Source organism: Metabacillus sp. FJAT-52054, from assembly GCF_037201815.1.
GTDB lineage: Bacteria > Bacillota > Bacilli > Bacillales > Bacillaceae > Metabacillus_B > Metabacillus_B sediminis.
In genome coordinates this window covers 1316423-1431765 of record NZ_CP147407.1, presented here as the reverse complement: position 1 = coordinate 1431765, position 115343 = coordinate 1316423, and the positions used below count along the sequence as shown (strand labels likewise).

General features: G+C 43.0%; 118 protein-coding genes, 2 tRNA genes, 3 pseudogenes and 4 riboswitches (1 of these 127 cut by a window edge). Of the genes and pseudogenes, 41 read left to right on the top strand and 82 right to left on the bottom strand.

The window, feature by feature from the left end; all coding sequences use genetic code 11:
* Positions 1-110 precede the first annotated feature (110 nt).
* Together WCV65_RS07585 and WCV65_RS07580 are read left to right on the top strand one after the other, a co-directional pair.
* Positions 111-800, top strand: coding sequence for a DUF1836 domain-containing protein (locus tag WCV65_RS07585; RefSeq protein WP_338781302.1), 690 nt, complete (start codon positions 111-113; stop codon positions 798-800).
* A 199-nt stretch (positions 801-999) separates the two neighbouring features.
* Positions 1000-1194 carry an alpha/beta-type small acid-soluble spore protein gene (locus WCV65_RS07580; protein ID WP_035409005.1) on the top strand — a complete coding sequence of 65 codons (195 nt, stop codon included), beginning with the start codon at positions 1000-1002 and terminating at the stop codon, positions 1192-1194.
* 70 nt (positions 1195-1264) lie between these two features.
* On the opposite strand, the gene WCV65_RS07575 is transcribed toward WCV65_RS07580, so the two are convergent.
* The 3 genes from WCV65_RS07575 to WCV65_RS07565 form a co-directional block, all read right to left on the bottom strand.
* Complete coding sequence (locus WCV65_RS07575; RefSeq protein WP_338781300.1) at positions 1265-2683, bottom strand: anti-sigma factor domain-containing protein; 1419 nt, start codon at positions 2681-2683, stop codon at positions 1265-1267.
* Entirely contained in the window at positions 2680-3435 is a 756-nt protein-coding gene (gene sigI, locus WCV65_RS07570) for an RNA polymerase sigma factor SigI (protein WP_338781298.1), read from the bottom strand. The genes WCV65_RS07575 and sigI overlap by 4 nt, the downstream gene beginning before the upstream one ends.
* 747 nt (positions 3436-4182) lie before the next feature.
* On the bottom strand, positions 4183-4980 hold the full coding sequence (locus WCV65_RS07565; protein ID WP_338781297.1) for a TerC family protein: 798 nt from the start codon (positions 4978-4980) through the stop codon (positions 4183-4185).
* A 340-nt stretch (positions 4981-5320) separates the two neighbouring features.
* Between WCV65_RS07565 and WCV65_RS07560 the strand changes: the two genes are divergently transcribed.
* A complete protein-coding gene (locus tag WCV65_RS07560; protein WP_338781296.1) occupies positions 5321-6100 on the top strand; it encodes an undecaprenyl-diphosphate phosphatase in 780 nt (259 codons plus the stop codon).
* A 187-nt stretch (positions 6101-6287) separates the two neighbouring features.
* On the opposite strand, the gene WCV65_RS07555 is transcribed toward WCV65_RS07560, so the two are convergent.
* Both WCV65_RS07555 and WCV65_RS07550 read right to left on the bottom strand, forming a co-directional pair.
* On the bottom strand, positions 6288-7814 hold the full coding sequence (locus WCV65_RS07555) for an aldehyde dehydrogenase family protein (RefSeq protein WP_338781294.1): 1527 nt from the start codon (positions 7812-7814) through the stop codon (positions 6288-6290).
* Complete coding sequence (locus WCV65_RS07550; protein WP_338781292.1) at positions 7807-8871, bottom strand: SDR family oxidoreductase; 1065 nt, start codon at positions 8869-8871, stop codon at positions 7807-7809. Before WCV65_RS07550 ends, WCV65_RS07555 begins: the two co-directional genes overlap by 8 nt.
* A gap of 149 nt (positions 8872-9020) precedes the next feature.
* Between WCV65_RS07550 and WCV65_RS07545 the strand changes: the two genes are divergently transcribed.
* Positions 9021-9881 (top strand): Ku protein, encoded by an 861-nt coding sequence (locus WCV65_RS07545; protein ID WP_338781290.1) that lies wholly within the window; start codon positions 9021-9023, stop codon positions 9879-9881.
* On the opposite strand, the gene WCV65_RS07540 is transcribed toward WCV65_RS07545, so the two are convergent.
* Complete coding sequence (locus tag WCV65_RS07540) at positions 9878-10399, bottom strand: HAD family hydrolase (protein WP_338781288.1); 522 nt, start codon at positions 10397-10399, stop codon at positions 9878-9880. The genes WCV65_RS07545 and WCV65_RS07540 overlap by 4 nt on opposite strands.
* 63 nt (positions 10400-10462) lie before the next feature.
* Between WCV65_RS07540 and WCV65_RS07535 the strand changes: the two genes are divergently transcribed.
* A complete protein-coding gene (locus WCV65_RS07535) occupies positions 10463-12286 on the top strand; it encodes a DNA ligase D (RefSeq protein WP_338782206.1) in 1824 nt (607 codons plus the stop codon).
* On the opposite strand, the gene WCV65_RS07530 is transcribed toward WCV65_RS07535, so the two are convergent.
* The gene (locus WCV65_RS07530; protein WP_338782204.1) at positions 12283-13956 is read right to left on the bottom strand and encodes an EAL domain-containing protein; all 1674 of its coding nucleotides are present in this window, start codon (positions 13954-13956) and stop codon (positions 12283-12285) included. The genes WCV65_RS07535 and WCV65_RS07530 overlap by 4 nt on opposite strands.
* A 174-nt stretch (positions 13957-14130) precedes the next feature.
* On the opposite strand from WCV65_RS07530, the gene WCV65_RS07525 reads away from it, so the two are divergent.
* A complete protein-coding gene (locus tag WCV65_RS07525) occupies positions 14131-14949 on the top strand; it encodes a hypothetical protein (RefSeq protein WP_338781286.1) in 819 nt (272 codons plus the stop codon).
* A 319-nt stretch (positions 14950-15268) separates the two neighbouring features.
* Here the strand turns inward: WCV65_RS07525 and WCV65_RS07520 are convergent, their stop codons facing one another.
* Together WCV65_RS07520 and WCV65_RS07515 are read right to left on the bottom strand one after the other, a co-directional pair.
* Positions 15269-15730, bottom strand: coding sequence for a MarR family transcriptional regulator (locus WCV65_RS07520; protein ID WP_338781284.1), 462 nt, complete (start codon positions 15728-15730; stop codon positions 15269-15271).
* A 227-nt stretch (positions 15731-15957) separates the two neighbouring features.
* Positions 15958-16140, bottom strand: coding sequence for a Fur-regulated basic protein FbpA (locus WCV65_RS07515; protein WP_338781282.1), 183 nt, complete (start codon positions 16138-16140; stop codon positions 15958-15960).
* 178 nt (positions 16141-16318) lie between these two features.
* Here WCV65_RS07515 and WCV65_RS07510 point away from each other — a divergent pair, with 178 nt between their 5' ends.
* The gene (locus tag WCV65_RS07510; protein ID WP_338781280.1) at positions 16319-16591 is read left to right on the top strand and encodes a hypothetical protein; all 273 of its coding nucleotides are present in this window, start codon (positions 16319-16321) and stop codon (positions 16589-16591) included.
* On the opposite strand, the gene WCV65_RS07505 is transcribed toward WCV65_RS07510, so the two are convergent.
* Entirely contained in the window at positions 16535-16702 is a 168-nt protein-coding gene (locus WCV65_RS07505; protein WP_338781278.1) for a hypothetical protein, read from the bottom strand. The genes WCV65_RS07510 and WCV65_RS07505 overlap by 57 nt on opposite strands.
* A gap of 196 nt (positions 16703-16898) precedes the next feature.
* Between WCV65_RS07505 and WCV65_RS07500 the strand changes: the two genes are divergently transcribed.
* On the top strand, positions 16899-17231 hold the full coding sequence (locus WCV65_RS07500) for a MerR family transcriptional regulator (protein ID WP_035409032.1): 333 nt from the start codon (positions 16899-16901) through the stop codon (positions 17229-17231).
* Positions 17232-17585: 354 nt separating this feature from the next.
* Here the strand turns inward: WCV65_RS07500 and WCV65_RS07495 are convergent, their stop codons facing one another.
* A complete protein-coding gene (locus WCV65_RS07495) occupies positions 17586-19286 on the bottom strand; it encodes a methyl-accepting chemotaxis protein (protein WP_338781276.1) in 1701 nt (566 codons plus the stop codon).
* A 202-nt stretch (positions 19287-19488) separates the two neighbouring features.
* Here WCV65_RS07495 and WCV65_RS07490 point away from each other — a divergent pair, with 202 nt between their 5' ends.
* Positions 19489-19689: an aspartyl-phosphate phosphatase Spo0E family protein gene (locus WCV65_RS07490; protein WP_035409036.1), complete on the top strand. Its 201-nt coding sequence runs from the start codon at positions 19489-19491 to the stop codon at positions 19687-19689.
* A gap of 30 nt (positions 19690-19719) precedes the next feature.
* Here the strand turns inward: WCV65_RS07490 and mgtE are convergent, their stop codons facing one another.
* A complete protein-coding gene (gene mgtE, locus WCV65_RS07485; protein ID WP_338781272.1) occupies positions 19720-21078 on the bottom strand; it encodes a magnesium transporter in 1359 nt (452 codons plus the stop codon).
* A gap of 218 nt (positions 21079-21296) precedes the next feature.
* Positions 21297-21461, bottom strand: a riboswitch (M-box (ykoK) riboswitch).
* Positions 21462-21609: 148 nt separating this feature from the next.
* Between mgtE and WCV65_RS07480 the strand changes: the two genes are divergently transcribed.
* Positions 21610-22245: an MOSC domain-containing protein gene (locus WCV65_RS07480; RefSeq protein WP_338781270.1), complete on the top strand. Its 636-nt coding sequence runs from the start codon at positions 21610-21612 to the stop codon at positions 22243-22245.
* A gap of 32 nt (positions 22246-22277) precedes the next feature.
* Here the strand turns inward: WCV65_RS07480 and WCV65_RS07475 are convergent, their stop codons facing one another.
* Both WCV65_RS07475 and WCV65_RS07470 read right to left on the bottom strand, forming a co-directional pair.
* Positions 22278-22436 carry a transcriptional regulator SplA domain-containing protein gene (locus WCV65_RS07475; protein WP_338781268.1) on the bottom strand — a complete coding sequence of 53 codons (159 nt, stop codon included), beginning with the start codon at positions 22434-22436 and terminating at the stop codon, positions 22278-22280.
* 83 nt (positions 22437-22519) lie between these two features.
* Positions 22520-23248, bottom strand: a complete 729-nt coding sequence (locus WCV65_RS07470) for a Bax inhibitor-1/YccA family protein (protein ID WP_035409045.1) — start codon at positions 23246-23248, stop codon at positions 22520-22522.
* 229 nt (positions 23249-23477) lie between these two features.
* On the opposite strand from WCV65_RS07470, the gene WCV65_RS07465 reads away from it, so the two are divergent.
* A complete protein-coding gene (locus tag WCV65_RS07465; protein ID WP_338781266.1) occupies positions 23478-23807 on the top strand; it encodes a hypothetical protein in 330 nt (109 codons plus the stop codon).
* A gap of 34 nt (positions 23808-23841) precedes the next feature.
* Here the strand turns inward: WCV65_RS07465 and WCV65_RS07460 are convergent, their stop codons facing one another.
* On the bottom strand, positions 23842-24765 hold the full coding sequence (locus tag WCV65_RS07460; RefSeq protein WP_338781263.1) for a hypothetical protein: 924 nt from the start codon (positions 24763-24765) through the stop codon (positions 23842-23844).
* Between the two features lie 258 nt (positions 24766-25023).
* Here WCV65_RS07460 and aldA point away from each other — a divergent pair, with 258 nt between their 5' ends.
* Complete coding sequence (gene aldA, locus WCV65_RS07455) at positions 25024-26475, top strand: aldehyde dehydrogenase (RefSeq protein ID WP_338781261.1); 1452 nt, start codon at positions 25024-25026, stop codon at positions 26473-26475.
* 243 nt (positions 26476-26718) lie between these two features.
* Here aldA and WCV65_RS07450 read toward each other — a convergent pair whose 3' ends face one another.
* Positions 26719-27471, bottom strand: coding sequence for a tryptophan-rich sensory protein (locus tag WCV65_RS07450; protein ID WP_338781259.1), 753 nt, complete (start codon positions 27469-27471; stop codon positions 26719-26721).
* 158 nt (positions 27472-27629) lie between these two features.
* Here WCV65_RS07450 and WCV65_RS07445 point away from each other — a divergent pair.
* Positions 27630-28760, top strand: a pseudogene (locus WCV65_RS07445) (FAD-binding oxidoreductase); the annotation flags it as partial.
* A complete protein-coding gene (locus tag WCV65_RS07440; RefSeq protein WP_338782203.1) occupies positions 28734-29162 on the top strand; it encodes a (2Fe-2S)-binding protein in 429 nt (142 codons plus the stop codon). The pseudogene WCV65_RS07445 and the gene WCV65_RS07440, both read left to right, overlap by 27 nt.
* Here WCV65_RS07440 and WCV65_RS07435 read toward each other — a convergent pair.
* From WCV65_RS07435 to WCV65_RS07420, 4 genes are all read right to left on the bottom strand, one after another.
* The gene (locus WCV65_RS07435; protein ID WP_338781257.1) at positions 29159-29827 is read right to left on the bottom strand and encodes a TIGR02206 family membrane protein; all 669 of its coding nucleotides are present in this window, start codon (positions 29825-29827) and stop codon (positions 29159-29161) included. The two genes, WCV65_RS07440 and WCV65_RS07435, sit on opposite strands and share 4 nt — an antisense overlap.
* 190 nt (positions 29828-30017) lie before the next feature.
* Positions 30018-30827, bottom strand: coding sequence for a thermonuclease family protein (locus WCV65_RS07430; RefSeq protein ID WP_338781255.1), 810 nt, complete (start codon positions 30825-30827; stop codon positions 30018-30020).
* A gap of 155 nt (positions 30828-30982) precedes the next feature.
* Positions 30983-31261, bottom strand: coding sequence for a hypothetical protein (locus WCV65_RS07425; protein ID WP_338781253.1), 279 nt, complete (start codon positions 31259-31261; stop codon positions 30983-30985).
* Between the two features lie 86 nt (positions 31262-31347).
* Positions 31348-31671: a YnfA family protein gene (locus WCV65_RS07420; protein ID WP_035409057.1), complete on the bottom strand. Its 324-nt coding sequence runs from the start codon at positions 31669-31671 to the stop codon at positions 31348-31350.
* Positions 31672-31870: 199 nt separating this feature from the next.
* Between WCV65_RS07420 and WCV65_RS07415 the strand changes: the two genes are divergently transcribed.
* The gene (locus WCV65_RS07415; protein ID WP_338781250.1) at positions 31871-32545 is read left to right on the top strand and encodes a serine/threonine protein kinase; all 675 of its coding nucleotides are present in this window, start codon (positions 31871-31873) and stop codon (positions 32543-32545) included.
* 18 nt (positions 32546-32563) lie between these two features.
* Here WCV65_RS07415 and thiE read toward each other — a convergent pair whose 3' ends face one another.
* From thiE to rsgA, 5 genes are all read right to left on the bottom strand, one after another.
* A complete protein-coding gene (gene thiE / locus WCV65_RS07410) occupies positions 32564-33211 on the bottom strand; it encodes a thiamine phosphate synthase (protein WP_338781248.1) in 648 nt (215 codons plus the stop codon).
* Positions 33208-34014, bottom strand: coding sequence for a bifunctional hydroxymethylpyrimidine kinase/phosphomethylpyrimidine kinase (gene thiD, locus WCV65_RS07405; protein ID WP_338781246.1), 807 nt, complete (start codon positions 34012-34014; stop codon positions 33208-33210). Before thiD ends, thiE begins: the two co-directional genes overlap by 4 nt.
* Position 34015: 1 nt before the next feature.
* Positions 34016-34828, bottom strand: a complete 813-nt coding sequence (thiM, locus tag WCV65_RS07400; RefSeq protein ID WP_338781244.1) for a hydroxyethylthiazole kinase — start codon at positions 34826-34828, stop codon at positions 34016-34018.
* A gap of 98 nt (positions 34829-34926) precedes the next feature.
* Positions 34927-35037, bottom strand: a riboswitch (TPP riboswitch).
* 40 nt (positions 35038-35077) lie between these two features.
* On the bottom strand, positions 35078-35362 hold the full coding sequence (locus WCV65_RS07395; protein ID WP_035409068.1) for a DUF4282 domain-containing protein: 285 nt from the start codon (positions 35360-35362) through the stop codon (positions 35078-35080).
* Between the two features lie 1271 nt (positions 35363-36633).
* Entirely contained in the window at positions 36634-37671 is a 1038-nt protein-coding gene (gene rsgA, locus WCV65_RS07390) for a ribosome small subunit-dependent GTPase A (protein WP_338782201.1), read from the bottom strand.
* Between the two features lie 268 nt (positions 37672-37939).
* Between rsgA and WCV65_RS07385 the strand changes: the two genes are divergently transcribed.
* Complete coding sequence (locus WCV65_RS07385; protein WP_338781243.1) at positions 37940-38296, top strand: DUF2500 domain-containing protein; 357 nt, start codon at positions 37940-37942, stop codon at positions 38294-38296.
* A gap of 266 nt (positions 38297-38562) precedes the next feature.
* Here the strand turns inward: WCV65_RS07385 and WCV65_RS07380 are convergent, their stop codons facing one another.
* From WCV65_RS07380 to WCV65_RS07370, 3 genes are all read right to left on the bottom strand, one after another.
* A complete protein-coding gene (locus WCV65_RS07380; RefSeq protein ID WP_338781242.1) occupies positions 38563-39927 on the bottom strand; it encodes a methyl-accepting chemotaxis protein in 1365 nt (454 codons plus the stop codon).
* Positions 39928-40160: 233 nt separating this feature from the next.
* Positions 40161-41129, bottom strand: coding sequence for a S8 family peptidase (locus tag WCV65_RS07375; RefSeq protein ID WP_035409078.1), 969 nt, complete (start codon positions 41127-41129; stop codon positions 40161-40163).
* A 103-nt stretch (positions 41130-41232) separates the two neighbouring features.
* Positions 41233-42861, bottom strand: a complete 1629-nt coding sequence (locus tag WCV65_RS07370) for a M14 family metallopeptidase (protein WP_338781241.1) — start codon at positions 42859-42861, stop codon at positions 41233-41235.
* A gap of 210 nt (positions 42862-43071) precedes the next feature.
* Between WCV65_RS07370 and WCV65_RS07365 the strand changes: the two genes are divergently transcribed.
* Entirely contained in the window at positions 43072-44085 is a 1014-nt protein-coding gene (locus WCV65_RS07365) for an IS1595 family transposase (RefSeq protein WP_338780503.1), read from the top strand.
* Between the two features lie 72 nt (positions 44086-44157).
* Here the strand turns inward: WCV65_RS07365 and WCV65_RS07360 are convergent, their stop codons facing one another.
* The 8 genes from WCV65_RS07360 to WCV65_RS07325 all read right to left on the bottom strand — a co-directional run bounded on the left by WCV65_RS07360 (position 44158) and on the right by WCV65_RS07325 (position 52943).
* Positions 44158-44337, bottom strand: coding sequence for a DUF4083 domain-containing protein (locus WCV65_RS07360; RefSeq protein ID WP_338780504.1), 180 nt, complete (start codon positions 44335-44337; stop codon positions 44158-44160).
* A 169-nt stretch (positions 44338-44506) separates the two neighbouring features.
* Positions 44507-45118 (bottom strand): YesL family protein, encoded by a 612-nt coding sequence (locus WCV65_RS07355; protein WP_338781240.1) that lies wholly within the window; start codon positions 45116-45118, stop codon positions 44507-44509.
* A 55-nt stretch (positions 45119-45173) separates the two neighbouring features.
* Complete coding sequence (locus WCV65_RS07350) at positions 45174-46748, bottom strand: extracellular solute-binding protein (protein ID WP_338781239.1); 1575 nt, start codon at positions 46746-46748, stop codon at positions 45174-45176.
* Between the two features lie 58 nt (positions 46749-46806).
* Complete coding sequence (locus WCV65_RS07345; RefSeq protein WP_035409086.1) at positions 46807-47679, bottom strand: carbohydrate ABC transporter permease; 873 nt, start codon at positions 47677-47679, stop codon at positions 46807-46809.
* Between the two features lie 10 nt (positions 47680-47689).
* Positions 47690-48661 (bottom strand): ABC transporter permease subunit, encoded by a 972-nt coding sequence (locus WCV65_RS07340; RefSeq protein WP_231889957.1) that lies wholly within the window; start codon positions 48659-48661, stop codon positions 47690-47692.
* Positions 48662-48747: 86 nt separating this feature from the next.
* Entirely contained in the window at positions 48748-48960 is a 213-nt protein-coding gene (locus tag WCV65_RS07335; protein WP_035409087.1) for a hypothetical protein, read from the bottom strand.
* Positions 48944-51175, bottom strand: coding sequence for a helix-turn-helix domain-containing protein (locus WCV65_RS07330; RefSeq protein ID WP_338781235.1), 2232 nt, complete (start codon positions 51173-51175; stop codon positions 48944-48946). Before WCV65_RS07330 ends, WCV65_RS07335 begins: the two co-directional genes overlap by 17 nt.
* A gap of 655 nt (positions 51176-51830) precedes the next feature.
* A complete protein-coding gene (locus WCV65_RS07325; protein WP_338777767.1) occupies positions 51831-52943 on the bottom strand; it encodes an IS110 family transposase in 1113 nt (370 codons plus the stop codon).
* 347 nt (positions 52944-53290) lie between these two features.
* Here WCV65_RS07325 and WCV65_RS07320 point away from each other — a divergent pair, with 347 nt between their 5' ends.
* Positions 53291-53812 (top strand): hypothetical protein, encoded by a 522-nt coding sequence (locus WCV65_RS07320; RefSeq protein WP_035409093.1) that lies wholly within the window; start codon positions 53291-53293, stop codon positions 53810-53812.
* Positions 53813-53887: 75 nt separating this feature from the next.
* On the top strand, positions 53888-54340 hold the full coding sequence (locus tag WCV65_RS07315; RefSeq protein WP_035409345.1) for a GNAT family N-acetyltransferase: 453 nt from the start codon (positions 53888-53890) through the stop codon (positions 54338-54340).
* Between the two features lie 44 nt (positions 54341-54384).
* Here WCV65_RS07315 and WCV65_RS07310 read toward each other — a convergent pair whose 3' ends face one another.
* Positions 54385-56514, bottom strand: a complete 2130-nt coding sequence (locus WCV65_RS07310) for a YhgE/Pip domain-containing protein (protein WP_338781230.1) — start codon at positions 56512-56514, stop codon at positions 54385-54387.
* Positions 56515-57013: 499 nt separating this feature from the next.
* Here WCV65_RS07310 and WCV65_RS07305 point away from each other — a divergent pair, with 499 nt between their 5' ends.
* Complete coding sequence (locus WCV65_RS07305; RefSeq protein WP_338782200.1) at positions 57014-57790, top strand: MBL fold metallo-hydrolase; 777 nt, start codon at positions 57014-57016, stop codon at positions 57788-57790.
* Between the two features lie 270 nt (positions 57791-58060).
* Here WCV65_RS07305 and WCV65_RS07300 read toward each other — a convergent pair whose 3' ends face one another.
* The 8 genes from WCV65_RS07300 to WCV65_RS07265 all read right to left on the bottom strand — a co-directional run bounded on the left by WCV65_RS07300 (position 58061) and on the right by WCV65_RS07265 (position 63638).
* The gene (locus tag WCV65_RS07300; RefSeq protein WP_338781228.1) at positions 58061-58774 is read right to left on the bottom strand and encodes an amino acid ABC transporter permease; all 714 of its coding nucleotides are present in this window, start codon (positions 58772-58774) and stop codon (positions 58061-58063) included.
* A gap of 14 nt (positions 58775-58788) precedes the next feature.
* On the bottom strand, positions 58789-59442 hold the full coding sequence (locus WCV65_RS07295; RefSeq protein WP_338781226.1) for an amino acid ABC transporter permease: 654 nt from the start codon (positions 59440-59442) through the stop codon (positions 58789-58791).
* A gap of 60 nt (positions 59443-59502) precedes the next feature.
* A complete protein-coding gene (locus tag WCV65_RS07290; protein ID WP_338781224.1) occupies positions 59503-60306 on the bottom strand; it encodes a transporter substrate-binding domain-containing protein in 804 nt (267 codons plus the stop codon).
* Between the two features lie 19 nt (positions 60307-60325).
* A complete protein-coding gene (locus tag WCV65_RS07285) occupies positions 60326-61126 on the bottom strand; it encodes an amino acid ABC transporter ATP-binding protein (RefSeq protein ID WP_338782199.1) in 801 nt (266 codons plus the stop codon).
* Between the two features lie 129 nt (positions 61127-61255).
* Positions 61256-61600: a hypothetical protein gene (locus WCV65_RS07280; protein WP_035409104.1), complete on the bottom strand. Its 345-nt coding sequence runs from the start codon at positions 61598-61600 to the stop codon at positions 61256-61258.
* Positions 61601-61698: 98 nt separating this feature from the next.
* Positions 61699-62343 (bottom strand): hypothetical protein, encoded by a 645-nt coding sequence (locus tag WCV65_RS07275; protein ID WP_338781222.1) that lies wholly within the window; start codon positions 62341-62343, stop codon positions 61699-61701.
* Positions 62344-62553: 210 nt separating this feature from the next.
* Positions 62554-62997 (bottom strand): GNAT family N-acetyltransferase, encoded by a 444-nt coding sequence (locus tag WCV65_RS07270; RefSeq protein WP_338781221.1) that lies wholly within the window; start codon positions 62995-62997, stop codon positions 62554-62556.
* Between the two features lie 14 nt (positions 62998-63011).
* Positions 63012-63638 carry a metal-dependent hydrolase gene (locus tag WCV65_RS07265; RefSeq protein WP_338781219.1) on the bottom strand — a complete coding sequence of 209 codons (627 nt, stop codon included), beginning with the start codon at positions 63636-63638 and terminating at the stop codon, positions 63012-63014.
* Positions 63639-63756: 118 nt separating this feature from the next.
* Here WCV65_RS07265 and WCV65_RS07260 point away from each other — a divergent pair.
* Positions 63757-63830 (top strand) — tRNA-Arg (locus tag WCV65_RS07260).
* 95 nt (positions 63831-63925) lie between these two features.
* Here WCV65_RS07260 and WCV65_RS07255 read toward each other — a convergent pair.
* The gene (locus WCV65_RS07255) at positions 63926-64477 is read right to left on the bottom strand and encodes a GbsR/MarR family transcriptional regulator (RefSeq protein ID WP_338781217.1); all 552 of its coding nucleotides are present in this window, start codon (positions 64475-64477) and stop codon (positions 63926-63928) included.
* A gap of 365 nt (positions 64478-64842) precedes the next feature.
* Here WCV65_RS07255 and WCV65_RS07250 point away from each other — a divergent pair, with 365 nt between their 5' ends.
* From WCV65_RS07250 to WCV65_RS07235, 4 genes are read left to right on the top strand one after another with little or no spacing between them, the layout of a single operon-like run.
* A complete protein-coding gene (locus tag WCV65_RS07250; RefSeq protein WP_338781215.1) occupies positions 64843-65985 on the top strand; it encodes a betaine/proline/choline family ABC transporter ATP-binding protein in 1143 nt (380 codons plus the stop codon).
* 18 nt (positions 65986-66003) lie between these two features.
* Positions 66004-66657: an ABC transporter permease gene (locus WCV65_RS07245; protein ID WP_035409113.1), complete on the top strand. Its 654-nt coding sequence runs from the start codon at positions 66004-66006 to the stop codon at positions 66655-66657.
* Positions 66658-66676: 19 nt separating this feature from the next.
* Positions 66677-67591 (top strand): osmoprotectant ABC transporter substrate-binding protein, encoded by a 915-nt coding sequence (locus WCV65_RS07240; RefSeq protein ID WP_338782197.1) that lies wholly within the window; start codon positions 66677-66679, stop codon positions 67589-67591.
* 17 nt (positions 67592-67608) lie between these two features.
* Entirely contained in the window at positions 67609-68310 is a 702-nt protein-coding gene (locus WCV65_RS07235; protein WP_338781212.1) for an ABC transporter permease, read from the top strand.
* 82 nt (positions 68311-68392) lie between these two features.
* Here WCV65_RS07235 and WCV65_RS07230 read toward each other — a convergent pair whose 3' ends face one another.
* From WCV65_RS07230 to WCV65_RS07215, 4 genes and pseudogenes are all read right to left on the bottom strand, one after another.
* On the bottom strand, positions 68393-68881 hold the full coding sequence (locus WCV65_RS07230) for a DinB family protein (RefSeq protein ID WP_338781210.1): 489 nt from the start codon (positions 68879-68881) through the stop codon (positions 68393-68395).
* Between the two features lie 133 nt (positions 68882-69014).
* Complete coding sequence (locus tag WCV65_RS07225) at positions 69015-69626, bottom strand: SAM-dependent methyltransferase (RefSeq protein WP_338782195.1); 612 nt, start codon at positions 69624-69626, stop codon at positions 69015-69017.
* Positions 69627-69777: 151 nt separating this feature from the next.
* Positions 69778-71310 carry an alpha/beta hydrolase gene (locus WCV65_RS07220; RefSeq protein ID WP_338781208.1) on the bottom strand — a complete coding sequence of 511 codons (1533 nt, stop codon included), beginning with the start codon at positions 71308-71310 and terminating at the stop codon, positions 69778-69780.
* A 504-nt stretch (positions 71311-71814) separates the two neighbouring features.
* A pseudogene (locus tag WCV65_RS07215) lies at positions 71815-72128 on the bottom strand (gamma-glutamyltransferase); the annotation flags it as partial.
* Between the two features lie 172 nt (positions 72129-72300).
* Between WCV65_RS07215 and WCV65_RS07210 the strand changes: the two are divergent.
* Complete coding sequence (locus WCV65_RS07210) at positions 72301-72792, top strand: CBO0543 family protein (RefSeq protein WP_338781206.1); 492 nt, start codon at positions 72301-72303, stop codon at positions 72790-72792.
* Between the two features lie 85 nt (positions 72793-72877).
* Here WCV65_RS07210 and WCV65_RS07205 read toward each other — a convergent pair whose 3' ends face one another.
* The 6 genes from WCV65_RS07205 to WCV65_RS07180 form a co-directional block, all read right to left on the bottom strand.
* Positions 72878-73702 carry a carbohydrate ABC transporter permease gene (locus WCV65_RS07205; protein WP_035409129.1) on the bottom strand — a complete coding sequence of 275 codons (825 nt, stop codon included), beginning with the start codon at positions 73700-73702 and terminating at the stop codon, positions 72878-72880.
* Positions 73703-73717: 15 nt separating this feature from the next.
* Complete coding sequence (locus WCV65_RS07200) at positions 73718-74620, bottom strand: sugar ABC transporter permease (protein WP_035409131.1); 903 nt, start codon at positions 74618-74620, stop codon at positions 73718-73720.
* Positions 74621-74697: 77 nt separating this feature from the next.
* Entirely contained in the window at positions 74698-75948 is a 1251-nt protein-coding gene (locus WCV65_RS07195) for an ABC transporter substrate-binding protein (protein ID WP_338781203.1), read from the bottom strand.
* 15 nt (positions 75949-75963) lie between these two features.
* Positions 75964-78087, bottom strand: a complete 2124-nt coding sequence (locus WCV65_RS07190) for an amylo-alpha-1,6-glucosidase (RefSeq protein WP_338781201.1) — start codon at positions 78085-78087, stop codon at positions 75964-75966.
* A gap of 90 nt (positions 78088-78177) precedes the next feature.
* Positions 78178-79188 (bottom strand): LacI family DNA-binding transcriptional regulator, encoded by a 1011-nt coding sequence (locus WCV65_RS07185; RefSeq protein WP_035409138.1) that lies wholly within the window; start codon positions 79186-79188, stop codon positions 78178-78180.
* A gap of 211 nt (positions 79189-79399) precedes the next feature.
* Positions 79400-80353, bottom strand: coding sequence for a GGDEF domain-containing protein (locus WCV65_RS07180; RefSeq protein ID WP_051860725.1), 954 nt, complete (start codon positions 80351-80353; stop codon positions 79400-79402).
* 350 nt (positions 80354-80703) lie between these two features.
* Between WCV65_RS07180 and WCV65_RS07175 the strand changes: the two genes are divergently transcribed.
* On the top strand, positions 80704-81249 hold the full coding sequence (locus tag WCV65_RS07175; RefSeq protein ID WP_338781196.1) for an NAD(P)H-dependent oxidoreductase: 546 nt from the start codon (positions 80704-80706) through the stop codon (positions 81247-81249).
* A 92-nt stretch (positions 81250-81341) separates the two neighbouring features.
* Here the strand turns inward: WCV65_RS07175 and WCV65_RS07170 are convergent, their stop codons facing one another.
* From WCV65_RS07170 to WCV65_RS07150, 5 genes are all read right to left on the bottom strand, one after another.
* Positions 81342-81791, bottom strand: a complete 450-nt coding sequence (locus WCV65_RS07170) for a hypothetical protein (protein WP_035409142.1) — start codon at positions 81789-81791, stop codon at positions 81342-81344.
* A gap of 123 nt (positions 81792-81914) precedes the next feature.
* Complete coding sequence (locus WCV65_RS07165; RefSeq protein ID WP_338781192.1) at positions 81915-82367, bottom strand: DMT family transporter; 453 nt, start codon at positions 82365-82367, stop codon at positions 81915-81917.
* A gap of 10 nt (positions 82368-82377) precedes the next feature.
* Entirely contained in the window at positions 82378-82806 is a 429-nt protein-coding gene (locus WCV65_RS07160) for a DMT family transporter (RefSeq protein WP_035409146.1), read from the bottom strand.
* 134 nt (positions 82807-82940) lie between these two features.
* On the bottom strand, positions 82941-83255 hold the full coding sequence (locus tag WCV65_RS07155; protein WP_035409148.1) for a metalloregulator ArsR/SmtB family transcription factor: 315 nt from the start codon (positions 83253-83255) through the stop codon (positions 82941-82943).
* A gap of 52 nt (positions 83256-83307) precedes the next feature.
* Positions 83308-83703: a hypothetical protein gene (locus tag WCV65_RS07150; protein ID WP_338781188.1), complete on the bottom strand. Its 396-nt coding sequence runs from the start codon at positions 83701-83703 to the stop codon at positions 83308-83310.
* Between the two features lie 195 nt (positions 83704-83898).
* Between WCV65_RS07150 and WCV65_RS07145 the strand changes: the two genes are divergently transcribed.
* The 3 genes from WCV65_RS07145 to WCV65_RS07135 all read left to right on the top strand — a co-directional run bounded on the left by WCV65_RS07145 (position 83899) and on the right by WCV65_RS07135 (position 86552).
* Positions 83899-84267 carry a helix-turn-helix transcriptional regulator gene (locus WCV65_RS07145; RefSeq protein ID WP_035409153.1) on the top strand — a complete coding sequence of 123 codons (369 nt, stop codon included), beginning with the start codon at positions 83899-83901 and terminating at the stop codon, positions 84265-84267.
* A 320-nt stretch (positions 84268-84587) separates the two neighbouring features.
* Entirely contained in the window at positions 84588-86054 is a 1467-nt protein-coding gene (locus WCV65_RS07140) for an FAD-binding oxidoreductase (protein WP_231889958.1), read from the top strand.
* Between the two features lie 9 nt (positions 86055-86063).
* Entirely contained in the window at positions 86064-86552 is a 489-nt protein-coding gene (locus WCV65_RS07135; RefSeq protein WP_338781183.1) for a hypothetical protein, read from the top strand.
* A 193-nt stretch (positions 86553-86745) separates the two neighbouring features.
* Here WCV65_RS07135 and WCV65_RS07130 read toward each other — a convergent pair whose 3' ends face one another.
* On the bottom strand, positions 86746-87945 hold the full coding sequence (locus WCV65_RS07130; RefSeq protein WP_035409157.1) for a tetracycline resistance MFS efflux pump: 1200 nt from the start codon (positions 87943-87945) through the stop codon (positions 86746-86748).
* 313 nt (positions 87946-88258) lie between these two features.
* Positions 88259-88697: pseudogene (locus tag WCV65_RS07125) on the bottom strand (DinB family protein).
* Positions 88698-88792: 95 nt separating this feature from the next.
* Between WCV65_RS07125 and WCV65_RS07120 the strand changes: the two are divergent.
* Entirely contained in the window at positions 88793-89224 is a 432-nt protein-coding gene (locus WCV65_RS07120) for a universal stress protein (RefSeq protein ID WP_338781180.1), read from the top strand.
* Between the two features lie 14 nt (positions 89225-89238).
* Here WCV65_RS07120 and WCV65_RS07115 read toward each other — a convergent pair whose 3' ends face one another.
* Both WCV65_RS07115 and WCV65_RS07110 read right to left on the bottom strand, forming a co-directional pair.
* Positions 89239-90120 carry an NAD-dependent epimerase/dehydratase family protein gene (locus tag WCV65_RS07115; RefSeq protein ID WP_338781178.1) on the bottom strand — a complete coding sequence of 294 codons (882 nt, stop codon included), beginning with the start codon at positions 90118-90120 and terminating at the stop codon, positions 89239-89241.
* Positions 90121-90148: 28 nt separating this feature from the next.
* Positions 90149-91075 carry an acetamidase/formamidase family protein gene (locus WCV65_RS07110; RefSeq protein WP_338781176.1) on the bottom strand — a complete coding sequence of 309 codons (927 nt, stop codon included), beginning with the start codon at positions 91073-91075 and terminating at the stop codon, positions 90149-90151.
* A 197-nt stretch (positions 91076-91272) separates the two neighbouring features.
* On the opposite strand from WCV65_RS07110, the gene WCV65_RS07105 reads away from it, so the two are divergent.
* A complete protein-coding gene (locus WCV65_RS07105) occupies positions 91273-91572 on the top strand; it encodes a DUF3243 domain-containing protein (protein WP_035409165.1) in 300 nt (99 codons plus the stop codon).
* A 20-nt stretch (positions 91573-91592) separates the two neighbouring features.
* Here WCV65_RS07105 and WCV65_RS07100 read toward each other — a convergent pair whose 3' ends face one another.
* From WCV65_RS07100 to hpaI, 7 genes are read right to left on the bottom strand one after another with little or no spacing between them, the layout of a single operon-like run.
* A complete protein-coding gene (locus WCV65_RS07100; RefSeq protein WP_035409167.1) occupies positions 91593-91988 on the bottom strand; it encodes a 5-carboxymethyl-2-hydroxymuconate Delta-isomerase in 396 nt (131 codons plus the stop codon).
* A complete protein-coding gene (locus WCV65_RS07095) occupies positions 91951-92766 on the bottom strand; it encodes a fumarylacetoacetate hydrolase family protein (protein WP_338781172.1) in 816 nt (271 codons plus the stop codon). The genes WCV65_RS07100 and WCV65_RS07095 overlap by 38 nt, the downstream gene beginning before the upstream one ends.
* A complete protein-coding gene (locus WCV65_RS07090; protein WP_338781170.1) occupies positions 92763-93542 on the bottom strand; it encodes a fumarylacetoacetate hydrolase family protein in 780 nt (259 codons plus the stop codon). Before WCV65_RS07090 ends, WCV65_RS07095 begins: the two co-directional genes overlap by 4 nt.
* Before the next feature lie 16 nt (positions 93543-93558).
* Positions 93559-94545: a 3,4-dihydroxyphenylacetate 2,3-dioxygenase gene (gene hpaD, locus WCV65_RS07085; RefSeq protein ID WP_338781168.1), complete on the bottom strand. Its 987-nt coding sequence runs from the start codon at positions 94543-94545 to the stop codon at positions 93559-93561.
* A gap of 15 nt (positions 94546-94560) precedes the next feature.
* On the bottom strand, positions 94561-96036 hold the full coding sequence (gene hpaB, locus WCV65_RS07080) for a 4-hydroxyphenylacetate 3-monooxygenase, oxygenase component (RefSeq protein ID WP_338781166.1): 1476 nt from the start codon (positions 96034-96036) through the stop codon (positions 94561-94563).
* 2 nt (positions 96037-96038) lie between these two features.
* Positions 96039-97550, bottom strand: coding sequence for a 5-carboxymethyl-2-hydroxymuconate semialdehyde dehydrogenase (gene hpaE / locus WCV65_RS07075; protein WP_338781164.1), 1512 nt, complete (start codon positions 97548-97550; stop codon positions 96039-96041).
* An 18-nt stretch (positions 97551-97568) separates the two neighbouring features.
* Positions 97569-98495 (bottom strand): 2,4-dihydroxyhept-2-ene-1,7-dioic acid aldolase, encoded by a 927-nt coding sequence (hpaI, locus tag WCV65_RS07070; protein WP_338781162.1) that lies wholly within the window; start codon positions 98493-98495, stop codon positions 97569-97571.
* 160 nt (positions 98496-98655) lie between these two features.
* On the opposite strand from hpaI, the gene WCV65_RS07065 reads away from it, so the two are divergent.
* A complete protein-coding gene (locus tag WCV65_RS07065; RefSeq protein WP_338781160.1) occupies positions 98656-99537 on the top strand; it encodes a LysR family transcriptional regulator in 882 nt (293 codons plus the stop codon).
* A gap of 326 nt (positions 99538-99863) precedes the next feature.
* Here the strand turns inward: WCV65_RS07065 and WCV65_RS07060 are convergent, their stop codons facing one another.
* Together WCV65_RS07060 and WCV65_RS07055 are read right to left on the bottom strand one after the other, a co-directional pair.
* Positions 99864-100793 (bottom strand): GNAT family N-acetyltransferase, encoded by a 930-nt coding sequence (locus WCV65_RS07060; RefSeq protein ID WP_338781158.1) that lies wholly within the window; start codon positions 100791-100793, stop codon positions 99864-99866.
* 26 nt (positions 100794-100819) lie between these two features.
* Positions 100820-101368, bottom strand: a complete 549-nt coding sequence (locus WCV65_RS07055; protein ID WP_338781156.1) for a GNAT family N-acetyltransferase — start codon at positions 101366-101368, stop codon at positions 100820-100822.
* Between the two features lie 493 nt (positions 101369-101861).
* Positions 101862-101968: riboswitch (SAM riboswitch) on the top strand.
* Between the two features lie 82 nt (positions 101969-102050).
* On the opposite strand from WCV65_RS07055, the gene WCV65_RS07050 reads away from it, so the two are divergent.
* The 3 genes from WCV65_RS07050 to WCV65_RS07040 all read left to right on the top strand — a co-directional run bounded on the left by WCV65_RS07050 (position 102051) and on the right by WCV65_RS07040 (position 106414).
* On the top strand, positions 102051-104405 hold the full coding sequence (locus WCV65_RS07050) for a M14 family zinc carboxypeptidase (RefSeq protein ID WP_338781154.1): 2355 nt from the start codon (positions 102051-102053) through the stop codon (positions 104403-104405).
* Positions 104406-104492: 87 nt separating this feature from the next.
* Positions 104493-104858 carry a DUF202 domain-containing protein gene (locus tag WCV65_RS07045; protein WP_338781152.1) on the top strand — a complete coding sequence of 122 codons (366 nt, stop codon included), beginning with the start codon at positions 104493-104495 and terminating at the stop codon, positions 104856-104858.
* Positions 104859-104914: 56 nt separating this feature from the next.
* Positions 104915-106414 (top strand): FAD-dependent monooxygenase, encoded by a 1500-nt coding sequence (locus tag WCV65_RS07040; RefSeq protein WP_338781150.1) that lies wholly within the window; start codon positions 104915-104917, stop codon positions 106412-106414.
* Between the two features lie 213 nt (positions 106415-106627).
* Here WCV65_RS07040 and WCV65_RS07035 read toward each other — a convergent pair whose 3' ends face one another.
* Positions 106628-107179 (bottom strand): hypothetical protein, encoded by a 552-nt coding sequence (locus tag WCV65_RS07035; protein WP_338781148.1) that lies wholly within the window; start codon positions 107177-107179, stop codon positions 106628-106630.
* Positions 107180-107264: 85 nt separating this feature from the next.
* Positions 107265-107336 (bottom strand) — tRNA-Val (locus WCV65_RS07030).
* 145 nt (positions 107337-107481) lie between these two features.
* On the opposite strand from WCV65_RS07030, the gene WCV65_RS07025 reads away from it, so the two are divergent.
* Entirely contained in the window at positions 107482-108117 is a 636-nt protein-coding gene (locus WCV65_RS07025; protein WP_338781146.1) for a DsbA family oxidoreductase, read from the top strand.
* Positions 108118-108142: 25 nt separating this feature from the next.
* A complete protein-coding gene (locus WCV65_RS07020) occupies positions 108143-108682 on the top strand; it encodes a hypothetical protein (protein WP_338781144.1) in 540 nt (179 codons plus the stop codon).
* A gap of 35 nt (positions 108683-108717) precedes the next feature.
* On the opposite strand, the gene WCV65_RS07015 is transcribed toward WCV65_RS07020, so the two are convergent.
* Positions 108718-108861, bottom strand: a complete 144-nt coding sequence (locus WCV65_RS07015) for a hypothetical protein (RefSeq protein ID WP_338781143.1) — start codon at positions 108859-108861, stop codon at positions 108718-108720.
* 66 nt (positions 108862-108927) lie between these two features.
* On the opposite strand from WCV65_RS07015, the gene WCV65_RS07010 reads away from it, so the two are divergent.
* Together WCV65_RS07010 and WCV65_RS07005 are read left to right on the top strand one after the other, a co-directional pair.
* Positions 108928-110151, top strand: a complete 1224-nt coding sequence (locus WCV65_RS07010) for an MFS transporter (protein WP_338781141.1) — start codon at positions 108928-108930, stop codon at positions 110149-110151.
* 4 nt (positions 110152-110155) lie between these two features.
* A complete protein-coding gene (locus WCV65_RS07005) occupies positions 110156-110296 on the top strand; it encodes a hypothetical protein (RefSeq protein WP_197491619.1) in 141 nt (46 codons plus the stop codon).
* Between the two features lie 40 nt (positions 110297-110336).
* Here the strand turns inward: WCV65_RS07005 and WCV65_RS07000 are convergent, their stop codons facing one another.
* The 5 genes from WCV65_RS07000 to WCV65_RS06980 form a co-directional block, all read right to left on the bottom strand.
* Entirely contained in the window at positions 110337-110756 is a 420-nt protein-coding gene (locus WCV65_RS07000) for a DUF4183 domain-containing protein (RefSeq protein ID WP_035409193.1), read from the bottom strand.
* A gap of 15 nt (positions 110757-110771) precedes the next feature.
* Positions 110772-111092: a DUF4183 domain-containing protein gene (locus WCV65_RS06995; RefSeq protein WP_338781138.1), complete on the bottom strand. Its 321-nt coding sequence runs from the start codon at positions 111090-111092 to the stop codon at positions 110772-110774.
* Between the two features lie 207 nt (positions 111093-111299).
* Positions 111300-111773, bottom strand: a complete 474-nt coding sequence (locus WCV65_RS06990; RefSeq protein WP_338781136.1) for a DinB family protein — start codon at positions 111771-111773, stop codon at positions 111300-111302.
* A gap of 401 nt (positions 111774-112174) precedes the next feature.
* Complete coding sequence (gene metC, locus WCV65_RS06985; RefSeq protein WP_035409196.1) at positions 112175-113380, bottom strand: cystathionine beta-lyase; 1206 nt, start codon at positions 113378-113380, stop codon at positions 112175-112177.
* Entirely contained in the window at positions 113367-114491 is a 1125-nt protein-coding gene (locus WCV65_RS06980) for a methionine biosynthesis PLP-dependent protein (RefSeq protein WP_338781134.1), read from the bottom strand. The genes metC and WCV65_RS06980 overlap by 14 nt, the downstream gene beginning before the upstream one ends.
* Before the next feature lie 84 nt (positions 114492-114575).
* Positions 114576-114685, bottom strand: a riboswitch (SAM riboswitch).
* Positions 114686-115239: 554 nt separating this feature from the next.
* Here WCV65_RS06980 and WCV65_RS06975 point away from each other — a divergent pair.
* Positions 115240-115343 carry the 5' end (the start) of an esterase family protein gene (locus WCV65_RS06975; protein ID WP_338781132.1) on the top strand. Its footprint extends 619 nt past the window's final position, so the window shows 104 of its 723 coding nt (coding positions 1-104); the start codon lies at positions 115240-115242; the stop codon falls past the right edge of the window.

Genomic DNA, 115343 nt, shown 5'->3' with positions numbered 1-115343 from the left:
AAGTTCATATGAACTTATTATACAATAATTATAATTCCATCTTCATTGTATGACAAGTATTAGGGTTTCAGAAGAGGAAACAAAGAACAGGATGATAAAAGAGGTGCACGATGAAAGAACCTAAACTTACCCGGCTGGAGATGTCAGGGCTGCTTCACGCACTTGATCTTCAGAATGGATTAGAGCTTGAGAATTTTCTCAGCAAATGGAATCAGCATGCCAGTGCGATTTTGCCGGATTTCGTAAAACGATTTAAACGCAGCAGCGGAGCCGTCACAGGACTCTCCACAAATGACATTGTTGCTCTCGGTAACCTTTGTGAGCTGACAACCTTTAAGTCCACATCCATTCAAAACTGGATTAAGCGCGACATCAAAGGCTTGATTGGGCACCCCGAGCTTGGAAAAAAATATTCGATTGACCAAGCTGTCATTCTGCTGATTGTAAGAGATCTAAAAGCCACCTATGATTTTGAAACAATCCGCAAAATGCTAAACAGGCTTTTCAACACCATTTCAGACAGGACAGACGACCTGATCAGCCCTGTTGATTATTATGAGGCATATGCGGTCGTACTCGATAAACTGCTCAATGAAGCTTTTCATTTTCCTCCAGCAAGTGATATCGAAGAAAAAATAGAGCTGGAAGCAGAGATTATCCGGACTGCATTTCCCTCCATACCGGATCAAAACTGGACGCTGATCAAACCAGTCCTCGTTCTGACTGTATTCTCAGTCCTCTACTCTCATCTGTTAAGCAGAGCTCAAGCATACCAGGAAAATCATCTGGATACGCTGTAACGAATGGAGCGACTTTTTCACTAAAAAAGACAACAGAATGCTACCCGCTTTTCTAGCTTTCACCAGAGTACCTTCAGATATTACCTGCATGGTGAACTTAGTCCCTTGGTTTTCCATGAATAGTTTGAAACGGATGAATAAAAATAGAGGTACAGCCTTGAGGCTGTGATTGATTGTAAAAGAGGAAGGAGGAGACGAAATGGCAAGAACAAATAAACTGCTCGTACCTGGAGCAGAACAAGCTCTTAACCAATTTAAAATGGAAGTAGCACAAGAATTCGGAGTATCACTCGGAAAAGACACGACTTCCCGTTCAAATGGCTCTGTAGGCGGCGAGATGACAAAACGGCTTATTGCCCAGGCACAGCAAAGCCAGCATGGAAAAACTGAATAATAATGGATGGATCGCCGTGTTAATCTGCACGGCGATCATTATATGTAGAACACTGTACTTTAGAATGAGATTATTTCAGCTGATCTTGCTTTATGGTTTCTTTATTAGGCTCAATAAGTGTGCTGCGATCAGATGCAGGATTCAGTTCCTGCAGCCCTTGTTCCAGGTTTTTTTCAGGCTCTTGCTCAAGCTTGTTTTCATTTTTTTTAACGTCCGGTGCAGAATAATTTTCATCCGTTTTATTTGAAGGGCTCTTAACTCGCCCATTCAGTTTTTTAGCGTTGCTTTTTTCTTTATTATAGGGCTCTTCTGCAGCTTTTTGTATTTGCTTGTTTGCTTTACGCTGATCCTTATTTTTTTCATTTTTTTCACGAAATTTGTCTTTTAGCTGCTTATCTTTTTTTTTATCATTCTCATCTTCGTCATCATAATCCTCTGAATGAGAATCGTCGTTCTCTTCCTTTTCCCAATCATCCTTGCCAGAATCCTCATCTTCATGGATAAAGCTTCTTTGCTCAGTATTATTCTCATTGTGTTCCTGCTTAGGAGCAGGAATAGGAGCAGACTCATCGCGTTTAGGCGGGACAGCTGGGGGCTGCTTCCCCTTCTTTTCCATTTCTTTTAAAGCTTTCGGGTCAGGCTCTTGTTTACCGGTGGCAGGTTTTTGGTCACGGCATGATGGTGCCTTGCACGTTTTATCATCTGATTCAGGTTTGCTTTCTTTCACTTTCGGAGCTGGAGTAATGGACTTGTCTTGTTTTCCGCCAGGTACAGGCTTGTTCTCTTTATCGTCAGAAGATTTGCCTGTCTTCTCAGAGGGTTTGTGATTTCGAATGTACGTGCCTGTAGATACCCCTTCAGATTTCGCTTTTTTACGTGTTTCCATATCTGATTGAACGGTTTCGATTATAAGCGGATCTGCTTTGTATGTGCTTTTCATCATTTGAACACGATTGAGCAGATTTGCTTCGAATTTTTTATCATTCTTGCGGTCGACAACTGTGGTAATGAAGATTTCTTTGCCGCTTTTCGTATATCCCATTGTTCTGCTTTGATTAATGATGCTATTGACCACTGACTGGAAACCTTGTTTGTTCCAGTTAGGGAAAGATGAAAGAAGTTTCTCGCCGTCTTCATTCAGAGGCTCTAATTTAACCACTTCCATGTTTCCGTTGATCGCTAGCTCAAAGCTGGGATTGATATCGATCGTCATGTAGGCATAAACTTTGTCTGAATTAAAAACTGGATACAAGCTGAAGAAAATTAAAATAATAGCGATAGCTGTAACAAATCCAATCCTTAATTGCTGCAACCCGAATAAGCCACGGCGTTTTGGAGAAGCAGCTCTGGACGCTTCGGCAACGTTAAACGTTATTTCTTCTCCTAGCTGATAGTGGCTTTTCACATCCCGGGTTTTGACAAAGTGCCCGTCTGCTGTAAGGACAATTGCAAAATCATCCTTCAGATCGATGATGACCCCTCGTTTCATGCTTCAAGCACTCCTTTAATGTAATCCTTAAGATAAAGATAGTCCCCAGTCATAATTACGGCCATAGCGATAATGTACTTTCTATTCCGTTCCACGGTTTTCCGGCTAACGGAAACAAGTTTTTCCAGCTGCTTGACCGGGAGCTGTTTTTTCTGAAAAAGAATTTTTACTAATTCATCATGCTCAACAAGTATTTGCGCAACTTGAATTGCATTCTGCCTTGCATCAATATGCTTTGGAGAATGATCAATCAGGTCCGCAATGGTCAAGCTGAATTCTTTAAGGACTCCCTGAAAATGGAGGATCTCTTCTTTCCTGTGTTCCTGTTCTACTAACTTTTGATATTCATCAATGGATAAATCCGCTTCAATTTTACTTTGGGATGCTTCTCCCTCTTCATGTTCCTGCAAATCCATATTGACGGTTTGTGCATTTCGGGCTTCTTTACGGATATAATCAATCACTTTTCTCTTAATGATCAGCTCCGCAAAGGCAAGGAGTGAGTTTCCCCGCTCTGTTGAATACTTTTCAATGGCTTCATTGAAGGCGATTAATCCTATACTGAATTCATCATCTGTTTCGTCTATGTACCTTTTGCAAACAGATGAAACGGTCTTTGCAATAAAGGGTTTATATTGATCAATCAATTTATTTTGCAAATCCAAATCTCCATTTTGGATTTTGAACACGCTGTCTTCTAGTGTATTTTTTTTCCTGCCAAATTTGAATAAAAGGCTGAGCAACGGTTTCACCTCAGTTTCTCCCGATCATACTGCGTTAATCATAGCTAAATTATGAATAGAGCGCAAAGGAAGAAATTTGGAATTATCTATATAACCAGCACCAATGCTTGATACAGCCCTTTTTCACAGTCGAAAAAACATGGATTCAAAAGACATCTTTACATCATTTCAGCCATTTTTTTATCAAAAGCCTACTATATAAGGGGTTTTGTATGGATTTGTTACTGTAATGTAACTTTAATGAAATATTATTTCCTGAAAAGAGATTCACCTTGACTGTTCTGAATAGACACCAAAAAGGTTTAATTACCCACGACCAATGACACACATACCTATATCCTCTAAATGACGTTTTCACCTCCTACTAATACGTTTCGCCCTTTATAGACTGTTTAAGGGGGAGACCTGAAAAAAACTTTTCTTTTGAGTCTAAATACCCGATGAAGTCTGTTTTAAAAAACTTTCAAAACTCTTTCGTACGTTGAGTTTTCGTATACCGTAATAGATTTGTAACAAAAACCAGTCCTCAAGAAATGGAGCTGTTATCGGGAACGTGCTATTGGACAGGCAATCTTTCTGCCCTGTTGTGTCTCACCCTTCCCGCTGCTTAAAGAACCAGTAAGACGCCTCCTTTCAGACAGACTGTCCATTGCCAAAGCACCAATGAGGCAAAATAAAACCCCAAGATCACTCATACCGCGAGCGTTCTTGGGGCCGTTTTTCTCAATTTGTTTTTTAAAAAAACAAAACCTATCTTTATTCATTTTCTGCTCTTTTTAATGGTTCTGAATCTTCTTCATCTTGAACTTCAACGTCTTTGGATAGGAACCATCCTCCGACGGCAATTCCCGCTAATACTGTCCAGAAAATACCCTTCCAAAGCGGAGATTCAATAAAATGTTTAGAAATGACATTTATTTCAGGATGAGCCAATGTATATAATGCAAGCTTAACCCCTACCCAGCCGACAATTAAGAAGGCTGCAGATTCCAGGTTGGCCTTCTTTTTAAGCAATTTAACAAACGCATTCGCGGCAAATCTCATAATCACAACACCGATTAATCCACCGGCTAGAATAATTAAGAACTGTCCCCCGTCTAACCCGCCAATCTCAGGAAGGTTCGTAGGAGATAGCGTGACAGCCAAAGCAACTGCTGCCAAAATTGAATCTACAGCAAATGCCAGGTCTGCCAATTCAACTTTTAAGACAGTTCCCCAAAAACCAGATTGCTTTTTTGGGTTGCTTATTTCATCATCATCTTTCTTTAATACATGTTTTTTCACTAAATGATTAATCGAAATGTACAGTAAGTATAGAGCTCCAATAGCTTGTACCTGCCAAACGTTGACAAGGAATGAAATAGCAAACAACGCTCCAAATCTTAAAACAACAGCTCCGGCTAATCCATAAAACAATGCTTTTTTACGTTGTTCTTCTGGTAAATGCTTGACCATTACAGCCATTACCAGAGCATTGTCTGCTGCCAGGATCCCTTCAAGAACGATTAGAATGAGCAGGACCCAGCCATACTCGAGAAACAATGATGCATCCATATTTTTTCTTCCTCCTAATGGGTTTTCCCCTCTCGGCGACCCATTAGCGGACATAAAAATAGACCTTTGCCGCTAATGGGCAAAGGTCTTGCTGAACATGGTTGATAAATCATGTCAACAAAGCCGATGGATACATATCCATGAATTGACGACTTTGTTTACAGGTGCATGCACCTGACCGGCTACTCCCCTTTGACTGAGAGAGAATACTATTTTGTTAAGTTCATATTATCCTATCCTGGTAAACTTGTCAATCCATAACATTGTCCGTTCTAAACAAAGAAGACTCGTACATACACTTTTTAATGACTCAAAAGGGGATAGGAAGGGTGCATAGGCGATGAATTGGCTCGAAGCTGCCATACTTGGTTTGATCCAGGGATTGACTGAATTTTTGCCTGTCAGCAGTACTGGGCACTTATATCTCGGCCGTAAACTATTTGGACTTCAGGATGCCGGTCTATTTTTGGATACCATGCTCCATATTGGAACATTCATTGCTCTGGTTGTCTTTTATAAAGATATTTTGTGGAAAATGGCAAAACGGCCATTCAGCAGGATTGTATTTCTTTTAGCCGCAGGTACCATCCCTGCTGTTGCTGCAGGTCTTTTATTCAAAGATTTTTTTGATGGAATCTCCAAAACCGGAATGACAATTGGCTGGGAGTTTATTTTCACAGCCGTGTTTCTTCTATATGCTGATCAGATAAAAAAAGGGGATCGCAAACTGGACGATCTCACTCTTTCAGATGCTATATGGATCGGTTCATTTCAGGCACTGGCTATTTTCCCTGCAGTTTCCCGCTCTGGCCTGACCATTGCCGGCGCTCTTATGAGGGGAATTGATAAAAAGACGGCTGCCTATTTTTCCTTTCTGCTTTCTATTCCAGCTGTTTTTGGCGCTTTGCTATTCCAGCTTAAAGATTTGGCAGAATATACAGGGCCTTCCATCGGTTTCCCTTCCATGCTGATTGCTACTACAACTTCAGCTATTTTTGGGTATTTGGCTGTCGCTTTCATGATTAGTTTTGTCAAAAAACATTCCTTGAAGTGGTTTGCGCTATATGTTTTTGGATTGGGAGCGGGGATTTTGCTTCTTCAGGGGTTAAAAATCTTTTAGAGCTGCTTAAAATGATTCAGTGCAATGTATTAAGTTTCCAGCTGTATACTTGGGAAATGCAGTCTCCCCCCTTCTGTTCCAAAAAAACAATCCTGAGGGGGAAAATGAAACCCAAGTTCACGTAGCGAGCTTGAGTTTCATTTCTTACATTTTTATTCTGCAGGGCTTGCCTTACTGCCCATTCTTGTTATTTAGATTGTTTCATAATTTCCCGATATGCTTTCGCTGCGGCTTTCCAGTTTTTATCGGAACCGAACACAGTTTGGAAGAGAACTTTATATGGTTTGTATTTCCCGCGATACGGATACCATTGAATTTCGGAGCTGCGTTTCCCCGTGTCCGTCATAACGGACTTCTCGTGGCAGAAGATTCTCAGGCCGCCTTCTCCATGGTACCGGCCAATTCCGCTTTGCTTCGCCCCTCCGAATGGGAGATTTGGATTCATAACGGTCAGCATAACATCATTTACAACTGCATTTCCCGTAACAAGCTTCGATACTACTCGTTCAGCCCTCTCAATATCTGACGACCAGACGCTCGCATTCAAGCCATAAATTGTCCCATTTGCAAGCTCAACGGCTTCTTCTTCCGTATCAAAAGGCATAATCGGCATGACCGGGCCGAATGTTTCCTCCTGCATGATCTCCATATCCTGATTGACGTCAATCAGAACCATAGGTTTTATAAACATGCTGTCCTCTTCCCATTCCGCCGGGATGCAGCCCGCTGCAAGTTTAGCTCCATTGTTCACTGCATCAGCGACCTGCTTCTTGACAACGTCAACCTGATGCGGGAAAGTCATGGATCCAATATCATCATTTAAAGAGGATCCCTGCTTCAAATTCATGGTCAGCTCCTGTACTTTCCTCACAAATGTCTGATAAACTGCACGCTGCACGTAAACCCTCTCCGTACTCATGCATACCTGGCCGCTATTTGTAAATGCTCCCCACACTGCCGCTTTTGCTGCCCTGTCGAGGTTCGCATCATCAAATACAATCAGCGGATCTTTCCCCCCCAGTTCCAGTGTAGTTGGAATAAGATCCTTTGCAGCCTGCTCCTGAATTATTTTCCCGGTTTTAACAGAGCCGGTAAAAAAGATATAATCCGGTTTTTCCTTCACAAGCGCTTCTCCCAGTTCCTTGCCGCCCTGCGCGACCTGAACAATACCTTCCGGGAATCCCGCTTCTTTAAATAACAGCTCAATCAGTTTACCAGTTAGCGGGGTTATTTCGGAAGGCTTTAAAATGACCGAGTTTCCCCCTGCGAGCGCACTCAATACCGGGACCATCGCCAGCTGAAGCGGGTAATTCCATGGTGAAATGATCAGAACCGTTCCTCTAGCCATATATTCAATATAGCTTTTCTTGCCCCAAAAAAGGACGGGGGTTGTCTGGTTTTGCCTCCCCAATACGGTTTCGGCTGTTTTCTCCAGGTGCTGGATTGAGTCAATAACCGGCATAATATCAGTAGCCAGCGCCTCCGCTTTCGGTTTCCCCGTATCCGCATGAATGATTGTCGTGATTTGGTCCAGTTTTGAAGCCATAAGCAGGCGAAGCGTTTTATAGTAAGCAAGCCTCTCTTTTAAGGATTTCTCCTGCCACTCTTTTTGTGCGTGCTCTGCCTGTTGGAAAATCCGTCCAGCTTGACTCAGCTGAACCTCCTCGATTTCTTTAATCTCAGAACCTGTTGCAGGGTTAATGGCTTTAAGCATGAATTTTCTCCTCCTTGGCAAATTGGGTTTCTTTATAGTAATGAACGAGTTTATGTCCGTATTCCCTTATATTTGGACAATCAATCCCTGACCCTTCCAAATGGTGCAGTAAATTGGAGCAGTCATAGCGCACATCATACTGAAAGTAATCGAGGGCTTCTTTGCGAGTGCCGAGCCAATTGCAAACAGCCTTCGAAGACAGGCCTAATTTTGCAGCACCGGGAGGAATGCTCCCCTTGGCTTTCCTGTTCAGCAGCTCTTTTAAAAAGAGATCATACAGTTCGCCAATTGTTCCGGGGTTCGGATCTGTCACATGGAACGTATGGCCCGCAGCCTCTTTCCTTAAAGATAAATAGAGGACAGCGCTCACCAGAAAGTCGACAGGCACCGTATTAAACAATACATTCCCCTTCCCTATTCTTGGTGTAGCAGGAAGGAACTTAAGCTTACTGAACATATTGAGCATATAATAGGGGCCATCAAACTTACTCGTTTCACCTGTTTTCGAATTCCCGGTGACAATACCCGGTCTGATAATAACAACCGGCATTTTATTCATCCGTGTCCTGACGAGTTTTTCGGCCATATACTTCGTTGATTCATAATGGTTTTTGAAGCTATGCTCCTCTAAATCCTCTTCAAAAACTTCTCCTGTCCTCTTGCCGGACACATAAGCGGTACTGAAGTATGTAAAGCATTTCAAGTTGAGTGTAAGCGCCCATTCTATAACATTCTCTGTCCCTGTTACATTTACCTTTTTTGCAAATTCCTCATCTACACCCAGGTCATATATAGCTGCCAGATGAAATACATGAGTTACTTCCTGCTCAAGACCCTTTAAAATGCCTGGGTTTATATTCAATCCCTCTTTTGTTATATCTCCGGTTACAACCTCTGCCTTACCTCCTGCAAGGAGATTTAGTTCTTTGTCTGCACGCTCCGCAAATTCCGGCAGCACCAGCACATAATAATAATCGAAAAGATTTTGCTGAACGGCTTCTTTAATTAATTCCCTGGATATGAAGCCCGGGAAACCTGTAATGAAACATTTTTTCATGTTGTTCCCTCCTCTTCCTGATTTTGCATATTTTTTCATTCATCATACCATGTGAACGTATACAAACTAGAACTATAAAATGAAACCTCAATCAGGAGGATTCACTTAGATGATGCATTCAGGAATAAATGATCGAGGAGGAAAAATGTATGCATACGATGTGGAAGGGTTCCATTCGGTTTGGCTTAGTTAACATTCCAGTGAAGCTCTATGCAGCAACGGAGGATAAGGACATAAAATTAAGAAGTCTTCATAAAGAATGCCATACACCAATCAAATATGAAAAAAAATGCCCGAATTGCGACCGTGAACTTGAAGCAGATGACATCGTCAAAGGATATGAATATGTGAAAGGAAAATTTGTCATTTTATCAGAAGAAGACTTAAAGGATATGAAGGAGGAGCATGCAGATAAGGCCGTTGATATTATTGATTTTGTAAAACTGGAAGATATTGATCCCATCTACTTCAACAGGAGTTATTTCTTAGGTCCTGGAGATAACGGTTCAAAGGCTTATGCTTTATTAAGGGAGGCCCTAAAGCAATCAGGAAAAATAGGGATTGCCGAAATGACCATTCGGTCCAAGCAGCAAATGGCGGTTGTCAGGGTTTATAAAAATTGCCTCGTTATGGAAACAATCCATTATCCGGATGAAGTCCGTTCTGCAGAAGAAGTCCCATCTGTTCCAGCACAAACTGATATACAGAAAAAAGAGCTCGATACGGCTATGATGCTGATTGATCAGCTCACAGCAGAGTTTGATCCGCAGCAGTACAAAGATGATTACAGAGAGGCTATGCTCCGCTTGATCCAAAGCAAAATCAATCAAAATGAAGGGACTGCCGTTCCTGAAGATGCCCCAAGAGAAAATGTGGTCGATCTGATGAGCCAGCTTCAGGCAAGCATTGAAAAATCTAAACCGAAAAAAGCAAAGGAACCTGCAGCAGAATCCAATAAAGAACCCGCCTCAGCAGGGAAAAAGAAGCGGACAGCAAGGAAAAAGGCTTAATTTTTCAAAACAATCCATTGCGCTGCCTCCCAAAGCGTCGGAAATTGGGCTTCCCCCAAGCCGGGCTGATTGCCGATAAATAAAACATGAGTACCTGCGCTTTTCCCGGCAGACATATCCGGCTCCCGATCGCCGATCATGTAGGAGCGGGAAAGGTCGATTTTAAAGCGCTCAGCAAGCGAAAGAATCATTCCCGGCTCCGGTTTTCGGCAAAGACAGCCGCTGTTTGGAACGTGTGTGCAGCTCGCCGTTTCCTGGATGACTCCTCCTTTTTCAGCAATCTGGCGGATCATCTCATTGTGCACTTGATTCAGCTGGTACTCTGTCATAAACCCAAGTCCAACGCCGCCCTGATTGGTTACAACGAATACGAGGTAGCCGTGATCATTCAACAGTTTTACGGCCTCACCTGCACAGTCCAAAAGATAAAACTGATCTGGACGGTTTACAAATTTAACTCTGTCGGTCAGCACTTCATTTATGACCCCGTCCCGATCAAGAAATACAGCTTTTTTCATTGATTTGGCTCCTTTCTTATTCCCGCTTCTCACATATTATCCGAGGTGATTTAATTGAAACCGATGCTCCCTGTCCTCGCCTCTGAGCTTCCGGCAGGACCCGAATGGGCTTACGAAGTGAAGTATGATGGCTTTCGCGCCATTTTATACATAGAAAGGGACTTCATCACTCTCATCAGCCGGAATGGAAAGGATTTAAGTATTCTTTTTCCGGAAATTTTAGAGTTTGTCCATAAGCTCATGCCTTCTATCCAGCCGTTCCTCCCGGTTACTCTAGATGGTGAACTCGCTTCACTCCGTTCATCTCTTTCCGCTGATTTTATGGATATTCAAGTAAGAGGACGTTTGAAATCAGCGAATCGAATTCAGCAAGCTTCTGCTAATGATCCGTGCAAGCTGCTTGTATTCGATTTGCTTCACTACAAGGGAAGATCGCTTATGAACGAACCTTATTCTCTAAGGAAAGGACAGCTCGAGGTATTTTTCAAAGAGCTGAAGCTTCCCATTCATACATCTGCGGACTCTGCTGAACTTCTCCAAATGGTCCCCTCCTATAAGAAGGCAAGTCATCTATGGGGACTCATTGAACTTCACGGAGCAGAAGGAATCGTGGCAAAGCACAAAAATGGGAAATGGACAGCTGGGGCAAGAACGGAAACATGGAAAAAGGTAAAGAACTATAGAAGGTCCACCCTTTTTATTACAGGATACGATGAAAAAAACGGATATTTTAATACAGGGCTGTTCAAAAATGGCCAGGTATTCTCGCTTGGCTCATTTTCGCATGGAATAACCGGACAGGAACGAGAGGCTCTTATTCAAACAATTAAAAAGAACGCTTCTTCCTCTAGCGGCCAGGTTTATCAGGTTGCACCTGCTATTTGCGTTTATGTTAATTTCCTTTCTTTTTACAAAGAACAGCTTAGGGAACCATCCTTTGCTTCATTCAACTTCAAAGCAGATCCTGCGCAATGCACTTGGGAACAATTTCAGCTGGATGCAGCACCCATTCATCATGAGGTTCAGCTCACCCACACGGATAAGCCTATTTGGAATGAACCAGCAATTAATAAGCTTCAATATATCCTTTACTTATTAAATATTGCTCCATATATGCTGCCTCTTTTAAGAAATCGGACACTGACGCTAATCCGTTATCCTCATGGTTCTGCCGGAGAACGATTTTACCAGAAGAACAAGCCCGATTACGCCCCCGATTTTATTCAATCGGCCCGTGCTGATGGCATTGATTATATGCGCTGTGAGTTTCTATCGGACTTAATTTGGCTTGGCAATCAGCTTGCTCTGGAATTCCATTTGCCCTTCCAGAGAATTTCAGATTCCCATCCTATGGAAATTGTTTTTGATCTTGATCCGCCTTCAAGGGACGAATTTGAGCTCGCAATTTTTGCCGCAAAGCAGCTTGAAAAGCTATTCAGGGAATTTAATCTTGATTCCTTCCCTAAACTCTCAGGCGGAAAAGGCATTCAAATCCACATCCCGCTTTCCGGTAAAGATTTGAGCTTTAGCGATACAAGATTGTTTACAGCATTTTTCGCTGACTTTTTAACAAAACAGTTCCCTGAAAAATTCACAACTGAGCGCTTGAAAAAGAACCGCGGAGACAAGCTTTACGTAGATTTTCTTCAGCACGCAGAAGGTAAGACCATCATTGCCCCATATTCTCCCAGAGGTGCTGAAGGAGCCTGTATCGCCGCTCCCCTTTTATGGGAGGAAGTAACTGAAGGTCTTACACCTATGAATTATACGATTGCAACCATTTTTGACCATCTAAAAAAAAGAGGCTGCCCGCTCAAGCACTATTTTCATAGCCCTCAAGACGAAACAGTCTCTAAAATCATTTCATTTATTAGGGGAAACGGTTAGGAAATATATTGTTTGCTCAGCATTTCAGTAATTTGGTCGTGGGGGAGGGGCCTGCTGAATAAGAACCCCTGCATATGATGACAGCCATGGGCTTCTAAAAATGCAGCCTGCACTTCTGATTCGACCCCTTCTGCAATCATTTGAAGCCCCAAATTTTCAGCCAAACCGATAATCGCTTTAATTACGATTTCATCCTGCTTGCTGCTCAGCATGTTATGGACAAAGCTCCGGTCGATTTTAATTTTATCCAGTGGAAGCTGAGTTAAATAACTCAGAGAACTATAACCTGTTCCAAAATCATCAATACTCAAATGAATTTTGATATTTTTCAGCTCACGTATAGTTCTGATAAAGGTCTCACTATTATGCATTGACAGGCTTTCTGTAAACTCGAGCTCGAAATGTTCCGGAATAATACTGTTATCCCGGAGAACATTAGTTACCATCGGCACCAAATCAGGCTGATAAAATTGTTTGACGGATAAATTCATACTCAGCCGCAAGTCCGGAGACTTGGTTTTCTGCCAATGCCGCAGCTGGCGGCAGGCCTCCTGCATGCTCCATTTCCCAATATCAATAATCAGACCCGTCTCTTCCGCAATCGGGATGAACTCAGCAGGCGAAATAATACCCAGTGCCGGATGATTCCATCTAAGGAGAACCTCCATTCCTGTAATTTGATTCGTCCTTGTATCAAACTGAGGCTGATAATAGAGAAGAAATTCATTCCGTCTTAAGGCGTGCATGAGTTCTTTTTGTAAAAAATAACGTCTTTCTATTTCCTGGCTTTTCTCTTCATTGTATCTGCCAAGTGCTGATTCCTTGCTGATCTTTAAGGCAAGGTCACTTTTTTTCAAAAGCATATCCGGGTGTGTTCCATGATCTGGATAAATCGCCACGCCAAAACTGACCTGAACATGATATTCCTGGTCATCTATGATATACCGTTTCTTAAAAGCCTTTGCCATCTCACCGGCGATTGTATAGAAAAAGTCAGTATCTTGGAGGCGATGTGCAATTACAACAAATTCATCGTTGAAAAACCTGCCAACAAAAAATTGCTTCGGCACGAGCTTCCGCAATTCCCCGCCAATTTCACGAATAATGGCATCGCCTGTTCTTTTGCCAAACATTTCATTGATATATTTAAAACGATCAATATTAACTTTTATTATAGCAGTCCGCTCGATTTCCTGAGATGTGATATATTCAAGCTTTTCCATTACCATGCGGTCGTTTGGAAGCATCGTCAATTCATCATAATAGGAAGAATGGGCAATCTTTTCTTCCGCCCGTTTCATCTCGGTCACATCACGAAAATTGAGGAAGAACCCTTGAATGGTCCCTTCAAGGAGGATAGGGACGGATGTTACTTTACAGATTCTTTCTCCTTGTAGAATAATTTCTCTTGTATGAGGAAAATAGGCTTCATTCGTGTGAGAAATTTCCTTCTGCCATTCGCTTTTCGTCAGAATGGAGGAGTAGTGACTGCCCGAAAATCCATCTTGCGGCCGATTGAACAATTCCGACGCAGAATCATTGGCATACAAAATCATGCCGCTGCAGTCGATTCGCAAAATCGCATCCGGATGATATTTATACAGATATTCAAAGGAGTTATCCCTTTCCTGGACTGGTTTGTTGACTTCTGCTTTGAACTCAGGAGACATTGGATTCACAAGGCTCTCCCTCCTTTCTTAAAACAGATTATATTCTTTCTATCGTCAAAATCCTGCATATATGAAGGGTAAATAGTCTCATTCTTCCTTTTAAAGAGTATTTTGTTTAAAATGGCGTCTATTGCTCACACTATCTGTAATGTCTATATTCGGGAGACTTGCTATATGCCTAATATTTTCGGGTATCTACTCATTTTGGTCTTTTCAGTTGGATTATTTGCTGTTTGCCTGATTAAAGACAAGAGAGGTTCTCTCATTTTATGGCTCTTTAATTCTGGTCTTTGCTATTTATTCGAACTCATCGTCTACGTTTTATTTAACTGTTACATTTACAAACCTAATGTTTTCAGGGATTCATTTATCGACAGTACATTTGGATCAATCTTCAGCCAGGGGCTTTCCGTACCAATAGCAGCCACTTTTGGTTCCATATACAATATTAAGGCCCGATATACGGCAGGATTTGCTCTTTTTTTTTCATTAATTGAGATTCTGTTTCTCACCCTTGATATTTATGAGCATCATTGGTGGAGGACGTACTACACGTTCTTTCTAATTCCAGTCTTATTTTATATATCCAAAGCATGGTACAGTCTGTTAAAAAAGGAGCTTCGGCTCGTCATCATCCTCACCCAATATGTCTGTATGATCACTATTTCCATCACTATAACTTGGCTTCTTTACGCTCTGCAGCCAACTGTTATTTTTATGACTGGACTATTCGCAGAAAACAGCAGAGATCATACCTTTGCAAATGGAATTTACAGCATTTTCATATCAATATTATATACAGCAATTCCTTATTCCCGCCGTTTATCTTGGAAAATTCTGTACTTCCTCAGTATATTACTGGCAGACTGCTTACTCTTAAGGCTGCACATTTTAACAATCCATAACTCCACAGATGCCGTATCCCTGGCAGCAACCCATTTGTTTTTCATAGGCTGCAGCCTCTTGTTGAAAAGACTGCTTTTCCGAACTTAACAATTGCCCTGTCCAGCAAGCAGATATTAAACCCGCTATCAATGCTTTGAAATCTGATAGGTCTTTGCTAGCTTCCTCCCAGTATGCTCTTGCTTCAAAGGTGCTGGCGGTAAACCTCATCTCCCCCAATGCCTGAGGGGTCAAATCTGTCAGGCTGGTCCATTTGAAGTCTCACGCCTTGTGCACTATTCAGCCTAGTCCATAATTTTTCTAAATATTTGTTTGGAAATACAAAACCCCCGGGACATAGCGACCCAGGGGTTTACAGTTCACTTTTTCATATGGAAGGTATTTATAAACCACTCTCTATATGGGCTGGTTACCTGAAAAGCAGGTGCTGGCTATGCAGTCCCGCTTTTTTCAGCAGCTGATTCAGCTGATCCTGTTCCTCACTTGATAATCCAGAAAAAGCCCGCGTAATTCTCAAAGCATGAATCGGGTAGATTTCATCGAGGTATGCCTCCCCTTTTTCAGTCAGTTTGGCATAAATGGAACGTTTATCCCGCGGGTCCTGCTGTCTGACAATGTACTCATTTTTCTCAAGTTTATCGATTACATACGTAACATTCCCGCTTACAAGAAGCAGCCTCGATCCAATCTGCTGAAGCTTCTGCGGGCCTTTCGTATACAGCAATTCAAGAACCGCAAATTCTGTTGGATTAAACCCATGCTCCTTGCTATCTCTAATCGAATGCTCCGAAATACTTTTAAACGCTTTAGCAAAAACCCTGAAAAGGGCCAATGCACGGTCAGTCTCTTCCTGAGTGTAAGAAAATCTCATAGAATCATCGCCCTCTTAAATATTCTCAAAATTCTCAAATTTTATCTTTATTTTACTATGAAGAGGGCAATATTTAAAGAACGATTTTTCAAAAGAATTCTTTAAGACTTTATACTCGTTTAGAATAGGGCATTTGCAGGGGATTGAAGGAATATTCACTGGCTAAATGCAATAGAAGGAGAAATCCTTGCATAAGAAAAGGAACCTGCCTGTTCAGGGCAAATTCCTTATGGTGTAGCGGGCTTCCGTTTGATTGCCGGAATACTATGATAAAAGTATACGTACTCATTTTTCAGCTCTGAAATCGTCATTTTCTGAAGTACATCGCTGTTGTAGACGCCTATCGCAAGCAGCTTTTGGGAGTAATAATTTCTTTGTTCCTCAAGAGCGAATTTTAATAGGTTGCTCATCACACTTTCCCCTCTCCATCGTTTTCTTTAATCTTACTCCTACAATACCCAATGATTGTAAGCAGACGGTTAATCCATTGTAAAAATTGCATCACCTGATATTAAGATTGTTTAAAAGTATGGGATTTATGAAAGCCGTCAACAATGGTCCTATCCTATTCAAAAGGAAGGATCGACTATGCAGACACAGCTAATTGCTTTCGATGAGCTGAAAAATTACTATTTTATTATCGAAAATGAACCTGATGATACACAGCTTATGATGCTATCTGCTGAAGAATCCGCAGGGCTTTCATTATATGTTCATCATGAGACGAAATTTCAGGAAGTAACCATCTTATTTAACCCGTCCCTTCTGAAAGGATGGATGGCGGAGTTCCAAGAAATTGTCCGGTTAAGGTGTTTGTCTTCTAATCTTTTTGATTTGACCATTCTGGACGAAGCGCAATAATTCATACGTGTCCTTTCCTGCTGTTTTCAATAATTCCTCAAGCAGCTGATCCCTTTTCAAATCAAGTTCAATCAGTTTATGGGCAAGCTTAAGCGCTTTGCCAGGTTCCATTATTCTGCCTCCTTTAAATTGCTGGTACACTTATATTAACGTGCGTTTGAGTACCTTTCCTCCTTTTTGATATGAAATCTGACACGTAATCCTCTTCAGTTGCAGTGTATGTTATAAAATCTCACATATTATGAGAAATTCTTTCCATTGTCGAGTATAGTATAGGAAAGAGTTGTTTCCTCAAGGAGTGAGTCCATTGCAAGAAGAGCGGTCTTACAAGGATAAAAAAGTCATCTCAATCGGGACAGTAAGCGAGCTTACAGGCCTATCTGTAAGACAGATACGGTATTATGAAGAACGCCAGCTGATTTCTCCTGAGCGAAGCTCAAAAGGAACCAGAAAATACTCCTTTTCCGACGTAGAAAGGCTTATGAACATAGCCGACCTGCGTGAAGAAGGCGTCCAAACGACAGAAATATTAAAGGATATACGGAAAAAAGAAGAAAAATCCAAAAACCCCGCCCAGCTCCGCAAAAAAATGCTCCAAGGCCAACTAAACGCCCATTTTCAATACAAACACAATGGGTAACCCGAAAAGCGGAAGCGGCTTGCTCAGGCCGGAGAGCTGGTGGAGCTGGAACTGACAAAGTCGCTCTTTGACTTTGACAGGGCCAGTGAAGCAGCCGAAGGACTAGCCGCTGGAGCTGGACACCTAGAAAAGCGGAAGCGGCTTTTTTAAGGATGTTCTGCTAAAGGCGCGGCGTCCTGCCGCAACGCAGAACTGACCCGCGTCGTGCGGGCCTCTGAAAGCTGGTGGAGCTTCTGACCGAGGGGCGCTTCTAGTAAGGGTGTTCTGAACGCAGCAAAAATGCAATAATCCCAGGCTTTGCAAAGGTAAAGAAGAAAGTTAAAGAGCTGTTCCTGGATGGAACAGCTCTTTGTCTCAGCTCTTAAATTGATTTACTGACAGAGCCAGTTTTTCTGATAGTCCTGTTAAATGAATGGAATTTTCTCTGACCATTTCCATTGTTCCATTTGCCTGCTCTGCTGCAGCGGCAGTTTGTTCTACTCCTGCTGCGGCTTCTTGAGATACACTTGCGATATTAGAGATGGCTTCATCCATGTTTTTTCCTCTTTCAAGTAAGTCATCAAGACGGTCCGAGATGAGAGTGATTCCGGACGATACTTCCTCAACCTTGGATCGGATGGCTTCAAAGGTAAGTCCAGTCTTTTCGATTGCAGCCTTGCCGATAAGGGCTTGTTCGTAACCAGCTTTTAAGTCTCCTGCCACAGCCCCTGTCTCAGCCCTGACACTGCTTACGATCACATCGATATCCCCCACTGAAAGTGATACTTGTTCAGCGAGCTTTCTTACCTCGTCTGCAACAACTGCAAATCCTCTGCCATGTTCACCTGCACGAGCAGCTTCAATAGCCGCATTCAACGCAAGTAAATTCGTCTGATCTGCAACAGACTGGATGACTTCCATAAGTTTAGAGATTTTTTTTGATTGCTCATCAAGCCCCGCTACTTTCGTTACAGAACCCTTCATAATATCGTGTATGCGGTTCATCTCATCGATGGATTTTCCCATTAACTTGCTGCCTTCATTTGTTTCACCCATTACTTCTTCTGCAGAATGGGAAGCAAGTTCGCCAGCAGTAGCCGCTTCATTAATTTTTTCCAGGAAGTGACCCATATTTTCCGCCATATCAGCTGCCGTACTTGCCTGACTCTCCGCTCCAAGCGTTAACTCCTGCATAGTTGATGCAATTTGCTCGTTTCCTTCCTTCACCTGGATCGACGAAAATTGAAGCTTTTCACTTTGATCCGCAATTTCTCCTGCCGCTGATTTTATTCCTCCAACAAGAGTCAGCAGGGTCATATTCATAGAGTTCGCGGAATCTATTAGAACTCCGAGCTCATTTTTGCTATTAGAAGAGAGGTTTTCCTTTTTCAATATTCCCGAAGCGATCTCATTCATCTTTTTCGTAAGCTGGGAGATAGGGATTGCAATCATACGAGACGTTCTAAAGGCAATAAAATACCCGGCTGCTGCTATAAACAAAGAAAAAACAAGGATGAGTGCTGCCGTTATTTCCCCGCCACGGATTATTTGTATCCCGGAATCCATAATTTCCTTTTCCCGTTCCTCTGCGATTGCCTGATAGTCTTTCATAAGCTGGTTGGATACCGTCTGAGGTTCTTTTGATAAATTCTGTACGGCCTGAATTTTAAATCCGCCTTCATAAGGAGTGATAACTTCTTCATCAATCAGTTTCTGCCAACTTTCTGTTTTCTTAATTAGCTTTCTGATCTCTGGAGTATCGTTTATAGCAAGAAGATCCTTTTGAAGGGAAGCCCCGTCTTTTTTAAGTTTTTCATATTCATCTTTGTAGGAAGGACTGTCATACAGAAAATAGGCGCGGATGGTTGAGGCCTGCTGCGCGAGATTGTATGAAAGCTTTTCATCAAGAATGAGAGCGGCTGTTTCTTTATTTACAATCCTCTCCGTGTCCATTTTCGTTTTATAAATGCTGGCAAAATTCAATACTGCCAGCAATACACTTAAACCAATAAGAATTCCAAAGCCTGTCACCAAGATATAGCGAACACTTTTTATCTTCTTCTGTGTCTTTTTCATAATTGCCCCCCTGCAACAATATGCCTCCTCCTATATTACTATTAGAAAGTTCAAAAAGAAATAATTTTTGTGTATTTTCTGCAAATTTTAGATATGTTTGTCAAAATTTGTACTATTTTGTCTAATTATTTTCCCGTACATCTATTACTCTTTCGATATAATGAATAGAAGAACTCTAAACTATTTAAGTGGGGTGAGTGCCTTGAATATATATGAAACGGTTGTGGAAAAATATCGTCAGAGAATGGTAGAAGTAGCCGGTAAGCATGGATATACTGCAGAAGAAACGGTGAAGGTAAGCCAGCACTTGGACAAGCTGCTCAATATGAGCACACATCCGGTAAGACAGGGCATGAGCCGGGCTCATGATGACATAAAATATTCTACTAATAAAAAGAGCTGATTCAGCACTCAACTGAATCAGCTCTTTCTTTTACTGCAGGTGCTGTATAAAGGAGGTTGCAATCCCAAAATAAATAAGCAGGGATAAAATGTCATTCAAAGTTGTAATAAGCGGCCCGGAGGCTATGGCAGGATCAATTTTCATTTTATGAAGCAAAATCGGAATCATCGTACCAGCCATTGTTCCTATTATAAGTGTAAAAAACAAAGATGAGCCTACAACCAGGCCGAGAAGGGGATTCCCTTGCCATACTACGGCAATGCCGGTAATAAGGATCCCGCAGACAACCCCTATCATTAACCCCACCTTTAATTCTCTGAATATAAGACTGACAATCATTTTGGAATCCAGGTCATTCTGAGCAAGGCCGCGGACAACTACAGCCAGTGACTGGGTTCCAGTGTTCCCGGTCATGCCGGCAATCATTGGCATAAAAAATGCCAGCGCTACTACTTCGTTAAGCGTTCCTTCAAAGAAACTAATGATGCTTCCTGATACAAGTCCGATAAATAAAAGCAAAATCAGCCACGGAAGTCTTCGGTAAGCAGCTATATGCGCCTTTGTTTCAAAATCGATGGATTTACCGGACGCAGCAAATTTCTCATAGTCTTCATTTGCTTCCTGAATCACAATATCAATTACGTCATCGACTGTAACAATTCCGACTAACACGTTATTCTCCTCAACCACTGGCAAGGCAAGGAAGTCGTAGCGCTCAATTAACCGTGCCACATCTTCCTGATCAGCGTCTGCTTTAATGGAAATAACCCTTGTGTACATAATGTCTTCAATGAGCTCTTCACGTTCGCCCAGAATCAAATCCCTGTAGGAGATAACTCCGACCAGCTGCTTCTCTTCATTTATGACATACAAATAGTTAATCGTTTCCGCAATTTCTGCAAACGCCTTGAGTTTGACCACAGCGTCCCAAACAGTAAAGTGCTGCGGTATCCATACAAAACGGTTCGTCATAATCCGCCCTGCAGTCTCTGCAGGATAATTCATTAAAGTCTGGACGGCTTCCGACTCTTTCTGCTCCATACTAGACAGAAGCTGATCCTTCAGGTCCGAATCAAGTTCCTCCAAAAGCTGTGCCAAGTCATCGTTATCCATTTTGTTCATCACCTGGACGCCCTTCAGTTTTCCCACCTTGTTAAATAAAGCAAGCTGGTAAGGCCGTTCAAGCTCCTGCATAAGTATGGTAATATCGTCCACGCTCATAAAAGACAGAAAGCGCGCATAATGTTTTTCAGGCATTTCTTTAAATATACTCGCCATATCATATGGCTGCAGTTCTTCTATTAATTCACGAAAATCTTTCCGTTTCCCGTCCCTAAGCAGGAGAATAATCCGAAGAAGAATTTCGTTGTACGTCATATTTTTCACCATGGATGGTCCTCCTCGTTAATCCGCGGTGGCCATCCATGCTTCTGAAAGCGCCGGCTGGTTCCCCTCCGCGGAGTGTATACTATGACTTTCTGAATCTTTCACCTGTGTCCCTCCCGATCGGGGAATCTCCATGCCAGCACCTCCCTATTTTTCTTTCATCATGCTAATATAGGTAATAAAAAAACACACCAAGAATGAAGGCGTGTGAAAACAAGCATTCCATTCTCCCATCGTAGAGCTTTAGCACTGTGCAGCATAGGACGATGTCCAGCTGCGTTAAAAATCACCTTAAGTCGATGATTCCTGTTGACCCATTGGCGTCTTTGGACATTTTTGGGCAGCAGCGTATCTCCACACAGGAGCCTCACCTAACGAAGAACCTATTCAGTTCACACATTGAGATTACAGAAATTCCTGAAACCTGTCAATCAAATTCGAAAACAACCGAATCCTTGCCAGTATATGCTCTGTAATCGGTTAGCGGCAGACTTGGTATCGCCTATTTTTTCATTAAAGAAAGGGAGCAAGATGATGAAAATTGAATATTTGAGCAAAGGTAAGCCAAAACAGCTGATTGACCATAAGGGTAAGCTTTTTGAATCAGGAATAAATAAACAGATGACGAATGAGCTTGAGGTTTCAACAGGAATGATAACAGGAGATGATGTAGCGAATCATGATTTTCATGGAGGACGTGACCGTGTTCTTTGTGTATATCCATTCGAGCATTATCAAAACTGGAAAACAGAATTTGGAAAAACTCTGATACAGCCGGCTTTCGGAGAAAATTTAACCGTTGCAGGATTGAGGGAAAACGAAATCTGTATAGGGGATCAACTACAGATTGGATCCGTTCTTGCTGAGGTTTCTCAAGGCCGTTATCCTTGCGTGACGATTAATCGGCATACAGGAATTGATCAGCTATTGGCGAGGATCATTGAAACGGGATATACAGGGTATTTCTTACGAATTCTTAAACCTGGAACGATTCGAAAGCAGGATTCAATCTCGATTGTAAATCGGACAGCCTCTGTGACGGTTGCGGATATCCACCACACTTTCTTCCACAACCGTAAAGATACGGATGCAATCCGGAAAATTTTACAAATCCAAACTCTGGCTGAAGACTGGAAAAAGAAATTCGAAAAATTATTAGAGCGGACTTAAGAGTAAAACAGCAGCCCAAATGAGCTGCTGTTTTACTCTTCTTCATTTGATACCTGTTCCAAATCCTCCGAAGACAGCAGATGATAGGATTCCTTTAAAAACAAGGCAACACCATCTTTGTTTTTGGGATGCTGTACAAATTGGGCGTGATCAATGTTCAAATATTGTTTCTCATCCTCTTTATGTTCCATATACTCTTCCCCCCTTTCCATTTCCCTTAGTATTCCATTCCTCTTCAAAAAAACACCTCTTATATAAGAGAGGTTTCCAATCGTTAATTTCTGGAGCTGATTTTAGAAAGCAGACGGAGGATTTCAAGATAAAGCCAGACTAGCGTAACAAGGAGAGCAAAGCCTGCGTACCATTCCATATGCTTAGGCAATCCCCTCGCTGCCCCATGCTCGATGAAGTCAAAATCAAGAACAAGGTTAAGGGCGGCAATCACTATAATGACGAGCGAAATCACAATCCCGATGGTGCTGGATTCGTGAAGAAATGGAACACTGACTCCAAAAAGGCCCAGCACAAATGAAATTAAATAGACCATAAATACGCCCATTGTCGCTGCCGCTACTCCAAGACGGAAATTGTTGGTTACTTTTATCAATCCGCTTCGGTAGACGAGTAGCAAGCCAAGAAAAATCCCCATGGTAATCAATACAGCCTGCATAACAATCCCTTCATACAAGCTTGAATAATACGCTGAAATACCACCGACAAACATTCCCTCCAGCACGGCATAGATCGGCGCCGTTATCGGCGATGCTTTTGGTGAAAAGCTTGTGATAAGCGCAAAAATCAGTCCGCCTATTGCACCGATCAGCATCATTGGCGTTACGTTATCCCCCTGCGCTGCGAAATACCATGTTGTTCCGGCAGAAACTACAAGAATAAACAGGAGCAAAAATGACTTATGGACAGCGCCCATTAGAGTCATTCGGCGCCCGCCAGCATATCCCATTCCTTTTTCAAATGATTTTAATGTCGGATTCGCTGTTCTCATATTGGATCACTCCTTTATTAGTCTTAATACATACGTTTTTAAATGATTAAAGTTTCAGTCCACATATAATATGTATCACTTAATCATCATATTAGTCCTAGCTTAATGCCTTACATACTGCTTACCCTTTAAAAAAATGAACCAATCCAAATTTTTCAGGTGATTATTCTTCTTTTTTCATTCGTTCACCATATAATTTTAGATAAACAAGCTTAAGGAGTGTGAAAATATGAAAGAAAAAAACTCTCTTGGCATGATCATCGATGGCCTGTTCTCTGCAGCTGAAGCAGTTGTTCTAGCCATTCAAAGAAAAAAGCTGACGGCATTTTATAAAGATTATCTGATAAAACTTTTAAATCAGCTACAAATGCTCCAGTCTCTGCTCCATTCATTTTGCCGGCTAAAACTTGAAGATTTGCATCTGTTAAAGACAAAAATGGAGCTGAGAAGAATCCATTTAGATCTTCAGCTCCTCCTTTCAAAGGAATTTGTCTTTCCGAATGATTTGAAACAAGTATGGCTGTCTCAGACTCTTTTTGAGTTAAAAAACAAGTTTTAAAGCAGCCTCCGGATTGGCGGGCTGCTTTTTTCCATTACATATTCACAAAAAGGTGAGTGGTGTAATCATTGTAGCGTCCTACACCTGCATAATCGATTGTATTATAAAGCAGGACTTCTTTCTGACTGCTGTTTTTTCTCCATAAATCACGTTGCGCTTTAGGAGAATTCGCATATTTGTAAATCAGAATTCCTGATTCTGAGTGCTGCTGGAATCCTAATTTCACAATCATTTCCTGCGCACTGCCATACTTAGTTGAATAGATGCTGAATGACCCGGTAGAATGCATATCCTTTGATTTCATTTCCGAAATATAGCTTAATCTTTCGCTTAGGGTCATGAGAGATTTACCATTTACATATCGATCCTGGTTGAGTAATAAAAAGGAATCAAACTCGTCACTGGACAGCGTATGGTTGAGCTGGAGATCAGGCACAGCAAAGCGGTTTGTTCTCTGAAGCTTCTCTGTTTCAGCAAGGTAGCCCGTCATTTTTGCAGGGAGTGCTTTGTACTTGCCTGCCTTTTTGATTTCGACAGCACGCTTTTTCAAGCGATCGAGCTTCTTCAAATTGCTATCTACATAAGTAACCCGGTTGGCAAGGGCATCTTTGCCGATAACCTTCATTAATCGGTATTGGGAAACCTCATAAATCACTCTCTCCCTTGCCACTTTGGCTGGAGCTACATACTTTTTGGAGAGCGCTCTTCTTTTGGAAGAACCTGAAACTTTTCCTATTGCTTTTTCGGCAGTTTGAATCTGCCTGGAAAAGCTGTCATAGGCTTGGTTTACATCATATGTGTCTGCAGAATCAATTAATCTGTTAAAACCGCGCAGCTGATAGGCAAGCTTTTCCCCCTGCTGTACCGCCGTGCTGCTAGTAGAAGCCTGAACCTCATGCGCTGGCAGAACTCCAAATGCCAGCATAAAACCCAATCCAAAACCTGCTATCTTCTTCATCTTCCCATTCCTCCATACCCAATATGTAAGTTAAAGTCATAGTACCTATACCCTTCTATCAACCTATTAAAAACCATTTATTTCAATTTTTTATAAAAATAAGGAATTAGTCTGTATCCTTTTGTTCTATTCGGCTTATTTCAAATATAATCCATCCTTCCTCCCTCTTGTTTTTTCCATAAACTTCAAATGTTTTATTAGCGTGGCATTGTGGAACGTATTAACTATTCGCTAAAAAGATAGAGGAGGCAGTTATTCATGCAAGAGCACAAGTTATATATAAATGGAGAGTACACAGATTCAACTTCAGGGGAATGGATTGATATTGTAAATCCATCAAATGGAGATGTCATCTCGAGGATTCCTGACGGAACGAAGGAAGATGCTGAAAAAGCAATTGAAGCGGCTTATGAAGCTCAAAAGGAATGGGAGCAGGTTCCATCCTATAAGCGCGGTAAGATCGTCCGTCAAATTGGAGATGAGCTTGAAAAAAACCGGGAGAAAATGATTGCATTATTATCCGAGGAACAAGGAAAACCTTACGAGCAGTCTTCAGCCGAAGTAGACCTGGCCGTTGACTACTTCCGCTACATGTCTGAATGGGCCAGAAGAATTGAAGGAGAGGTTATTCAGAGTGACCGGCCAAATGAAAATATTTTCCTTCACAAACGTCCAATAGGCGTGGTTGGGGGGATTGTGCCTTGGAATTTCCCAGTTTTTATTTTTGCCCGAAAAGTTGCGACTGCCTTAATTGCAGGCTGTTCGATTGTTCTAAAACCTAGTCAGCAAACACCTAATACAGCTGCAGAACTTACAAAAATCATTGCCAATCTGGACCTCCCTAAAGGTGTATATAACATGATTACGGGAACAGGATCCACGATAGGAAATGCATTGGCCAGCAGTCCGAAAGTTGGCATGATTACAATGACAGGCAGCACAGGCGCCGGAACGAAAGTAATGGAGGCTGCTGCCCAAAATATTACGAAGGTTAACCTTGAACTCGGCGGGAAAGCACCCGCCATTGTTACAAAGCATGCCGATCTTGATCTTGCAGTTGAAAACATTACAACCTCCCGCATTACCAATGCCGGCCAGGCTTGTACAAATGCTGAAAGAGTGTATGTACACGAATCCGTAGCTGAGGAGTTCACTCAAAAATTAGCAGCAGCATTCAACAACGTAAAGGTCGGCGACGCAGTAAAAGACCGAGATGCCCAGATGGGACCCCTCGTCAGTGAAGATCGCTTGAAAACAGTCGAAGAAGCTCTGGAAAAAGCCATTCAAGCCGGTGCCAAAGTGGCTGCAGGCGGAAATCGTCCCGAAGGCTTAAAAGGCGGATTCTTCTTACGTCCGACTGTTCTGACAAATGTGACGCATGATATGGACATTATGAAGGAAGAAACGTTTGGCCCTGTATTACCGGTTGCCACATTCTCAGATTTGGATGATGCAATCCGGATGGCGAACGATTCCATATACGGTCTTTCTTCCTCTGTTTATACGAATGATTACAATGAAGCTATGTATGTATCCAATCAGCTTCGTTTTGGCGAGACATTCGTCAACCGCGAAAACTTCGAAGCCATTCAGGGCTACCATGCTGGTATGCGCCAGTCGGGACTCGGCGGTGCTGACGGTAAACATGGTTTAGAAGACTATCTTGTTACGCAGGTTGTATATATGCAATATAAAACAGATTTGAAATAAGAATAGGACAAAGCCCCCGGAACGCATTCCGGGGGTTTTCTTTTTTTATGTGTATTTTGAACAATCATGGTTAGGCTGATTTTAGCGGAAATCAGCCCAAACTAAACTAAATTAAACCGAGGAAGTAACTTTGAAGGTGCTACTGTCCCGTAATTTTTTATAAGAGTTTCTATAACTAAAACCTGATAAGCTATTTTGGGCCGCAAAAACCCTCAGGCTCTTTGCTCTGATTAGGCGGAACCATTATTTTTTTCTTAGTAAAAGCATGCTCCCTTTTAATACTGTCAATATGGCCAGGAAAATCCAAACTACCATCGCAGTTTTTGCGACTGCCGGCGCAGCTGTCATCTGATTAACAGCAATAGCAATGACCGCCCAAATCAGCACCAGTCCATACGCCAGATCATTTTTCACAAGAATCATATAGGCTCCAAGCAAAGCCGTAACAATAAGCAAAAGAATCGTCCACGCCAATTCTCCCAAACCCAGAAATGAACTGATTTCATTGGATTTAAAAACGATGAATACATTTACGATTGCCGCAACTGATATCCAGCCCATGTAAACAGAAATCGGCAGTTTAAGCAGCAAAGAAGTCTGACCGGATTTTTCAATGAGCGAATAAATTTTAATCAGGGTGTATAATATCCCGAATATGACAAGAACGGTCAGGTTGAACAGTTCATAATGAAAAAGAACGATCCATAATGCATTAAGCAGTGCATTCACCGCAAAAAGATATCCTATTGATGCATAAACAGCTTTCTCTTCAGCAGATACAAAAAATGCCCGAACTACCCAAACAGCTAAAAGGAGATAAATGAGTCCCCAAATGGAAAACGCATAATTTGCCGGTTCAAACAGGACAGGCACTCCTGCTGAAACCTCCCCCGTAGTCTGGCCGTTTATGGGAAGAGCATTGGCTAAGAAATTCACTCCCACCATAACGATATAAGCCAGCACATTAATAACTGCAACAGCTCTAAAGGTTCTCATTCTCATCCTCCCTTTCCTTTACTTCATACATATCCTTCTCTCAGTAAGAACATGTCTCCTATCTTTTCCCCTTCTCAAAAACATTCATTCTTCATTGAGCAGATTCAAATACGTAACGAAGGGTAAAGAACAGTAAAACACTTACCTGGAGGTATGGCATGACAAATTCACGTTTGAATACGAAGCTTCCCCTCTATCCTTCTTCCTTATGGAGACCTGTTGAAAATGAACCCTCTTTTCCGCCTCTTGAAGAATCTCTTACCGTTGATACCGTCATTGTCGGAGCTGGCATTACAGGAATAACGGCTGCCTACTTGCTGCAAAATGCGGGAATTCATACTGCTCTAATCGATGCCAGGAAAGCTCTTGGCGGAACAACGGGACATACGACAGCTAAAATCACCTGCCAGCATGGTGAAATTTATGACTCTCTTATTCAAGGAATTGGCGAAGAAAAAGCAAGAGAATACTTTCAAGCGAATGAAAAAGCCTTATCGTTTATTAAAAACATAGTACAGGAATTAGAAATCTCCTGTCAGCTGCAAACGCAGGATGCTTATTTGTATGCCGCTTCCTTAAGCGGAGACAAAAAAGTCAGGGCTGAATATGAAGCCTATAAGAAACTTGGCATTCCCGCTGAATTCATTGAAAACACACCACTTCCATTCCCTGTTAAATCCGCCATTCGGGTCAAAAATCAGGCACAATTCCACCCAGTAGAATATCTTTCTGGTCTGCTGAAGGAATTTGTCAGCTCTGGAGGATATGTTTTCGAGCATACCCGTGCAGTGGAACTCGAGAAGTCAGAAAATCCTGTTATCACAACTGCAGAAGGGTATAAATTAACCAGCCGGCACGTTCTCATTTCCTCTCACTAGCCGTTTCCGGATATTACAGGGCTGCAATTTACAAAACTGGAACCGGAACGTTCATATATCCTGGCGGCAAAAACCTCCCACCCGTTCCCTAAAGGAATGTATATCAGCGCCGATGGTCCAGTCCGATCACTCCGGTCGGCAGAAGAAGACGGGGAGCAGCTTGTGCTGATAGGCGGCGAGGATCATAAAACGGGACAAATTCTGAACACAGAGCAATGCTACGAAGCGCTGGCGGAATTCGGAGAGGAGCAACTAGATATGACTGAGATCCGCTACCGCTGGTCGGCACAGGATTTAAAAACATTAGATGGCGTTCCTTATGCAGGTCCTATCACGAAAGAGCATCCCAATATTTTGATAACAACTGGATATGGTCTATGGGGAATGACGAACGGCACGGCTGCTGCCCAGATAGTTGCTGATTCAATTATGGGGAAAAAGAACCCTTATGCAGAGCTATATTCTCCTCAAAGGTCGGGAAATAAAACCGCTGCTGTCCAATTTATTAAACAGAATACGGATACAGCAAAGGAATTTGTAAAAGGAAAGCTGAAAAGATCGCAAGAAAAAGTAGAGGACTTGGGATTTGATGAAGGGGCGAAAATAAAAGTCAATGGACATAAAGCAGGTGCTTATAAGGATCCAGCCGGAAACATTTCGCTGGTGAAACCTGTATGCACACATATGGGATGCGATCTGGAGTGGAACAATGGTGACCGGTCATGGGACTGCCCTTGTCATGGATCCAGATTCAGTACAGATGGAGAAATTCTCGAAGGCCCTGATGTGAAACCGCTCACCAAGCATGATTAAAGGGTTCTGCCACTTCGAAAAGGCAGATATAAAAGAAAAAAACTGACCAGCATCACTCCTTCCATAGAAAGCAAATACCACGGCCATGGGCCAAGTACTTCCAGAAGGGATCCCCCTGCTGGTTTTTTCATAATGTATAAGTAGTTTGAGTTTAGAAGATGATTGATCCAAAAAACTGCGGCTGCATACAGATTGACCAGCATAGCTGTGATCCAGAGAGATCGCAGTGATGGCCTGAAGCCCTTTGCAGCAAAAAGAAGGCATGCCATGATCACTCCTGCATGAGATACAAAAAACGTGAAGAAAACAGGATGTGGAAATGTATAGGGACCAAGATCCGGGCTAACGATTGCTTGAAATGAACTTGCAATTCCTGCATACCAGAGAAATTGAAAAAGGGCTTTATTTTTTGTAAAAGTCATGATTATTGCCAGGATAACAGCAAGATCACTTAAATGAAGCGGGAGATCCGAAGCCAGAGACCATCTTCCAGCTGATAGCTTCCATAGCTGTTCAAGCACTTCAGACGACAATAGGACAAATCCAAAAGAATACCGGGCTGCGTTAAAATGATAACGGAGAATAAATACAAGTGCCATGGCAGTAAAAGTTACGAATAGCGCCAAAATGTGTGCTTCAGAAAAAATATGAAAAGCCTTGTCCAAAATGTCATCACCTCTGAATCATCATCCGCTAATCTATGGGGATTTATTCAATCGTGCATCCAGTTTACTAAGAATAGCAAAGCCTTTAACCCGCTGCCGGATTATTCCGGTATACTTCCCGGCAGAAATTCAGCTGTTTACCTGCTAATGTGCAAAAAAGAGGAGACCGGCCACAGCCTTCTCCTCTTCGTTATTTGTCACATGCCAATCCGTCTCCATCCCGGTCCAGTCTATGCGGATCTCCGGGGCCTGCTGCTTCAAAAAAGGCCTGGGCTTCCTCATGGCCGGAAAAATCACCACAATCCTTATCCGGCCCTTTTGGGTCGAATTGCTGATTTGCTTGAGAATTTTCTCCTTTAGATGGCTCCTCTGGCACCTGATCATTCACTTCATCTTCAAATCCGCGATCAGTGGCATAATTTTCAAGTGACCATATTTTCCGTTCTTCTTTTTTTGCCTTTGCCTCTGCTTCCTTAAATTGATCCAGATATTTTGTATTAGGCGGGTATACAGCTACCCTTGCAAGCCCTTCTTTTAAGAGGCGTTTGTTGTACATTTGTCCGTCCATCCATATGTATGCGAGCAAACGGCCAAAACGGTCTCTTTCCTCTACTCCTAATTCAAGTTCAATTTCCTTCCCTTCCAATTGCTCCTTTGTATAGGCTGAGGCCTCTTTGGCAAATGGCTGAGGGTTTCCTTCGTATTTCCCTCTGCTTTCGGGCGTATCAATTAATATAAGACGGACTTTTTCCGTTGCCCCATTTTTAAGTTCTGCTTTCAGTGTATCTCCATCTGTAACAGAAAGTACGGTTGCTGGAACCGTATTTCCCTTTTCTTCCTCTAATACAGCGCTTTTTTCATCTCCTTGTTTTTCCTGTTTCGTTTCTTTATTGGATGAAGAATGGGTTTGAACGGGTTGATCGGATGGCTGCGTCATCGCCGAACATCCTGCCAAGCTTAAATGAGTAAGTAAAATAATCGCTATCATCTGTTTTTTCAACTCTATGAAGACTCCTTTACTTTGCAGTTATATAAGATTATAGGTGCCAAATGAACAATATGTACATTGTTAAGTCAGTTTTCCACCAAAAAAAAACGCAGAAGACCATTCTGCGCCATCATTTTGGTTAACTTTTAGCATGTTCTGAAAAACTCTTACTGGCAGGAAGTACAGTCATTAAAGCATTGAGTATAGTTGAGAGGGAAGAGTGTCCGGCATACATTCGCGCAATAACGGGAGCAGCTTCCAGAGCTTACCTGGCTGCATCCGCAGTTCCTGCGGCGGTCTGACATTCCTTCTGTCTGTCCGTTTCCGCACGACTTGCGGCCGTGATCGGACGTTCCTTTTCTGCTGCGATGACAGGATGAACCCGCCAATTCATCCAAATAGAGTCTTGGCTTACTGCCAGAATTGCATCTATTTCGAGAACTCATAATATCCCCTCCTTTCCCTAATAGAGTATTCAGACTCTATCAGTTGGAGGCGACGAATATCCCTGCTGCTTCTATTATTCTATGATTCAGCGGGGTGCCCATAGGATAATTCCTGCACCGATCAGACAGATAACGGCTCCTAATGTGTCATAGAAATCAGGTGCTTTTCCATCTACTCCCCAACCCCATAGTAAAGCGAGAACGATAAATAATCCTCCGTACGCTGCATACACTCTGCCGAAATCAGGAAAATCCTGCAGGGCCGGCAATATGCCATACACAACCAGCACTGCCCCGCCAATGATTCCGTACCATATTGGAAGACCGTTCTTTATCCATAGCCAAATTAAATAGCCTCCACCAATTTCCGCTAAACCCGCTAATACAAATAAAATGATAGATTTGATCATAGTCCACATACTTTCTGTGCTTTATTCATAGCAAATATTAAATCAAGTGAACGAATCTTACAAGCTTAGCCTTCTCCTAAAACTTCCTATTTTCAAGTGGATGACTAGACCTGCAGAAAAGAGTATGATAGGTTTAACCATACTTTATATTAATGAAAGCTAAGTCGGGATTTGTTTGTTCCCTGAGGTGATAAATAGGATGAATATTGATGCTGAATTAACTGCGAAAGTTTCCGTAAAAAGTGTAGACCCTCTTGAACCGGTTCATGTAAAAAATATACCGCAAGGCTGGAAATTGCTTGGCCGCGGAAACTATGCGGCCGTTTTCGTAAACGAAGGACTCCCAGGAAAAATTGTTAAGCTTTATGCAGAAAACCGCGAAGGCGCCGATAAAGAAAGACAAGTATACCAAATACTTGGCGATCACCCAGCATACTCGGTCATGTTCAGCTATAGTGACCGTTATCTCATATTAAAAAAACTGGAGGGCATCACTCTTTACGATGCTCTTAGAAAAGGTGTTTACATCCCTGAAAAAGTCATAAAAGATGTAGACGACGCCATTGCATATGCCAGGGAAAAGGGATTAAACCCCACGGATATACACGGAAAAAATGTCATGATGAAGGATGGCCGCGGCTATATTGTGGACGTCTCTGATTTTTTAGAAGTGTTTGATTGTCCAAGGTGGAAGGATTTCAAAAAGGCCTACTACCGGATATACCTTCCCCTTTCAAGATTCAGAAAATGGAAGATTCCGCGCTGGATGCTCGAACGGATTCGCAAAGGCTATCAGAAATACCTGAAGATTAACGGATATTACAAAAGAAAGAAAAAGAGCAAAGAAACAAAACGCCTCGCTAAGAAAAGCTAGGCGTTTTGTTTTCTTTCTCTACCGGGTTATCTCTTTCTTCAGAGCTCTGGCAGCTGCGGCGGGATTTTCCGATCTGCTGATGCTTGAAATGGCCGATACTCCATCTGCTCCCGCCTTTACAACGTTCTTCGCATTCTCAGCCGTTATTCCGCCAATCCCTACCATTGGAATATCAATGCCTGCTTGCTTGATCTCCTCGATTACAGCGGTGCCTTTCGCTTCCTTCGCATCCTCTTTGGATGAAGTCGGAAAGACAGGACCCACCCCAATGTAATCTGCCCCATCGGCTAAAGCACGCTTTGCCTCTTCTGCGCTATGCACGGATACCCCGAGAATCATACCATTTAAGCGTGTAATGATCTCACTGGCTTTGGCGTCATCCTGTCCTACATGAATTCCGTCCGCCCCTATTTTTAATGCCAGCTCCACATCATCATTTACAATGAAGGGAATATTTGAGTTTCTGCATATTTGCATCAGCCGGACCGCAAGCTGTTCAATTTCATCGGCTGGATGAAGGGAACCCTTGCCTTTTTCGCGAAATTGGAAGAGCGTAATTCCTCCTTCAATTGACCCGGTTACTACCTCTTCAATATCATTCGGACAGTCCTGTGTTCCTGCTATAAAATAAAGGGCCAAGTGCTGTTTTATCCGGTTCCTGTTCATATCTGTCTCATCCTCTTTTGGAAAGCCCAATGATTAGTAGGACCATGGCCTTCTCCAATTACAAGCGTTTCTTCAATGGCTGCCTGAATAAATTGCTTCGCTGTTTCCGCAGCTTTAGCAATCGTGCTGCCCTTAGCAAGTTCAGCTGTCAAGGCGGCTGAAAATGTACAGCCTGTCCCGTGAGTATGCCTTGTTTCAATTCGCTTGCTTATCAGTGCTGTAAACTCTTTCCCATCGTATAAAAGATCGGCTGACTCCTCCGTATTCTCTTCATGCCCGCCTTTAATCAGGCACGAGGAAGCTCCCATATTATGAATAATCCTGCAAGCTTCTCGTTTATTTTCCTCATTATTAATTGTTATTCCGGTAATTGCTTCCGCCTCTGGAATATTAGGAGTAATAACGGCAGCGAGCGGAATGAGGTAATCAATCATGGCCTTAACCGCCTCACTTTGAAGAAGCGTGCTTCCGCCTTTGGCAATCATAACCGGGTCAATCACAACATTTTTCCATCCAAAATTTTTTATTGAATCCGCTGCCGCCAAGATGATTTCTGCATTAAAGAGCATGCCTGTTTTAACGGCATCCGGAGGGAGGTCCTCCCCTATTGCAGAAGCCTGCGCGGATACAGCATTGGCAGTTAAAGGAAACACTCCATGCACACCAAGGGTATTCTGGGCTGTTACAGCTGTAACAGCACTCATCCCGAACACGCCAAGCTCCTGAAATGTTTTGAGGTCAGCCTGAATACCCGCTCCGCCGCCGCTGTCTGAACCGGCAATAGTTAATGCCTTTTTGATCATTCTATAACCCCACCTTTTCAATTCTTGCACGAAGAGTGACTTGTTCTTCAGTCACCAGAAATAGCTGGTTCAAGAATTCGACTTGAAAGCTCCCGGGTCCTTGATCCGCAGTTTTTTCAGCAGCCAGTTCTGCCGCGGTTCCATAAACAGCAAGCGCAGCCGCTGCAGCTGATACCGGATTTTTCTCAACTGCCAGAAAGGCTCCAACTACTGATGTGACCAGACATCCAGTACCTGTAACTTTCGTCAGGATAGAGTGGCCATTCGACACCTTCAATACCTGTTTTCCATCGGAGATATAGTCTGTCTCTCCCGTCACAGCCACCACCGTGTTCAGTTTCTTTGCAGCATGAATTGCCAGCTCTTCTAAGTCTCCTTCAGCTTCTCCGGAATCGACTCCTTTGATTGCCCATTTCTGACCGGCTGCATTAGCGATTTCCGCCGCATTCCCACGAACAACAGCAACCTTTACCTCTTCAAGAATCTGCTTAGCAGAACGTGTACGGAGCTCCGTTGCACCCGCTGCAACAGGATCCAGTACAACAGGAACACCGTGCTTATTAGCGGATTTGCCTGCAAGAATCATAGATTCCACAGTCCGCTCTGTCAGTGTGCCAATGTTTAAAACGAGCACTCCTGCCATAGCAGCCATTTCTGCTGCTTCTTGCTTGGCATCTGCCATAACCGGTGAAGCACCAAGGGCCAATAGCCCATTGGCTGTAAAATTAGCAACTACAATATTCGTTATATTATGTACCAGGGGATTTACCTCTCTTACTTTACTCAGCAATGCTCCTGCTTTTTGTGCATTCATTCCAATTCATCCTCTCCGGAAAGAGCTGCAGATAACCGGTGGGCGCCCATGCAAAAAGGCATCCCGCATAGAAGCGAAATGCCTTTAATCATAAAATATGATCAGTCATTACATTCTCCCTGCGCTGGCATTATCCAACAGGTTCACCCGGTCTACGGCAGATTAGCCGTACTCTCAGCCTGCTTCCACAAGCTCCCGATCCGTATTTTTTAAAGTAAGTTTATCCCTTACCACACGAAAAATCAAGCGTCACCCAATCTTCTCTTCTTCCTCGTTCCTGTCTGAAGCTATTTTTCCAAGAGATTCGTTCATTTTGAACATCACAATCAGCAATTCGCAATAAATCCGAATGGCAAACGGGCCCAGAAGCATTGTAAACAAACCCATCAGGATCTGCAGGCCGGGGGTCATTGATTCACCCGAATTGAACATCATCACCAAACCGGTCAGTACACTGATTCCGCTCCCAATATAAAAAATAATGGTTATTATGGCTGGTGTAATCATTTTATTAAAACTAAGAAACTCTTTCACCCGCTGTCACCCCTCATTTGAAATTCTCTTCAAACAATAGGTATGCAAGCTGTATCTTATACATTCCTTCACATAGGCACAAAGATTTAACTTTTAGAAATACTGGCCTATTTAAATTTTTCCATTCTAATCCATATATTTCTATATCCTTCAGAATCTTTCACTCTAAGGGGATTAACCCAAGACCTTTCTCTTAAATAAGGCATCAGAAAAAAACATACTGGTTCGATAGAGGCCCCTTAATCCCTATTGAATCATAAAGTCCACAACCTTCTTCCCCTTTTACAATTAGTTCATAAAAGCGCAACCATTTTCGAATAGAATATGGGTATATATATAAAAAGGGGAACAATGGAAAAAAGGGGTAAAGGAGAACTTTATGAGGCTAACCTCAAGGCTTTGCATGATTTGTTCAATCCTATCGGTCTTGCTATACTTTCTAGCAAAAATACTTTATTTCTCAAAGTTCGCCCACTATATGAATATTTCATCGATCCTTCTCGTATTCGTAATCGTAATCGCCTTCTTCTTTGATGATCATATAGGGTACTAACGAAAAGCGGAGGCGGCTTGCCCAGCCCCGACAAGCATAAGACAATCAGCCTGGGGAAGGTGAACTTTCCTTCCTCAGGATGAGTGGCTTATGACCTCGAGGGGCTAGCCGCCGTAGCTAGACAATGTGAAAAGCGGAGGGCGCTCCTAGTAAGGAAGTTCTGCTAAGAGCGCGGCGTCCTGCCGCAACGCAGAACTGACCCGCTTCGTGCGGGCCTCCGTGAGAGACGGTGGAGCTCTCGACCGAGAGGCGCTCAAATAAGGAAGTTCTGCTAAGAGCGCGACGTCCTGTCGCAACGCAGAACTGACCCGCCTCCTGCGGGCCCGAGAGAGCGAAGCGGCCGAACGGCTAGCGGCCGAAGCTGGACACCACGAAAAGCGGAGGGCGCTCCTAGTAAGGAAGTTCTGCTAAGAGCGCGGCGTCCTGCCGCAACGCAGAACTGACCCGCTTCGTGCGGGCCTCCGTGAGAGACGGTGGAGCTCTTGACCGAGAGGCGCTCAAATAAGGAAGTTCTGCTAAGAGCGCGACGTCCTGTCGCAACGCAGAACTGACCCGCATCCTGCAGGCCCGAGAAAGCGAAGCGGCCGAACGGCTAGCGCCCGGAGCTGGACACCACGAAAAGCAGAGGGCGCTCCAGTAAGAAAGTTCTGCTAAGAGCGCGACGTCCTGCCGCAGCACTGAAAAAAAAGGTAATGGAGCGATATCCATTACCTTTTTTTTATTTCTTAAATTTTCTCATACTTTTTGTGATTTGCTTCCATTTTGCTTTTTCATCTGATTGTGCTTTTTTATCCTCTTTACGGGCTAAAAACGCGAGCTCCTTTTGAAGCTTTTGATAGCTTTCATAACGATCTGCCCGCAGTGATCCTTCCTCTAATGCAGCATTGATGGCACAGCCAGGCTCATTTTGATGCCTGCAGTCGGTGAAGCGGCAGCTGCGAGCTAACGTTTCCACATCCTCAAACGTTCCCTGAAACCCATCTTCGGCACTCCAAAGCTGCAATTCTCTCATTCCGGGTGTGTCGATCAGACAGCCGCCTGTATTAAGAGCAATGAGTTCACGGTACGTTGTCGTATGTCTTCCCCGGTCATCATCTTCTCTTGCTTCCTGAGTCTTTAAATAATCACTGCCGATCAGCTGATTCGTTATGGTTGACTTGCCTACACCTGATGAACCGACAAGTGCTGCCGTACGTCCCCCAGTGCAATAGCTGCGGAGAATTTCAGCAGATTCAGCATCCAGAGCACTTATTACATGTATAGGCACACCAATAGCTGCTGCTTCAACTTCAGCGAGCTTCTCGTTCAAATCCTCGCATAAGTCTGCTTTATTCAAAACCACCACCGGATTGGCTCCGCTTTCCCAGGCCATGATTAAATACCGTTCCAGTCTGCGGATATTGTAATCCTGGTTAAGGGCCATCACGATAAAAAGCGTATCAACATTTGCAGCCACTATTTGTTCCTCTGTAGCCACACCCGCCGCTTTTCGTGAAAATTTACTCTGCCTGGGAAGAATCGCATGTATCGTTGCCTTCCCTTCTTCATAGCGCGGCTGAATAACTACCCAGTCTCCCACGGCAGGGAAATCTTCTCTTCCCCCGGCTTCAAACCTCATCTTTCCAGCTACCTCACCTAGCAATTCTCCTTGCCCAGTCAGAATTCTGTATACCCTTTTATGTTCAAGTGCCACTCGGCCAATTTCAAATCCTTCAGTCTTAAACGGATTAAATGCCTCTTCAAAAAATGGGGTCATCCCCAACTCAGATAAATTCAATGCTAATATCCTCCCTATTCTGTTCGTTCAAAATTAATGAATGAACGTCATAGAGAGATGATCAAGTTACCGATCCAATCCCTCCATGACGCTGATGATTACAATTGGAAATTTTCTCATATTTCATCACTCCTTAAAGGGATTGAGCATGAAGCTCTTGAATACCATTATACGGAAGGTTTCATGTATTTGCCAAACACATCTTCTAAAAATCTATTCAATTTGAATTCCGAGGTGAGCAGCGGAGATGCCAGAAAATCCGGATGGAATGTTTCAAATTATTCCTGTACTTGTCATTTGCGGATTTGCAGCGGTTTTAGGAATCATTATTTTCACGATATTTAAAAATATTGCTGCTTGGAACAAAAACAATCAGCAGCCAGTAACAGAAGTCCTGGCAACTATTGTTGCGAAAAGAACGAGTACACATGGCGGCGGTAATACGAGAGCTTATAATCACTATTACCCGACTTTTGAATTAGAAAGCGGGGAGAGATTGGAGCTGCAAGTAAAAGGAGAAGAATATGGACAGCAGGCTGAAGGGGATCAGGGTAAACTTACATATCAGGGTACAAGGTATTTATCCTATAGCCGGAGTGTGTAGCCAAAGAAAGAAAAGGGCGAAAAGTAACATGACCTTAGACAGGGAGACGCATTCTAAGCGTTTCCCTGTTTTGGTTTGAAATTTGAGTCAGGCCAAATGAAGCAGATGGGCGACACTACGGCGGGAGCAGCAGGACATGTTAGACCCCGCAGTCGCGAAGCGAGAAGGACGCTCACCGCCATTGGATGAGGGAGTCCCGCAGCGAACACATCTAAGGTAAATAGCCAGTGGCAGATCTATGATCCTTTCTGGACAGCCTCTTGCTGTTATTCCCCTGCTTTCAATTCGAGCGCTGACGCTGCCTCCTCAAGATCACGAATACTTTTGACCATACTGCTGATTCTAGTATTCTGTTCCTCAGTACTTGAAAGTACTTCTTGTATTACAGCACTTGTCTGGTCGGTCACAGCTGATACTGATGAAGCCTCATCCATGACAAGCCTCGTATTCTCACTTAGGGCATCCAGTCTTTGCTGAAGCTGAACTGCTCTTCCGGAAACATCCTCGACCGTCAGCAAAATATGATTCATCCTCTGTGTAACTTCATCGGACGAATTGAGACTTGATAGGAAAGCCTCGTTGCCAAGCTGCATATCCTCTGACGTTTTATTCGTCTTTTCAATAATGCGATCGAGGATTTCATGAATACCTCCTGCAGATTGCTTCGAGTTTTCTGCCAATACCCTGATTTCATTTGCTACGACAGAAAAACCTTTCCCATGCTCTCCCGCTCTTGCCGCTTCAATACTGGCATTAAGCGCCAGCAAATTGGTCTGGTCTGAAATGCGGGTGATCGTTTTTACAATGGATTCAACATCCTTTGTTTCCTTCTGCAAATCAATAATAGAATCGACTACCTTCTGAATAATGGCGGAAACCTTTTCCATTTCCTCGGATAGAAGCGTCATTTGATGGTTTACATCCGCAACAGAAGTTTCCGTTTTATTAAATGAATCCTTCATATTCTCTGAGGAGTTCTGAACACTTTCGGTGTAATTTCCAATTAACTTTAAGGACTGGTCAATCTTTGCAGTGCTTCCTGCCTGTGCTTCTGCCCCTGCTGCCAGTTCTTTAAAAGCGGATGTTAAATCATCGGAGATCTGTCCGACTGTATCTGAATCTGTTTTTAACATGCGGGTATTTTTTGAAAGAGATTCGAAGGCGTGCTGGATTTGCTCCAATAAAGCCTCGCTGTTTTTTTTCGATTCTTCCGCACGGTCCAGGCTCCTTTCAGCCTCTGCCCTCATTTTTTCACCCTGTGTACTTTGAAAAATCAGCGCTCCGACAATCAGCACCATAAACGTATTCAAATTTACTATTGCCATTCCTTCAATACCGGGAAACATAGTCTCGCCATGCGTAAAATAAAAATAATTTGTCATCAGCAGCCCAAGTAAACCTGCAAGTAAAACCTGTTTATAATTATGGTAAAGGGTACTTACAGCAATCATGTAATACACCATTAAATACGAAACAATGGATGGCTCCATTTCCATCATGATAGAACCTAAAATAGAGATACATACGATGGCCAGATAACTTAATTGATAAGTAAGCCATTTTTTCATGACTAGAAATGTAAAGACGGTCCCGATGACTCCGCCATATCCTCCCAATGTTATTAGAAACATTGTACTTGCTCCTGTAATCCAATAAGCTGCCAAACCAAGTAACAAGGATCCCCAAATAATATATACCATGAGGATATTCCTTTGGTGCACCCGCGTTCTATCTCTGCTTAAATCCATTGCCGCCACTCCCATTTGTCAAATAAAACATACACTGGTTATATCGGTACTTTCCATTCACTTCTTAACAAAAAGAAAAAAAAGACCCTCCTGATTGGATTCAGGAGGGTCTGAAATTAATTTACAGCTTTTACTGCCGCATCATTCAGTTTAGTTTCTTCCTTTTCCTGAGCACGGAGGTAGATTAGGCCGTTTCCTTCTGCCTTTTTGGAAAGACCAATCGAGACTGTATTTTTGCACAGCTGTGCGTATACTTCAGGCTCCGTTAATGTTCTGCCAAATTCCTTTTCTTCTTTTTGAATAAGAAGAGCAGCCGCCGCTGAAGCATGAGGGGTGGCCATGGAAGTACCGGACAGTTTCGCATATTTGTTCCCTGGGTAGGTGGAAAGAATATTTACTCCTGGGGCGACAAGATCAATTTCGTCATTTGTATTTGAAAACTCCGCCAGCTGTTTTTTCTCATCAATGGCCCCTACCTGCACGACCTCTTTATAATAGCCCGGATAAGCTTTTTCAACGGTATTTTCCCTTGAATCTCCTTCATTGCCCGCTGCGCACACAACAAGAATATTATTTGCCACTGCTTCTTTTATTGCTTCGTGCAGCTCCGGTACATCTTCCGGTCCGCCAAGAGACATTGAGATGACTCTTACGGTTTCACCGTTTTCGCCCTTCCACTCTGAAGCATATCGAACAGCATTTATAATGCCCTCATAAGAACCGCTGCCGTCATCTCCAAGTACTTTAAGAATCAGCAGCTTTACTTCAGGTGCAGCTCCGGTTACGCCCTGGTCATTTAAACTTGCAGCTATTGTCCCGGCAACGTGCGTTCCATGGTAATGAGAATCACTATAGTCACTCTCATCCCCATCGACAAAGCTTTTACCTCCAATAATCCGGTCTTTCAAGTCTGGATGAGTGGCGTCACAGCCTGTATCCAGAATGGCGATTACAGCTGTGTCTCCTTTTATTCCCTGATCCCAAATTTCAGGTGCATTAATCATTCTTACGCCATAAGGAATGTCTTCTTTTGCTGAATCATAAACCTCTTCTAATTTGAATGGTATTAAACGAACTTTGCTCATGCTCTTGTCCTCCTTTAAAATGGGTAAGTCCAGAAGCAAAGGGTCAAGTTGTCGAACGCTTGTTCTTATTTTACCATAAAGAGGAATTGATTACCAGTTTTAATCATTTTAAATTTCTAATGTCCTCCATAAACCGGTAAACAGGAAGCCGTTCCCCCTTTTCTGAAGGGATATAGCCGAAGCTTGCATAGCTATCAACCGATTCTGGCTCAAGTGTAAGGGAAAGAAGGTTTGACTGAGGCTGAGCTGTCAGGAAGACGATACTGCCTTTCCGTATGTTAACCTTTTGTTTTTTTACTTCGGATTTAATTTCATGAAGACTGATCCCTTCATATTTTTCTGCAGCTGTCTTATCCGTTACGGTCATGGTTTCAACCTCAAGCAATTTATCCTTTTTAAGTGTAATCCCTCTTAATCCCTGATTCTCAAGCTTTGCGGCGGCTTTCTCCTGACCGGGCTCCAGAATATAGGCAGTCGGCCGTTCTCTTGTAAGGGTAGCCTTTGCATTCGAAGCGCTCTTATAAAGAACCGGCACCTCTTTTACCTTGCCTGCTTCAATATCAACCATTTCCAGCTTTCTCCCTGTAACAGGCTGATTCTCGCTATCAATCACAATCAGATCCCGGTCATGGGGAATCAAGCCTTTCTTAATCAGGTTCAGCCTCTCTTTTGCAACCCCGTATTTTACTTTCGCAGCATTTTCAGATGTAAGCGCAATGATGTTTTCATGGGTGGCAATCTGGGCGGCAACCCGTCTTGAAAAATTCTCGCGTCCAATCCCGATTCCTCTTGTTTCCACCAAGAAGGATATCGCAGGCGACAGGCCAAATGCGTTACGTCCTATTCTTGCTTCAGTACTGCCCTCTTCCAGTTCAATGCCACCGCTGCTGTTCACTTTAGACGTATAATATGGTTCATTTGAAAAGCCCTTTTGATCAAGTGCAGCTTCTGTATCTTCTACAAACAGCTCATCGGAGATCTTTCTGATTTTTTCAGGAATATTTAGATTCTTTCCTGACAGCAGCAGCAAGTCATGATACTTTAACAGCCCCAATTTGCTGAATTCCTGCCCCACACTATATTCATGAGCATCAATGACGACTTCCGGCATAAAACGGTTGAATTCCTTATGGATAGCTTGTACCTCTTGTGACTCAAGTTTAACGTGGTCGCGATTTCCATCAAGACCATTTTCAAGCTGTCTCGTAAAAAGGAAAGATCCATCCGGATTAACCCGCGGCACAATGATGACATTGATTCGATTTAGCACATCATTCCCAAATTTCCCTGAAAGCTTTTTAGCCATTGCAAGTACTGCCTCACCGGCCGCAGGTTCGTTTCCATGAATTTGCCCCTGAAGCCATACAGTCGGCTTTTTTGAAATAGCAGATGGAGAGATTTTTTGATCCTTTGAAAAATATAAGGCAAGTAATGGACGGCCTTCCCGTGATTCTCCTATTTTCTTAACGGATAAGAAATCTGTTTCCTTTTTTAAACCGTCCACAAAATCCTCCAGTTCATCCTGGGAAGTAAAAGCTTCCCCGCTTCTGGAAAATGCCGGAGTAAGAACCTCAGGCTTTGGCTCTGGGTAAAGATCGAGCACCTGTTTTGGCTGACTGTATTCCTTCCCATAGTAAGGTGCTTCTGCATGTGCTGATGGCATCGCCCCTGCAATTATGATTCCAGCAGCAGTAGCAGCAGCGACTCCTAATTTACCCCATCTTCTCTCCATGACACCACTCCTCTTAAGTCTATATGTATAGTATATCGAAATAAACTAATTATCTAAATATTATGAAATATGTGATTTTTTATCGAGACTTTGGTCATGGAGTCAAATTTTGAACGCTAATTAAAAAGAAAGGCTGTGTTCGTATTAATTGTTGCTGAGATGAACATACTGTATAATAAGAAAACTATTATGACAGAGGTGCTTTCATCAATGTGGTTAGATATGTATCAACAATTTTCGGAGCTTTCTGAACACGATAAACAAAAGTTTTTCAACGCTATTAAGGAGAACGTTTTTCCTGAAGTGCCAACAGATATTTCAAAAATGGTTGGTGATGTTCGGGAAAAACGGTTTTCGGATGGATTAGCGTGTGTTCATTGTGGAAGTGTGTCCGTTAAACGAAATGGTACATATCGTTCACGCCAACGTTATCTTTGTAAGGATTGTGGTAAGTCATTTAATGATATGTCTGGCAGCCCTTTATCAGGGACCAGATATGCTCATAAGTGGGTCCAATACTTCGAGATGATGATTGAAGGCTATTCCTTGAGAAAGATTGCCAAAAAGATGAAAATCCATCTTTCTACTGCGTTTTACTGGAGACATAAGATTCTTTTTGCACTTAAAACTGTGGGACACAAAACACTGACAGGGATTATCGAAAGCGATGAAACCTTTTTCTTGGAGAGTAATAAAGGCAACAAGTCCATTTCCCACCGCAAACCACGCAAACGCGGTGGCGTTGCAAAAAAACGTGGAATATCAAAGGAACAAATCTGTGTAGTCGTTGCTCACGATAGAAACGGTCAGATTCTTTCTCAAACCGCAGGAAAAGGTCGTGTTACAGCCATCGAATTAGATGCGGTCTTAGGGAACTATTTAGATAGTTCCGCTTTGTTATGCACGGATACAGCAACCAACTACAAGAAATTCGCCTTGATGAAAAAGATGAAGCACGAAGCCATAAACGTAAGCAAAAAAGAGTTTAAACGCAAAGGTATTTATCATATTCAACACGTTAACGGCTACCATAAACGACTAAAAAAATGGATGGACCGTTTTCAAGGAGTGGCGACTAAATACCTTGATAACTACTTGTTTTGGCACCGATTCCTGGAGATGAATAAAAAGTTCCCCTCTAAAGAAAGAACGACAGAATTACTTCTAGTTTCTTGTCAAAGACCAACATTTACAACTGTTCAAAGTATTAGAGATATTGGGTAGAAACGATTCAACGAAAAAAGAACCCACTTCAATTGGGTCCTTTTTGGATTATTTGTTAAACTTGCATCGCTTTTAAAGCCTGTTATCATTACCCTTTTTAATCTGTTCGCTTAATGTATCAATTTTGCCTTCAAGATTTTTAATACGGTCTTTTGTTTTGTTATTAGTACGGAAAAACCAAACAAGCAATAGAACAATAAGTGCAATAAATGCAAAGCTGAAAAATTGGAAAATCAAATCACCAATAATCAAGGAAATCACCTCTTTTAAAATTTTAATAGTTAATACTATATATACGAGTTTCTTTGCGGATAAGTTTCATTTAATTAAATAAGCATTATATTAAAGGAAGAATTACTGAATAAACGTTTTTATTCTTAAGCAACAAACTTTACGAACACAGCCAAAAGAAAAGACATCTTTATACTCGGTTCGTCTTCCCCAGGGCCCTAAGAAAGGCAAGATTAGCAGTAAACATGATTGAAAACCCGAGCAAACTGAAACTGATAAATGGCATCATTGCGGGCAGTACGACTGCGAGAAAATAAAATCCAGCTACAGCTGCAAGCATGGATACAGAATGAAAAGGATAAGATAGAGCAAAAATGAGCGCCAGTTTCACAGCTCTCCGGACTCCTGACTGAAAGTGAACATATGCGGGGAATACAAATAAAAAAGTAATTCCATATATGAAAAGTGCCATGGCAAGAAGCAAATAAAGAGCCATGCCTGCAATTCCTTCAAGACTGATTGCAAATCTCAAATAAAAATAAAGGACAAAGCCTGCCAGTAAAAAGAATAACCCGATCAGATTCGCCTTTTTCCATTCGCTTCTCCAAGTCTTTTTAAAGGTTTCCAAAATGGGAGCTTCAGATTCTCCCCGAAGCCATTTTCTCATCACGGTGTACATGCACACTGTGGCGGGAAAGACACCAAAAATGCCCAATCCGGCTATCGTAAATACGAGCCACAGCAGCTGTACATAAGCAAACCTCATCGTCCACTCCATTCCCCTGTAAAGGGCTGTTGTCATAATAAAACCTCCTTAAACGAACAGGTCTGGCCATTTCCAGCCAGACCCATTCTAATTATCCTTTTGTATATCGCTTGTACGCGTCTTCATGTACCTTAATCAATTTATCGACACCCATTTCTTTCAGGCGTTTCGTGAATTTATCAAAGTCTACCGGTTCAGCACCCATCATCCATTTTTGAATCATCTCATCACGATAAGTCATGATTTGCAGTCCGATGTCGTTTTTAATTTTTTCTTCTTCTTCCGTAAAGTTAAGAGCCGGGACTTCTTTTAAGAAGTAATCGTTTTTAACATAATCCTCTACTCCCTCGAGCGCGAGCGGAGCCATCCACTGTTTTTCATATTCAAAATCCTGCTGGTAGGCGAACATAATTTGGGCGCCAACAGCACGCAATGCTCCAGGGACATCCGGACTGCCAAGTACTTCTTTAGTAAATGTAGGTTTTCCATTTTCGAGTGTGTACGTCTCACCCTCTACTCCATAGTTCATGAGCCTTCTTCCTTCATCTGTAAAAAAGTAGTCTAAATACTTAATCGCTGCGACCTGGTCTTTTACAGAATGGCCGATTGCGACTCCTGTGTAATTATTAAATGGTGAGCGGATTGTAGGTTCCACACGCTCTCCCTTTGAATTTTCAGGAGGCGCCATCGGGACAAGATTAAATTGCGGTGTGTGTTTTTTGGAAATATCATTGTATGTTACCGTGCTCGCAAACCAGTCATGGGTAGAGCCTCCCGTATTGTTTCCAAAAAGAACATCGCGTGATGTAGCGCCGCGCGTAAATATTTCAGGATCGATCAGCCCTTCACTATACCATTTGGCCAGATTTTCCATGGCATTTCCAAAGTCTTTTTCCATTGGACCATATACAACCTTATCTCCCTGGAGATAAAAATCACCGTACCCTCCCCAAAGACTTGCCAGGTCAAATATGCGCTGATTAATGCGGGAAAATAGCGGAACTTCATCTGCTTTGCCGTTTCCGTTTGGATCCTTTTCTTTAAATGCTTTTAGCACTGTGTAGTATTCGTCAACCGTTTGAGGCATTTTAAGGCCGAGCTTATCGAGCCAGTCCTGACGGATAAACCAGCCTTCAGCCGCTTCCCCGTCGGCAATAAACGGCAAATAGTAAAGGTGGCCGTCAGCTGCCTTTGAAACCTTCATAATCTCAGGCATTTTATCAAGATAGCTCTGAATATGCGGAGCATGTTCTTTAATCAGATCCTCAAGCGGAACAAAAGCCCCCTCTTTTCCATACTTATTGAGATTTTCTTTTTTCTCAAAAACCAGGTCCGGTATTTTTCCGGAGGCAATCATAAGGTTGAATGCTTCCTCGCTTTTTGTAGAGGATTTAGGGGCGACCCCTTTGAGGGAGACATTCGTCACTTCAGCCGCTTTTTTAAATGTGCTCCAATTATCATCAAATATAACCTGACCGTCATTATAATGAAGGTGAATCGTCATTTCCATCGGCTTTTCGCTTACTTTAGGACCGCTCGTTTCCTTGCTTTCACCCTTTTGCTCTGTTTTCTCTTTCGGTGCACTCGTTGTATTGCTGCAGGCGGCAGCTGATAGAACAAGCATTCCCGATGCCAGGACGAATGATAGTTTTCTCCATTTTCCCATTGTTTCTCCCCCTTTAATATTCTTTATAAAAATGATGGAATTCCATCAGTAAACCCGTTTATTCTTTGACTCCGCCTAGCATGGTTCCTTTTACGAAATATTTTTGCAGGAATGGGTAGATGATGATGATTGGCAGGATGGAGACAAAAATAGTCGCATAGATAATCGTCTCTCTTGAAAATTCAGTCATCGCATCTGCTGTTGCTAAAACCTGCTCACTGACCGTCATTTCCACAATCAGTTTCTTAAGCATGACTTGGAGCGGAATTTTGCTTTCATCATTTAGGAGGACCATCGCCCAAAAATAACCGTTCCAGCGGGCAACTGCGTAAAACAGGCCAACTGTTACGAGCGCGGGCTTAGATAATGGCAAGTAGATTTTCATCAGAATCTGGAGGTCATTTGCCCCGTCTACCTTAGCCGATTCCTCTAATGAATCAGGAATTGATTGGAAGAAGCTTCTTAAAATAAAGACCAGGAAAGTAGAAACCGCAAATCCAATAATGATGCTGGTTCTCGTATCGAGCAGGCCCAGCTCTTTAAAATTCAAATAGGTAGGAATAATCCCCGCCTGAAACCACATCGTAAAAGCGATGAAAAAGGCAATAAATGCTTTTCCGCGAAGCCGTTTTTTCGATAAAGGATAGGCTCCGCATATCGTTAGCAGCAAGTTTACCGCTGTTCCAAAAACCGTGTAGAATATGGTGTTCCCGTAAGCGGTCCAGATGTCAGGATCCTGAAGCACCTTAGCGTATGAAATGAACGTGATATCCTTTGGAAACAAAATAACTTCTCCGGATATAACGGACTGAGCTGAACTAATGGAAGCTGAAAATACATAGATGAATGGATAGATGCACGCGATGGCTAATAGAACAAGAAATCCATAGATCAACACATCAGACAATCGTTCACTTTTGCTCTTTATCATCACGACTCACCTACCATAAACTATTTTCTGTGAATTTTTTGCTGAGTTTGTTGGCTGTGACTACAAGGATGAGACCAACGATGGAGTTAAATAACCCCGCAGCAGCTCCAATCTCATATTCCCCGCCCTGTAGTCCCGCTCTATAGACATAGGTGTTAATAACGTCTGCTGTTTCATAAGTACTTGGCTGATAAAGAAGGATAATTGCTTCGTATCCCACTTCCAAAAAAGCACCGATTTGGATAAGAAACAAAATGATAATCGTCGGTAGAATTCCAGGAAGGGTTACATGCCACATTTGCCGCCAGCGGTTTGCTCCATCCATTTTGGAGGCTTCATAAAGGGCTGGATTAATCCCAGCCATCGCTGCCAGATAAATAATGGCGTTGAACCCTACATCCTTCCAAATGTTCATGCTTGTAAAAATGGTTCGGAAATACTCGGATTCAGTCAAAAAATAGGTTTTCTCCCCGCCAAGCTTGTCAATCAGAATGTTAACCAGCCCGTTTGTAGGGGCGAGCATGTTGGTGATGATCCCAGTGATAACCACAATAGATATAAAGTGCGGCAAATAGGTGAGTGTCTGCACCGTATTTTTAAACATTTTGTTCTTTACTTCATTGATGAGAAGTGCAAGTAAAATCGGTGCCGGAAATCCGAAAACAAGCCCATATATGCTGATCAGTGCTGTATTGGTAAGAGTCCGGATAAAATACTCACTTTCAAAAAAACGGATAAAGTTATCAAAACCGACCCAGGGGCTTTCCGCGATTCCTTTAAATAAACTGTAATCTTTAAATGCAATCTGCAGTCCTGCCATCGGCTTATACTGAAAGATCATGTACCAGAGAATAAACGGAATCAGCATCAGATACAGATACCGATCCCGAATCAGACTGTTCCTTACTGACAGGAGAAAGGGTATTTTGGCTGGTACAGTTTTTACTTCAGGTGATTTCCTTTCTAAAATGGGTGTTTCCAATTATACATCCCCTCTCTTTTTTGTAAGCGCTTTCTACAATTTCATCATAATCGCTAAGAGGATTCAGCTACTATCTCAATTTTTCTTTAGAGATACTCATTTTTATTAAAATAGAGAACTAGTTGAAAAAATGGAGGTTTATCGAAAAAAATAGCTACTTTCTGCATTAAAGGAAGACCATCAGAAATGCCGCGATGAGGCGGCATTCCTGATGCTTGAAATCGACAGCATGCAGCAGCCTCAACCATCAAATAAAACAAAACAGGAAGCAGCCCCCCTGTTTTAGTCTGTTTTTTCATATTGCCCGGGTGATAATCCTACGTATTTTTTAAAGATCCGGATAAACGTATTTACATTGTTATAGCCAACCAGCCTTGCCGCCTCATTTACTTTCATATTTTTTCCTGCAAGAAGTTCCTTTGCCTTTTCAATTCGAAAACGATTTAAATACTCTTTATAATTTTCCCCGGTATATTCTTTAAATATGGTGCTGATATAACTAGGAGTTAGCTGAAAGTGTTCAGATAAATCCTGAAGGGAAAGGTCTTTGCTGTAGTGCCCCTGGATATACCGGACAATCCGGCTCGCAGCCGATGGACCTGGCAGGGCTGATGAGATTCGATCGGAAGCACTTGTGAAAGTTTTCACTATTTCACCTTTCAGCGTTTCCCGATCCCGAATGGCACTCATCTCCAAATGCAGCATCTCATCCCCCGGCACCCTTGCCGATGACTGAACAATTCGGTTAACGGTTCCTGCCATAGCAAAGACAAACTGAGAGAGTGCTGCTTTATCAAGATTCTTTTCTTCAAGATTTTCTTCAAGAATCCGATTCAGAATTTGAAACGCTTCCTCCTTTTTACCCTGAACAAAATAATGAATGAGTTCTTTTTCGACCTCTAACGGATAAAAAAAGGATCGTTTTTGTTTAAGAGACAAATCATCCCAGCTTAAAATCTGCTTTTTTTCCATAGAAAGCCTGTTTTCCAATACCTCGGACGCCTGCTGAAATGATTGGTCCAGCTCATATAAGCTCTTTACTTCCTGTCCGATGGAAACGGTAATGTATTGACTGATTTCCCGGTCTACAATCATCAGAGCCGCAGAAAGCTTCTCTTTCAATGTTGAAACAGAAAGGCTTGCTGTAATTAATGCGGATTTCCCCGGGGCAAGCTCGACCATTTCAAATGGAATCCCCTCCCCCAATACATCCTCTAACAGCTTAACCGCCTGCCTGCCTAGTTTTGTTCTTCCTTCATTGAGCAAGCGGACACTGCTGTAATCGAATTCGATAATCGATACAACCGTCCTCTCCTCGTATTGGGACATTCGAAATTGGCTGATTCCTTTTAAAATGACCTTTTCTGCAGCAATGCCATGTAGCACATCCCATAAAAATTTCATTTTAAGAGGAACTTCACTTTGTTTGATCACATTCGTGAGTTCATGATTAACCTCTTTCATACGCAGAGCCGTTGCCTGAACAAAGACAAATTCATCTTCTCCTGCCTTCATCGGATACTCCTCTTTTAATGCTGCAACCATTTTATGAACCGGCTTATACGTATTCCAAATGAGAACACAAGCCATCAGGATTCCCGCAAGAAGTAAAAGTGCAGGAATAAGGGCAGCTGCGAGCCATTGGCTATTTTGATCAGTTTGCGGTGCAATCTTAGGTGTGATATACACATAGCTAAGACCCTTGAGGCTTTTGGATCCAATGGAGTGTATAATATAGCCATCTTCCTCAAATTTGTAATAAGCGGGAATCTGCTCATTTTTGCGATTAATTTCTTTTGTAACGTTCCCCTTTAAAATCAGTCCTTCCTTCTTCTTTTGATCCAGCGAAAACACTTCTGTCCCTGAAACGATCATCAGTGCATCATCCTGGTTTTCAAATGCTTCGGGGAGCAAATTCATTTTCTTAAAAGAGAGAAAAAACAGGACGGTTTTAGCGGTGCTTACCCGATATTTTTTTACTAATGTAAGAGTATCGGAATGTTCCGTTCCTGTTAGCGTAATGGTTTCAAAGTAGCTTGACCAGCTCGAATCCTTAGCAAAAGCTTCAAACTTTCGCTTAGCTTCATTCGTCATAGAAAGCTCTTTGAAAAAATTGTCCGCAGACATCGTATAGCTGGAGGTTATCACGGTACTGTCATCCTGCAGCATTAGAGCTATATCATAGTCATAGTTAGAAAAAGCGGTTTTATTTCGCTGAATCTCCTGAAGGACCCTCCCCATGTGATAATACTTTAAGTCAGAGCGGGCGAGATCCGTATAATCTTTGAAGGCTTCACTCGTTTCCAGCTGAATCATTCCATTAAGAGCCACTTGAATTCGCTGATCCATCATATCCTGGGCCTGCTGCAAAAGCAGTTTTTGGCTGCTGCTTCGCTCGACCCGGCTGATTTCCATATTTTTCGAATAATAGACAGCAAGAGTGCCCACGGAATAAATTAAGATAATGAAGCAAAATGAATATAAAAGAGTCCGGAAGAATTTATTTTTCCACATCCCTGCTGCCCCCTTTTGCAATCTGTCTTTTGTTCTATATTTTCGATTAACCCGCTTCCAAATCCTTCAATTTATTATTCTCTTGATCAAGAAATATTGCCCTAATCCCCTGTACCGTATAGGTTTTGAAAGAAAAAATCTTTTTCGCATGCAATTTGAATTTCTGTCTCATTTTTTGTAGAATATATTTTTGTTAAACTTAGCTGTTGATTTCCGTTGCAGGCGTTCGTTTTCCGTGGGGCGGTGAGCCTCCTGATATGAACGAAACTTTCAAGAGCCCCCTGCAACCTAATGTTTTACTTTGTTTTTGAACAGCTTTAAGAAGAGAAGCGTATTTCGCTTCTTTTTTTGTGTTTTATTTGACAGGCAGCGACTGAATATAATTCCTTTCTTGTTTATAGAATAGACAGGAAGGACACGGCACGAAGGCAAAAATTTCAACGGCGGTTAGCACTCTGATATTCGTGGGTTCTCACATTTTATCTTTCCGTATAAAGGACTTTTCCACAAACTCGGGACGTGCGTTCATCCACATGGGACTAGCACAGAGGAGGCGCGTGGATTTTCCTTTCCGGTTTTACTCTTTGCCTTCGAGCCCTATTCTCCCTATTCTATTTTGAATCGGTCTACAACACGTCAGGATCACGACATCTTTTTACGATTCTGGGACATCTTCGACTTCTTGCATCACGGCCCAAATAAACCCAGCTAACTCTCTCGCTACAGCTGTTATGGCTTTACTGCTCTCTTTTCCTCTGGATAGTAAGCGGTAATACTTTTGATGAAGGCGATTTTGTGCTTTCCAGGATATGGCCTGAATGGTCGGAGATTGTCCACTTTGTCTTCGTGCCAATTCTCCTTTAACCGCAGGCTTATATCGGTAACTCCAAGCGGCTTCGACCAATAACCGTCGTACATGCCGATTTCCTGTCTTGGTTATATTTCCTTGCCGTCTGCTTTCTCCACTCGAATATTCGCTTGGAATCAACCCGACATACCCCATGAAGTGATTAGGGGTTGGGAATCGTTTAAACGAACCTATTTCTGCCACAACACTCGAGGCGGTGACAAGGGCAACACCTCTCAAACATTGGAGGGCCTGAATTTTCCGGGCATGTACCCCTTCATTTGAGTGAACCCGAATTTCTTCTTCCAGCCTTAAGAGTCTTTGACCGATTTCTTTAAGCTGATAATAGTACTCCTGAAACGTAACCCGCAAAGAAGAATTCTCAAAATGAAGGGTATCCAGCCATCTGAAGTACTTGTTGGTCCACTTATTTACACCTGCCGGTGGCTTAATATCGTTGCGTAGTAAAAATTTGCTTAACCGGTGTTTCACCCTTAACTCATCCTCTTTCACATCTTCCCGGCAACGTACCAGATCCCGAAGGGCTTCGTCTTCTGGAGTAGGAACATAAACGGACGTTAACTCCCCAGCCCGATATAATTGAGCCAGACGAACAGAGTCTCGGCGATCGGTTTTAATTCGATCTCCAGGCCTTTTCGGAATAAGAGTTGGGGCAATCACTGAACAATGAATGTTCAATGTTAGTAATAGTCTGTATAACGGATATCCGGTAGGACCGGCTTCATAACAGACACGAAGGGACTTTGGGCTGCCCAGCTTCTTCATCAATTTTTTTACGGCTTCAGGCGTATGAGGAATGACCCCCCAGTATCTCGGTGCTTCCCGTCCTTCTTCTGCGACCGCAACGGCAATATTTTCTTTTGATACGTCTAAACCTACGTATTTAATGGTATCCTGCATAATAGCTAGCTCCTTCCGTAATGTAGCTCTGATTTGGTTTTGTTTTGTTTGACAAAAACAGTCTAACCAAATCAACCTACGATTTTACGAGTAAGGGGCTAGTTTCGTTCATGATAACTCAGCGCTTTGCGCCTGCGGGGTCTCACCTGTCCCGCTGCTCCCACAGGAGTCTCACGCCTTCCACTCCAATCAACAGGTGTTAAAAAATCATCATAGCGCTTTAACACAGCTTAAAATTATAAAATTGTGTGTGTTACCGAACGGCATATGGGCTCAAGATTTTTCTCTGATTCCATGCAGATAGATTGTAGATTTAGAATTATTTCTTAAAAAAGGAGGCGCATATCATGCTTCTCGCGGATACCAGACCTGAAGAGGAAAAGGACGCAGAAGAGATACTGGAGGAAAAAGAAGAGCTGGAGATGCAGCTTTTCAGAATGCAGGCAAACATCAAAGATATTGCTAAAAACGGCAGAGGCGAAGTGCTCGGCATTGACCAGACGAGTGAGGATAAATGGGTGATTGTCCACGCAATAGATGATGGAAATGCGTGTAAAATCATGATAAATGATTGCGAGACTGCCTATAAAGGAATGTGGGACTTCAGCATACAGGCAACCTACAAAACAGACGACACCATTAAAATAGGGGACATTAAAGGTCCTTCCAACAAAGGATATGGCTCTATTTGTATGAATTACCTGAAGCAAAAGGCACGCCAAAACAATATTCCATACATTGTCGGGGATATTGCAGAACGGGACTGGGATCACGTTGACCGCCTCGTTCATTTCTATAAAAAACATCAGTTTAATGTGGATTTGGACAGTGAAAATAAGTGCGGAGAAATACTTTGGATCAATGGGTGAGACTGCCTCTATATATGGGGCAGCCTTTTTTTGTCATTCGTGGTATTCTGAGAAAAAAGAGAATGGGTGATCCTGTTGGAAATTCGCAAGCTGCAAAACCATGAAGATGCTCCAATCGATTTGCTATTACAAGCTGATCCATCTGAACGTCAAATAAGGAAATACCTTGAGCGAGGCAGCTGTTTTATAGCACTGCTTAGTGATTCAGTTATTGGGGAATGTGTTTTGCTTCCCACCAGACCGGGTACTGCCGAGCTTGTAAACATAGCTGTTTCGGCACCACACCAGGGGAAAGGAATTGGAAAAAAGCTTGTCCTCCATGCGATTGAGCAAGCTCGGCTGCAAGGATCTCACGCGATTGAAATCGGCACCGGAAATTCAAGTATTGACCAGATCGCTCTTTATCAGAAATGCGGATTCCGAATTACTGGAATAGACAGAGACTATTTCATCCGCCACTATGAAGAAAAAATTTATGAGAACGGGATTCAATGTGTGGATATGGTACGGCTGGCAATGGATTTATAACCTTCAGCTGCTTCGCATTCTGAATTGGCCGTTTCCCCGCCCGATTAATGAATCAATTTCGACTCCGCCAATTTCCTTCTAAATCCCTCCGATGCCTTATTAATCGGTTTTTTCAGGAATACACCGAACAATATGGCTGCTGCGCCATATATAATAATTCTGGCTGCATCCATTCTAACGATGTCCCATAAGATTCCTCCGATTGCCTCCCGAAGCAAACTGATTGCGTAAGTGAACGGAAGGAAAGGATTGATTGCCTGGAAGAAAGGCGGGGTAACCTGAATGGGAAATGTCCCTCCTGAACCCGCAAGCTGCAGGACAAGCATGATGATGGCGAACGCCTTTCCAATATTTCCAAAAACTGAAACAAGGGAGTAAACGATCAGCATGAATATGGTACTGATCAATAGAGAAAAAAGAATCAGCCATCCAGGATGGACCGCATATACCCCGAGTATATACACATTTCCCGCTGAAGCAATTAATGCCTGGAATAATCCAATTGTCCAGAATGTTAGAAAACGGCCAAAGTAAACGTGCATGCTCCTGTAACGGCGATTTTCATGTATTTCAACTGACAGTAGGGAAACGAGTAGAACGCAGCCGACCCATAAGGAAAGAACGGTATAAAAGGGTGCCAGAGCTGAACCGTAATTCGGGATGGGAAACATCCGCTCATGCTTTAGTTTTACGGGCTCAGAGAAAAAGCTGCTTTCCTTTTCTGCGTCATTCTGGAGCAATTCAATGAGGCTGTTGATATTATTTGTCTCTTTAAACGCTCGAATATCACTTGCGAGTTTTCCGATTTTCTTTTCAAGAAGCGGCAGCTCTTTCTGAAATTCCCCTACTTTGTTCCCGCCCAGCGCCAGACCCTTCTCTGCATCATTCAATATCTTCTGAACGTCCGGTATGCTGCTGTTGATCTCAGACAAAATGGAGTCAGCCTGATCCGCAGATTTCTGGGCCTCATTTAACGCTTCTTGAATTTTCGGCTGAATGGACGAATCGAATGTATTAAGCATTTCACCCGCTTTTGCACGAGTACCGGCTAACCGGTTTTTGAGCTCTTTTGCCTGCTTTTCTCTCTTCGCCTGATTTGTAACAGCGGAAAGCTTTTTCAAAAGATCCTCCTGCTGCCTGCTCTCTGACTGAATCTCTTTTAAACGTTCAATTGGTACATCAAGTAGAGATGTTTCCGCCTGCGCGTTTAGCCTGTCTAGAACGTCAGCGAGTGCACCTGACAATGCCGCTGCTGCAGAAAGTCTTTTTCCCGCCTCTTCCAGTGTTGCGGGATTGAGATTTGGATCTGCCCATTCATCTGCTGTTCCTTCTAATGATGTAAATATATCCTGCAGCAAGCCTAAATCACTTTTCATCACTTGCGGCAGGTTTTGAAAAACTTTCTCGCTTTTATTCAAAACGTCTTGAACAGATTCTGAAACCTTCATTCCTTTTGAAGACAGACCTGCTGCGATAGGAAGCTGTTTTTGCGCTTCATTCACTAATCGCTGTGACTGATCCGTGTCTTCTGCTGCTGTATTCAGGATTTTTTTAATCTCCGGAAATTCACCCTCCAATTTAAAAATAAGCGATTCCAGCTTTTGAATGGTTGGAAGTTCTTCTTCGAGCTTGATCCCCAGCTTATTGAATTCTTCAAAAATAGCTTTCGTCGCTTCCTTTACAAAGTTAGAGCTTACCTGTTCAATGATCGTTTCTGCTCCTTTCCCAGTAATTTTAGGAGCGATTGGATTGATCTTTTCGTTCACAGAATAGATAATCTCAGGCTGAACTGGGCGGTCAGAAACGACAGTGCCGATTTTTCGTGAAAAATCATCAGGAATTTCCATCCTGGCATAATAATCACCATGCTGAACCCCATTTATCGCTTTTTTCCTGTTTACGAACTGCCAATCAAAGGCGTCGTTTTTTCGTAAAGTTGAAACAATCTCCTTTCCTAGGTTCACGCCCTTCCCTTGAAGATTTGACCCTTCATCTAAATTTGTTACCGCTACTTTGATTTGATCCGTATGTCCATAGGGATCCCATGATGCTTTAATATTGAACCAGGCATAAAAGCTTGGAAGAAGGATAAGTCCGGCAGTCATAATCAGGGCTGCCCAGTTGGCTGCAATTCGTTTAAGGTCATTCCCGTAAATAGAAAAAATTGCTTTCATCTTATTCACCGCCGCAGTTAGAATACGGTTAGTTTGCCGGATAACGGGTGATGAATGCGCAAATAGCCATAATCTTTCATAACTATTTTATTATCCATTGCAAAACAGGAATTGCAGAGGGCAGCAATGAAAAGTTCCCTGCTCTCTTTTTGTCTTAGTATCCAGTGTATATACTAAGGAAAAAGGGGTGGAGACATGCATTTTAATTTAGGGGATCTATTGTTTCAGATTTTTAGTTTCGGCCTATTATTTTTCGCAGGAGCGATTTTCGTGCGGTTTTTCCAATCCAATTCGCGCTCCAAAAAACAGCTTGACCGCATAGAGGCCAAACTTGACGAACTTCATAAAGAAAAAACGAAAAAATTTTAGTACCGGCCGCATTTCGTGCCGGTTTTTTTTACATGGACGAACCGGGTAATAAGCATAATAAGAAAAGCAAAGGAGCTGATCTTACTTGCAATACGGTAAAGACTATAAACATATTCCCGCTGTTTCCGTCATGAGCGGCCATGAAGAAGGAGCCGCACCCGGAGTTTTTTGCAAGACGATACAAATTGTGAACGTTTGCCTCATTAATGACCAGTTTGTAAATGATACATGGTTCCTTGTTGATGCTGGTATGACAGGATCCTCTGAAACCATCATTGAATTTACTGAAAATCATCTTCCGGAGGGCGTGAAACCTAAAGGGATCATCCTGACACACGGACATTTCGATCATGTGGGAGCAATTATCGAGTTGGTAGAGCATTGGAATATTCCCGTTTATGCCCACCCTTTTGAAATCCCTTATTTAACCGGAAAAGAAGATTATCCTGAAGGAAATCCGCTTCCTAAAGGATTGATGGCCAAATTGTCTCCATTTTACCCCAACAAAGCAATCAATCTTGAAAATTATGCAAAAGAACTCCCTTCGGATGGAACGATTCCTCTTTTAAGAGGCTGGCGCTGGATTCACACGCCTGGTCATACGCGCGGACACATTTCCCTTTTCCGTGAGGAAGACCGCGTTTTGATTGCAGGCGATGCATTCGTTACGGTCAAACAGGAATCTCTTTATCACGTCATAATCCAAGATCAGGAAGTAAGCGGACCCCCTCAGTATTTTACTTTTCAATGGGAAAAAGCAAAGGACTCTGTACGCAATCTGGAAAACTTAAAGCCAACAGTTGCCATAACTGGTCATGGAAGACCAATGAGAGGAACAGGTCTTGCAGATGGACTTCTGGATCTTGCTCTGAATTTTGACGAAAAAGCAGTACCCGAAAAACAATAAAATCATGACGGAAAAGGCTAATTAAAAAGATTTGCCAAGTAAATCATATATAAAAACCCGGAAACGCTTTTCCGGGTTTTTATTATGAAATAAGGATCATAAACCTTTCACCATTGCAGATTAAAGCTACCAGCAGCGGGACAGTTGAGTCCCCTGCATGGCAGCCTGGATCACTTGACCTGCCTGCACCTATTTGCAAACACCTTCTTTAAGCTGGACGAGTTTAAATAAGCATTGTAAAATATGAAAACACGCAGCCCCTTTTTGAGCCTAGATCGCTTCCCCGCCAGCTTTATCTTGACGAAGGATTGTTTTTCCCGTTGTCTTTTTACTTGACCGCTCTTTGTTTTCCAGCCTCCTTGCCACAATGGATAAGGTGTAATTAACGGCAAAATACAATAGGGCTGTAAGAAGGAAAATTGGAATCAAGTAGTTCACATTTTTCCCATTAATAATCTGAGCGTTATGGAGAAGCTCTGGCATGGCTATGACCACCGCAAGAGACGTATCCTTTAACAGAGAAATGAACTGGCTCACAATAGGGGGAACCATTCTTCTCAGCGCTTGAGGAAGAATGATATGCCACATAGTTTGCATCCAGCTTAAACCCGAAGCCCTTGATGCTTCAATTTGCCCTTTTTCAATTGAATTCAATCCGCTTCTGACAATTTCCGCCAGCATGGCCGATTCAAAAACAATTAAAGCAACGATCGCCGCAACAATAACATCAAGCTTAATTCCCACTTCCGGCAGCGCAAAATACGTAAAGAAAATAATGAGCAGCAGCGGCAGATTCCGGATCGTTTCAACCCAAACAATAACGAGCTGTGAAACAACAGGAATTTTAGCATATCTCAGAATGCCGAGCACGCTGCCGATTATAAAGCTGAATATGATTGCAATCAAGGCCATGAGCAGTGTGTTGAGAAGGCCTGCGAGCAAATAGTTTATGTTTCCGATTGAATAGGCTCCGATAAAATCCATAAGTTGCTCCCTCCTTATCCGCTAACCGCAAGCCGGCGTTCCAGGTATCCGACAAAAATACTCAGCGGGATTGTCAGTACGAGATAGAACATCGCGACAAAAATATACGTATCAAAAATCACGTACGTTTTCGATGCAACCGAATCTCCGAAGTACATTAAATCCAGTCCTGTTATCACTCCAAGTATGGAGGAATTTTTGACGAGATTAATAAATTGATTTCCAAGGGGCGGAATCACGATTTTGATCGCCTGCGGCAAAATGACATACCTCATCGCCTGAATATAAGTAAGCCCTGATGACCTTGCCGCTTCCATTTGTCCCTTTGAAACGGACTGAATTCCAGCTCTGACAGCTTCCGCTATAAAAGCAGCTGTATAAATCGTCAGCGCCACCGTCCCGGATTGGTAGCCATTCAGTTTAAATCCAAGGGCCGGCAAACCGTAGAAAAAGAAAAAAGCAATTAAAATCAGCGGAATGTTCCGGACAAATTCGACGTAGACCGTTCCCGCAGCACTCAAGACCTTCATTGGAGAAATTCTCATAACGGCAATAATGACCCCGAGAATAAAACTGCAGATAAGAGCGATCACACTTGTCTTTACCGTATTTCCGAAGCCTTGCAAATATACATCCAAATTATCGATTAGTATGGTGAAGTCGAGCATGAAGGTCTCCTTTCAAGCAGAAGATGGATGAGCAGGAAGCCCACCCATCACGCTTAACTCCTATTCTTCTTTGATCCATTTTTGCTTGATTTTGTCATACTCTCCGCTGTCCTTAAGTTCCTTAAGGAAGTCATTAACATACGTCGTGAACTCATCGTCACCCTTAACAATTGCGATTCCATAAGGCTCATCTGTGAATGGTTCGCCTGCCAATTCATAATTGGAATCCTGTGCAGCCATTCCGTAAAGTATGGAGTTATCTGTAGTCAGCGTATCTCCCTGACCCGATTTCAATGCGGTGAACGCTTCTGCATAGTTCTCAAATTCAAGAACTTCTGCATCAGGAGCTTTCTCTTTAACATTCGCTACAGAAGTAGATCCTTTAACAGCTAAAACCTTTTTGCCTTTCAAATCTTCTACACTCTTAATATCACTGCCTTTTTTTACAAGAAGAGACTGTCCTGCTTCAAAATACACATCTGAGAAGTTCACTTCTTTTTTACGGTCTTCCGTAATGGTCATCGTCGCAATGATCGCGTCAATGTCACCATTTTGAAGCATTTGCACGCGCGTTTTCGATGTAACCTCTTTTAGCTCAATCTTGCTTTCATCTCCAAGAATTTTTTTCGCCAAAGCTTTTGCTACATCAATATCGAACCCTTCAACCTTTCCGCTTGCTGGATCCTTATATCCGAACAGGTTCGTATCGTATTTCACTCCGACGACGAGTTTTCCACGGTCTTTAATTGCTTCAAGTGTATTTTTCTTTTCCGATCCTGATGAGCCGCTGCTCCCGCACCCCGCAGCAAGTGCAAGTACAACAATCAGCAGTGCGCTAAGAAACCATCTAGCCTGTTTTTTCATCCAGCATTCCCCCTGTGTATTAATGATTTAAAATCCTGCTTAGAAACACTTTTGCCCGTTCTTCTTTCGGATTAGTAAAAAACTCATCCGGCTCGCTATCAACCAAAATGTGTCCATGGTCCATAAATACAATCCGGTTGGCTACTTCTCGGGCAAAGCCCATTTCATGGGTAACCACGACCATCGTCATGCCATCCTTGGCGAGTGTCTTCATGACATCCAGCACTTCGCCGATCATCTCCGGATCCAACGCAGAAGTCGGTTCATCAAATAGCATAATGTTCGGCTTCATCGCAAGACCTCTGGCAATCGCTACCCGCTGCTGCTGTCCCCCCGACAACTGAGCAGGGTAAGAGTCAGCCTTGTCAGGAATCCCGACCTTTTCCAAATAATACATCGCTGTTTTCTTCGCCTCTTCATCGGAAACCTTGAGTGCTTTTCTTGGAGCGAGCGTAATGTTTTCCAAAACAGTCCGATGAGGGTAAAGATTGAAGTGCTGAAACACCATCCCGATGTTTTTTCGAAGCTCATTGATTTTGACCTTCTTGTCATGAACAGGTTCCTTGTTCACAACCAGCTCGCCATCTGTAATAGTTTCCAGACGGTTGATGCACCTGAGCATCGTGCTTTTGCCAGAACCGGAAGGCCCGACGACGACGACGACCTCTCCTTCAGCGACCTCAAGATTGATATTGGTCAGTACTTGGAAATCTCCAAAATGCTTATTAACCTTTCGAAAAGAAATCAATCCTGCACCCCCCCCTATGCTTGTATGTACTCGGCTCAGATTTAAAGCCTGCTGCTCCTGAAAAATACGAATTTTCTGACTTGAGTAATAATAATTCCATTAAATTGCCTATTTTCCTGCCTTAACTGACAAAATTCTTATTTTTTTGTATAAATTGTAAGAAAATCTCCCCAAAAAAGACTTTGCTGATTATGCAAAGTCCTACTTCTCGACACGATATCTTAAATAATTAAAATTGGCGGTTGGAATCTCTTTAACTGTGCTTCCATCTTCACTTTTAAAGATTTCAAATTCCTGATACGTTTCCACTTTATAGGCAATCCCATCATCCATGACCTGCTTCGTTCCTACAAGCTTGTTTTCCAAATCATACGGATCTTCTGCTGCTCCGGCAGCCTTGCCTTGAACGGAAATAGTCTCTTCCCCGCTAAGCATAACCGGACTATGAGTCTCTTCATTCCTGACATCCCAGGAGCTCATATAAACAGAAGCTCCGATGATGCAAACCGCCATCACTGCCGGCCAAAAGCTCTTTTTCAGGCTCATAAGAGGTTCTCTCCCACTGTCTTTTTTATTAATCTATTCAGATGAAGACTAAAACATGTCCAAAAAAGCCGCAAATCCAAATGGATTTGCGGCTTCTATTAATTCAGAATGGTTTCTGTTCCTTCTCCATTGCCCTCATCACGGTATTCAATCGCTTTCCCATCATCAGTTTTATGATAGATGCGGAAACGTTCCACCGTATTTTCGGGAGTATAGTAAATGAAGACTTGTGATTCAAGTTTGCCTGCTTTAATAGCTTCTACATCCGGATCTGCAGCAGATGATTTATATCCATCCTGCGGCATGTAATCGTAGCGAAGCGCTTTGCCGTCTTCAGTTGTCACTTCAACCGGCTGTGTGTTTTGCAGAACGTCCTCGGCTTCTTCTTTTGTTAAACCAATAGAAATTTCATCTCTCATTTCGAAAGGAGAAACGTAATGTGTATCTTCTTCTTGAGCAGGTTCTTCTGCAGGTTCATCCTGTGCGGGCTCTTCCGTCTCAGCAGCTGTATCCCCGTCCGCCGGTGCTGATGGCTCTTCTTGTTCAGGAGCCGGTTCTTCTGGCGTCGTTCCCTGATCTGGTGCTTCCTCTTTAGCCGGTTCTTCTGTTACATCATTTTGCGCAGGTTCTTGTTCATTCTCTGCGGCTGGTACAGCTCTTTTCTCGCTTGCTCCCTGTGATTGGCAGCCTGCAGCGAAAATAAGCATGATGGCTGCTGCTAATGTAATGATCTGCTTGAACATGATGGATAATACCTCCCAAGTTAAAATTCCATTGATAATGTTACCATAAAATAATGAAATAGAGGAAAATCATTGAAGAACTTTCATTGAATTTGTCGAAACATCGCAGCATAAGGTTTCATTTATGAAACAATTAAATTCAAAAGTAAAAAGCTGGCCAGATAAATTCTTGGATGAAGAAAATCCTTATCCGTTTTATCAAACTATTTCTCATTTTCTCAGAATCATATCAAGATGGGGAATTCCATCCTCCAAATAGGTATCTGTCACAGCTTCAAATCCAAAGGATCCGTAAAAGTTTCTCAAGTACTCCTGTGCCTGTATCTTAACGGAGGATCCTGTATGAACTTTTCCGATGAATTCCAATGCATGATTCATTAATTGTGCAGCTAAACCTTGTCCTCTGTATTCTGCTTTCACTAATACCCGGCCAATGGATGCTTCTTTGAAAGAAATACCAGGTGGAAGCAGTCTTGCGTAAGCTGCAATCGTTCCGTTTATTTCATAATATAGATGGCAGGAATGCAAATCTTTTCCGTCCGCCTCAAGATAAGGACAGTTCTGTTCTACTACAAATACCTGCGTTCTCTCTTTTAAAACCGAATAAAGTTCCTGGATCGTCAGTTCATTAAATCGTTTTATTACCCATCCCACTGGCTGTCACCTCATTAAAATTCTTTTTTGGATAAAGGCTGAAACCACTTGACCCCTTTCCGGTTCACCGGCAGGACTTTCAAGTCAGCGATCAAATGACTGGCATATCCTGCTGCACATGCATAGAAAATACCGGGAACCTGCAAATCCTGCTCCAGGTAATAACCAATAACACAGAAGTAAACGAGACCGACCAGCGAATGCGTAATGCCCCGATGCGGCTGGCGGGAAGCAGCTGAAATATAGAGGCCCATCATGATGATCCAGATTTCATTCATAACAATACCGGCACCCGCTATAACAATGCCCGTCATTAAAAGAATGGTTCTCTTTTTCATAAAAATTCTTGGGAGAGCAATTAAACCTGCACCAATCATCATTCCGATCCATTGTTCTGTTCCTCTTTCTGTAAACGCACTATCACTTGCCAGGAGAATTCCAATTAGAGCCAGCAGCCCGTAAATCCATTTCCTCGAGGTAATGGTGTTTGAAAGCTTTCCGTTTACATCCAAATCAGGTACAAGTCCGGATAGCACCCCAATCCCTATTAAAGATGCAGCAGTCATTGGATCTGCGTGCTGCGTATACGCGACAGCCATTCCAGCTGCGCCGCCTATAAAAGCATGTGAACTTCCCCTCATCATCATTCCGCCTATTCTAGCTGTTATGTAGTTCCTCAATCATTATAGCAAACATACGCTCGCATCTATAGCTTTTTCTTTGACCTTCTAAAGAATTTGGATTATACTATTGTTCTGTGTCCCAGTAGCTCAGCAGGATAGAGCGACAGCCTCCTAAGCTGTAGGCCGTGAGTTCGAATCTCGCCTGGGACGTCTAACAAAAAAAGCCTGGCATCCCTTGTATGAGGGATGCCAGGCTTTTTTGCTGCCAGAATCTTTATCCGTTCATTGGCTCCGGCAAAAATCAGTCAGTCTTTATCACTTTGCGGCTTCGGGACATGTTTAAAGATCTCTTCGCTTTCAAAAAATTCAATTAGAGAATCCATCCAATGATAATATTCAAGCCAGCGCTTTGTCTCAGTCAAAAGCAGGTTCAGCCTGGCTTCAATCTCTTCCGTAAGACCTTCTTCCTCTAAGGCCTCCAGCAATTCTCTGCGGATTTTTTTCTCTGTTATTTTATTTCTGCTGACAATTTTACTCCAGTTGGCGGAAAACAAAGAGATAAATGTCTGATAATGATCCTGCTCCACATTATATTTATCCCGGCGTGCACCCTTTTCAAAAACCTTTTCAGCAATATTCAAATCAAGCATTTCCCTCACAACCTGGCTCATTCGCGTTTTGCTCATACCGGTAGCGTGGGATAGCTCATCTAATGTTAATGGTTCCTTATTCAGATAAATAATGCCTAAGACTCTTCCAACTGTTCCGGATACTCCAAAAGCAGCCATATTTTCAGCAGTTCTTTCAATGAACTGATCCTCAGTGTGTTTGATTTTATTCAGGGCCCTCTCGTTCATTATCCTTCTTCCCTTCATCCAAATACGAACTCATTTTTTAAAATACCATATTTTCCTCACATATAACATTACTGAAAAATTTAGAATTTTGCCGAAAAAACGGGAAACTATGATTAGTTTTTCCTATGTATGGGTATAAACCTTATACCCTATATCGGCCCATAATATACATTAAAAATTGTACGTAAAGTTCATAAACTTTATATTTTACAAAGTTTACTCTATAATAGGTTTCATTATACTTAAAATCTTTTTTCTCTTTAAAGCTATTTCTCTCTAGAAACATAAACGGTGCAGGGTTAAATCCAAAAACATTTTCAACAGATCAAAAAGACAACAGATTTACTAAACGGAGGTGCAGGCATTTGCTAAAACTAACTAATCTATCAAAAATCTACAAAGGCGGAAAACATGCAGTAAAAGAAATAAACCTTGAAATTGAAAAAGGCGAATTCATCTGCTTTATCGGACCAAGCGGCTGCGGTAAAACGACAACGATGAAAATGATTAACCGAATGATCGAACCTTCAAAAGGAAGCATTTTTATTGAAGGAAAAAACATTCTGGATAAAGATCCTGTTAAGCTCAGACGTGAAATCGGTTACGTGATTCAGCAGATTGGATTATTCCCGCATATGACCATTCAGCAGAATATCGTCCTTGTCCCAAAATTATTAAAATGGCCGGAAGACAAAAAACGAGCCAGGGCCGAAGAACTTCTTAAGCTTGTTGATATGGGACCTGAATATTTAGACCGCTACCCTCACCAACTGAGCGGAGGGCAGCAGCAGCGGATCGGCGTGCTGCGGGCCCTTGCAGCTGATCCTCCATTGATCCTTATGGATGAACCTTTCGGAGCGCTTGATCCCATTACACGTGATGCTCTTCAGGAAGAATTCAAGAAGCTTCAGAAGACCTTGCATAAAACCATTGTTTTTGTCACCCATGACATGGATGAAGCGATTAAGCTCGCTGACAGGATTGTGATCCTTCGCGATGGAGAAATTGTACAGGTTGGTTCGCCTGATGAAATTTTAAGAAATCCAGCAAATGAATTTGTTGAAGAATTTATAGGAAAAGAACGTTTGCTTCAAGCACGCCCGAACCTTGAGCGTGTCGAGCAGCTGATGAATCCAAATCCGATTACGGTTACGACGGACAAAACACTCTCTGACGCCATTCAAATTATGAGGCAGCATCGCGTAGATTCCCTGCTGGTAGTTGGAGAAAACGGGGTTTTAAAAGGATACATAGACGTTGAATCCATTGACTTGAACCGAAAGACAGCAACCTTCGTTGGCGATGTCCTTAACACTGAAGTATTTACTGTTCAAAAAGATACACTGGTTCGGGACACGGTGAGGAAAATCCTAAAAAGAGGGATGAAATATGTCCCTGTTGTCGATGAAAATAAGCGCCTGGTCGGCATTGTGACCAGAGCGAGCCTGGTGGATATTGTGTATGATTCCATTTGGGGTGACGAGGAAATTCATGTTGTTTCATCTTAATAGAAAGGAGGCTTCCGCATGAACGGAATCATTGAATTTCTGCAAACAAACGGAGTAGAAATGCTTTATAAAACATGGGAGCATCTCTACATTTCATTAATTGCCGTCCTATTCGGCATCATCGTTGCTGTCCCGATGGGCGTTGCTCTGACAAGAATGAAAAAAGGCGCAGGCGTAATTATCGGTTTTGTAAATATTATTCAGACATTGCCCAGTCTCGCAATCCTTGCCTTTTTTATTCCGTTGCTCGGCATAGGAAAAGTCCCAGCCATCGCGGCTCTGTTTTTCTATTCCGTCCTGCCAATCCTGCGTAATACTTATACGGGTGTCCGCGGGGTGAACAAGAACCTTTTAGAGTCTGGAAAAGGGGTAGGCATGACGGTATGGGAACAAATCAGGTACGTTGAAATTCCATTGTCCATTCCTATTATTATGGCTGGAATCCGGACATCTACCGTTTACCTGATTGGCTGGGCTACACTCGCATCCTTCATTGGCGGTGGCGGACTTGGAGATTATATATTCATAGGTTTGAACCTGTATCAGCCTGAGTTTATTATCGGCGGAGCGGTGCCTGTAACGATACTCGCTGTAGTAATTGATTACATCCTTTCCATTACCGAAGATAAAGTAACACCTAAGGGAATCAAAGGGATGAAGGAAGTTGCATGAGGAGGCGGCAGTCTTGAAAATGAATAAAGCTAAAAGAGTAATAACGGTCATTCTATTATCCTTCTCCATCATCTTAACCGGCTGCTCCCTTCCCGGCTTAAGCGGAGCTTCGGACACAACTATTAAAATCGGATCTCAAAACCTCACGGAATCTGAGATTCTTGCAAACATGATTGCACAATTAATTCAGCGAAATACGGATTTAGATACAGAGCTGATTAAAAATCTGGGATCCAATTATGTACAGCATCAAGCTATGCTGTCAGGAGATGTGGATATATCTGCTACACGGTATTCAGGAACTGATCTGACAAGCACACTTGGAATGGATGCCATTAAAGATCCTGAAAAAGCTTTAAAAGTTGTACAGGATGAATTCGACAAGCGGTTCGAATACAAATGGTTTGACTCTTTTGGTTTCGATAATACATATGCCTTTACGGTCACGGATAAGCTGGCCGCAGAGAATAATCTGGAAAAGGTATCCGATTTAACGAAAGATGCGAACAGCTATAAGCTTGGAGTGGATAACGCGTGGCTGAAGAGAAAAGGTGATGGCTACCAGGGATTTGTTGAAACATATGGCATCGAGTTTGGACAAACCTATCCTATGCAAATAGGTCTTGTCTATGATGCTGTTAAAAACAAAAAAATGGACATCGTTCTCGCCTTCTCTACTGATGGAAGAATTAAAGCCTATAACCTGAAAATTTTAGAGGATGATAAAAAATATTTCCCTCCTTACGACTGTTCTCCTGTCATACCAAAAAAAGTGCTGAAAGAACATCCAGAGCTTGAAGGGATCGTGAACAAGCTGATTGGCAAGATTGATACAGAGACGATGCAGGAACTGAACTATGAAGTGGATGGAAATTTAAAAGAACCATCTGTTGTAGCGGAGGAATTCCTTAAGAAGAACCATTATTTCGAGTGAAATTGGAGGTGTTTTACATGAATGTGCTGGAGCAGCTTTGGACGTATTATTCCCAGAATGGAGCCTATGTGCTCCATGAATTTTACCGTCACTTCCTCATGTCTGCCTACGGGGTATTTTTCGCAGCCATTGTTGGGATTCCCACCGGGATTTTCATTGCCCGATATCGAAAGCTCAGCAAGTGGATTTTTTCCATAACTAATGTCATACAAACGATTCCGGCGCTTGCCATGCTTGCTGTCCTAATGCTTGTAATGGGTCTTGGAGTCAATACAGTCATTCTATCATTATTCTTCTATTCGCTTCTCCCGATCATCCGGAACACATATACCGGGATTGTGAGCATCGAAAATGCATATTTAGAATCCGGTAAAGCAATGGGGATGACAAAGCTTCAGATTCTGACGATGGTCGAATTGCCGCTCTCGCTATCGGTCATCATGGCAGGACTTCGTACTGCACTGGTTATCGCAATCGGGATCACCGCCATCGGAACATTTGTAGGGGCAGGCGGACTGGGTGACATCATAGTGCGCGGAACAAATGCTACAAACGGGACGGCGATTATATTGGCTGGAGCCATACCGACAGCTTTGATGGCTGTTCTGGCTGACTTGCTTTTAGGCTGGCTTGAAAAGGTTCTTTCACCGGCTAAAAAGAAAAAGATATGGAGCAGCGGTTCAGAAAACACTGCCCCTTCAGAAGTCCGTACTTCATAATAGGCATAAACAGCACAGTAGAAAGGCTTGGATGATTCCAAGCCTTTCTTATGCTATCCTTTCCATTACCAAAAAACAAAATTTAATCATCTGTTCCTAAAATATCTGTATTAGGAGGTTCATACCCCATCTCCCGGAGCATCGCTGCTATTTGACCTTTGTGATGAAACTCGTGAGTAATGGCGTGCGCCAGCAGTTTGCCAGGAGTAATCGAAATTCGTTCAGAAGCTTCTCTCCAAGGGATCTCTCTCTCAATTTGCACATTCAAGTTATGACCATGATGCTCTAATAACTCCATGACAATTTTATCCACTTGCTCAAATCGAAGCGTGATTTCTTCTAAACCATAATGATTTAATTCTTCCTTAGGTGTAAGTGGTTTTTTAGTCTTCAATAAAACAAATGATCCAAGCCATGCCACGTAGCAATCTGCTGTATGTACAAATGTGTCTCTTATACTCTGCCAACCGAAACCATTTAATTGATTAAGATGAACAGGGTTTATTTCTTTGCAATAATCCAATAGAATTTTTCTGGTTTGCCGGACCCACTCATATTCATGGTGCAGCATCACAACACCCGCCTATAACAAAGATATAAAGACTGCTTCAGTAAAAGGGATTAATAAACCTCTATTTACTGAAGGATTATTAACGTTGTTTAATCCTTCTCAGATTTGAGTGGAAACCTGGCTTCACCACAATCTAATATGGAACCCAGTAAACCAAAAACTTCTCCGAGGGATTATTCTCATACAAACCAGGGAGCTGAATTTCTTCTTTCAACTCAAAAATTGTCTGGTTTTCCAGAAACATAATGTACTCTTCTGAAGGATAATATAATACCAGTTCTACATCTCTACCTGACTGCTCCATGGAGAGCAATATATTTCCAATGATTTTATAGAATACCTGGATGGAAAATGGATTAAAAAAATAAAAGCGGTTGTCGAGCGGATGAATGTCATACTCTTCTGCGAGGCAGCAGCAGAATTGAATCTGCTCTTCCCCATCAGGAACCTGTTCCACGTAATAGTCTTTATTTTCAACGGCTTCACTGTAAAGCGCCTCACTCATTTCAACACCCGTTACAGCTGCATGAAAAAAGTAATGGATGTAAAAAGCAAGCCGTCCTTTCCCGCACCCAAAGTCTACGATTTGGTCACTGCTATCCAGTTTATATTGCTGAAATAATATGTCCAGAGCAGCGTAGGGCGTCGGTTCATAGGGATTGTAATGAACATTCATTTTTTGCTTTATATCTTCTAAATGAATCCCTGTCCGAATATTCATAAGCTGCTCGTACTCTTCTTCCATGTAGCCCCTTCTTTCTGCAGCCAATTTACCTTCTCTTTTCTGCGATACCCCTATACTACACAATATTTCCGCATAACAAAACTAAGCGCCTAATCCCAGCAACAAATAACAGCCTGGATTCTTTCTCCATCCAGGCTGTTGTCATCTATTATTATCGGGGATCAGTTTCCTTCCCTGTTTTCAAATCAATCACCTTGACCGGGTCTTTTGGCAATGGAATGGTTCTGCTTGAAGGGGCGTTTTTCTTATTTTCCACCCAATCTATCAGCAAATCAAAGGATTGATGCGCATACGGCAATAATGGCTGCAGTCTTTGCTCTGGATCCGTTTGCTTGTTCCAAACCAGGCTGTCTACGTGATTGCCGCCTTCAATAGTATAAAGGCGATGGAATTTTTCTTTGTCCTGCCATCTCACCATGTTCTCATAGCCTTTTGCATGAATGTCCGGGAAAATGAGGGAATCAAGCGATCCTGTGAAACTGATTAGAGGCACTTCAATATCTCCTGTGTTGGCAATTTTGCTGATGTTTTTCTTAACCTCTCTCTTACGGCTGCTGTAATCATAGTCTTCGAAAATATAATCATAGCTGCGGTCCCGTTTCTCATCTGCCGTAAAGTTCAAATAGTTTCTCCAATTAATTCTGCCGGGTGCATTCGGGTCAAAATGGTCACGGTATATATTCAGCGACACAAACCAATAAACCTGGTCATGGTAACTCCAAAGCTTTTCAGAGCCTTTAGGCAGACCTGCTTTATACATTTGCCTCATTGCTTTTTCCTTCAATTCACCCAGCCCGTAAAGTGCCTCATCCGCATTGTTTACCACCGTTGTCAGCGAACTGATCAGATTCGGTTCCTTTGCCGTCCATAAAACGCCTTCCCAATCGACTCCGCCGTCAAAAAGACGGGCCTCTCCGGTTTTTTCAGGCCCGTCGTTCTCAAGTGCATACCTGACAACATATCCTCCATTTGAAATCCCGATGGCATATGTAGGCACTTTATGATCTTTTTTAATCAAATCACTCGCAGGATTCTTTTTATCACGTGCTTTGATGAGCTTGTCCGGATAGTTGTCTGCCAAATATTTTTGAGCCGCCTTCGTTACCTGCCTGAAACGCACATGCCATTCAGCCACACTGTCATCTTCATTGACCAGCGCATTTTTGACTTTTGCAAAAGGATCAGCCGAATCGATTTCTCCCTGCGTCCCTTTATCAATGGCGGCAAAAGCGTACCCTTTTTCCAGTACATAATCACTAAACAGCAAATCAGTGGACGTTTCATTCCGCGTGGCTGGAATTCCTGCCGTCACCAGTTTTCCATTCCAATTGTCCGGTACACGGATAACAAATTTAGCGTCATCAAACATACCCGTTACCTGAATACCCTTCACTTCTGCCGGCTTATTCATTTGATGCCACCCGGTACCGTCTGCTGCACTTCCCCAATTGTACGGGGCCAGTCCAAGATTTCCATACAAAACAGCCTGCTCATACTGCTTTGGATTCTTTGTAGTCAGCCAGCTGCCGTTTTTCCCGTCAAAATAGGTTTCCGATACATTCACAGCACCTTTTACCATTGCTTGTTCTTCCATTGTTTGAGCAACAGCATTCACATTTATTACAGGACCAGCAGTAAAGACTAAAGAAAACACCAGAGTAAGCGCTACCATTTTCTTTTTCAACCAGCTTCCTCCTGACAGAATTACGATTTTCTTTTCATTCTATATCCAATTATTTACTTGCGCATGGGCATTTGGCACTTATATTTAGAGCTGAGAATCATGAGAATTTGGCAGCATCTTCTTAAAGGAAACGGATCGGTCATCTTAAACTAAGTCCTGCTGAGTGGATTGAAAAAAAAGAAACCCCCGGGATGCTCCATTTAAGCATTCCGAGGGTTTTGGCTATTACCATAACTTCTTTCAAAATTATGGACTTTGCTAATTGTCCTGCTGAGCAGCAGATTAAAGGATTATTACAGGATAATATTGTCGCATTTAGTCGAGTTGGCTGTAATCGACACGTGATATCCCGTTATCGACGTGAATTTGCCCGTAATCGACACAAATCTGCCCGCTATCGACAAAATTTTGCCCGTTCTTTATAAACACACACCTCTTCAGCTTTTGGCAAAACCAATCCAATTTTAAATTACGAGGCAGCTTTGCAAAATCCATCTTCCTCCATCAATCTACCCCAATCGCAGCCCCATTCCTGCTCGAATCGGCAACTCCTTTATATTTTCCTTCAGGGCCATTGATCTCAATGCTTTGTACATTATTTCTTCTGAAGGCTTAATGAATTTACGTCCCATTCCGTTAAGCTTCTCAAGAACTTCCTTAGGTACTCCATTCTCCTGACTGTAGGATGTAACGCTGTTTGTGTAAATTCCCGACTCCTCTACTGCCGCCTTTAGCTCCATCCCATATTCCAGTTTATTTATAATGGTTTGAAGTACAGAGGCAATGATGGTCGGACCTCCCGGGGAACCAACAGACAGCGCCGACTCTCCATCCCATTGTTCAAGTTCTGGCCATATAAATAGATAGTTTATTCAAGGTTACATGTTCCGGACTCTAAATTAATATCCCAACTGGCCATTTATGTATAAACTTACATCCCTCAGCAAAAAATGACATCATACCATACTAATGATCGCAAAGGATGTTTTCATGGAAAAATTGCTTATAAGAGGGCTGTTCGCAGCTTGTACTGTTGCTTTGCCTTTTGTATTTAAAAGCAAATATTTCAAAGAGCTGCTCATTGTCTTTTTTGCAAAAGGGTCGCTATCAACCATCTTGGATTTAATTTATATCCGCCATAAAAGAATTGAATATCCGGTTCGTCCTTTTCCAAAAATTTTTCAAACGAACATCCTGTTTGATTTGTTTTTCTTCCCATTACTGAGTGTTATTTGGGTTCGGCAATCGTATAGAGACGGAATAGGCGGGATTTTATTAAAAAGCCTTACGTGGAGTGTGCCGATGAGTATCGCTCAATGGTATATGGAGAAAAAAACGAAGCTTTTCAAGTGGAAAAAATGGAACATCTTTTACACGTTCAGCTGTACCAGCTTTACGCTATTAACGATAAGGGCGCTTCATGCAGCAGTAAAAAAAATTGAAGCCTTTAAAAATGATCATGATCACAGCGAAAGAAGCTGAACCATAAGGTATTAAACCTTTTAGGTCAGCTTCTTTTTCGGTGTTATGGAAAGGATAGTGGAGCAATCCTGTCTGCCATTAAATCTTATTTTCCCCCTGTAAAGGATATCCCTTTAATAAAGTATCGGTTAAAGAATCCGTACAGAAGCAATACAGGAAGAGTAAATACCATTGATGCTGCCATAATATAGTTCCAGTAGGAAATATATTGGCCTTTAAATGTATTAAGACCAAGCGGCAGCGTAAACATTGTTGGATCGGACATGATAATCAGCGGTCTCATAAAGTCGTTCCAGAAGCCCATGAAAACAAAGATTGCCTGGGCAGCAAGTGCAGGTTTTGCAAGCGGAAGTACGATCCGGAAGAAAACACCGAAACGGTTCAAACCATCAATCTCTGCAGCTTCTTCGAGTTCTTTAGGGAAGTTAATAAAGAACTGGCGCATCATAAAGATAAAGGTAACGTTGATCATCGCAGGGATAATCATTCCCTGATACGTATTAAGCCAGCCAAATTCCTTAAGAATTAAGTAGTTCGGAATCATCGTGACCTGAGCAGGAATCATCAAAATGGCAAGGATTAAAATAAACAGCGGCTTCTTTCCAGGAAAGCTCAGCCTTGCCAGAGCATAGCCCGCCATACTGTTGAAAAGGAGATTCAGCAGGGTACCGGCTACTCCGATGAATAAACTGTTAAAGAGCCATCGCGGGAAAAGCTTTTGCTCGAGGAAAATTTGCTTATAGTTATCAAACGTAAACTCTTTCGGAAAAAAATTGATGGATCCGCTCACAATTTCTCCAAGCGTTTTAAACGAAGAGCCAAGTGCCCATAGGAATGGGATAAGCGTGACGACTGCGTATAGGATAAGGATTACATACAGCAAGAGTTTTCCAGGCTTGAATTTTTTCACTGACTGTCCCTCCTCTTAGTATAGTGATTCTTCTTTTGAAAATTTTCTTTGGATGAGTGTAGCAATCAGAATGACGATTGCGAGCGCAAAGGCGATGGCTGCTGCATATCCCATCGTTCCCATGCTCTTAAAAGCATATTGATAAATAAGCAGAACCACCGTTAACGTGGAATTGTTCGGCCCTCCGGATCCTCCTGAGAAAATGTAGGATTGATCAAAAAGCTGGAATGTTCCAATCAGTCCCATGATGACGACAAAAGAAGTGACAGGACGCAGATTCGGGACGGTAATAAATAAGAATTTCTGAAATACATTTGCTCCGTCCAGTTCAGCTGCTTCATATAATGATTCAGGAATATCCTGAAGTGCCGCCAGGTAAATGACCATGTAGAATGGGGCAGTCGACCAGATATTCATCATCATGATGGCATTCAATGCAATGGATGGATCTCCAATCCAATTGTAGCCAGGTAATCCGAAAATGGATAAAAATTTATTAAACAAACCGTTTTGGTTATACATCCACATGAAGATCAGCGTTAAAACAGCTGATGACGTTAATGTCGGAAGGAAGTAGATAATTCTGAAGAACTTCTGTCCTTTTATTCCGGCATTTAGTGTAGCGGCCAGCACTAAGGCTAAGATTGTTTGGACCGGCACAACGATGATGACATATTTGAATGTATTCCAAAGGGCAATTTTCGCTTTTTCATCATTCATGATTTTTGTGAAATTATCAAAGCCGACGTATTGAAAGTCAGCTGCGCCAAGCAGCTGTACTTTGTGGAAGGCAAGGAAGATGGCATATAAAATAGGTCCGATGATAAACAAAAGCAGGACAAGCAATGTCGGACTCATAAATACATAACCTTGACCGGCTTCTCTTGCTTTAGCTTTTGAAAAGTTTCGATTGCTCATGTGTTAACCACTCCTTTTCCTTAATGTGCAGGAACAAAGAAAAGAGGATGGTCTCCTCTTTCCTTCTTTATTGCATCTTATTGGTTTTCAATTTCTTTATTGGCTTGCGTCTCAGCAGCTTTCAGTGCTTTATCAAGCGGCTGTTCACCAAGGAAGGAGCTGATGAACTGATTATTAAAGTTATTGAAAATGATTGGCAGGTTGGTGTCATCTGCCCAAACCGTAGCATAAGGCGCTCCCGCTACAAGTGGTCCGCGGATTTCATCCTCAGCAAAACCGGATTTTTCTGCGACAGATTTCCGGCTTGGAAGTTCAAAACCTTTTGATGTCCATTTTTCCATTCCTTCTTTACCAGTCAGGTAAGATATCAATTCCCATGAAGCCTCTTTCTTTTCGGATGCTGCGTTCATTACATAGGAAACGGTGTATGCCATCGTTCCTTTTTTCCCATTGATTTCAGGAAGCTCAGCGGTACCATACTCCAAATCCGGGAAAGTTGCCTTTAAGTAAGGAATTGCCCAGTTTCCTTCAAATACAAATGCAGCTTTTCCCTGACCGAACATTTCTCCCGTCCATGTTGCCCCTGTTTCTTTCGGTTCAGCTGCAGATTTTTCAACGTTGTGCATATCAACAATTGGCTGCAGACTGTCTACTACTTTTTGATCTGCAAATGTTGCTTTGTTATCCGTCGCTACTTTTCCGCCTTTTGCCTGAGCAATATGGTAAAGACGGGCAAGTTCTGGAGATGCTCCGAAGCCGTATACACCTTTTCCATTAGAAAGTTTTTTTGATGCAGCCTGGAACTCTTCCCATGTTTTTGGAACTTCAACGCCTGCTTCTTCCAGCATTTTTTTATTGTAGAACATCGCAAGTGTGGAATAGCCTTTAGGTACACCGTACGTTTTGCCTTCGTTTTGGAAAGCTTTGATTAAAGGTTCCTCAAAATCCTTCAAATCGAAATCTTCTTTGATGTATTCATCAAGTGGCTGCACAGTGCCGGTGGAAATGAGGCCAGGTGCTTCAAAAGCGTCCAGATAAAATACATCTGGGCCCTCTCCGCCAATCAGCCGGGTCTTAATCACATCCATATACTGATCGGCAATGGTTTCTCTCTTCACTTTTATATTTGGATGAGATGATTCGAAATCTTTTAGAATTTCATCCAGGAGTTTTGTCTCTTCAGGAGACGATCCCCAGCCTGCAAGTGTGATTTCTGTCTTTTCCCCATTTGATGCCGTCTTTTCTTTGTCTCCGCTGCATCCCGTAAGTGCCGTACCAAGCATCAAGGCTGTCATACTCATTCCTGCAAGCATTTTTTTGATTTTCATTTACATATCCCCTTCTTATTTGTTTTTAACGGGTGAAGCGATTCCCGCTGTAATGACTTCAAAACCAGTCGTATTCTCTATTATTTCGCACTCTGTTGTCTCCCCTGACCGTCTGAGAGAAAGCGATAAAATTCCATTGCCAATTGAAATATTGCTGACTAGCAGTTCATTCATTTCATCTAATAGATTTGGAGACAAATCAATTTTTTTATTCAGACTGTCCGGGAACAGTCCGAGAATGGATTGGATAAAAACAAGAGGTGTTCCCGCTGCCCATGCTTGAGGAGAACATGCTACAGGGTATTTCACGGCTTTGCCTATCGATGCAGGGTATCCGCAGAATAATTCAGGAAGGCGTTCGTATTCAAAATGATCTGCTGCCTTAATCAGTCCTGACATCACCGTTTTTGCATGGCTTTGCTGTTTTAGCTTGCTCATGCCGATCAAGGTCATGCTATTGTCATGCGGCCATACGCTTCCATCGTGATAGCTCATCGGATTATATCCTGCTTCTCCTTCGCCCATCGTCCTGATTCCAAATCCGGAAAACATTTTTTCTGAAGTAAGCATTTCCGCCACAGCGTCCGCCCGATTTTGCTCAAGCATTCCTGAGAAAAGAACGTGGCCCGGGTTGGAGGTTACCGTTCCAACCTGTTCCTTATTTTGATCCAGCGCAATGGCGTAAAATTGTTTATCTTCCATCCAGAATTCTTCCTCGAATTTCTGTTTAAGCTCTTGGGCCTGGTGTCTCAAATCTGATGCTTTTTCTGGCTGTCCGAGCGCTTCCAAAATCTCAGCGATGCCGGTTTTAGCCTGATAAACATATCCTTGAACTTCAGCAAGAGCAATCGGAGTTTCTGCGTAATCCCCGTTTCGGTGAACAATCGAGTCACCTGAGTCCTTCCAGCCCTGGTTCGCTATTCCCTTGCTCGACTCCTGATGGTATTCAACGAATAGGTCGCCATCCCGGTCCCCGTATTCATCAATCCATTTTAGAGCCTTCTCGACACTATCCATCAATTCTTCTGCAACCTTCAAATCACCAGTCCATTTTACGTATTCTGTCAGCAGAATCAGGTATAACGGGGTTGCATCAATGGTTCCATAGTAAGGAGTAAACGGAATTTGGTCCGTATTGGCAAGTTCGCCGAATCTCATTTCATGCATGATTTTTCCCGGCTGCTCATCGCGCCATGGATCCACCTTTGTGCCTTGAGTGCTTGCCATTGTCTTCAATGTGCCCTTTGCTACTTCCGGGTTGAAGGCAAGCATTTGCAGCGCAGCTATTAAACTATCACGGCCAAATGGAACCCCAAACCACGGAAGACCTGCGACCGGAAACATCCCATGCCCTATGTCAGTCATCAATACTCGTAAATCCGCCATTCCTCGGTCTACCAGTTTTTGCAAAGGTAAGAGATCTGTAGAAATGGAGGCGGAAGCGTTCTTCCACTCTTCATAAGAAGAGGTTAGTTTCTGCAAGGCTTTTTGCGGCTGAACAGCATTTGTTTTATCCTCGTCACCGGCTAAAGGCTCAACCATGATGGTAAAAGAATCCTCCTGGCCGTGTTCCAAATCGAAAACATATGTAATCAGCCCATGCTCCTGAATTCCGCCAGGCTGCCGGTCCCAGGAAACTCTTGTAGCCCGCTTGATTTTATCAGAACCTTCATACATTATTTTGAAGGCGTTTTCATTGAATTCCTGGCCCGTTCTCTCTCCAACTTTACCTGTTTGAAATCCTCTAACTATGAACATATCGCTGAAATCTGCGTCAAAAGAAACCTCGATCGAGAATGAAACTGGCTTTGGAAAATAGTTTTTAAGACGAATGGTTTCATATAAAGTATCTTCAGATATAAAACGCTCTCTTTCTAACTGAATGGATTCTCTCCAAAGAATTAATTCACCATTTTTCTCCATATGAGGATTTGTGAGAAGAACTTTGGAGATCCGGTTGTCTGAACCATCTGATGAGAGAAGGATTGGCTTTTCCCCGTTAATTGTCAGCTCCAGCTTGCTTAAAAATCTGGTGTCTTTCGAGTAAAGTCCTAATCCGTAAGAATGGTTTCCTGTAATATCTCCGTTCGGTTCAGATAATAAAAATAGATCGTTTTCTTTGATTACAAGGTAGTCCATCTGTCTCCTCCTGGCTGAATCGAAACGTTTTGGAAAAATCCGAAACGTTTCGGTTTTTAGATAGCAATTCATGCAGTGAATGAAGAGTTATTAAATTCCTGCAGTAGATTGCCTAATTTTAAGCTCCGTTTCCAATATTATATGTGCAGGAGCTGATTCTTTTTCAAGCATTTCAATCAGCTGTTGAGCGGCATGGAACCCAAGTTGTTGTTTATTTTGTGCAATAGTGGTCAAACTCGGTGAAACGTAAGAAGAAAGCAAAATATCATCATAGCCGATAACGGATAAACTTTCAGGTACTTTCCTGCCTGATTTTCCTGCAGCTTTTATTGAACCTAACGCCATCAAGTCACTTGCGCAAAAAACAGCGGTTACCTCGGGGTAATCATTCAAAAGTTTGTGAGTGACCTCTTCTGATTTTCCCTCTTCAAAGGCTCCATTTATTACTAGTTCTTTCCTGAAGGATAATCCCGCCTCGGAAAGTGCACGCTTATACCCTTCCAAGCGCTCCTGGCTTACAAATGCTAAATCGTGACCGTTAACCATGGCAATGTTCTTATGTCCAAGCTCAATCAAATAACGCACCGCGCTTTTCGCACCGGCAATGTTATCTGTCGTAACAAACCCAACATTCTCTGTCTGAATAGGAATATCGATTAGTACACATGGGATGTTGCTTTCAACAACTTCCTGCAAGTATGGATCATCTGTCTTTATCCCCTGCAGGATAACACCGTCCACCCGTCTTTCGCGGCACAGCTGTGCATATGTTTTTTCCCGCTGTTTCGTGGAAGTAGTATTAAACAGCACCAGGTCGTAATCTGTCTCTGCCGCATACTGGTTAATACCAGATAGAACTTCAAAGGTGAAGTTGTCTTTAATGCTTTCTTTATTAAATCCAGAAACGAGCAATCCGATTGTTTTGGATTTGTTCATTACGAGACCTCTAGCGAGAATGTTCGGGCTGTAATTCAGCTCTTTAGAAATCTCAATAATTTTCTTCCTTGTTTTTTCATTTACATCGGAATATCCGTTCAAGGCTCTAGAAACCGTTGTAACAGACACCCCTGCAGCTTTTGCAATATCTTTGATCGTCGTCAATCCAAAAACCTCCAAAACGTTTCGGATACCGTTTATGGGTCCATCATACTCTCGTTTGCAAGCGATTGCAACTATTTTTTACCTGCAAAAAAATTGCTTATGTGAAATCCCTGCCGATTTCTCGAAACTTAACATAGCCGGAATGATATTTAAAACTCATATAAAAAGCCGGACAGGAAAAGCCATTTTTTCCGAGCCCGGCATTGACATTTTAAGCATTCGTTTTTGTTTTTTCATTTATTACCTGATTGCCGCCTAAATCCTTGGCGAGGTATAAAGCTTGGTCAGCCTCATCAATCAATTCTTTATAGGCCGTTATTCCATCCATACTTCCGCCGGCAACCCCTATACTAATGGTTACCTTTGGTTTTTCCCCCGATTCGCTAGGGATTTTCAATTTTTCTACTTCTCTTCTGATTTCATCTGCCAGTTGTACAACTTTCTTCTCATCATGATTTTCAATAACGACGATAAATTCTTCTCCGCCATAACGGGCCGTTATGCCATTAAGTTTTTGGGATAATTCTTTCATGCATTCAGCTACTTGCTTTAAGCATTGATCCCCTTTTACATGACCGTATGTATCATTGAACGCTTTAAAAGCGTCAATATCTGCCATCATAATAAAGATACGGTTATGATCCGTCTTTGGATTGTCCCATTTTTTTGATAGATAAGTGTGGAAGTATCTCCGGTTAAAAATCCCAGTCAAGGAGTCCAAGTCAGTCAAGCTTTTCAGCCGCTCATTTGTCTTTTCAAGCTGCCGTATAGCTTTCAGCAGTTCTTCTTCGCGGTCGAGCTCTGTTTTTCCGGAGGAGATGCGATTCAACCGGAATAGCAGCTTGCTTTCTGTTAAAGGTTTTACAAGGTAATCATTAGCTCCAGCACGATATAGCTGCTCTACCTTTTCTGACGTCTCGTTTTCAAGAATGGCAATAATGCAGCCATCCTCTTTCAGGATTCCCCTCTTGAGTTTAAGAATGACCTCCGCCGGGCTATCCAGCCATATTTCCTCGGAAATCAATATGAGGTCGAATAAACTGCAGCCACTTTCCTTTAAATGAAAAGCTTCCGGCATTGAAGAGGCAGTAATGATCTCACCCAGCCAATCCAACCCTGTAATCGGTGCTTGTGTTTCTTCAATTCCAATATGCAAAATCCTCATATTCTGCCACTCCCTTGCTGCCTATATTACGCTAACAGACTCTTATCTTTGTATAACGTATATTTTATGTATTTAGATCATTCTCTTGAAAAAATAATTATCATTTACTATATATACCCAGTTCAGCCTCTTAACCTAACGGATTAATGTGCTCAATTTTGAAAATGCTGTAATCGCGACTTTTGGCGGATACCCATTCAATCATCTTGCAGGCTGCAAGGCGCTTCTATATTCGCCTGTCCCCCCTCTCAATTGTTACTTTTCAGTACCTATCAGACTTTGAAGTGCGTACTGTTAATAGGAAGGCAGCTTCCCCATACTTCAAGTGAGTAAACAAAGGAGGATGCCATTTGAAAAATATACTCATAGTCAATGGACACGAATATTACAGAAAATCCAAAGGCAATTTGAATTCAGCTTTATTCCAAACCATCCGAGAGTCACTCCATGATCGTTTTGATCTTCAGGAGACCATTGTCCAAATGGGCTATGATTCTGAGGAAGAGATTGGTAAATGGCAGCGGGCAGACGCTGTAATCTTACAGACACCCATCTATTGGTTCAGTATCCCCGGACTGTTTAAACATTATATTGATCAAGTGTACATGGATAATATTTTCTTTAAAGGCTCTGAATTCTATGGAAAAGGCGGACAGTTTAAGGAGAAGCATTATATGTTTTCCGTTACATGGAATGCATATGAAAATGCATTTAATAACGAAAATGATTTTTTTGAAGGGAAAAGCGTAGATGAGGCATTGTATCATCTTCACAAAATGCAGGAATTTATCGGAATGAAACCCCTGCCAACATTCGCATGTTATGATGTGGTGAAAAATCCTCAGGTTGAAAAGGTGCAGAGGGAATTAAGGGCGCATTTGAACGAGGTATTTTAGCAGCTAACAAGCTTGAGAAACATATTCTCAAGCTTGTTCTTTCATAGCGAATCTCTGCAGTTTTATGGTCTTATAGAAAATACAACAATCTTCTAAATCCAAACCTTTACTAAAATGGCATCCTTCTTCATCTCAAAGGACTTCAGCTTTCCAAAAGGCACATTTTTTATTTTTTCCCAGGCATTTAAATCAAGTTTGATCATTTTCTGTCTATATTCTGCAAATGGAGGTTTATTCAAGATTATGCGGTTAATTAAGCTGATGTTTAAAGGCTTAACATCCTCAAGCTCCATCAGTATGGTTCTTCCTTCTAAACTAATAGGCTTCAGGGTAGCACGGAACACAATATCCTTCTTCATCATCATTTTCGTTACGGTGATTTTCCCATGAAGAATGATGAGATGACCGACTATTTCCACCTTCACATCCTGAACATCTTTCGCTTTCATTTGAATGGCTTTTTCAAGCATCTGACTCGTTATAGGTATTCCCAGTCCATGTTCAGAGACACCGGCTAATCGTTCCTTGAACTTAGTAAACAACGTCATTTCTCCTTTCTTTAAACAAGGCTAAAGAAGGAAACAAATACTTCACTGCCCTTATACGTTATGCCTATACATGCTTTTGTGGTCAAAAAAAAGAAACCTCTATTTTGAGGTTTCCGGTTATTTTGATGCTTTTTTATTACCCTGAAAAATAAAAAATAAGGCTAGAATCATGAGCAGGACACCAGATGCACGGTCCCATTCAAACGGGATTTGCGTGCTTCCAAACCAGCCAAAGTGATCGACTAGCATACTCCCTCCCAGCTGCCCGATAACTGTCGCTATGCTTGCAGCGGTAACGCCGATAAATGGAACAGAAAGAACGGTTAATAACATATACGCCGTTCCGAGAATCGCGCAAATAAGCTGCCACTTCGGAACTTCAACTAAATTCAAAATGTTCCCTTCACCAAAGAAAATAACAATAACCGTTAGAAACATGAATCCTGTTAAAAATGTAAAAAATGATGTTTCGAATGTTCCGGTCTTCTTGCTGAATGCCCCATTTATGGAGGATTGCGCACTTAACGTTACTCCTCCAAAAAGAGCCAAAACCGCCATAATGATACTCATGATTTCCCTCCTAGAATATAAAGAACAGCGCAGCGCCCATACAGACAATCGCTGCAATTCGTTCCTTGCTGATGGTTATTTTTTCGCTTCCAAGCCATCCAAAATGTTCGATGACCATCGAAGTGATCATTTGGCCAACAATGACCGAAACCATGGATACACCAATTCCTACAAAAGGAATGCTTATGACGAGGATCGTTAAGTAAACGGTCCCGAGCAATCCGCCTGTCAGGTTCCACTTGGGTGCTTTAAAAATATTCGACAGATTTCCTTTCCCGAAAAATACCGTGATCAGCCCAAGAAGAATCGTTCCCATCATAAAAATATAATAGCTGCTCTCCAGTTCACCAATGACCGTTCCGAGCTGGCCGGCAATCGCCCCTTCGAATGCAAGGGAGCCCCCTGCAAGCACTGCAGCAGCGTAAAATATAATTTTCATTACACAGTTTCCCACCTTTATATTTATATATCTAGAAATTTAGATATATAAGATAAAAATTATAGAGCTATTTGCAATAGCTCCCAGCAAGATTAACATGATGATCAGGAAGTGTCTATAATTAAGTGCTCAAATCAAAGATCTTTGGATATATAGTTCGAGAGCTCCTGAATCAGCTCTTCATTTCTGCGATAATAGGTCCACTGGCCATGACGGACTGAATGAAGAAGACCGGCTTTTTGCAGCATGGATAAATAATTTGAAACGGTAGACTGAGAAAGGTTTGCTTTTTCCTGAATATCTCCAACACAAACTCCGCCCTGATTATAAACCTCCTTCGGCAGATGAGCTTGCTTATTCTGAAAATGCTTCTCAGGTTCACGAAGCCACTCTAATATACTCAAACGTGTATCATTTGAAAGTGCTTTGAAAATGGTTAATAGGTCCATGGATTTTATTTTAATGGTTTTAAGCGGGAAGTCAAATACAGATCCTCATTAACTAAAGGATTGATAATCTGCTGGTGAAATTACATGCGCTTCTGCCTTTAATAAATAAGATTTCCCCCTGGTCATCCACTACAGGTTTAATTAATACAATGAGGTAAATATCCAGATTCAGTCTGGGAATCATATAATATACAACCGTCTTTCCGCCCCATGCTCTATTAAAGACATTTATATAAAATTGAAGCGATTTTTCATTCAGATAGTCGAATTCAGCCAATGGCTTTCCAATGTGGAGTAAAGACAATTTCGACAGGTCCAGTAATCTTTCATCCATTTCTGTAAAGGCAAATTCACCATTCATCTTTTCAACCGAGAAATGGAGCGGTCCGAAATTTTCCTCATATTCCAAAATAATTTCCCCTAAAAAAGATGCCATATCTATATTCATGAAAATGTCCTCCCTCCATCAAAAATTTAAACACTAAAGATAGTTTATGAATACATCTTTTGGCTGATTACACCAATAATGAAATTTCTTGACCAATAATGTATACCTTATTAAATTCCTAAATAAAATGATAAAAAACCCACTGTTTAGGTCAAATATGACAATATAAAACCTCTCAAGGCAGGGATCAGCATTATGAAAAAGATTAAAGAATTGAGAAAAAGTCACGGTCACACCCTAAAAGACCTAGCCGAAAAAGTGAATTATGACCCAAGCAACCTTTCCAAAATTGAACGGGGCATTAATCAGCCATCTTTGACGCTATTAACAAGGATTGCGGAGGTTTATTCAAAAGATCTGAACTATTTTGTGGAGGATGAAAAAAAATGGTACTCCGATAGTGAAAGAACCCTTATGCATGAATTGGATTTAGCCTCAAGCAACGTCCTGGAGAACTTTGATTTTTATATAGATGGAAAAATTATAACTAGGGAAGAATTGGAGTTTATGCTGGAGCTTACACGCAACCTTAGGAACATCATAAACAAGAAGGAAAAAAAATGAATTCTTAGCAGTAGACACCGGTGAAATTCCGGTATCTGCGGAGCAGTTTTCTGTTATTTGTCATTAAATAAAAAGATGCCCGTATTCTAAATACCACAGCAGAGGTACCCCTTTTTTCACTCTTCATTTCATGACCCGGCACCAATCCCTAAGACATGCAGAGCAAAAATCCTTTCTTCTCAAGCAGCCAATTTTTTCAAAAAGCAATTCTCCGTTAATGATGAATGAAATCTTTCTCCCGAAATTCAATACCTCTCCTACTTCCATTTTTTCGGTATAATCAATGTGGTCCCTACCTAAAAAAGAAATCAGGAGATACTATGAAAACAATGATAAGCATCACAAAGAAACCATGGTTTCTAGCCCTCCTCGTCATAATTTTTGCAAGTATGTCTGCTTGGAATATCCCGATTGAAAAAAGGAAATACGGTTTGTCTCAAAGCGGGCTTGCTACAGATTACACTGGCCTTCTTCCTGGGAAAATCGAACAAGTTATTCCATCCGAAAATATTGAGCAGCTGCAAAAAATAATAAAAGATTCAAATAAGCACGGGAAGCACATATCCATAGCCGGCCTCCAGCACTCCCAGGGCGGTCATACCTATTATAAAAACGGAACAGTACTTGACATGAAAAATATGAATAAGATTCTCGAAATCAATGAACAGGAGAAAACCGTTCGTGTTGAGGCCGGGGCTTCATGGGGAGATATTCAAGAGTCCATCAATCCATATGGACTTGCCTTAAAAGTAACTCAATCACAATCGATATTCACCGTTGGGGGATCCCTATCCGTCAACGCACATGGCAGAGATATCAGAAATGGCTCTATGGCGGGTACTGTGAAAGAGATGACGCTGATTACTCCAGCAGGAGAAGTGAAGAAATTAAAGCGTGGAGATCAATTGATGCAGGAAGTGCTCGGAGGATATGGATTATTCGGAGTGATTGCCGATGTGACGCTTGAGCTTACTGATAACGATGTTTATTCCATGCATACGAAAGAGCTCCAGACAAAAGAATACGAAGAATATTTTCATAAAGCAGTAGAAAACGAGAAAGTCGGGTTTCACTATGCAAGAGTTAGTGTGGCGCCTGGTTCATTCTTAAATGAAATGTATGCAATTGATTACAATGTGACCGGAGAAAAGGATAACTCCACTCCGCTTAAAGGGGAAAGTGCTGTCAGACTCAGTAAGTTTGCACTCGATCTCGGAAGAAGCGGGGGGAGGCTTGAAGATTTTTTCTGGGAGAGCCAAAAACAATTCAGCAGGTCTTTTAACGGGGATACTGTTACTCGGAATAATGCCATGCGTTCTGAATCTGATTTTATGGAATTCACTGTTCCAGGGAGGGTTGAAGTCCTGCAGGAGTTTTTTGTTCCAGTTGATTCGTTTGAGGAATATATAAATGAGCTGAAAAATACCCTCCCCTCCAATGACAAACACGAGGATTTTAAAGTTCATAATATAACCGTCCGTTTCACAGAAAGAGATTCGTTTACACATCTTCGCTATGCTAAAAAAGACATGCTTGGATTGGTCGTCCTGATCCAGCATGGAGTAAATGACAAGCAAATGCAGCACGCAGAGAATATGATTCAAAAATGGACCGAAGCAACCTTAAAATTTGGAGGTACATATTATCTTCCTTATTACCCTTATCAAACAAAAGATCAATTTAGGAGAGCCTATCCGGAATGGGAAGCATTTAAAGAGCAGAAAAAAAGGGTTGATCCAAACGAAGTTTTTGTCAATTTGTTTTATAATCATTATCTGAAAGATTAAGGGGCTGCCATGGAAAAGAATAGTCAGCGGCTGATTCCGCTTATCGTAACAGTTGGGCAGGTTGTCATCTTCCCCTATTATATTATCTGGCTAAAAGAAGTTTCGATGAGCTTTACCCTTTTTGCCTGGCTTTTTGCGGTGTTTTCCTTTTCCGCCGCGTGGGGATTCCGGACTTATTCTGTAAAAAAGCCGGACTCATCTGCCTATATATCTGCCATTTATAGTGGGATGGGTCTGGTCTATATAGCAGCAGGATGGATGGTTTTCCCGGTCGAAATGCTTCCATATGCAGCACTTCTAATGCAAATCGGTTTGGGCTTTCTGCAAGGGTATTTCCGGGCATGGCATATTCAAAAGCCTTCCTACCGGGTACATGCTGTCCATCACTATTTACTGGTGGGAATCATCATGATTGGGCTTTCGTTTGTAAAAATTTTCTCTCCCTCTATTTTTCTGATCCTTTTTGGAGTTCTCCTTTTCATCAGCGGATGGTGGTAATGGCGTTATCGAAAAGGAGAACGTAAATATGACTAACAAAAGGGGCACTGCAGAAAACCTGCTGTGCCCCTTTGCTGACTCTTTTCGTTTTGTAATGACTTTTCGTGGATTTATGATGATTTATTAAATGTTATGCTGAATTGACACAAAACAAGGGTCCAGGCTTCCAGAGCCGCCTGCACATTATTCCCAATTATGATTTAACCGGTACCGACTTTTTTTGCGTCTGCTTTTGCCAGCCGATTGTTATAAAAAGAGTAATAACCAGCAGGACAAACCCCAGCATAAAAGGATAGAGAATTTGGACGTCATAGAGGACTCCCGCGAACGTTGGTCCTAAAATATTCCCTATGCTCATATAAGAATTGTTCAAGCCCATGGCAAAACCTTGTTCATTTCCAGCCATTTTTGAAATAAGCGTGTTAAGGACAGGTCTTAAAATGGAGGTAGCCAGGAAAATGAGCAATGTGATGCCGAAGAAAAGTACGTAATCCTTTGCAAAAAGGCTAAAAAGGAATCCTGCAGCGGCTACCCCTATGAAAATGTTGAGAACCACTTGTTCGCCGAACTTCTGAACGATTCGATCCACGATAAAGAGTTGAACAATAACACTGATAATTCCTGTCGAGGTAATCATTAATGCAATCTCCTGCGGGGATGCTCCGAATTGATTATCAACGAAAAGACCGAGCACCGATTCATAGGCCATTAGACCAAAACTCATTATTAACGTAATAACCAGCGGAATGAAATATGGCTTTCTTACAGACAAAGCAAGCTTTTTCAGCATGGACTCTGTATCGGCATGGACCATTTGCTGATCTGGGGCTTGAATGGACTCGCTCTCTTTCAAAACCACAACGGAAAAAATAACAGCGGCCAGAGAGACAATCGCTGAAACGAGAAATGGCACCTTAAGGCCATAGTCTGCCAAAAATCCGCCAATTCCTGGTCCAATTACAATTCCCAGCGACATGGCGGCTGAGATATAACTGTTTCCCTTTGCCCGCTGCTCAATAGTGGTAATATCAGCAATATAAGCAAAAATAGCCGGAATTAACAGAGCTGCGCCGATTCCCCCGATCACCCGTGAGGCATAAAGCCAAAGAATCGAATCCGTAGCGTAAAAGATGAACATGGACAAAGTAAGACCCGCGAGGCCATATACGATCATTTTTCTCCGTCCGTGCTGATCAGCCCATCTTCCTGCAATCGGAGAAAAAACAAGCTGTGCTCCGGCAAAAATGGCAATCATAAGACCGGCAGCCATGCCTCCCTGATTAATTGATTTTAAATAAGCTGGCAAAATCGGGATGATGATACCAAAGCTGCCGATGGCAATAAACATGTTGATCATCAAAATAAATAGCTGCTTTCGCTGATTTCCTGACATGGTGCTGATCCCTTCTTTCTGTTATGAACTTGATGAACTTCCTCCCAAAAATAAAAAAAATGCTATCACAATCCGGATAGCAGGTCTCACAAAGCAAAATCGAACAGTCCTCCCTTTCGGAAGAAATGGAAATTTTCGCTTATGTATTATAGACACACCGATCCTATCCAGAAAAGAATTCGTCTCCTATACGAATGATTTAAGATAGGATTAGCTGATCATGGCGATTGGGTCACCCTTCCATTATTTGTAGACTTTATATTACCTTATTCTCTGGGGCAAATCAAATTTTTAAACCGGCAAAGCCTCATAGTTATTGTGCAGTTAACGGTTCGGTATCTGCCGGAATAATAAGATCGGTATCCGGTGGAGTGTAGCCCAAATGACGTGCAATGGACACAATTTGTCCTTTGTGGTGGAATTCATGCGTCATCGTATGAGTCAGCAGCCAGAGAACGGACAGCTCTTCCTCTTCTTCCTGCCAGGAGACCTTGCCTTTTAGCAAGCAATTAGGGCTCTTCAACATTCTTTATTTGTCCATCTTCAATATTTACATGCTCCTGTTTCAACCCGAATCTTTTCAGCCACGCTTGATAGCACATCGCAACATGAACATGCAGGTTCCTGATAGATCCCCAGCCGAATGCTTCTAGCTCCTGTGTATAGTGACTCGAATCCAATCCTTCACAAAACTCAAACAGCCGCTCTCTTGTCTGCTTTACTAGCTCATACTGATCTCTTAACATACTCATATTTTTCCGCTCCTTAATAAGTAAAATTTCCGAATCCGTTTTGCAAAACTTTCCATAGGGAAAAGACCTTTTAAAAACGGCTTGGGGGTATGCAGATGATTACAGCTGTTTCTATAATAGTCGTTCCGTATGATCATTCTGAATCAAGCAAAAAAGCACTGGCAAAAGCTGCAGCCCTAGCACAGGCAGATGAGAGAATTGAACTGAACATTATCACCGTTGTGGAAACTCATCCATTATATTCTGAACACCTTTCTGTAAAAGGAATTAGAGACGATCTATTAGCCGAAGCCCGGGAGCATTTGGATGAAGCAAAAAGGAACCTGAGCCAGCTGCCGAACACGATTAAAACCGCTGTTCTTATAGGAACGCCTTCTTTATCAATTGTTGAGTATGCTATTCAGAAAGATGCCGAACTCATTATTATGGGGAGCCGCGGCGTTACAGGACTGAAGGAATTGTTTTTAGGAAGCGTCAGTCATTATGTCGTTCAGAAATCATCTTGCCCGGTTTACATTGTTAAATAAGAGATGTTATATCCCTATTTTTGGAATGAACGAATTAATGGATCCAATACTTCATCAAGCTTTGAAAAGCTCAAGCCCAGGCTTTTTGCCTTCCCTGTATGGACAGACCAGGAGCCTGGAAGTGCGTAAGGGGATCCTTTATCACCCGTTTGATTGGATTGAATAAGTGGTTTCCTCTCAACAATCCTTCCAATTTTCTGGACAAGTTCATCTAAACTAATATCTTCACTGCATCCTGGGTTAATTGAACCTGTGAAATCGCTGTTTCCTAATTGGAATAGAAATTCAGCTGCCTCTTCAGCATGGATAAAACTGTATCGAAACTTAGGATCCTCTATCACAATAGGGTTTGACTGCTTGATTTTATCCACATAAAATTTAAGCCTTTCCGTATAATCATCTTGGGATACAACGATTGGCATTCTTACAGCAGCTATTTTAAAGTACCCCTGCTGGAATAAAACAGCTTCAGCTGCGCGTTTGGCCTCCTGATAACCTTCGTACCCTTGATATTCAGCCCTTTTCTTAAGCCGATAGGTGAAAGACATTGGGTCAAAGTTCTCTTCCCTATGATTGGTTCCAAATTCATAAACTGCTTGAGTGGACGTGAAAATATACCGGCTGCATTTTTCCTTAAGAGCTTTTGCTGCATCCCATGCTTCTTGTGAAGCTAAACAAGATTGATCATAAACAAGATCCCAGTTTTTGCCCTCGAACGCGGTCATCATGGATTGTTTATCTTCCCTGTCAATTTTCAATCGATCCACTTGCATTCCAAATCCGTCATCGTGTGACTCCCTGGTTGCAAGGGTCACACGATCATCGTTTTTTAGTAACCGCTGAACCAATTTTTTTCCGAAATAGTTTGTTCCCCCGAGAACAAGGATTTTTCTCATTTGACACTTCTCCTTCTTCTACTTGGCTTTAGCTAAGTATTTTCTGCCCATTTAAAAGAATCTGTAAGTCATATTTATCTTCAACATACCTCAATGGCAGTTCCATTCTGGCGGTTTTATTCGGATCAACAACCTGGCAGATCTTTAGATCTCCTGCGAGTGATAAAAGGAATATGGCTTCATCCTTTTTGAAATTCAGTTCGCCTACTAAAAACTCTGCCATATTTTTCACTGCCTGATTAGCTGCTTCGTCCAATTCTTTTTTAGAAGCAATGGTCATAATGGCGGAATCATTTATCAGCATGGGCAGCGGCAGTCTCTTACCTTTAATAACGTGGATTGTTACGGTTACTTCTCCCGCTGTTTCCACGCCGCACACCGCCACTTCCCCATCTGCCATCGCTCCATGAAGATCACCGAGTGCAAGCAAGCCGCCTTCCACATTTACAGGAAGCAAAAGAGTGGCTCCTTCTTTGATTTCCTTGCAATCCATATTTCCGCCGTGAAGATCAGGTGTTCCGCAGGAAATTTCTTCACTGGCAGGAGCCGTTCCAATAACTCCAATCATTTTATTGACTGGGACCTTGAGAGAATCATTTAAATAAGCGTAATTATTCCGGATAGGGAGAATTCGGATTGAATTGGTATTAAGCTCCCCTCCCAGCACACCTAATTCCGGTCCTGTGACCATTACTCCATGGTCTGCGATCGTTATTTTCTCAATCTTGACTGATAGAATATCCCCCGGCTCCGCTCCTTCTACAAATACCGGTCCGGTAGCCGGATTAATCCGGTCCCAATTCAATGAATCAAACGCAGTATCCATGGAGGTGATTTGATCTTCAAAACAGTCACACGTCTCAAAAACTACTTTTTCTCCTGTCTTCACCCTAAGAACAGGTTCCCGGTTTGGACCCATAGCATATATTAAATGCTGTTTCCCTACTTTATTCATCTGCTTCACCCCTTCCATTCCTACAATTACAGACTACTTATCACAGCTGAAAATTTCAACTTTTCTGAAATATTTAACAAAATTGCTCTACGTATAATTTTTGTACAATCATTGTAAGAAAATATTTAAAGTTAATATGTTTACATACTTGAACACCGGGTATTGTAACATATACCAAATTCAAGGAGGTTTTTTATATGCCAAACATTAATAATGTTGATGAAAAAGTGGATCAAATGGACTCCGAGAAAAAAGATCGTATTTTACAAGACTTTGAAACGTTCAAGAGTTATCTGTCTGATAAGGTAAGCAAAGGTGAAAAGCTTGGTTTAGGTGAAGAACAGCTTGCAAAAGCAGCGGAGAAAGTGGCTGATTACTTAGCGAAGCATGAAGAGCCTCGTAATTCAGAAGAATACTTATTGAATGAGTTATGGAAAGTGGGAGACAAGGAACAGCAGCACGCACTGGCTCACATGCTAGTGAAACTCGTAAAATAACAGTCAAGCACCCCTGAAATCTACCGGGGTGCTTTTTTAAAGCGCTCATGGATATTATTATGCTTATAGGTCCCCGCTTCACTGAATTCTGCGAGTTCCATCGACAGGGCCAGATATCGTGATGAAAACAGCAGCTGAAAATGATGTTTCACCATTTCGAATAGCTTTTCACAGACTTCCTTTTTGTCTTCATCCGACCGCCCAGCACCTATTTTCAATGAAATATGAACAAAAGCATCATCTTCTTGACCATCTGCAATCAAGTAGTCCTGAAGCTCAATTGCTCTGGAACGGATCCCTCCTTTTGGAAAGAGGTCGCTTCTTAATAGGAGGATGCCGTTTATTTTTTTCAAAAGCGCTGGAATGTCCGCCTGATCCTTAATGTTCTTCGTGTATTCGACCACGATGTGAGGCATGGGACTCCTCCTTTTTTACCTCTTGGATGCCAAATACTTCATCGCTGACAACCGTGTTTTCCAGTCTTCCTATTCCTTCAATTTCAGTTACAACGATGTCCTCTGCAGCAGTATCCGAAAGTCCTTCCGGGGTTCCAGTGAGAATGATATCGTTTTCTTCCAAGGTCATAAACCGGCTGAGGTATTCGATCAAGTCCCGTATACCAAACACCATATCCCTTGTATTTCCTTCCTGCGTCAGCTTCCCGTTTACAAATGTGCGGAGTGCCAGATTCATAGGATCCGCAATATCTGCCGCATCCGTCAGCCATGGCCCGATTGGTGTGCAGCCATCCCGGTTTTTCACACGCAAATTCGGCCGGAAGTAGTTTTCGAGATAATCACGAATGGCGTAGTCATTGGCAATCGTATATCCCTTCACATACTGATACGCTTCCTCACGCTTTACGTGCCGCGCCTTTTTCCCGATTACAACAGCCAGCTCACATTCATAATGCATGTATTCAACTCCTGCCGGCCGTCTCGACTGCCCGCGGTGGCCGACGAATGCATTAGGCCCCTTTAAAAAGACAAGCGGCTCGGCAGGCGCTTGAAAGTCAAGCTCCTTCGCATGATCGGCATAATTCAGTCCGAGGGCAAATACGGTACGGGGGTTGACTGGAGGAAGCCATACAACTTCATTTTCTTGGACCAAACGTCCGTCATCCAATTTTACCTGACCATTTGTTTCCACGGCTTCATGAACGGCTCCTGCATAGGCTACCCTCGCTCTTTTCATAGCTGCACCATCCATTCCTCTTCTTTTGCCACTCGGTTCTGCAGCGAACCTACACTTTCTATGGAAATTTTGACAATGTCTCCTTCTTTCATCCGAGGAGGGTTTTCAGGAACCCCTGCAAGCAGGATGTCTCCTTCGTCCAGCGTCATGAATTCCGTCACATCAGCAATCAGCTTTGAAACGGGACGGATCAGGTTCGCCGTCGTCGTTTCCTGCTGCAGAACTCCATTGACAAAAACTCGAATCGAAAGTGCATCCGGATTTTTCACATCTTCACGAATCGTAATCCAAGGACCTGCCGGGCAAAAACCATCCCTGCATTTTTGCATAATGGCAGGCCGGTATACACTCGAATATGGAATACTTACATCATTCACCACTGTATATCCTGCGACATATTCGAGGGCTTCCTCTTCCTTTAACCGGACCGCTTTTTTGCCAATGACAATTCCCAGAGCAGCACCAGCCTGTAATTCCTCTGCCCCTTCCGGAAGCGGAATCAGCATGCCGTGGCCAGAGATGGTGTTCGCCGGCTTAATGTATAGGACGGGTGCGGCCGGAGGTTTTTTGTAGGGAGGCTTGTATAAGGAATCACCAAGCTGCTCCAATTCTCCCCGAAAGTTCAGCTCGGTTCCATAAACGGTACCGGAAATAGGGGCTTCCAGGATTAGCTGATTGGTAAAATAGGAGCTTCCGTTGTAAATAAACTCCTCTCCCTGAACCTCCACCTTTTCGATTCGGGAGGTTCCTGGGATTTTTACTATCGCTGTTTTCATTGGGTTTCCTCCCAGATTAAATGATAAACTCAGGCTTTTTCTGCTCAAGCGTCGGAGGAGCAGTTCCAACCGGATCCCCCGTCTCGATATCCAAAAACGGAGCCGTCTCATTAAACCAGCTGTCCGGTGCTTTCGTTCCCCAGAACGTTTGGCGTCTCGGGTCGTTTAAATCCCAGCGGATCGGCTTGAAATCCGGATCGCTTGTTAAATAGTCTCCACTGTACAGCTCAATGCGGTATCCATCAGGATCCCTTAAGTATAGGAAGAAGGCGTTCGATAATCCGTGGCGCCCCGGACCGCGTTCGATGCTTGCAGCATACCCAAGAGAAGCCAGGACATCACAGCAATGAATAATCGCCATCGGATCCGGCAGCCAAAAGCCAATGTGATGGAGACAAGGTCCCTCCCCATTCATAAAAGCCTGGTCATGAACCGTTTGCTTGCGGTGCAGCCATGCTGCCCAAATCCGGTCCTGATCGGTCGCGGTATATTCCGAGCACGCAAACCCGAGTTCATTTACAAAGAAGCTATACGCTTTTTCCACATCCGGAACACTGCAGTTAACGTGGTCGATGCGCTGTATTCTCGCTCCTTTATAAAGATCGTACCGCTGCAGCATTCTCTCAGCCGCATCCATTTTGCAGAAAAATTCGAGCGGCATGCCGGAAATATCATGAACAAGAAGGGCTCTTCCAAGTGCATGCTGGGTGCCTTCCTCCATCCATTTTGTTTTCAGCCCTTTCGATTGGAACAATGCCTGAAGGCGATCCAGGTCTTCATTCGACGCCACCTTGTATCCAAGAGCATGAACACTGTACTGTTCAGATTTTTTCAGGACAAGGCTATGGTGGGTATGCTCTTCCAAGCCTCTTAAGTAAATGGCCTCATCAGTCCGCTCTGTCTCAATGAATCCAAGTGCGTCCACATAAAACTTCCGGGAACGGTCGAGGTCCTTTACATTCAAAACCGTTCTGGCAACTCGAATAATGTTAAAGTCCGTCAATGACGATCCCTCTTTTCATCCATTATTTTTGATCAGTTCATCTGATCGGTCCAGGAATGCTTTTACCCGGTCGACATGCTCCTGCTTGTCATATCCGGTGTAGAGCGCGCTTGCCATCCGGACCGGATCGCCGAAGAAAAAGCGCTCGTACAGCGTTTGCCTTGAGCCGAATGAGCTCATGCAAACGTCCCATGCAAGGCGGTACAGCTTGACGCGGCTTTCTGCATCACCGGTTGCAGACTGCAGGTATTTATCCAGGTCAGGACGGATTGCCGATTGGAAATCTGCTTGAGAAGGAAGAGCCATCAGCCCGCTTGCTCCCATAAGCTGCATAATTTCTGTGAACCGCGGATAAATTTTCGGAAAATAATTGCGCGCTGCGTTCAGGGGAGCGAAATCCGGCGTCATCGTTCCCCAGCGGTCGGGCTTCGCATTGGCCTCTGATGCCGTAACATATGCTTTCATCGTCTCAAGAGCAATGATGACCTCCGATATTTTTTCCTGAATATGCTGATACTGTCCAATGTTGATCGTCTCAGCCATGAGCTGCAAAATGCCGAGAACGAACTCCGTTTTCGCAATATTTTTTGCTACAACCTGATGCGTCATATGAACGACGGCGCTGCTTTCGTTATATGCCTGATTGCACACCGACACATCGCCGAGGGAAAAGACTCTGTCCCATGGAACGACGACATCATCAAAAACGACGATTGTATCCATCTCCTCAAAACGTGAGCCAAGCGGATGGTCGAAGCTTGTTTTTCCATAGTCAAATGATTCGCGGCAAATGAATTTCAGTCCAGGCGTGTTGTTTGGAATACAAAATGCGTAGGCATATGGATTTTCTTCCTCCGTCTGCTTAAGCAGCGTAGAAGGAAAAACCATGATTTCATCGGTAATCCCGCCTTGGGTTGCAAGCAGTCTTGCTCCTTTAATGACAACACCATCCGGAGTTTTCTCTTTTATTCTTGCTGCAATAAACGGATCATGAAGCTGGGACGCATTGACTCCCCGGTTGACCTGCGGCTGGATGAGCGTATGGGTGAGAGATAGATCGTTCTCGCGGGCGTATTCATAGTAATTCTGCATATTTTTTGCATACATCGGATCCTGGCTGCCGAACATTTCGGATGCCGCTCCATATGCCATAAGGCCAGCGTTAATGTAATCAGGCGAACGCCCCATCATTCCCCCGTTATACCGGGCCCACTCCTGCATCATTCGGCGTCGCATCACAAGCTCTTCCTTTGTGGAAGGCTTCATAAAGGATGTGCCAACCCGTTCTCCGCTTGATGGCGACACATATGTCATATAATCCTTCTTTTCGGAATCATGCTGCATATCATATAGCTCAGCCTGTGATTTCATCACCCCTTTAAAAGCCGGATGCTCAGAGATGCTGCCTTTAACCTGCTCCCCATCAATCCAGATTTCCGCCTGCGCTTTGTCCACGCGTTCAATATACTGTTTTCCCGTTTTTGCCGGCATGCTTAACTCCCCTTTCTTTTTCCGAATTGCGGAATGTGATGATCGCCGAGTGCGACGTGAATAACTTTTGGCTCGCAGTAAAACTCCAGCATCGCGTAATGACCTCCTTCTCTTCCAATCCCGCTTGATTTCATCCCTCCGAAAGGAATGCGCAGATCGCGTACATTTTGCGAATTTACCCAGAGCATTCCTGCCTCTACCGCTTGTGCAACCCGGTGTCCCCGCTTCAAATCATTTGTCCATACGTAACCTGCCAAGCCATACGGAACATCATTTGCAAGCTCAACCGCCTCATCCTCTGTCTCAAATTCAATCACAGACATGACCGGCCCGAAGATCTCTTCCTGGCACACTCTCATATCATTTCGTGCATTCAGAAGCAAGGTTGGCGGCACGAAATTTCCTGCTTTGAGCTCCTCCGGCATTTCCCCCTGGAAAATTGTGCAGCCCTCTTCTTTTGCTAAATCAATGTAATCGCGTACCTTGCGGCAATGCGCTTTATCAATAAGCGGTCCAAGCTGAGTCCCCGTGTCCAGCGGGTCACCGACTACAAGATTTTGAACACGCTCTTTCAGCTTTGCAATAAAAGAATCTTTAATGTTCTTTTGCAAAAATAAGCGGGAGTTCGCTGTGCATCGTTCTCCATTAAAAGAAAAAATTCCCCAAACCGCCGCGTCCAGCGCCCTTTCCTGGTCCGCATCGTCAAAAACGATAAGAGGAGACTTTCCGCCAAGCTCCATCGACGTTTTTTTCAGGCTGTCGGCTGCATTTTTTATGATGATTGATCCGGTCTTTGTCTCCCCTGTGAACGAGATGGCCTTCACATCAGGATGAGCGACAAGCGCGGCCCCGGTTGTTTCTCCAAATCCATGTACGACGTTAAAAACGCCTGGAGGAAGCTCTGCTTTATGAATAATCTCTGCAAGCTTATTGGCGGTAAGCGGAGAAAGCTCTGCTGGTTTCAAAATGACGGTATTTCCTGTAGCAAGCGCCGGTGCGACCTTCCATGTTTCCAGCATGAACGGTGCATTCCACGGTGTAATTAGACCGATAGGACCAAGGGGCTTATACACGGTGTAATTTATAAACTCATCGTCTGCCGCATACGACTCTCCATGCAGCTTCGTCTGAACCATCCGTGAATAAAACCGGAAGTTCTCCGCCGCCCTTGCCGTCATTTTTCTTGTCTGGCTGATGGGCAGGCCGGTATCAAGCGATTCCAAGTAGGCAATCTCCTCAATTTCCTCATCAATCAGTGCGGCAATCCGCTCAATGAATTTCATCCGTTTCTCTATTTTCATGGAGCCCCACTGAACAAAGGCACGTTTAGCAGAAGCGACGGCTTGATCGATTTCCTCCTTCCGTCCCTCTGCTACTTCATTCATTCTGCCATTCTTATACGGATTGATATTTTCAAAAGTCTGATCCGAATTCAGAAATGCCCCGTTTATATATTGCATAACAGGCTGAAGAAATTTATGCTCTGCAGCCGTCTTATTGGATTGTGTCTGCATAATTACCCTCCTGTTTTCTTAAAGCGTTCCTGCCTCTTCGGGAAGTTCTACGTACATTTTCAGTACTTGCCGGATCTCATCCTGTAGCTGTTTTGTCGGAAGATCCATCGGCATGCGGAGCACCGGCTTAATTTTGTGCATCATTCCAAGGGCAGCCTTGAGTGGTGCCGGATTTGTGTCTTTGAACAAAACATCATTCAGCGGCATCAGCTCATAATGCAGATTAATGGCGCGGGTAATATCTCCTTCATTCCAGGCGTTGTATACATCCGCCACCTTTTTCGGCTCAACGTTTGCCGTAGCACTGATATAGCCGGCTCCACCAATGGCAAGCATCGGATAGCAAAGCAATTCAATGCCTGAGTAAAGGAGAAAATCTCTTCCGCACTCTAAAAGCACACGGTTCACATGTTCGAAATCCTTATTGGATTCCTTTGCTCCTATAATGTTCGGCACCTCTTTTGCCAGCCGGGCCATTGTTTTCACTTCCAGGTTCACCGCTGTCCGGCCCGGAATATTGTAGATGATGACTGGTATTTCTACAGATTCAGCCACCGCTTTAAAATATTTGTAAAGAGCGTGCTGGGAAGGCTTATTATAATAAGGCACGATGACCATCGCTGCATCCGCACCAAGCTCCTGAGCCTTTTTCGTTAAATAAAGCGTTTCTTCATAATTTGCCGATCCCGTTCCCGGTACGAAAGGAACCTGTTTGTTGACCGCCTTTGCTGCGATTCCCATCACCTGAACGCGTTCCTCTACAGTCAAAGAACTCGGTTCACCCGTCGTCCCCGTCACAGAAATTCCATGGCTGCCGCTCTCGATATGCCAATGAATCAGTTTTTCAAGAGTTTGAAAATCAATCGATCCATCCTCGTGGAACGGTGTAATAATCGGGGCGATGGATCCTCTTAATCTCTTTTTTACATCCTCATATCCAGTCACATGCATTCTCTCCTTTGTATGGAATCTTTCATCCGGACCAATTTGTTTTCAGATTTATCTGAAAACGCTTACAAAATCAATCTACCATGTGGTAACATATATGGAAAATACATAAAAAATAGCGAATCGATACAAAAAAAGTATGGATAGGGTGAGTGGTTTGGATCTAAAGCAGCTCCGGTATTTCTGTACCATCGCAGAGGAAGGCCAAGTGACACGTGCTGCAAAAAAACTGCACATGGCCCAGCCTCCGCTAAGCTACCAGCTAAAGTCGCTCGAGGAAGAACTCGGTGTTTTACTGATGGAAAGGAACGGCAAAAAAATGGAACTGACCGAAGCCGGAACCATTCTTTACGAACGGGCCAACTCACTTCTGCTCCAAATGGAAGCCGCTGTATCCGAGGTGAAAGAGGCAGGTGAAGGCTTATCCGGCCTGCTTTCCATCGGCTGTGTAAAAACTGGCTTCTCCTATATCCCCGAGCGGATTCGCTTTTTTCGGGAACAGTATCCGAACGTCTCGTTCAGACTGCATGAAGGAGATTCCTACCGGCTGGCAGAGGATGTGCGAAACCGAAGCATTGAACTGGCTCTAGTCCGCCTCCCTCTTGACCTGAACGATTTTGACTGCCTCCCACTCTCCAAAGATCCTTTCGCTGCAATCGTACCTGAGCACTTGGAAATGAACAGCACCATTGATATGGCGGATCTTTCCGAGCTGCCGCTTATGCTGCTTCACCGGGTCAGCGGAATCGGGCTGTTTGAGTTAGTAGTGAACGCGTTTCAAAAGCACGGTTTAAAACCGGCCATCGTTTGCCAATGCCCTGATGCAGCGATGCTGATGGCACTCGTCAGAGAAGGCGTCGGCGTTGCCATTCTGCCCGAGTCCACACTCCGATCCTTTCCAAATAGCGGACTGAAGGCTGTTCCTATAAGAAACAGTGAACTTCTATCAGACTGTGCGCTGATTTGGCTGAAGGACCGGTATTTATCGAAGAAAGCGGTGCGGTTTCGGGAGACGTTTTTGGGGGAGGGGGGGAACTGAGCGGGGTGGCGCCTGGTCTAATATCCCTGTCTGAAAACTCTTGGTTTGCACTGACCCCCAACACAGCACCGTATCGGGGGACAGAGGAAGACTTCGCTAAAGATACGGAGGGCAAGAGCTGGCAGTGATCGGGGACGGAGATTTAGTGCGGTAGAGAAATGGGGGTCAGTGCATTGCACTGACCCCCAACACAGCACCGCATCGGGGGACAAAGGAAGACTTCGCTAAAGATACGGAGAACAAGAGCTTGCAGTGATCGGGGACGGAGATTTAGTGCGTTAGAGAAGCGGGGGTCAGTGCACAATAATAAAAAAACACACCCAAAATCAGGTGTGTTTTACATTCCTCTCATACACATCAAACAATTCCTTCACTGAAACCCCGTTAATCCGCATCCCTGACAAATCACTTTGCTGAATCTCCACCTCTTGCAGATTGCACTCCACAAATCGGCTGCCTGTAAGGTCGCACCGTTCAAATGTGACAGACGGCTGATTCTCATCAAGGCACGTATCCTTAAACTGAACCCCGCCCATCGTTACATGGTCGATCCGACTGCCGGATAAATTCAAATCAGCCAGCAGACTGTTTCTGAAATTAATATTTTGAAACTTGGACTGGCTCAGATTGCAATTGCTGAAATGGCTGTTCATCACATTGCTGTTGCTGATGGAGCTGCCGGCTATATTCACTTTAAAGAAGTCGCTTTCGTCCATCCCGCAGCTTTCATATTGAGTGCCTGAGAGATCACGATTTTGTACTTTTTCGGTTTCATCATTCGTATTTGTCCGCTTCTCATAGCAAAACTCATCTTCGGATTCATACACTCTATTAAAACCTGCTTTTTCATAAAAATAATGATTATTCAGCTGCCTGCTGGACGTTTCCAGCTCCCAGGAAGTGACCTTCGGGTACGCCTCTTCTGCCAATTTAAGCGCAATCGATCCAATCCCTCTCACCTGTAAGGAAGGGCTTACAAAAATACGGTCGATTCTCGCGTGCAAATTGCCTGCGAGTGTCATAATCAATCCGCCTGCTATCTTTTCATCTTCGAGGATTTTGTAATAGACTAACTCCCGAATACTGTACTCCGTCATATGAATGGACTGATATCCTGGCGGCTGGATATTGTAATCTATGATTTCATCCTCTTCACAAAGCCATTTCTTTGCTTCTTCATTAAAGGTTTCCTTCATGATGCTTGTCAGGGTTTCAGCGTCCGATAAGGAAGCTCTTTTTATCGTTATGTTGAACATATTTCTCTTAATCTCCCTATTATGTATTATGATTCATTCCATCTGCCCATGAGAATAGTGCTGTAGAATTTGCCGTCTGATAAAAGCTTATCCTTTTTTAAAATACCTTCTGTTTCAAATCCCAGTCTGCTATAAATCTTTATCGCCCGGTCATTCGTTTCCAGTACCTTTAAATTCATTTTCTTTATTCCAATGGAGTCTGCCCAGGTAATCGATTCTTTTAATAGATTCACGCCAATCCCATACCCCCAGAAATCCTTCAGTACGCCCACTCCAAATTCTGCTTTATGCGAGGATCTTTTCAATTGATTTCCTTCACACCTCGAAAATCCCACAATTTCTCCATCCACTTCGGCAACTAAAAACAAATGGCTCGGCATTTCCGTATCAGTCTTAATCAGCCGTTCAAAGCCTGTTTCATCAATAAATCCCTCTCCCTCCTCCCTGTCTAAATTTTCTGTTTCTCCATCAATGCGGGCTCTTACTTTGGACAGCATCCTTGCGTCACTATTTACGGCAGACCTGATTGAATATTCAAGGTCCTTCACTTTAAATGTTCGATTCTTATTCTTCACGGGATTCTCCTATCTTGATTTGTTCACATCTTCTCTATCCATATTAAGGGAGTTACGATTAATCGGGCAATATTTTCTTTGGTAAGGGGCAACTCTATACTATTTCAGCTTTTTCTAATGATTAAAGCCGTCATTCCATTTACGATTACTCCAAATAAAAAAGCATAAGAAAAGTACATGCTGGATATGACCAGCACTTATCCTTATGCATCCAGAAAAAACGGCAGCAGAAAGACAAGAATTCCTGCTCCAAGAAGGATCAAAGCCGGAAGAAAACGATATTTCACTGAAATTTCCAATGTTACCTAGATAAAAATCATAATTAAGAAGATAGGTAAAATAAAACTAAAGATTGTGTTCATTTAATCTTCCTATCTCCATACCTCATTCCTATTTTACCATTTCCTTCTAAACACAAAGAATCATTTTCCTATTTTCATATTGACGCGCTGTTAAAATCCTCTATAATACAAACTAATTCAATACGAAAACTCTTTTATCAAGAGCAGGCGGAGGGACAAGCCCTATGAAGCCCGGCAACCGGTTGACCATGGTCAATACGGTGCTAATTCTTGCAGCGTTTACGCTGACAGATAAGAGAGAGGGATCCCTTTGTGTGCAAAGCCTCTTTCTTATCCGGAAAGAGGCTTTTCTGTGTTGAAAAACCTTTAGGAGGAAAGAAATGAAGAAAAAGCCGATTTTATCCGTTTTACTGAGCGCAAGTTTATTGGGAAGCCTACTTCCCGCCCAAGCACTGGCCGGGGAGACCGAAAGAAAGCAGAGTCTTTTCAATTCAGAACAATATGACTACATAACGTATGATGCTCTTAAAGGGAAATTAGAGTCCTTTGAAAAGCAAAGCAGCCGTGTTCAATTGGACATTACAGGAAAATCTTCCACCGGCAAAAATTTATACACGGTCACTATTTCTGACAGCAAGTCTAAGGAAAGTGAACTTAAGTACAAGGGATTACGGAAGCTCATGAGAGAAAATCCGGAAAAAGCGCAGCGCTACCTGAAAGCAAATCCGGATATTAAGCCCCCGATTTTAATTCACGCATCTATTCATGGAACCGAATTTGTCGGTACAGATGCAGCACTCCGGTTAATTGAACGGTATGGATTTAAGAACGATCAGGAAACAAGGGAGATTTTGAAGAACTTCACCCTGATTATCAATGTAGACGCGAATCCTGACGGACGTGTCGATGCTACCCACTTTAATGGAAACGGGATTGATCTGAACCGTGATTTCGTGACCCAGTCCCAGCCTGAAACGCAGGCGGCAGTTAAGCAAATCGCCCAGCTTAACCCACTCGTTCTTCTTGACCTTCACGGATATGTCAGACAGCGAGGAGAAGCAAATCATCCTGGATTGATTCTTCCGGGTACACCCCCTCATAACCCGAATTATGAATACGATTTGCTTTATAAGTGGATGAATCAGCAGGCAGAAGCGATGGAATCGAATATTGTCAGCGAAAAAGACAACTACGAGAACGAATTGTACAAAAAACTGGAAGGCACTCACATCCCATTACGAGATTCAAAATCCGGCTGGGATGTCTATCCTCCCATTTACACTCCGGCTTATGCCATGCTTCATGGGGGCCTTGGCTATACATTGGAAGCACCAACGAATGATTGGGATGGTGTGAAATGGCAGGTTGATGCTGTGAATGGTGCCCTTAAATTTGCTTTACAGAATAAGCAGGCCATGCTTCAAGACCAGCTTGAAGTGTTTGACCGCGGAGTAAAGGGTGAGCATCCAAACAATAAAGATGGCTTCTATCCTGACAGCTACATCATCCCGGAAAATAAAAAAGATAACAGCGCTGTGCAAAAGGTGGTCCATCATTTACTTAAAAATGATGTAAAAGTGGAGCGAGCGGCTAAACCATTTCGCGCAGATGGAAAGCGCTATGAAAAAGGGACCTATATTATCGATCTTAACCAGCCAAAGGCAGGTCTGGCTAACGCTCTTCTATGGGACGGAGAGGATATTACAAACGAAATTGATGCCATGTATGATATTTCCGCCTGGAATCTCTCTGAACTTTGGGGCTTTGATGCCATCCAAAGTAAAGAAGATTTGACCGTCCAAACAAAAGAAGTTCGGGCGGAAAGTGTCCGCGGAAAGCTGATTGGCAAAGGACCCTACTCGATTCCAAATACATCTGTAAATGCAGTCCGCCTTGTTAACTCTCTCATTGATCAGGGAGTTTCCGTCAAAAAAGATAACGAAGGAAATTTTTACGCTGAGGAAAAAGGGAAAGCGATTCAGAGAGCGGTTCAGGTTTCCGGATTAACTTTACGGACAAAAGCAGTCCCTAAAGAAGCAATCCCGCTAAAAAACCATCGGGTTGCCATTTTAAAGGATGGCGGCATGGGCAAAGTTCAGTCTCATTCAGGTACAAAGCTCGCCCTCGAACGACTTGGATTTCAAGTGTCGGAAGTTCATCCGAGAGATGTAGCCAATAATGGATTAAACGGCTTTGATACCTTTATTTACAGCGGAAGCGCCAGCCTGACTTCTTATAAGCTCAGCGAAGCAAATAAAGAATTTGGTTTAACGGATGACGAGGAATTGAAAAAGTTTAACGGACAAATCAAGCAGTTTGTTGAACAGGATGGCCATTTTATCGCAATCGGAGCAGGAGGTTCCCAGGCAGCAAAAGCTGCAGGATTAACGGAAGTGGATATCAATAAAGGCTTTTCCAGCAGCAACGGAATTGTAAAAGTCGATTATCTCCCATCCCCTCTTACAGCCGGATACAGCAGGAACGATGCCGGTTTCGTATACGGACCCGTGTGGTATTCCAGCACAGAGGGCACAAACATTGCCGCCACTTTTGTGAACAATGACTCCTTCTTTACCGCCGGCCACTGGAAAGACCGCTCACCGGCTAAAGGCCAGCCAGTCATCGTGCAGGAAAAAGACAAGCCGGTTACATTATTCGGCATTGAAGCAGGCTTTAGAAACCATACGGATTATTTATTCAGGCTGATTTCAAATGCCGTATTTGAGAAAGAATAGACAGGAGAGAGCATCGGATGCCGGTGCTCTTTTTAATGGAATAATATGATAGAATACGGGTAAAACGGCAAACATAGAGGAGATTCAATGGAAAAAGAAAAAACCATCAGTTCAAAATACATCCAGCAGCATCTGGCAAATGAACGGACGTATCTCGCCTGGGTGAGAACGGCCATCGCCATCATAGGGATTGGGTTTTTAATCACCAACCTTCACTTCAGCTTTATGGACAAAGCCTCCCCGGAAGCGAACACATTGACCATTGTCATCGGTGTTTTCTCCATCATTTGCGGGTTTTCACTCATCCTGTTTTCTACATTCGATTATCGGAAAAAAACAAAGCAAATTGATGAGCAGACCTTCCGTCCATCACGCCATATTGTCACGTGGGTTTCCGCTTTGCTTGTCGTCATTATTTTGATTTTTTCCCTTTATTTCTTTTTAATCTTTTAGCTCTAATCGTTGCAGGAGGATCATGTTTTTATTTAGTTCATTAAGGGGGAAACGTTATGTCTGCTCAAGTATTAATTACAGGCGCTGGCCCAACCGGTCTGGTGCTCGCCCTTCGTCTGGCCAAGCACGGGATTTCGTTCCGGATTATTGATCAAAACAAAGGACCTGGTGAATCCTCCCGCGCTCTTGTCGTTCATGCGAGGACACTGGAATTTTACCATCAGCTGGGCTTTGCTAATGAGGTCATTCAACTAGGAATCAAAATGAAATCCGTCCACCTTCTTGAAAACGGACAGGAAAAGGCTGAGTTGGAGCTGGCTGATTTAGGAGAAGGTTTAAGCCCTTATCCGTTTATCCTTAGTCTCGCTCAGGATGTTCACGAACAATTTTTAGTTAAGAAACTGCAAGAGCAAGGCATTGAAGTGGAATGGGAAACAGAGCTCCTCTCCTTTACGGACCATGGAGATGAGGTGGAGGCCGTCATCCGCAAAAACGGGCAGACAGAATGTGCTCGTTTTGACTACATATGCGGCTGCGACGGAGCCCACAGCACGGTCCGGAAAACCCTGAACTTCAACTTCCCCGGCGGGACATATGAAGAGCTGTTTTATGTAGCGGATGTAAAAGCAGCCGATGACGGGATTGAAAAAGACGGATTTTACATGTTTATTGATCAAGGCGGATTTTGTGCGTTTATCCCTGTCCGGACAACCGGGATGAGGAGAGTCGTTGGAATTGTACCGAAAGAAATGAGAAATTCACAGGATCTTTCCTTTGAAAACCTACGGCCTATCGCCGAAAAACAAGTTGGTTTATCTATTCTCGATGTGAATTGGTTCTCTACCTATCGGGTTCATCATCGCGTCAGTGAGCACTTCCGTAAAGGCAGAGCATTTATCGCAGGAGATGCCGGCCATATACACAGTCCCGCTGGCGGTCAGGGAATGAACACCGGAATTGGCGACGCCGTCAATCTCTCCTGGAAGCTCGCCGCCGTCCTGCAAGGAAAAGCAGATCCGGATATTTTAGACACGTACGAAACCGAACGGATCGCTTTCGCACGGCTGCTCGTTTCCACTACCGACCGGGCCTTCCGGCCACTCGTCGGCAGAGGCATTCAAAGCAAGCTGATCCGAAAGGTGCTCTTCCCTATTGTTATACCATCTCTGCTTAAGGTATCGAATGCACGTAAAAGAGCGTTTAACCTGCTCTCACAAACCCGTATTCATTACAGAGGCAGTAAGATAAGCGATGGTAAAGCAGGAAACATCCATGGCGGGGACAGGCTGCCATGGATCAAGACAGAAAGCGGGGATAACTATGAACCCCTGAAGTCGATGGAATGGCAGATACATGTGTACGGGGAGGCAAGCCGAAATCTGCGGGAATTTGCCGTTGAAAAAGATATTGAGCTGATAGAGTTTGAGTGGAATTTTGAGATGGCGAAGGCTGGATTTGAAAAGGATGCGGTTTATTGGGTAAGGCCGGATGGACATGTGGGGTTTGCTTTTGGAAAAGGTCGGGATCAGGAGGTACGGAATTTTATATTGAAGTAAGTGTTGATTTAAACAACACGTTATAGACAACAAGTTAGACCACCCTTTGAGCTGTGGCGGCGATTAGGGTGGTCTTTCCTATTTTGATTCTGATTAAACCCTTCTCTCCTGGTGATGCTGACGTATAAATCCAAATTTTTCTATATTTTCAAGTATAAAGGGTAACACTAATTGATCAACCTTAAATGGCATGGTACATGGCAGGTGGTTTTATCAGGAATTGAAATAATGAATGATTTTAAAGCCCACATAATCTCTTTTCTCTGGATATTTACTTCGATAATAACAATCCCAGTAACTCACGACTTGACTTTCTATTGTATTGTAGAATCTTTTATTTTCTGAAATGAAAGACTTTATCTCCCGCTTATCAAGATGATTTATATTATCTTTTATCACTTCTAGGATTTCTAATACATATTCTCCTGTAAGCCGGATTAAATAAGGAACATTCCAATTATAGGTACTTGTTTGATCCATCATTTTTCTAACATGATTCTCTCTAATAAAACCATTTTCATGCCTTGTAAACAGGCAATTTAATATTGCTTGCTGTCTGTCAGTTAATAAACTGTAAGACGATAGATATGGCTCATTATAGTAAATTCGTTCAGGAATAAATAACTTAGATCCCCTAAAATTAACCTTGAAGCAGTGAGAAAAGCGTAACTTATTAGTTGCTTCAAGCACACTTAACACTTTGCTGACATCTTCTTCTAGTTCAGCTGGAAATGCTTTAAATAATTCATATTTCTTATCAATCATATCCGCACCAACTTTTTAAGGGCATTGTTTTTTAGAGTTTAAAATAAAAATAGAGCTGCTTCAAAAAAGCAACTCCATTTCCATATGATCTGGGAGGGATTCGAACCCCCGACCCCCACGCTGTCAACGTGATGTTCTCCCACTGAACTACCAGATCGCGATATGTAATTGTGCCCGCCCTTCAGCTGACTTTCTCTATTATATTTCTCCGCCCCTGCCCTGTCAATAACTTATCCAAATAAATCGTCTTCTCTGAGCCCTTTTGCTACAATGAGTCTATCAATAACGAGGAGGAACTTTAGATGACGGTTAAGATTCAGGTGTTTTCAGATTTTGTATGCCCTTTCTGTTTTATTGGAGAGGAGCCGCTTCGGCAGGCGGTGGAAGGAAAGGATGTCGAGGTAGAGTTTATGCCGTTTGAGCTTCGTCCTTATCCGATGGAGGGGATGTCTCCGAATAGCGATTATATTCAGCAGGCGTATAAGCAGTCGGTTCAGCCGCTGGCACAGCGGTTTGGGGTTGAGATGGAGCTTCCGATGGATTTGGATCCTGTGCCGCATACGCATCTTGCGCATCAGGGCTATCAGTTTGCAAAGGAGCATGGTGTGGGTCAGGCTTATGTGGATGCGGTGTTTAAGGCTTATTGGCAGGAGGGGCAAAACATTGGAGATGTAACCGTTCTGACAGGGATTGTCCGGGAGCTTGGCTTAAATGGAGCCGCTTTTCAGGATGCGATCACTGGCGGCACGTATGTACAGGATCACAAAGAGGCATTGAATCTGGCAAGAAAAGCTGAAGTTCAAGCGGTTCCGACCTTTATAATTGGGAACCAAAAGCTTCAGGGTCTTCATTCAAAGGAATCAATTGAACAGGTAATTGAGGATGAGGCGAACGGCGGTATGATCGAGGGAGCCTCTTGCGGACCTGAAGGCTGCTGAACTTTTTAATAGGGAGTGATTTAAAATGGCTAAAACAGAGGCTTTTACGGACGCTATATATGATGCCATTGATGAGGTGGCTGGTATACAGGACGGCAAGCAATGGATTGTGACTCGTTCAGGGAAGCTTGGGATTAAAAGCCATCTCACGGAAATCGAGAACGAGTTTGATGTGAGTTTTCAGGAATTTGAAGGATGGCTGACAGATCTTCTCACAGAAAAAAAACCTCCTGCTTCTTTAGAAGCGATAACCTTTTCGCTCTTTGAGACAGCTGACACGATCAGTTTGTATGTGGCAGGTGCGGAAGAATGGGATGAGGAGGGCGACTGGGCGTTGGCAAAGGATTATGCACCGCTGTCAGTCGAACCTTATTTTCCGGTATATAAGCCAATTTATCAGCTATTAGAGGACCATCTCCCTGCTGGTTTATTTTTGGGTGCGGCGACGATGATCATTTTTGTTAAGGAGTTCGTATCGAAGCATGCGGAGCTTTTTCCGGATGGTGTAATTCTTGGAGCCGGATTTGACGGCGGAGATGTGTATGACTTTATGGAATTGAATTAGAAAAAAGACGGACTTCTTGATATGGAAGTCCGTTTTTATTTCACCTGTATGGCAATCCACCATGTATTGCCGCAGGGATCCAATATTCCTGCCCGCTTATCGGGTGCATCCCCATTGATTTCCGGCTCTTGTACTGATTCATAGCCTGCTGCAAAAGATGGACTGTCAGTTTTTTTCATTTTACCCTTGCTTACTATCTTTCTATGGTATAAGGTGGATAAAATATCCTTTTAAGGGGCGTTGGAATGAATAGAAAAGCAGCACTTTTCTTAACCTCAACCGGCATCTCCAATCTCGGAGACTGGATCTATTTCATCCCCCTGAACATGATGGTTTACAGCATGACGGGTTCTGCTGCCGCTGTCGCCGGAGTATACATAATACGTCCTCTTGCAGGTATCCTGACTTCATTTTGGGCAGGCAGCTTAATAGACAGGTATTCTCAGAGAAATCTAATGATTGGGCTGGATTTCATGAGAGCGTTGCTTGTACTGCTTATTTTAGCCGCTCCTACCCTTCCCATCATTTATGTGCTAGTCTTTCTCATTTGCATGGTAGATGCGGTTTATGATCCTGCTGCAGCAGCTTACTCTTCCAGACTGATTCCTTCTAAATATCGGCAAGTTTTTAATTCATATAAAAGCCTCGCATGGTCCGGTTCATTTATACTCGGCCCGGCTCTTGCCGGACTGCTGTTCATAACCGGACAGCCGGAATTTGCCTTTTTCGCTAACTCTTTTACTTTTATCATTTCTGCGCTTCTTCTTTTCCTATTGCCTCATCTCGGAACGGCCGGACATCCTCCTGAAAAGAGAATTTCTTTTTCCGTTTACGCAGATGACTGGCGGATGGTCATAGGTTATATGAAATCAGCACGGTACGTCATGAGTGTGTATCTCCTCTTTAACGGACTTATGATGATGGCGGCCGCTCTCGATTCACAGGAAGTCGTGTTTTCCCGGGAAATCCTGAAGCTTTCTGACAGTGCCTATGGTCTGCTTGTCAGTATTTCCGGGATAGGATTACTAATCGGATCCTTTTTTAACCGGTTAGCTGTAAAAAAACTGTCCCCATCCTTTCTAATCGGCTGCGGAGGCTTGATGATTGCTGGAGGATATCTCGTATATTCCCTCTCTTCCACGTTTTTAATGGCGGCCATCGGCTTTTTTATTCTCGCCTTCTTTATGGCGTTTGCGAACACCGGGATCTGGACGTTTTATCAGGATCACGTTCCGGCAGACATCATGGGACGGGTCGGAAGTGCGCTAGGCATGGTGATCTCGCTCATTCAAGTGATTTTTGTATCTGGAATTGGACTTGCTGGGGATTGGTTTCCTTTGAGAATCGTGATTATTTCGGGGGCAGGTGTTATGGTGCTCCTCTCCCTGCTCCTGTTCACAGCGGCAATGAAGCCTTTTTCACACATGCCCCAACTGGGAAAGCAGCTTAATAAAAGTGATGTGAGGTGAGAACATGACATTTTTAATCACGATTATTCTGATTGTATTCTTATATGATTTCACCAAATTAAGACAGCAAAACAAAGAAATCATTGAACAAAATGACAAAATCATCTCCGTGCTGGAGGAAATAAACAAGAAGGAAAAAATGTAAAAACCGCGGTGATCGTAACCGCGGTTTTCCCTTTTCATCATTACGTATCAATTACTGTATCCACCGCAAGCGTATTTGTTGCAGTAGAGGCAGACGTAACATTGCTGAAATTCAGGTACTCCAGCACGACTGGTGCTCCGAGCAGAATGGATGCACGGATGAGTAGATTGTTCGCTGATAATGTAGAGAGGCCCCCCTGCTGCAGAACCCCATTTACGTAGACATTTACCACCGTTTCTGTATTTGGAACCGGCAGTCCGCCTGCGGCCAAGCTATTCCCATTGTCATCCCGAAACGATGTCGCAGGGATGGTAGTATTGCCGCCTAAAATCATAAGGGCCGTCACGTTGGCTGCATACCGGGAAGCGATCGGAGCAACATCTGTAACCGTGCTCACATTTACATCCCCGCTTACCGTATTGGAAGCAGAAAGGACGAGTTTAATCAATTCAGCTGGCATCTAAATCCTTCTTTCTTAATGAAGTTTGACAAACTGAATAATAATGGCTGTCCCATCTAGAGGAACATCTCGTGTTTTGAGCGTTAAGAGGCCTTTTTGAACTTCATAATTATGCTCCGGCTGCAGAACAGCATTAATAAAGACATTCAGATAGGAAACATCTTTTGGGTCGAGAATCTCTGTATTGCTGTATGGGAGCAGCGCATCTGCATTTGTGTAATGCAGGCTCTTCCCATTGGAGAGTGCATAGTAAGCAAGAACCTCCGTCTTTCTTGGCAGCCTTTTGCGAATGAAGCCGGAAGCAATCTTAGGAATCATGGTCAGCGGCGGATTCAACCCTTCTCTCCCCCTTCAGCGTTTTTCTATCTGCTGCTATTTTATTTTCCATTGAATAAAAGGGTTCTTACGTCGAACCTGCTGAATAAACTATTCCGGCAAGCAAATGGTATAATTACCCATACAAAAATAATAGAGAGGGCGACGAATGATACATTATTAAGATATATCTTTATTTCAGATCTGGCAGCCAGATGTTCTTGATCCTCACTCGAATAATAGCACCCGCGGCCTTATTCCAAGCAATTCCAAATACATATGCAGCTGGGCTCTGTGATGGTATATGTGACCCAGGATTTCAAGAAGCCATTCATATCTGGAGTAGCCTGTCCCCCAATAAGAGATTTTTTCCTCCATCAGCTCTGCTTCACTGAAGGAATAAAAAGCTTCTTTCAGCGCATTAAAATTCTTATAGAGCTCGGTTCCCGCATTTTCTGCTCTTCTAAATGGATGAGAGAGATAATAGTCCGCCATCTCATCCTTCGAGGCTTCTTCCATAATTAAATAATCCGCGCGGTAGAGAAGGGATAGATGATTCAGCAGTTCACCAAGGGATCTCTTATTTTCTAGATAGCTCCAATTTAAATCACTCTCTTCTGCTAAAATGGCCATTTCTATAATAGAACGATTTGCAACTTCAAGCTGGCTAAAGATGGAATTTAATAGAATTCGTTGATGCATCTCTGTTCACCTGTCGATCTTTTTGGGATTTATTACAATGATCAAAAATTTAGTGCCTGACCCTTAATGCTTTACCGCAGCAGGGGTCAGAGGGATAGGTTCTCGATCCTATCCGCCGCAAGACTTCGCAAGTTTGGTGCCGGAGCTTTAGTCCGGTAAAATTTAAGGGGACTGGCACTGTGCCAGTCCCCACATTCTTCACCGCAGCAGGGGACAAAGACTGTTCTCTGCCAGCCCTTGCCGCAGTATGGTTGAAGCCATATGGTGCCGAAGCTTTACTTCTTTAGCAGAGTAGGGGTCAGACACTTCCATACCCGATTTCACCCTTTTAAGATTATGAATCTAACACCGCCAAAACCGGTTCCACCTTTATCAGAGCGGCAACAACAACACCCGCCCCTTTATCTCCGCCCGCTTCCCTGAACACGCGCGTACTGCAGCGGCTTTGTTTTTGGCAGCAAATCCAGAGCTGACCCAAAGTCCTGAATCAGGTCCTCTGCTTTCTCAAGACCCACACTGACACGGAGCAGTCCGTCTGTAATTCCTCTTGCGTACCGCTCTTCCCTCGGCATTGCTGCATGTGACATTTTAGCCGGATATGAAAGAATCGTTTCTACGGCGCCAAGGCTGACGGCAAAAACCGGAAGCTGAACGTTTTGGACGAGCTTTCGAACGGCATCTTCATCTGACAGTCTGAATGAGAGCACGGCACCCGGTCCGTCTGCCTGATAGCGCTGTACGGAACAGCCGGGGTGGAAGGAAAGACCCGGATAATAAACTTCCTCTACGGCCGGATGCCTTGATAGGAAGGCGGCCAGCTTAAGGGCAGATTCGGTCGATTGCTTTAAACGGACGTGAAGGGTTTTCAACCCCCTTAATACGAGCCAGGAATCCTGTGCTCCAAGTATAGCTCCAAATGAATTTTGCAGTTTGTAAAGCTGGTTTCCCAGTTCTTCGTCATTCACAGCCGCGAGCCCCGCCACGACATCACTGTGGCCTGCCAAAAATTTCGTTGCACTGTGAAGCACAACGTCTACTCCTAAATTGAGCGGACGCTGAAGTGCCGGTGTCAGAAAAGTATTATCCAGAAACGTTAAACAGTTATTAGCTTTCGCAAGTTTAACAATCCCTTGGATATCGGTAATTTTAAGCAGCGGATTAGAGGGTGTTTCTAAATAAATCACTTTTGTATTCGGACGAATTTTAGACGCTACATTGTGCAGATCGGTCATATCCACAAATGTATATTCAATTCCAAACCGGCTCAAAACCTCTGTCACCATCCGGTACGTACCGCCGTAGACATCCTCCGTCACGAGGACATGATCTCCTTTTGATAATAAAAGAAAGGCTGTAGAGATTGCGCTCATACCCGATGAAAATGCAAATCCTCTCGTTCCCCCTTCAAGATCGGCAATTGCTTTTTCAAGTACTTCCCTAGTCGGGTTGCCTGAACGGGCGTAATCATATTTTCCGAACTGATCAAAATCAGACTGATGGAAGGTGGACGATAAGTGGACCGGAACGCTTACCCCTCCTGTTTCTTTATCCGTCTTATGGCTATTGTGCAGCAGCTTCGTCTGGATGGACCAATCAGTATTGCTCAATTTTTTCCTCCTCCTTCACAGCCTGGAATGCCTGATGCAAATCAGCTTTGAGATCTTCTGCGTGCTCGATTCCTACCGAGAAACGCAGAAGCCGATTACAGACACCGTTTGCCGTACGTATTTCTTCTGGTATATCCATATGCGTCTGAGTGGCTGGATACGTCATCAAACTCTCAACCCCGCCAAGACTTTCTGCGAACGTAATCGTCTTCAAATTTTTCAGGAATGGATTCACCCATTCCTCTTTCGCGACCCGGAACGACAGCATGCCCCCTCTTCCCGGATACAGTACATCACTTACTTCCGGGACTTCTTCTAAAAATTCGGCTATATCAGCTGCATTCTGTTCATGCTGCCTCATCCGAAGTGCCAGTGTTTTTAATCCCCGGATTAAAAGCCATGAATCAAACGGAGCGAGAACGGCGCCGATTGCATTGTGATGGGAAGCAAGCTCCGCACAAAGTTCCTTACCTTTTGCCACAACGATTCCAGCAAGGAGATCATTATGTCCTCCGAGATATTTAGTTGCACTGTGAATGACGATATCAGCTCCGCTCTTTAATGGCTGCTGGATGACAGGAGTATAGAATGTATTATCCACAATCAGCAGCAGGCCGTGGCGCTTCGCTACTTCTGCAACTGCTGCAATATCCACCTCCTGCATAAGCGGATTCGTTGGAGTTTCCAGAAAGATCGCCTTCGTATTCGGAAGGATCCTAGCCTCTGTACTCACAGGATCTGCAAATGAATCATATTGGAATGTCAGTCCATACTTACGCCATTCCTGTTCAAACAGCCTGTAGGTTCCTCCGTAAATATCGGATGAGGCAATAATGTCATCTCCGGTTTTAAATAGCGCCATAATGGTCTGAATGGCTCCCATCCCTGAGCTGAAGGCAAACCCCTGATCTCCGCCTTCTAAGTCCGCCAAAGCCTTTTCAGCGATGGCACGTGTCGGATTGCCGGTTCGTATGTAATCAAAACCGGTCGATTCCCCGATTCCTGAATGACGGTAAGCTGTCGTTAAATAAATGGGAGGATTAACGGCGCCTGTCGTCTGTTCACTTCGGTTGCCGATTTGGGCTAAGATCGTTTCTGTATGTTTTGTCATTTTACACCCTCGCTTATGCAGATTAAGAATACAAAAAAGCCTTCCCCTAAAATAAGAAGAAGGCTTGTCGCTTAACAGTTCTTCTTCTCATCTCCCAAGCTCGCTTGCTGGATTTAGCACCTTGGCACGCCTAGAGCGTTCTGCCGGTTGCTGAGGTTTCGCAGGGCCAGTCCCTCCACCTCTCTGGATAAGAATAAATCGTAAGGAATATTATGAATTTTTTATAACTTTAACGCAATTTTATAAATTTTACAAGTGATTCATGTAAACTTTCCCTGATTTTCCGGAAAAGCATTTTTTTAAAAATCATGATAAAATAAGTGGAAGCGAATACAAAAACCAAAAGCGGAGGCGCCTTGCTCAGCCCCGACAAGCATAAGACAATCAGCCGGAGAAAGGCGTTTTTTCCTTTCGTAGGTTGAGTGGCTTATGACCTCGAGGGGCTAGGCGCCGGAGCTAGACGCAAAAACAAAGTAGAAACAACTTATCCATCACATTCCAAAAGCGGAGGCTCCTCAAGGAAGGATGTTCTGCTAAATGCGCGGCGTCCTGCCGCAACGCAGAACTGACCGGCCTCCTGCCGGCCCCCGACAAGCATAAGACAATCAGCCGTGGGAAAGACGTGGGAACTGACCCGCATCCTGCGGGCCCGGAGGTTGAGTGGCATATGACCTCGAGGGGCTAGGCGCCGGAGCTAGATACAAAAACTAAGTACAAACCTTACTTAATTCATCTGGAGGACTTATCTGTGGAGAAGCAAACTGGAGTTGTCAAAGAAGCTTCCTTTTTTTCAGGCGCATTGAACGAAGATCTGACTGTCCTTACATATTTGCCAAAAAGCTATTCCCCTCT

Bases quoted from the DNA above. Each gene is read 5' to 3' on its own strand.
- WCV65_RS07585 (WP_338781302.1), top strand. From the start codon at position 111: ATGAAAGAACCTAAACTTACCCGGCTGGAGATGTCAGGGCTGCTTCAC.
- WCV65_RS07580 (WP_035409005.1), top strand. From the start codon at position 1,000: ATGGCAAGAACAAATAAACTGCTCGTACCTGGAGCAGAACAAGCTCTT.
- WCV65_RS07575 (WP_338781300.1), bottom strand. From the start codon at position 2,683: ATGAAACGAGGGGTCATCATCGATCTGAAGGATGATTTTGCAATTGTC.
- WCV65_RS07565 (WP_338781297.1), bottom strand. From the start codon at position 4,980: ATGGATGCATCATTGTTTCTCGAGTATGGCTGGGTCCTGCTCATTCTA.
- WCV65_RS07560 (WP_338781296.1), top strand. From the start codon at position 5,321: ATGAATTGGCTCGAAGCTGCCATACTTGGTTTGATCCAGGGATTGACT.
- WCV65_RS07555 (WP_338781294.1), bottom strand. From the start codon at position 7,814: ATGCTTAAAGCCATTAACCCTGCAACAGGTTCTGAGATTAAAGAAATC.
- WCV65_RS07550 (WP_338781292.1), bottom strand. From the start codon at position 8,871: ATGAAAAAATGTTTCATTACAGGTTTCCCGGGCTTCATATCCAGGGAA.
- WCV65_RS07545 (WP_338781290.1), top strand. From the start codon at position 9,021: ATGCATACGATGTGGAAGGGTTCCATTCGGTTTGGCTTAGTTAACATT.
- WCV65_RS07540 (WP_338781288.1), bottom strand. From the start codon at position 10,399: ATGAAAAAAGCTGTATTTCTTGATCGGGACGGGGTCATAAATGAAGTG.
- WCV65_RS07535 (WP_338782206.1), top strand. From the start codon at position 10,463: ATGCTCCCTGTCCTCGCCTCTGAGCTTCCGGCAGGACCCGAATGGGCT.
- WCV65_RS07530 (WP_338782204.1), bottom strand. From the start codon at position 13,956: ATGTCTCCTGAGTTCAAAGCAGAAGTCAACAAACCAGTCCAGGAAAGG.
- WCV65_RS07525 (WP_338781286.1), top strand. From the start codon at position 14,131: ATGCCTAATATTTTCGGGTATCTACTCATTTTGGTCTTTTCAGTTGGA.
- WCV65_RS07520 (WP_338781284.1), bottom strand. From the start codon at position 15,730: ATGAGATTTTCTTACACTCAGGAAGAGACTGACCGTGCATTGGCCCTT.
- WCV65_RS07515 (WP_338781282.1), bottom strand. From the start codon at position 16,140: ATGAGCAACCTATTAAAATTCGCTCTTGAGGAACAAAGAAATTATTAC.
- WCV65_RS07510 (WP_338781280.1), top strand. From the start codon at position 16,319: ATGCAGACACAGCTAATTGCTTTCGATGAGCTGAAAAATTACTATTTT.
- WCV65_RS07505 (WP_338781278.1), bottom strand. From the start codon at position 16,702: ATGGAACCTGGCAAAGCGCTTAAGCTTGCCCATAAACTGATTGAACTT.
- WCV65_RS07495 (WP_338781276.1), bottom strand. From the start codon at position 19,286: ATGAAAAAGACACAGAAGAAGATAAAAAGTGTTCGCTATATCTTGGTG.
- mgtE (WP_338781272.1), bottom strand. From the start codon at position 21,078: ATGGTGAAAAATATGACGTACAACGAAATTCTTCTTCGGATTATTCTC.
- WCV65_RS07480 (WP_338781270.1), top strand. From the start codon at position 21,610: ATGAAAATTGAATATTTGAGCAAAGGTAAGCCAAAACAGCTGATTGAC.
- WCV65_RS07475 (WP_338781268.1), bottom strand. From the start codon at position 22,436: ATGGAACATAAAGAGGATGAGAAACAATATTTGAACATTGATCACGCC.
- WCV65_RS07470 (WP_035409045.1), bottom strand. From the start codon at position 23,248: ATGAGAACAGCGAATCCGACATTAAAATCATTTGAAAAAGGAATGGGA.
- WCV65_RS07465 (WP_338781266.1), top strand. From the start codon at position 23,478: ATGAAAGAAAAAAACTCTCTTGGCATGATCATCGATGGCCTGTTCTCT.
- WCV65_RS07460 (WP_338781263.1), bottom strand. From the start codon at position 24,765: ATGAAGAAGATAGCAGGTTTTGGATTGGGTTTTATGCTGGCATTTGGA.
- aldA (WP_338781261.1), top strand. From the start codon at position 25,024: ATGCAAGAGCACAAGTTATATATAAATGGAGAGTACACAGATTCAACT.
- WCV65_RS07450 (WP_338781259.1), bottom strand. From the start codon at position 27,471: ATGAGAACCTTTAGAGCTGTTGCAGTTATTAATGTGCTGGCTTATATC.
- WCV65_RS07440 (WP_338782203.1), top strand. From the start codon at position 28,734: ATGACGAACGGCACGGCTGCTGCCCAGATAGTTGCTGATTCAATTATG.
- WCV65_RS07425 (WP_338781253.1), bottom strand. From the start codon at position 31,261: ATGAGTTCTCGAAATAGATGCAATTCTGGCAGTAAGCCAAGACTCTAT.
- WCV65_RS07420 (WP_035409057.1), bottom strand. From the start codon at position 31,671: ATGATCAAATCTATCATTTTATTTGTATTAGCGGGTTTAGCGGAAATT.
- WCV65_RS07415 (WP_338781250.1), top strand. From the start codon at position 31,871: ATGAATATTGATGCTGAATTAACTGCGAAAGTTTCCGTAAAAAGTGTA.
- thiE (WP_338781248.1), bottom strand. From the start codon at position 33,211: ATGAACAGGAACCGGATAAAACAGCACTTGGCCCTTTATTTTATAGCA.
- thiD (WP_338781246.1), bottom strand. From the start codon at position 34,014: ATGATCAAAAAGGCATTAACTATTGCCGGTTCAGACAGCGGCGGCGGA.
- thiM (WP_338781244.1), bottom strand. From the start codon at position 34,828: ATGAATGCACAAAAAGCAGGAGCATTGCTGAGTAAAGTAAGAGAGGTA.
- rsgA (WP_338782201.1), bottom strand. From the start codon at position 37,671: ATGACCCCATTTTTTGAAGAGGCATTTAATCCGTTTAAGACTGAAGGA.
- WCV65_RS07385 (WP_338781243.1), top strand. From the start codon at position 37,940: ATGCCAGAAAATCCGGATGGAATGTTTCAAATTATTCCTGTACTTGTC.
- WCV65_RS07380 (WP_338781242.1), bottom strand. From the start codon at position 39,927: ATGTTTCTAATAACATTGGGAGGATATGGCGGAGTCATCGGGACCGTC.
- WCV65_RS07375 (WP_035409078.1), bottom strand. From the start codon at position 41,129: ATGAGCAAAGTTCGTTTAATACCATTCAAATTAGAAGAGGTTTATGAT.
- WCV65_RS07370 (WP_338781241.1), bottom strand. From the start codon at position 42,861: ATGGAGAGAAGATGGGGTAAATTAGGAGTCGCTGCTGCTACTGCTGCT.
- WCV65_RS07365 (WP_338780503.1), top strand. From the start codon at position 43,072: ATGTGGTTAGATATGTATCAACAATTTTCGGAGCTTTCTGAACACGAT.
- WCV65_RS07355 (WP_338781240.1), bottom strand. From the start codon at position 45,118: ATGACAACAGCCCTTTACAGGGGAATGGAGTGGACGATGAGGTTTGCT.
- WCV65_RS07350 (WP_338781239.1), bottom strand. From the start codon at position 46,748: ATGGGAAAATGGAGAAAACTATCATTCGTCCTGGCATCGGGAATGCTT.
- WCV65_RS07345 (WP_035409086.1), bottom strand. From the start codon at position 47,679: ATGATAAAGAGCAAAAGTGAACGATTGTCTGATGTGTTGATCTATGGA.
- WCV65_RS07335 (WP_035409087.1), bottom strand. From the start codon at position 48,960: ATGAAAAAACAGACTAAAACAGGGGGGCTGCTTCCTGTTTTGTTTTAT.
- WCV65_RS07330 (WP_338781235.1), bottom strand. From the start codon at position 51,175: ATGTGGAAAAATAAATTCTTCCGGACTCTTTTATATTCATTTTGCTTC.
- WCV65_RS07325 (WP_338777767.1), bottom strand. From the start codon at position 52,943: ATGCAGGATACCATTAAATACGTAGGTTTAGACGTATCAAAAGAAAAT.
- WCV65_RS07320 (WP_035409093.1), top strand. From the start codon at position 53,291: ATGCTTCTCGCGGATACCAGACCTGAAGAGGAAAAGGACGCAGAAGAG.
- WCV65_RS07310 (WP_338781230.1), bottom strand. From the start codon at position 56,514: ATGAAAGCAATTTTTTCTATTTACGGGAATGACCTTAAACGAATTGCA.
- WCV65_RS07305 (WP_338782200.1), top strand. From the start codon at position 57,014: ATGAGCGGCCATGAAGAAGGAGCCGCACCCGGAGTTTTTTGCAAGACG.
- WCV65_RS07300 (WP_338781228.1), bottom strand. From the start codon at position 58,774: ATGGATTTTATCGGAGCCTATTCAATCGGAAACATAAACTATTTGCTC.
- WCV65_RS07295 (WP_338781226.1), bottom strand. From the start codon at position 59,442: ATGCTCGACTTCACCATACTAATCGATAATTTGGATGTATATTTGCAA.
- WCV65_RS07290 (WP_338781224.1), bottom strand. From the start codon at position 60,306: ATGAAAAAACAGGCTAGATGGTTTCTTAGCGCACTGCTGATTGTTGTA.
- WCV65_RS07280 (WP_035409104.1), bottom strand. From the start codon at position 61,600: ATGAGCCTGAAAAAGAGCTTTTGGCCGGCAGTGATGGCGGTTTGCATC.
- WCV65_RS07275 (WP_338781222.1), bottom strand. From the start codon at position 62,343: ATGTTCAAGCAGATCATTACATTAGCAGCAGCCATCATGCTTATTTTC.
- WCV65_RS07265 (WP_338781219.1), bottom strand. From the start codon at position 63,638: ATGAGGGGAAGTTCACATGCTTTTATAGGCGGCGCAGCTGGAATGGCT.
- WCV65_RS07255 (WP_338781217.1), bottom strand. From the start codon at position 64,477: ATGAACGAGAGGGCCCTGAATAAAATCAAACACACTGAGGATCAGTTC.
- WCV65_RS07245 (WP_035409113.1), top strand. From the start codon at position 66,004: ATGAACGGAATCATTGAATTTCTGCAAACAAACGGAGTAGAAATGCTT.
- WCV65_RS07240 (WP_338782197.1), top strand. From the start codon at position 66,677: ATGAATAAAGCTAAAAGAGTAATAACGGTCATTCTATTATCCTTCTCC.
- WCV65_RS07235 (WP_338781212.1), top strand. From the start codon at position 67,609: ATGAATGTGCTGGAGCAGCTTTGGACGTATTATTCCCAGAATGGAGCC.
- WCV65_RS07230 (WP_338781210.1), bottom strand. From the start codon at position 68,881: ATGCTGCACCATGAATATGAGTGGGTCCGGCAAACCAGAAAAATTCTA.
- WCV65_RS07225 (WP_338782195.1), bottom strand. From the start codon at position 69,626: ATGGAAGAAGAGTACGAGCAGCTTATGAATATTCGGACAGGGATTCAT.
- WCV65_RS07210 (WP_338781206.1), top strand. From the start codon at position 72,301: ATGGAAAAATTGCTTATAAGAGGGCTGTTCGCAGCTTGTACTGTTGCT.
- WCV65_RS07200 (WP_035409131.1), bottom strand. From the start codon at position 74,620: ATGAGCAATCGAAACTTTTCAAAAGCTAAAGCAAGAGAAGCCGGTCAA.
- WCV65_RS07195 (WP_338781203.1), bottom strand. From the start codon at position 75,948: ATGAAAATCAAAAAAATGCTTGCAGGAATGAGTATGACAGCCTTGATG.
- WCV65_RS07190 (WP_338781201.1), bottom strand. From the start codon at position 78,087: ATGGACTACCTTGTAATCAAAGAAAACGATCTATTTTTATTATCTGAA.
- WCV65_RS07180 (WP_051860725.1), bottom strand. From the start codon at position 80,353: ATGAGGATTTTGCATATTGGAATTGAAGAAACACAAGCACCGATTACA.
- WCV65_RS07165 (WP_338781192.1), bottom strand. From the start codon at position 82,367: ATGAGTATCATTATGGCGGTTTTGGCTCTTTTTGGAGGAGTAACGTTA.
- WCV65_RS07160 (WP_035409146.1), bottom strand. From the start codon at position 82,806: ATGAAAATTATATTTTACGCTGCTGCAGTGCTTGCAGGGGGCTCCCTT.
- WCV65_RS07155 (WP_035409148.1), bottom strand. From the start codon at position 83,255: ATGGACCTATTAACCATTTTCAAAGCACTTTCAAATGATACACGTTTG.
- WCV65_RS07150 (WP_338781188.1), bottom strand. From the start codon at position 83,703: ATGAATATAGATATGGCATCTTTTTTAGGGGAAATTATTTTGGAATAT.
- WCV65_RS07145 (WP_035409153.1), top strand. From the start codon at position 83,899: ATGAAAAAGATTAAAGAATTGAGAAAAAGTCACGGTCACACCCTAAAA.
- WCV65_RS07140 (WP_231889958.1), top strand. From the start codon at position 84,588: ATGAAAACAATGATAAGCATCACAAAGAAACCATGGTTTCTAGCCCTC.
- WCV65_RS07135 (WP_338781183.1), top strand. From the start codon at position 86,064: ATGGAAAAGAATAGTCAGCGGCTGATTCCGCTTATCGTAACAGTTGGG.
- WCV65_RS07130 (WP_035409157.1), bottom strand. From the start codon at position 87,945: ATGTCAGGAAATCAGCGAAAGCAGCTATTTATTTTGATGATCAACATG.
- WCV65_RS07120 (WP_338781180.1), top strand. From the start codon at position 88,793: ATGATTACAGCTGTTTCTATAATAGTCGTTCCGTATGATCATTCTGAA.
- WCV65_RS07115 (WP_338781178.1), bottom strand. From the start codon at position 90,120: ATGAGAAAAATCCTTGTTCTCGGGGGAACAAACTATTTCGGAAAAAAA.
- WCV65_RS07110 (WP_338781176.1), bottom strand. From the start codon at position 91,075: ATGAATAAAGTAGGGAAACAGCATTTAATATATGCTATGGGTCCAAAC.
- WCV65_RS07105 (WP_035409165.1), top strand. From the start codon at position 91,273: ATGCCAAACATTAATAATGTTGATGAAAAAGTGGATCAAATGGACTCC.
- WCV65_RS07100 (WP_035409167.1), bottom strand. From the start codon at position 91,988: ATGCCTCACATCGTGGTCGAATACACGAAGAACATTAAGGATCAGGCG.
- WCV65_RS07095 (WP_338781172.1), bottom strand. From the start codon at position 92,766: ATGAAAAGAGCGAGGGTAGCCTATGCAGGAGCCGTTCATGAAGCCGTG.
- WCV65_RS07090 (WP_338781170.1), bottom strand. From the start codon at position 93,542: ATGAAAACAGCGATAGTAAAAATCCCAGGAACCTCCCGAATCGAAAAG.
- hpaB (WP_338781166.1), bottom strand. From the start codon at position 96,036: ATGCCGGCAAAAACGGGAAAACAGTATATTGAACGCGTGGACAAAGCG.
- hpaE (WP_338781164.1), bottom strand. From the start codon at position 97,550: ATGCAGACACAATCCAATAAGACGGCTGCAGAGCATAAATTTCTTCAG.
- WCV65_RS07060 (WP_338781158.1), bottom strand. From the start codon at position 100,793: ATGTTCAACATAACGATAAAAAGAGCTTCCTTATCGGACGCTGAAACC.
- WCV65_RS07050 (WP_338781154.1), top strand. From the start codon at position 102,051: ATGAAGAAAAAGCCGATTTTATCCGTTTTACTGAGCGCAAGTTTATTG.
- WCV65_RS07045 (WP_338781152.1), top strand. From the start codon at position 104,493: ATGGAAAAAGAAAAAACCATCAGTTCAAAATACATCCAGCAGCATCTG.
- WCV65_RS07040 (WP_338781150.1), top strand. From the start codon at position 104,915: ATGTCTGCTCAAGTATTAATTACAGGCGCTGGCCCAACCGGTCTGGTG.
- WCV65_RS07035 (WP_338781148.1), bottom strand. From the start codon at position 107,179: ATGATTGATAAGAAATATGAATTATTTAAAGCATTTCCAGCTGAACTA.
- WCV65_RS07025 (WP_338781146.1), top strand. From the start codon at position 107,482: ATGACGGTTAAGATTCAGGTGTTTTCAGATTTTGTATGCCCTTTCTGT.
- WCV65_RS07020 (WP_338781144.1), top strand. From the start codon at position 108,143: ATGGCTAAAACAGAGGCTTTTACGGACGCTATATATGATGCCATTGAT.
- WCV65_RS07015 (WP_338781143.1), bottom strand. From the start codon at position 108,861: ATGAAAAAAACTGACAGTCCATCTTTTGCAGCAGGCTATGAATCAGTA.
- WCV65_RS07010 (WP_338781141.1), top strand. From the start codon at position 108,928: ATGAATAGAAAAGCAGCACTTTTCTTAACCTCAACCGGCATCTCCAAT.
- WCV65_RS07005 (WP_197491619.1), top strand. From the start codon at position 110,156: ATGACATTTTTAATCACGATTATTCTGATTGTATTCTTATATGATTTC.
- WCV65_RS07000 (WP_035409193.1), bottom strand. From the start codon at position 110,756: ATGCCAGCTGAATTGATTAAACTCGTCCTTTCTGCTTCCAATACGGTA.
- WCV65_RS06990 (WP_338781136.1), bottom strand. From the start codon at position 111,773: ATGCATCAACGAATTCTATTAAATTCCATCTTTAGCCAGCTTGAAGTT.
- WCV65_RS06980 (WP_338781134.1), bottom strand. From the start codon at position 114,491: ATGACAAAACATACAGAAACGATCTTAGCCCAAATCGGCAACCGAAGT.